Origin of the sequence: Nostoc sp., assembly GCF_036917375.1 — a bacterium.
In the GTDB taxonomy this organism is placed as follows: domain Bacteria; phylum Cyanobacteriota; class Cyanobacteriia; order Cyanobacteriales; family Nostocaceae; genus Nostoc.
Genome location: NZ_JBALDN010000026.1, coordinates 1 through 115,343 on the forward strand (window position 1 = coordinate 1; position 115,343 = coordinate 115,343).

The 115,343-nt window shown below is 41.0% G+C and carries 69 protein-coding genes, 1 tRNA gene and 6 pseudogenes; 37 read left to right on the plus strand and 39 right to left on the minus strand.

Translation table 11 applies throughout. The annotated features are described in order from the left end of the window. Window positions 1–77 precede the first annotated feature (77 nt). From V7K45_RS06485 to V7K45_RS06500, 4 genes are all read right to left on the minus strand, one after another. The gene (locus V7K45_RS06485) at window positions 78–623 is read right to left on the minus strand and encodes a hypothetical protein (protein ID WP_335001533.1); all 546 of its coding nucleotides are present in this window, start codon (window positions 621–623) and stop codon (window positions 78–80) included. Window positions 624–743: 120 nt separating this feature from the next. Then, window positions 744–2,009: a diaminopimelate decarboxylase family protein gene (locus V7K45_RS06490; RefSeq protein ID WP_335001535.1), complete on the minus strand. Its 1,266-nt coding sequence runs from the start codon at window positions 2,007–2,009 to the stop codon at window positions 744–746. A 23-nt stretch (window positions 2,010–2,032) separates the two neighbouring features. Further along, window positions 2,033–3,799, minus strand: coding sequence for an asparagine synthetase B family protein (locus V7K45_RS06495; RefSeq protein WP_335001540.1), 1,767 nt, complete (start codon window positions 3,797–3,799; stop codon window positions 2,033–2,035). A 5-nt stretch (window positions 3,800–3,804) separates the two neighbouring features. Continuing rightward, window positions 3,805–4,428: a DUF3859 domain-containing protein gene (locus tag V7K45_RS06500; RefSeq protein WP_335001542.1), complete on the minus strand. Its 624-nt coding sequence runs from the start codon at window positions 4,426–4,428 to the stop codon at window positions 3,805–3,807. Between the two features lie 200 nt (window positions 4,429–4,628). On the opposite strand from V7K45_RS06500, the gene V7K45_RS06505 reads away from it, so the two are divergent. Then, window positions 4,629–5,660: a VOC family protein gene (locus tag V7K45_RS06505; protein WP_335001728.1), complete on the plus strand. Its 1,032-nt coding sequence runs from the start codon at window positions 4,629–4,631 to the stop codon at window positions 5,658–5,660. Window positions 5,661–6,140: 480 nt separating this feature from the next. Here V7K45_RS06505 and V7K45_RS06510 read toward each other — a convergent pair whose 3' ends face one another. Further along, entirely contained in the window at window positions 6,141–6,395 is a 255-nt protein-coding gene (locus tag V7K45_RS06510; protein WP_335001544.1) for a DUF7219 family protein, read from the minus strand. Window positions 6,396–6,693: 298 nt separating this feature from the next. Next, window positions 6,694–8,508: a ShlB/FhaC/HecB family hemolysin secretion/activation protein gene (locus V7K45_RS06515; RefSeq protein WP_335001546.1), complete on the minus strand. Its 1,815-nt coding sequence runs from the start codon at window positions 8,506–8,508 to the stop codon at window positions 6,694–6,696. Between the two features lie 207 nt (window positions 8,509–8,715). Here V7K45_RS06515 and V7K45_RS06520 point away from each other — a divergent pair, with 207 nt between their 5' ends. From V7K45_RS06520 to V7K45_RS06530, 3 genes are all read left to right on the plus strand, one after another. Beyond that, window positions 8,716–13,845: a CHAT domain-containing protein gene (locus V7K45_RS06520; protein WP_335001548.1), complete on the plus strand. Its 5,130-nt coding sequence runs from the start codon at window positions 8,716–8,718 to the stop codon at window positions 13,843–13,845. Window positions 13,846–14,156: 311 nt separating this feature from the next. Then, window positions 14,157–14,777 carry a hypothetical protein gene (locus V7K45_RS06525; protein ID WP_335001550.1) on the plus strand — a complete coding sequence of 207 codons (621 nt, stop codon included), beginning with the start codon at window positions 14,157–14,159 and terminating at the stop codon, window positions 14,775–14,777. Window positions 14,778–15,001: 224 nt separating this feature from the next. Then, window positions 15,002–15,075 (plus strand) — tRNA-Val (locus tag V7K45_RS06530). 818 nt (window positions 15,076–15,893) lie between these two features. On the opposite strand, the gene cas12k is transcribed toward V7K45_RS06530, so the two are convergent. Continuing rightward, on the minus strand, window positions 15,894–17,813 hold the full coding sequence (cas12k, locus tag V7K45_RS06535; RefSeq protein ID WP_335001552.1) for a type V CRISPR-associated protein Cas12k: 1,920 nt from the start codon (window positions 17,811–17,813) through the stop codon (window positions 15,894–15,896). Window positions 17,814–17,898: 85 nt separating this feature from the next. On the opposite strand from cas12k, the gene V7K45_RS06540 reads away from it, so the two are divergent. Further along, window positions 17,899–18,351 carry a MerR family transcriptional regulator gene (locus tag V7K45_RS06540; protein ID WP_335001554.1) on the plus strand — a complete coding sequence of 151 codons (453 nt, stop codon included), beginning with the start codon at window positions 17,899–17,901 and terminating at the stop codon, window positions 18,349–18,351. A gap of 203 nt (window positions 18,352–18,554) precedes the next feature. Here V7K45_RS06540 and V7K45_RS06545 read toward each other — a convergent pair whose 3' ends face one another. From V7K45_RS06545 to V7K45_RS06555, 3 genes are all read right to left on the minus strand, one after another. Next, window positions 18,555–19,379 (minus strand): pentapeptide repeat-containing protein, encoded by an 825-nt coding sequence (locus V7K45_RS06545; RefSeq protein WP_335001556.1) that lies wholly within the window; start codon window positions 19,377–19,379, stop codon window positions 18,555–18,557. Window positions 19,380–19,567: 188 nt separating this feature from the next. Then, complete coding sequence (locus V7K45_RS06550; protein WP_335001558.1) at window positions 19,568–19,903, minus strand: helix-turn-helix domain-containing protein; 336 nt, start codon at window positions 19,901–19,903, stop codon at window positions 19,568–19,570. Then, window positions 19,900–20,451: a hypothetical protein gene (locus V7K45_RS06555; RefSeq protein WP_335001560.1), complete on the minus strand. Its 552-nt coding sequence runs from the start codon at window positions 20,449–20,451 to the stop codon at window positions 19,900–19,902. The genes V7K45_RS06550 and V7K45_RS06555 overlap by 4 nt, the downstream gene beginning before the upstream one ends. Window positions 20,452–20,660: 209 nt before the next feature. Here V7K45_RS06555 and V7K45_RS06560 point away from each other — a divergent pair, with 209 nt between their 5' ends. Then, window positions 20,661–20,882, plus strand: coding sequence for a plasmid partition protein ParG (locus tag V7K45_RS06560; RefSeq protein ID WP_335001562.1), 222 nt, complete (start codon window positions 20,661–20,663; stop codon window positions 20,880–20,882). Window positions 20,883–20,897: 15 nt separating this feature from the next. Here the strand turns inward: V7K45_RS06560 and V7K45_RS06565 are convergent. Then, window positions 20,898–21,005: pseudogene (locus tag V7K45_RS06565) on the minus strand (IS5/IS1182 family transposase); the annotation flags it as partial. Window positions 21,006–21,422: 417 nt separating this feature from the next. Here V7K45_RS06565 and V7K45_RS06570 point away from each other — a divergent pair. Beyond that, complete coding sequence (locus tag V7K45_RS06570) at window positions 21,423–21,824, plus strand: nuclease A inhibitor family protein (protein ID WP_335001564.1); 402 nt, start codon at window positions 21,423–21,425, stop codon at window positions 21,822–21,824. 66 nt (window positions 21,825–21,890) lie between these two features. On the opposite strand, the gene V7K45_RS06575 is transcribed toward V7K45_RS06570, so the two are convergent. The 3 genes from V7K45_RS06575 to V7K45_RS06585 form a co-directional block, all read right to left on the minus strand. Further along, window positions 21,891–22,736 carry a DNA/RNA non-specific endonuclease gene (locus V7K45_RS06575; RefSeq protein ID WP_335001566.1) on the minus strand — a complete coding sequence of 282 codons (846 nt, stop codon included), beginning with the start codon at window positions 22,734–22,736 and terminating at the stop codon, window positions 21,891–21,893. A gap of 722 nt (window positions 22,737–23,458) precedes the next feature. Then, window positions 23,459–24,292 carry a hypothetical protein gene (locus V7K45_RS06580; RefSeq protein WP_335001568.1) on the minus strand — a complete coding sequence of 278 codons (834 nt, stop codon included), beginning with the start codon at window positions 24,290–24,292 and terminating at the stop codon, window positions 23,459–23,461. After that, a complete protein-coding gene (locus V7K45_RS06585) occupies window positions 24,289–24,702 on the minus strand; it encodes a hypothetical protein (RefSeq protein ID WP_335001570.1) in 414 nt (137 codons plus the stop codon). Before V7K45_RS06585 ends, V7K45_RS06580 begins: the two co-directional genes overlap by 4 nt. Before the next feature lie 207 nt (window positions 24,703–24,909). Between V7K45_RS06585 and V7K45_RS06590 the strand changes: the two are divergent. From V7K45_RS06590 to hemL, 16 genes and pseudogenes are all read left to right on the plus strand, one after another. After that, window positions 24,910–25,386, plus strand: a pseudogene (locus V7K45_RS06590) (hypothetical protein); the annotation flags it as partial. Window positions 25,387–26,390: 1,004 nt separating this feature from the next. Further along, a complete protein-coding gene (gene hemF / locus V7K45_RS06595) occupies window positions 26,391–27,395 on the plus strand; it encodes an oxygen-dependent coproporphyrinogen oxidase (RefSeq protein ID WP_335001572.1) in 1,005 nt (334 codons plus the stop codon). Window positions 27,396–28,172: 777 nt separating this feature from the next. After that, window positions 28,173–28,826 carry an L-2-amino-thiazoline-4-carboxylic acid hydrolase gene (locus V7K45_RS06600; RefSeq protein WP_335001574.1) on the plus strand — a complete coding sequence of 218 codons (654 nt, stop codon included), beginning with the start codon at window positions 28,173–28,175 and terminating at the stop codon, window positions 28,824–28,826. Window positions 28,827–28,831: 5 nt separating this feature from the next. Further along, window positions 28,832–30,265 (plus strand): FAD-binding protein, encoded by a 1,434-nt coding sequence (locus V7K45_RS06605; protein WP_335001576.1) that lies wholly within the window; start codon window positions 28,832–28,834, stop codon window positions 30,263–30,265. Between the two features lie 83 nt (window positions 30,266–30,348). Continuing rightward, window positions 30,349–31,632 (plus strand): annotated as a pseudogene (locus V7K45_RS06610) (glutamyl-tRNA reductase); the annotation flags it as partial. 211 nt (window positions 31,633–31,843) lie between these two features. After that, on the plus strand, window positions 31,844–32,983 hold the full coding sequence (locus V7K45_RS06615) for an aromatic ring-hydroxylating dioxygenase subunit alpha (protein ID WP_335001578.1): 1,140 nt from the start codon (window positions 31,844–31,846) through the stop codon (window positions 32,981–32,983). A 135-nt stretch (window positions 32,984–33,118) separates the two neighbouring features. Then, window positions 33,119–34,171, plus strand: coding sequence for a uroporphyrinogen decarboxylase (gene hemE / locus V7K45_RS06620; RefSeq protein WP_335001580.1), 1,053 nt, complete (start codon window positions 33,119–33,121; stop codon window positions 34,169–34,171). A gap of 5 nt (window positions 34,172–34,176) precedes the next feature. After that, window positions 34,177–35,163 carry a hydroxymethylbilane synthase gene (gene hemC / locus V7K45_RS06625; RefSeq protein ID WP_335001582.1) on the plus strand — a complete coding sequence of 329 codons (987 nt, stop codon included), beginning with the start codon at window positions 34,177–34,179 and terminating at the stop codon, window positions 35,161–35,163. Window positions 35,164–35,378: 215 nt separating this feature from the next. Further along, window positions 35,379–36,371, plus strand: a complete 993-nt coding sequence (hemB, locus tag V7K45_RS06630; protein ID WP_335001584.1) for a porphobilinogen synthase — start codon at window positions 35,379–35,381, stop codon at window positions 36,369–36,371. A gap of 48 nt (window positions 36,372–36,419) precedes the next feature. Further along, complete coding sequence (locus tag V7K45_RS06635) at window positions 36,420–37,331, plus strand: alpha/beta fold hydrolase (protein WP_335001586.1); 912 nt, start codon at window positions 36,420–36,422, stop codon at window positions 37,329–37,331. A gap of 83 nt (window positions 37,332–37,414) precedes the next feature. Then, entirely contained in the window at window positions 37,415–38,452 is a 1,038-nt protein-coding gene (gene hemF, locus V7K45_RS06640) for an oxygen-dependent coproporphyrinogen oxidase (RefSeq protein ID WP_335001588.1), read from the plus strand. A 70-nt stretch (window positions 38,453–38,522) separates the two neighbouring features. After that, window positions 38,523–39,716: an ABC exporter membrane fusion protein gene (locus V7K45_RS06645; protein WP_335001590.1), complete on the plus strand. Its 1,194-nt coding sequence runs from the start codon at window positions 38,523–38,525 to the stop codon at window positions 39,714–39,716. A gap of 133 nt (window positions 39,717–39,849) precedes the next feature. Next, on the plus strand, window positions 39,850–41,037 hold the full coding sequence (gene devC / locus V7K45_RS06650) for an ABC transporter permease DevC (protein ID WP_335001592.1): 1,188 nt from the start codon (window positions 39,850–39,852) through the stop codon (window positions 41,035–41,037). Between the two features lie 110 nt (window positions 41,038–41,147). Next, window positions 41,148–41,903 (plus strand): DevA family ABC transporter ATP-binding protein, encoded by a 756-nt coding sequence (locus V7K45_RS06655; protein WP_335001594.1) that lies wholly within the window; start codon window positions 41,148–41,150, stop codon window positions 41,901–41,903. 68 nt (window positions 41,904–41,971) lie between these two features. Further along, the gene (locus V7K45_RS06660; protein ID WP_335001596.1) at window positions 41,972–42,544 is read left to right on the plus strand and encodes an SOUL family heme-binding protein; all 573 of its coding nucleotides are present in this window, start codon (window positions 41,972–41,974) and stop codon (window positions 42,542–42,544) included. Window positions 42,545–42,613: 69 nt separating this feature from the next. Next, window positions 42,614–43,912, plus strand: a complete 1,299-nt coding sequence (hemL, locus tag V7K45_RS06665; RefSeq protein ID WP_442941965.1) for a glutamate-1-semialdehyde 2,1-aminomutase — start codon at window positions 42,614–42,616, stop codon at window positions 43,910–43,912. Window positions 43,913–44,039: 127 nt separating this feature from the next. Here the strand turns inward: hemL and V7K45_RS06670 are convergent, their stop codons facing one another. From V7K45_RS06670 to V7K45_RS06770, 22 genes and pseudogenes are all read right to left on the minus strand, one after another. Next, window positions 44,040–47,570 carry an NB-ARC domain-containing protein gene (locus V7K45_RS06670; protein ID WP_335001598.1) on the minus strand — a complete coding sequence of 1,177 codons (3,531 nt, stop codon included), beginning with the start codon at window positions 47,568–47,570 and terminating at the stop codon, window positions 44,040–44,042. Between the two features lie 613 nt (window positions 47,571–48,183). Beyond that, a pseudogene (locus tag V7K45_RS32905) lies at window positions 48,184–48,781 on the minus strand (TniQ family protein). Beyond that, the gene (locus V7K45_RS06680) at window positions 48,781–49,485 is read right to left on the minus strand and encodes a TniB family NTP-binding protein (RefSeq protein ID WP_335001602.1); all 705 of its coding nucleotides are present in this window, start codon (window positions 49,483–49,485) and stop codon (window positions 48,781–48,783) included. Before V7K45_RS06680 ends, V7K45_RS32905 begins: the two are co-directional and overlap by 1 nt. Beyond that, window positions 49,437–49,616, minus strand: coding sequence for a hypothetical protein (locus V7K45_RS06685; RefSeq protein WP_335001604.1), 180 nt, complete (start codon window positions 49,614–49,616; stop codon window positions 49,437–49,439). Before V7K45_RS06685 ends, V7K45_RS06680 begins: the two co-directional genes overlap by 49 nt. Window positions 49,617–49,619: 3 nt before the next feature. Continuing rightward, window positions 49,620–50,750 carry a transposase gene (locus tag V7K45_RS06690; protein ID WP_335001606.1) on the minus strand — a complete coding sequence of 377 codons (1,131 nt, stop codon included), beginning with the start codon at window positions 50,748–50,750 and terminating at the stop codon, window positions 49,620–49,622. Between the two features lie 927 nt (window positions 50,751–51,677). Continuing rightward, complete coding sequence (locus V7K45_RS32910; protein WP_442941966.1) at window positions 51,678–53,930, minus strand: WD40 repeat domain-containing protein; 2,253 nt, start codon at window positions 53,928–53,930, stop codon at window positions 51,678–51,680. Between the two features lie 843 nt (window positions 53,931–54,773). Continuing rightward, window positions 54,774–55,493, minus strand: a pseudogene (locus V7K45_RS32915) (AAA-like domain-containing protein); the annotation flags it as partial. Window positions 55,494–56,084: 591 nt separating this feature from the next. Then, window positions 56,085–57,500 carry an AAA-like domain-containing protein gene (locus V7K45_RS06700; protein ID WP_335001610.1) on the minus strand — a complete coding sequence of 472 codons (1,416 nt, stop codon included), beginning with the start codon at window positions 57,498–57,500 and terminating at the stop codon, window positions 56,085–56,087. 586 nt (window positions 57,501–58,086) lie between these two features. Further along, window positions 58,087–59,244 carry an AAA-like domain-containing protein gene (locus tag V7K45_RS06705; RefSeq protein WP_335001612.1) on the minus strand — a complete coding sequence of 386 codons (1,158 nt, stop codon included), beginning with the start codon at window positions 59,242–59,244 and terminating at the stop codon, window positions 58,087–58,089. A gap of 643 nt (window positions 59,245–59,887) precedes the next feature. Next, on the minus strand, window positions 59,888–60,613 hold the full coding sequence (locus V7K45_RS06710; RefSeq protein WP_335001614.1) for an alanine--tRNA ligase-related protein: 726 nt from the start codon (window positions 60,611–60,613) through the stop codon (window positions 59,888–59,890). A gap of 289 nt (window positions 60,614–60,902) precedes the next feature. Then, the gene (locus tag V7K45_RS06715; RefSeq protein WP_335001616.1) at window positions 60,903–61,700 is read right to left on the minus strand and encodes a 2OG-Fe(II)-dependent halogenase WelO5 family protein; all 798 of its coding nucleotides are present in this window, start codon (window positions 61,698–61,700) and stop codon (window positions 60,903–60,905) included. 191 nt (window positions 61,701–61,891) lie between these two features. Next, window positions 61,892–63,907 (minus strand): ABC transporter ATP-binding protein/permease, encoded by a 2,016-nt coding sequence (locus V7K45_RS06720; RefSeq protein ID WP_335001618.1) that lies wholly within the window; start codon window positions 63,905–63,907, stop codon window positions 61,892–61,894. 102 nt (window positions 63,908–64,009) lie between these two features. Next, the gene (gene proC / locus V7K45_RS06725) at window positions 64,010–64,831 is read right to left on the minus strand and encodes a pyrroline-5-carboxylate reductase (protein ID WP_335001620.1); all 822 of its coding nucleotides are present in this window, start codon (window positions 64,829–64,831) and stop codon (window positions 64,010–64,012) included. Between the two features lie 30 nt (window positions 64,832–64,861). Then, window positions 64,862–65,968: a zinc-binding dehydrogenase gene (locus V7K45_RS06730; RefSeq protein WP_335001622.1), complete on the minus strand. Its 1,107-nt coding sequence runs from the start codon at window positions 65,966–65,968 to the stop codon at window positions 64,862–64,864. Window positions 65,969–66,046: 78 nt separating this feature from the next. Next, entirely contained in the window at window positions 66,047–66,841 is a 795-nt protein-coding gene (locus V7K45_RS06735; RefSeq protein WP_335001624.1) for a 2OG-Fe(II)-dependent halogenase WelO5 family protein, read from the minus strand. A gap of 50 nt (window positions 66,842–66,891) precedes the next feature. Further along, on the minus strand, window positions 66,892–74,577 hold the full coding sequence (locus V7K45_RS06740) for an amino acid adenylation domain-containing protein (protein WP_335001626.1): 7,686 nt from the start codon (window positions 74,575–74,577) through the stop codon (window positions 66,892–66,894). 64 nt (window positions 74,578–74,641) lie between these two features. After that, window positions 74,642–78,901, minus strand: coding sequence for a beta-ketoacyl synthase N-terminal-like domain-containing protein (locus V7K45_RS06745; protein WP_335001628.1), 4,260 nt, complete (start codon window positions 78,899–78,901; stop codon window positions 74,642–74,644). Continuing rightward, window positions 78,898–88,647 (minus strand): amino acid adenylation domain-containing protein, encoded by a 9,750-nt coding sequence (locus V7K45_RS06750; RefSeq protein WP_442941967.1) that lies wholly within the window; start codon window positions 88,645–88,647, stop codon window positions 78,898–78,900. The genes V7K45_RS06745 and V7K45_RS06750 overlap by 4 nt, the downstream gene beginning before the upstream one ends. A 195-nt stretch (window positions 88,648–88,842) precedes the next feature. Continuing rightward, window positions 88,843–89,094, minus strand: coding sequence for an acyl carrier protein (locus V7K45_RS06755; protein WP_335001632.1), 252 nt, complete (start codon window positions 89,092–89,094; stop codon window positions 88,843–88,845). Next, window positions 89,091–90,632: a class I adenylate-forming enzyme family protein gene (locus V7K45_RS06760; protein WP_335001634.1), complete on the minus strand. Its 1,542-nt coding sequence runs from the start codon at window positions 90,630–90,632 to the stop codon at window positions 89,091–89,093. The genes V7K45_RS06755 and V7K45_RS06760 overlap by 4 nt, the downstream gene beginning before the upstream one ends. Before the next feature lie 59 nt (window positions 90,633–90,691). Further along, entirely contained in the window at window positions 90,692–91,231 is a 540-nt protein-coding gene (locus V7K45_RS06765) for a chorismate--pyruvate lyase family protein (protein ID WP_335001636.1), read from the minus strand. 71 nt (window positions 91,232–91,302) lie between these two features. Continuing rightward, window positions 91,303–92,352, minus strand: coding sequence for a methyltransferase (locus V7K45_RS06770; protein ID WP_335001639.1), 1,050 nt, complete (start codon window positions 92,350–92,352; stop codon window positions 91,303–91,305). Between the two features lie 698 nt (window positions 92,353–93,050). On the opposite strand from V7K45_RS06770, the gene V7K45_RS06775 reads away from it, so the two are divergent. The 8 genes from V7K45_RS06775 to V7K45_RS06810 all read left to right on the plus strand — a co-directional run bounded on the left by V7K45_RS06775 (window position 93,051) and on the right by V7K45_RS06810 (window position 102,956). Continuing rightward, the gene (locus V7K45_RS06775; protein WP_335001641.1) at window positions 93,051–93,191 is read left to right on the plus strand and encodes a microviridin/marinostatin family tricyclic proteinase inhibitor; all 141 of its coding nucleotides are present in this window, start codon (window positions 93,051–93,053) and stop codon (window positions 93,189–93,191) included. A 292-nt stretch (window positions 93,192–93,483) separates the two neighbouring features. After that, window positions 93,484–94,473, plus strand: a complete 990-nt coding sequence (locus V7K45_RS06780; RefSeq protein WP_335001643.1) for an MvdC family ATP-grasp ribosomal peptide maturase — start codon at window positions 93,484–93,486, stop codon at window positions 94,471–94,473. 78 nt (window positions 94,474–94,551) lie between these two features. After that, window positions 94,552–95,529 (plus strand): MvdD family ATP-grasp ribosomal peptide maturase, encoded by a 978-nt coding sequence (locus V7K45_RS06785; protein ID WP_335001645.1) that lies wholly within the window; start codon window positions 94,552–94,554, stop codon window positions 95,527–95,529. Between the two features lie 127 nt (window positions 95,530–95,656). Then, on the plus strand, window positions 95,657–97,939 hold the full coding sequence (locus tag V7K45_RS06790) for a patatin-like phospholipase family protein (RefSeq protein WP_335001647.1): 2,283 nt from the start codon (window positions 95,657–95,659) through the stop codon (window positions 97,937–97,939). 128 nt (window positions 97,940–98,067) lie between these two features. After that, entirely contained in the window at window positions 98,068–98,472 is a 405-nt protein-coding gene (locus V7K45_RS06795; protein WP_335001649.1) for a hypothetical protein, read from the plus strand. A gap of 271 nt (window positions 98,473–98,743) precedes the next feature. Beyond that, window positions 98,744–100,789: an ABC transporter ATP-binding protein/permease gene (locus V7K45_RS06800; protein WP_335001651.1), complete on the plus strand. Its 2,046-nt coding sequence runs from the start codon at window positions 98,744–98,746 to the stop codon at window positions 100,787–100,789. A gap of 28 nt (window positions 100,790–100,817) precedes the next feature. Continuing rightward, window positions 100,818–102,503 (plus strand): GUN4 domain-containing protein, encoded by a 1,686-nt coding sequence (locus V7K45_RS06805; RefSeq protein WP_335001653.1) that lies wholly within the window; start codon window positions 100,818–100,820, stop codon window positions 102,501–102,503. A gap of 42 nt (window positions 102,504–102,545) precedes the next feature. Next, window positions 102,546–102,956: a hypothetical protein gene (locus V7K45_RS06810; protein WP_335001655.1), complete on the plus strand. Its 411-nt coding sequence runs from the start codon at window positions 102,546–102,548 to the stop codon at window positions 102,954–102,956. Between the two features lie 234 nt (window positions 102,957–103,190). On the opposite strand, the gene V7K45_RS06815 is transcribed toward V7K45_RS06810, so the two are convergent. Next, on the minus strand, window positions 103,191–105,662 hold the full coding sequence (locus tag V7K45_RS06815) for a hypothetical protein (RefSeq protein WP_335001657.1): 2,472 nt from the start codon (window positions 105,660–105,662) through the stop codon (window positions 103,191–103,193). A gap of 552 nt (window positions 105,663–106,214) precedes the next feature. Between V7K45_RS06815 and V7K45_RS06820 the strand changes: the two are divergent. From V7K45_RS06820 to V7K45_RS06845, 6 genes and pseudogenes are all read left to right on the plus strand, one after another. Further along, window positions 106,215–106,418 (plus strand): annotated as a pseudogene (locus V7K45_RS06820) (DUF1348 family protein); the annotation flags it as partial. Between the two features lie 199 nt (window positions 106,419–106,617). After that, entirely contained in the window at window positions 106,618–107,400 is a 783-nt protein-coding gene (locus tag V7K45_RS06825) for a glucose 1-dehydrogenase (protein WP_335001659.1), read from the plus strand. Continuing rightward, window positions 107,360–107,722 carry a hypothetical protein gene (locus tag V7K45_RS06830; RefSeq protein ID WP_335001661.1) on the plus strand — a complete coding sequence of 121 codons (363 nt, stop codon included), beginning with the start codon at window positions 107,360–107,362 and terminating at the stop codon, window positions 107,720–107,722. Before V7K45_RS06825 ends, V7K45_RS06830 begins: the two co-directional genes overlap by 41 nt. Window positions 107,723–107,739: 17 nt before the next feature. Then, window positions 107,740–110,412 carry an MGH1-like glycoside hydrolase domain-containing protein gene (locus tag V7K45_RS06835; protein WP_335001663.1) on the plus strand — a complete coding sequence of 891 codons (2,673 nt, stop codon included), beginning with the start codon at window positions 107,740–107,742 and terminating at the stop codon, window positions 110,410–110,412. Then, entirely contained in the window at window positions 110,399–111,229 is an 831-nt protein-coding gene (locus V7K45_RS06840) for an MIP/aquaporin family protein (RefSeq protein WP_335001665.1), read from the plus strand. Before V7K45_RS06835 ends, V7K45_RS06840 begins: the two co-directional genes overlap by 14 nt. Continuing rightward, entirely contained in the window at window positions 111,226–112,791 is a 1,566-nt protein-coding gene (locus tag V7K45_RS06845) for a GMC family oxidoreductase (protein WP_335001667.1), read from the plus strand. Before V7K45_RS06840 ends, V7K45_RS06845 begins: the two co-directional genes overlap by 4 nt. 1,208 nt (window positions 112,792–113,999) lie before the next feature. Here V7K45_RS06845 and V7K45_RS06850 read toward each other — a convergent pair. Together V7K45_RS06850 and V7K45_RS06855 are read right to left on the minus strand one after the other, a co-directional pair. Further along, window positions 114,000–114,407: a hypothetical protein gene (locus tag V7K45_RS06850; RefSeq protein ID WP_335001669.1), complete on the minus strand. Its 408-nt coding sequence runs from the start codon at window positions 114,405–114,407 to the stop codon at window positions 114,000–114,002. Between the two features lie 110 nt (window positions 114,408–114,517). Next, window positions 114,518–114,682: a hypothetical protein gene (locus tag V7K45_RS06855; RefSeq protein ID WP_335001671.1), complete on the minus strand. Its 165-nt coding sequence runs from the start codon at window positions 114,680–114,682 to the stop codon at window positions 114,518–114,520. Window positions 114,683–115,343: the final 661 nt, after the last annotated feature.

Sequence of the window (115,343 nt, forward strand, 5' to 3'; positions counted from 1 at the left end):
TCTGCTTAATATTAAAGATTTCCATGTTTAAAGCTTGTATTTTATCAACTCAGTGCTGCTGGGTCATTTTTTCCTACTTAGTCTAAACTCCAGATTTTGAGAATGGAACCATTTATCTGCTGCCAACGATCTAGCCAATCTTTAACCTGAGATTCAGAAATTAAAAAGTCTTGTATTAATAATTCAATTCGCCCTATCTGTCGAGTTCCTAAATATATGGGCAGCATTCCTATAACAACAAAAATGACAAATAATCTGAATGAGTTTGAGACGAGACTTAGTAAAATTCCTACGACAAGGAGAATTCCTCCTATAATTTGTAAATTCCTCGCATTCTGTTTGCGACTTACAAGATTGAGTTTAGTTGATTTGCTACTTTCATAGAAGAAAATAATAAATGCCAAATTTACTATTAATGGAATAAAAATAGTTAATGATGTAACAAAGTTAATAGCCAAAAAAGGAGAAAGCCAGCCAAGTTGTGAAATTGACTTGGGATTTTTTCTTAGACGATTATCTAGAAAATAAAGCAGTTGCTTGGGTGTAAAGAATAAAGTGTTGTTTGCAGAAATGTCAGCGATCGCCTTTGCAAAAAAAGGATCGGTAATCTGAACATTACTCATACTAGTCGGTTCAAATGCAAAGAGATGATTGCATTTTATACACCGACCTTGATTAGCTGTCCGGTCTTTTAGTCTATTATCAGTTCCGCAGTTAATACACTTCATAATGGTTATTTGATGTTAGTTATCTAACACCTGATTTGTTAATAAAACACTGTAATCTTCCCGTTGGCGAATCAAGCGATGTATACCATTTTCTAGCAAGACTTCCGCAGGTTTGGGGCGGTGTAAAAAGTGAGACGACATGGCATAACCATAAGCACCGACATCTAGAATGGCAACGATATCGCCAATTTCTAACGCTGGGAGTTGACAATTTTTACCTAGATAATCTCGTGAATATGTAGTGTTACCACAAATATCAGTTGTGAATAGCGAGTGGGGAGTAGAGACGCGATTAATCGTGTCTCTACAAGAGTGGGGAATTGAAGATTTGTCTGTTTGCTTCCAAGTGATAATTTCGCGGTAGCCGCCGTGTACTGAGGGTACTGAAAGATTAGCAACGGTGGTATCAACTCCGACAATCTGTTTTTTTCCTTGCCATTTCACCGAAACAACTTGAGCAAGCATTGTTGCACATCCAGCGATCGCACTTCGTCCCGGTTCAATTACCAAATCAATTTTCCGTCCTAAACGAGTAATTCTCTCGGTTAACTCAGCCCCAAATATTTCCCAGTCAAAGGCTGTTTTTTTGTGGTGATAAGGATAGCCAAAACCACCACCAAAATCTAAATATTCCCAATCAGGTAACTTTTGTGCAATAGCGATTACCGTATCAATTACTTGGGTAAAAGCTGCTGTGGCGTTAGTTCCCGTCCCTCGATAGAAGTGTAAACCACTCAGCTTTAATCCCACCTCACCAGTTAAAGCGATCGCATCACCAAATTCCTCTGGACGTACACCAATGCGGCTATCTCCGGTAATTTCCGGCAAATTGAGACGTAAACCTAGCCGAATAGATTTTTCTTTGTGTTTGGGCAAAACTTCGCAGCACAACTGTAATTGAGCGAGGCTATCAAAATTGAGAGTTGTAACTCCCCAATTCAAGACTTGTATCATCTCAGCCTGATTCAAATTACTGCCGCTATAAACAATCTCACGAGGATCGAAACCAGCTTGCAATCCCAGATAAATATCTCCTGGCGTATTGGCGTGAAGTCCCCATCCAAAGGAGCGAAAAATTTTTAATAGCGCAATGTTGCCATTCGTAACACTGGCAAAGCGAAATTGCGTGCGCGGATAACTGACTGCTTTGGTAATCCGCTCAATAGTTTCGCGCAAGCGATCGCCATTATAAACATAAAGCGGAGAACCGTAGTTATTCAGTAACTCCTGAGCAAGTTCCCTGGAGAATGGGGGAGATGAGGAAATTAATTGCTCACTCATAACTCCTAACTCCTCACTTTTATCTAACCTTGCCATCGCTTGAAATTTCTCCATAGCCAACGATGTAACCAAAAGGGATGATCCCAAGACTGTTTAGTTATTTCTTCATTTAAAACGTGCGATCGCCAAAGTTGCCACATAATTAGTAACCAGAGTGTTTCACCAATCCGACGGCCTTGAATAGCTGCTCCTAGTTTGCCTTCAACGATTTGTGCTGCGATGTGAGGATAAAAGTGATTGTCAGCACGAAGTCTTTCTGGATTGAGCCAAATGCCGAGTTGATGCCAAAAATCATTTAAACACCAAGAAGTTAAAGGAACCCCCATACCCCGCTTTTGTCGCCAGACAATTTCGGGCGGAAGCCAGTTTTCTACAGCTCGTTTGAGGATATATTTTTCACAAGCACCCTGCAAACAGAGTTCTCCAGATAAACGGAATGTCCACTCAGCTAAAGGTAAATCACAAAAAGGCGATCGCACCCACAACCTATGAGCAAACGCCAATGCAGCCGCACGGGGATGAATATTCTGCGCTCCTTTGAGCATCAAACTAGCACGGCGGAGACGATGCAGTAAAGATGGACACTCGTTGCGATCTAAAGCTGCCAATAGCCAATCTTCAGGATGCAAATTTTCGATCTGTGCATAAATCTCCGGCTGATAAACTTGAGATTCGTATCCCCCAAGACGGTGAAAGGTGCGGAGATATTGTTGGATAAAAGTTTCTTGTCCGGCGGGATTTTCTGCTTGATAAACACCTGCGGCAATTAAGGGTTTGTTTGTCCAACCAGCAAATAATTGATCTCCACCTTCGCCGTTAAAAATTACCTGAGTTTCCTGACTCGCTCTTTGAGACAGGAGATACAACGGCACACACACGCCATCTCCAAACGGCAAATCTAATGCTTGCACAGTCGGAATTAGCGCATTCTTGATGGAACTAGGGGTTACTGCAACTTTAACAAGTGGAATTTTGAGAAATTGGGCGACTTGTTCAGAATATGGATATTCTGGAATCCCTGCGTTACCAAAATCTAAAGTGTAGGCGCGGACTTTCACCCCTGCTTGTACTAGCAGCGCCGCCACCACTGAAGAATCGAGTCCACCAGAGAGAAATACCCCAACAGGCTCATCCTTTAAATCTGCAATTTGTCGCTCAATGGAGTTTTTAAGGAGAGTTTGCAATTCGGTAATTGCTGTAGCTTCATCTGTTAACTGCTCTGGCGCTTCCCGCCATGAGTGGATTTTTTTAGATTCAGGCGATCGCAGCTTACCTGATTGGCGATCGCTCTGCCAAACTAATTCAGTTCCCGCCGTCACTGCAAACACTCCATTAATAGAAGTTAATGGTGTGGGAACGTAAGAAAAACAGCTATAGCCATATAACCCAGGAATGCTAACTTCTGACTGTTGCAAAATCGGTAAAATTAATTGCAGTTGGGATGCAAACCAAATTATTTGTCGTTGCTGAGTCCAATACAAAGGAACTCTTCCGAAAGGTTCTCTTCCCAAAACTAGGCAGTTGTTTTCTTGGATTACCCAAGCATCGGGTGAACTAAATAATCCTGATGCGGAGATGGCAGCAATTTGATTTTGTTGCGGTGGGGAATTGCCATCGATTCCTATGTAAACAACATTCCAGATGGGAAGAGAATAATTTTCCTGTGCAGAAAACTTCAAAATCTCTCCCCTTCTAAATGAGAGGTTTTCCAAAACACTAGTTAACAGCGCTTCCAACTCCTGTTGAGCGCCGTAACCCCAATAGCCAAGAAAGTGATGCGGGATACCCATCTAAACTATTTAACTTCAAAGGTTGCATCGCTAATCTGCCGACCTTCCAGGAACATCTGCACCTGCCAATTGCCAACAGTTGCAGCCGGATTAATAGTGTAGCGACACTGGGTATCCCAGACAGACGTATTAATCTCGCGGGTTTGATAGTTGTTTTGCTTGACAATTTGACCGCTTGGGTCAATCCAATTACAAGAGAGAGCCAGCTTTTTACCCAAAGGTGCATCCTTTAGAGTGACACGATACAACACTTCTGGATTGGTTTGGCGAGAAATTGTCTTTAAGTTGCCGCCATTATCTTGTGTCAAAGTGATGCGGTCTTGTTGAGTAGAAACACGGGAAAGTGTAGAACTTTGCTGCTGCATAAAAAATATTGTAGATGCAATGACAATTACTACAATTGCCACCACTCCAGAGGTAATCCATCGATTCCGGCGCTGTTGTACTTCCAATGCTTGACGGCGATTTAACTGAATCAGCGCTTCATCTAGTAACTCTGGAGGTAAATTCAACTCCTGTAAAATTTCTCTAACCTGCTGTTGGTCTAGTTCCGCTTCCCGACGCAATTGCAGACCTTCTACTTCTGTAACTATTTGTGATAATTGCTCTTGAGTCAGTCGCTGCGTCATAGCTTAACTCCTGTTGAAAAATTTGATTGCGATCGCTAAATCTCACTTTTGTAGGTACATCATAAGCTACAAAATAAAGTTGTTGCTTTTCGGATTTTTTAAGAGATACTTTTGTAAACACAGACGCGATGAATCGCTTCTCTACTTCTCACTCTTGTACAGACGCGATTCATCGCGTCTCTCCCAACTCAGCACTGATTATGACTCACGAACAACAAACCGCAATTGAAGGTATCTATGAAGTCTGTATCGGCATTCCAGAGCCAATTTCTGCAATTCACTATTGGGAGCAATTTGGCTATCGCATTGGTGAAGTGGGTGAATTAACCGCAGATGTAGCCTATCAATTATATGGGGTGAATTCGTCTTTACGCTCAATTCGCCTCTACCACCAAAATGCAGATCATGGTTTGATTAGGCTGATGGTTTGGCAAAATCCCACTAATGAAGGTTTGGGAATAGCGTCAATGAAAATTAAGGGAAATCGCTGGGCAACAAGTTTAACTGCGGATGTATTGAGTATTTTAAATCATATAGAGGATGCAAAGACCGCAGGTTTTCCTATTAGATACTCTAGCCCTTATTGGGAAGTCATTTACAACAAAGATAGAAAAAGCCGTCCTTTTCTTGAGCCAGCAGTTGGCGTGCGAGAAATGCTGCTATTACAACCGTTAGCTCGACAGGTTTTGTTTCAACGATTTGGCTATACGCTACCGCATTACGGACAAGTTAACCAGAATGCGCCTCTCAAGACTAGTCAGTTTACTCACATGGGAATCATCGTTCAAGATGATAGCAAAAAAAACCTGAAGTTTTATGAAGAAGTTTTGGGTTTGCTGCGCGTGCGTGATGATGTCGAAACTAGTTATGAATCTTCGCCCGCAGGTAAAGATATTTTTGATCTTAATCCTAATGAAAAGTTTATTGTCACTACCTTTGACGATCCTCGTTCTTCTAAGTCTGACCTGATGGCTACACGCAGTGGTAGACTTTATGTCGTTCGATTCCCAGAATCTATTAATTTAGAATCGCGCTTTGAGGCAGCCCAACCAGGTAGCTTTGGTATCTCTTTATATACCTATCGGGTTAAAGGAATACAGGAATATTGCGATCGCATCAAGGCAAGTACTGCAAAAAAAGTTACAGATATCATTATTAATGAATTTGGCGAGACGAGTTTCTCTTTTATTGCACCAGATGGTTATTTCTGGACTTTGCTAGAAGGTAATTAACTAGATATCTGACGAAAAAGGGCGATTTATCGCATCTTTAGCGATCTAGAATTTTCATCAAAAAACCTTAAGCGAACCGTATTGGCTTTGCGTCTATGCTGGTTCGTTTCTTATATAATTTGGCGCATCTTTATACAGAATTGGTATCAATACTGCTCGGTTAAGCATTTTAAATTAGAATTGGGTTTGGGGAAAAGGTTAAAGGGTAAAGGTTAAAAGTTTTTTCTTTCCCCTTTCCCCTTCCCCTTTTCCCCTTAACCGAGAAGTATTGGAATTGGTATTACCTGTAACTAATAAAATTAACATAAAATAACATAAATGGTATCACTTGTAACAACTAGAATTAACATTACGAAAAAGATACTTCTTGCAAAAGCCAAAAAACCGCCCTAAAATCAATTTCTGGGCGGCTCAAGTATTTTTGCAATAGTATTTTTGCACTAGATTAAAAAAAATTACCAATACCTCCTTCTTATTAGTTTAAATTTCTTGATTTCCACCAATAGACAATTGTTTTTTGCTATGTTTCAACTCTTTCCAAAGAGACTTAATCTGCTGATAAGCCTCTTCCTGAGATAATTTTCCCCCTGTCTCTAGGCAAGTGATGTAACTAATTTTTTGAGAGAATTCTTGGAGGTTGGCATTAAACACCAAATTCTCTGGCTGAAATTTACCATAATACCGACTACGAGGGTAAAGAAAGCTGTTTTTGTCTTGCGAGTTAGGTTGTGTCATAAGTTTTCTCTCTCTAATTCTTTCTTAAATTTATAAACTACAATTTATCTCTGTGTGTATATACACAGGATAAAATTCAAATTCCTGAAGAAAGAAGTTAATTTTTTAGTTCAATATTAGGATAAAGCAGAAGAACGGGTAATTAACTGTGGAAAATACTGAAATCAGCATTTCCTCTACCAAAAGGAGTAAGTGAAATAGCATTTTATAGCATTTTGCTGATTAAACTCGACTTCCTCAAATACGGCTCAAATAATATCATGCCCGCAGTATTAGTTATGATTACCATAGTCTTTAGCTAGGGTTGATAGCGAAGGCTAAAATAAAAGCCATCATCCTGAGCGTTATTACCGCGATCGCTCAGATCGATAAATGGAAATCCATAATCAAGCCGCAAAAAGAGATTATCAATTCCCATTGCTTGATTCCATATTAATCCTAAGCCTGCGCCTACTAAAAAAGTTTGATTGGGTAGCGGATTCGGGTTATCAGACTGATTCCAGACGGCTCCCATATCCACAAATGGCGCAAGTTGAATTGTCGATAATCCAGATTCATTGCGCTGTACCGTAAAGCGATCTTCGATCGCTACCCGAAATCCATTATCCCCAGAACGGATATTTTGGCGATATCCCCTTAGCGATTGTCCGCCGCCAATCACGAATTGCTGCGAAGGTAAAAGGCTATCTGGTGTAAGCTGCAAGTCTGCTTGGATGAGCAATAAATGATCGTTGCTGAGTTGCTGCACGCGCTGTACTTGACCTAGCCAACTGAAAAAGCGACCATCGGGTATGGGGTCATTGTTGATAGTTGCATCTAATATATCAACGCCAAAATTAAATTGCGATCGCAAAAACCAAGCTCCTTTTGGTTCGCGCCTGGTATAATCTTGACCAAATTTAATTACACTGGTGCGGCTAACGCCATTGGCATCAGGCCCAATCCCGAAGGGAGTTGCGAGGTTATCAAACAGGAAGGTTTGACCATCTTGATAGGTAAATCCTAAAGATAAGGCAAATTCTTCTCTAGGCGATCGCACCAATGGTTGACGATAATTGATTTCATAAAGATCCTGGTTGGCCCGAATGTCAAAGGCATCAAAGGGTGGCTCAGTAATTTCGTTGCGATTAAATGCTGCTCGAATCTGCACTTTGCCGTTCATGGCGTTCACGGGAACCTGATAACTAAAATCAAAGGCATCGGAACCACCAGAGAGTGTATGGTAATATGAGCCGGCTAACTCATCTCCCATACCGGTTAAATTGCGCGATCGCAATTCAACACCCAATCTTTCCGCTCCAATACTGGGAGGCGAATAATTATCTACACCCAAGCTACCAGTTAAAGTTTTTGCCTCTTCAACTCTGACAACGAGAATACTTTGACCAACCTTACCCGTTGGACGCAAACTCGCTTCTACATTGGTAAATAGGGGATCGAGTCGCAATAATTTCAACTGTTCTTCGAGCTTACCAGTATTGAGAGGAATACCAGCACCTAGTTGGATGCGACTGCGAATATAAGATGGGTTTAATCGCCGCGTCCCTTGGATATCAATCTCTGTCAAACGCCCTTCCAACACCCGAATCACCACAACACCATCTGCGCTACTAGATTGTTGAGTATCTGGAATTGCTCTGGAATTTATATAGCCTTTATTTAGGTAAAGCTGGGTAACGGCATCTGCGGCTTGTCTGATTTCTTCTAAAGTTAAGTCCCGTTCTTCAAACGGTTTCACTACTGGATTAAAATCATTTTCCTTAAAAACTGTGCTACCTACAACCTGAATTTTGCGAACCCGAATGCGTTGTGGTATCTTTGGTTGCGAGTTGGTTGCTGGAGTAGATTCTGTTTCCTGTACTATTTGTAACTCTGACTGACTGCTATTTTGAATTGAGTCAGGTGTAAAAATATTAGCTCTAGCTCTCAGTCCATTTGCAGTTACAATCCAGACCGCAGGCAAAATTAACAAGCTGCACCGAAAGCTGAAACTGTGCTTACTGCATTTAGTAATTGCCAAACTCCGCCAAGTGTCTAACTGATGAGATAAATAGACAATTCTTTGCTGAGTCGTTGCTCTAGGCTGAACACCAGTTTCTGTTTCTTTTCTCATTTCTCTTCAGTGGAGTGCCTTATATAACGACTGGGCTGATTTTGATTTTGGAGTATGTTATGGCTGTATGAGTATTTCAATATCATATTTTTGATATTCAAATTTCAAAAGATTTGTAACTAAAACTATAATTAACAGCAATTTCTTCTAAGTGATAGCCCTTAGCATTATATTGTGGTAACAGGTAGAAAACTTGGGAAAACTTCGATGTCACCACTGATTTCCATTGTCATCGTCAATTACAATCGGGAGTCTTACCTTAAAGAAGCGATCGCTAGCGTCTTAGCGCAGACATGGCAAAACTTTGAGTTATTGATTTGGGATAATGGTTCTACAGATGGATCGGTGGCGATCGCTCGCGCTTATGCTCAAAAAGATGGGCGAGTGCAGGTGGTGGAGGCAGACAATCAAGGAGTTGCTGCGGCTTGTAAGGCAGCGATCGGTCAAACTAGCGGCACTTACGTCGGTATATTAGACAATGATGATATCCTTGCCCCCACAGCTCTTGCTCAAACCGCTACAGTCCTCAACCGCCACCCAGAAACGGGATTTGTTTACACCGACTACTTAAATATCGATCCAAACGGCAAAGTTATCGGTTATGGCGATCGCTGTGACATTCCTTACTCTCAATCAGGTCTGTTGGTAGATTTCATGACTTTCCACTTCCGCTTAATGCGGCGATCGGTTTACGACCGAGTGGGAGGTGTTAACGAATCGTTCTCTTGCTGTGCCTATGATTATGACCTATGTCTGCGACTTTCAGAAGTAGCCCAAGTGCGCCGAGTCAAAGAGCCACTCTATTTCTACCGAAATCATTCTCAAAGCATCTCTGTTACTAGACAAAAAGAACAAATACTCTGGTCTAAGAAAGCGATCGCTCAAGCACTTTGGCGGCGCGGATTAGCAGACAAGTTACAAATCGATGTAGAATTACCCACAAGTCGCTTCATATTACGGCGCAAAAAACCTCTATTACACAACATCGCCGCTTCAGTCTTAGTTATTACCTCGTTGGTAAGCCCCAAATTAGCCCAAGCACAACAAATAGTTCCTGCTAAGGATGGGACAAACACAATTGTGACTCCCAACGGCAATCGACTTGATATCACTGGCGGCACAACTTCTAAAGATGGTGCAAACCTCTTTCACAGCTTTCAACAGTTTGGGATTTCACCAGAACAAATCGCCAACTTTCAAGCTAGTCCGGCGCTGCAAAATATCCTTGGTCGAATTACAGGCGGGAATGCCTCGGTTATCAATGGCTTACTTCAGGTGACAGGTGGCAATGCTAACCTTTTCTTGATGAATCCAGCCGGATTTATTTTTGGGGCAAACGCCAGTTTAAATGTGCCTGGTGCTTTCACAGTGACAACAGCTAATGGCATTGGTTTTGGTAGCAGTTGGTTTAACGCTATCGGTGTTAATGACTACATAAATTTAGTTGGAAACCCCAACGGATTTGCCTTTAGTATGAACCAGCCAGGAGCGATCGCAAATGCTGGAAATTTGGCAGTAGGTGCTGGGCAAAGTTTGAATTTATTAGGCGGTACTGTAGTCAACACCGGGCAACTTTCAGCACCCGGAGGGCAGATTGCCGTTACATCAGTACCAGGACAAAATTGGGTGCGTCTCAGTCAGCCAGGAAATTTGCTGAGTCTAGAAATTCAGCCCCTCGCCTCTAGTAGCAACCAACCCAATAATTGGACAATTCCCATTGCATCTTTACCAGAACTGCTCACAGTTGGTAACACAGGGTTAACTGCCAATCCTGATGGAACTGTAAAATTAACAAACTCCAATGTCACAATTCCAATAACTCCAGGTACAACAATTGTTTCTGGAACAGTGAATGCAGCGAGTCAAACAGGCGGTATGGTAACTGCTTTGGGTAAAAAAGTCGCGGTGATTGATGCCAATATTAACGCCTCTGGAAATAATGGCGGCGGTACTGTGCTAATTGGTGGCGATTATCAAGGTAAAGGGACTTTACCCAACGCAGATCGGACTTATGTGGACTCAAACTCCGTCATTAATGCTGATAGTAATTTGAATGGAAACGGCGGACGGGTAATTGTTTGGGGTAACGACACAACTCAGTATTTTGGTAACATCTCGGCTCGTGGAGGAGCAAATGCTGGAAATGGTGGTTTTGTAGAAGTATCAGGCAAAAATTTCTTAAATTTTAACGGTTTAGTAGATACTTCAGCCGTCAATGGTAACTTTGGTACTTTATTGATAGACCCCAGCACATTGACAATTATCGATGGTACAGCAGGGACAGGTGATTTTGATGGTACAGCAGGCAATATTGCCTTTGGCGATGCAGATATTGGGGCTAACACTGTTTCATGGGGTGCGATCGCAGCTTCCGGTGCAAATATCAACTTACAAGCCACAGGCAACATTACCATCAATGACATCACCGGAGCTACACCTGGAGTCACTACTGCTGGTGTCGCTACATTAAATTTGGGTGCTGGCGGTAGCTTCAGCCTCTCCTCACAAACTGGTTCTGTAAACTTTGTCAATCCCACTAACACAATCGAGACAACTGGGGGAGCGATTAACATTTCTGGAGCTAGTTTATCACTGGGCAATCTCAATACAACTACTGATTTTTCTGGCAATAGTGGCAATGTCAACTTGTCTGCGACTAGCGATATCGTTGCGGGCAATATTATCGCCAGTGGCCAAGGCTACTTGGCAGGTAATATTACAGTCACAAGCAGCAGTGGTGGAATTACTCTAAATAATCTCGATACCAGCAACACTGAAGGGTTTAATACTATTAATACTGCTGGAACAATCAGTTTGAGTGCCGCAGGCAATATCCTCACAGGTAGGATTGATGCTTTTTCAAATGATGCTGATGGCTCAGGTAACGCTGGCGATGTAGTCGCAACAACCACAGGCGGCAGTATTACCACAGGGGCGATTAACTCGTCTGTAGTCAAGAACTTAGGTGGCGATTTTATCGGCACAGCTGGCGCGATTAATTTAACTAGCAGAGATAATATCACCGTTAATGACGGCATAAACGCCTCAGCGATCGCGCTTGAAGTCGATGGTACGGGAAATCTTACAGCTGGGAACGTTACTTTACAGACTACCAATACATCTGGTAGCAATATTCGTTTTACCAACATCAACACCCAAGCGATCGCAGACGATTTTGTTGATGGAAATACTGTTCAAGGTGGCAATGTGCAAGTGCTAACCAACGGATTGATTCAAGGAACAGGAACAGGTAATGCGATCGCAACTGGTGGATTTTTTACTAGTGCAGATGGTACTAACGTTCAACCTTTAACAGGAGGTACTGTTAGCATTCGCCATGATGGCGGCCCAAACAATGTAGATTTTATTGTCGGTGATGCAAGTGTCAATGGTACAGCAGGGTCAATTAATACAGGTGACAATTCAATAATCGCTAATAGCTTTCCAGTCTTGCCAAATGGCGGAGATGCTAGCGGTACACCAACCAACATCACCATTACATCTGTCAATACCCCGCCGACATTAACAGCAAACTCATCGCTACCCGATACCCAGACTAATCAACCTGTTACCTTAACATTCTCTAGTTTGGTTCCGCTGGTCAGCGATGTTAATAATGACATCACCTCCATCAAGGTCGATGTCGTGAATACGGGAAACATCACTGTCAATGGCGTTCCCGTCATCCCTGGTGTTACAACCTTATCTAGCGGCGATACTTTGGTGTATACACCTCCGGCAGATACCAATGGGTCACTAAATGCTTTTGTAATTAGTGCAAATGACGGCGTTTCCTCTTCTGCACCTGTACAGATAGGAATCAACGTTAGTCAAACTCCTACTCCGAATCCTGAGACTCCAAATCCTGAGACTCCAAATCCTGAAACTCCAAATCCTGAGACACCGAATCCTGAAACTCCAAATCCTGAAACTCCAAATCCTGAGACACCGAATCCTAAACCTCCAAATCCTGACCCCTGCACATTCCAATGCAATCTACCAAGTAAACCGAATAACCCTGTCCTCAATAATCCTAAGATTGATAACCCCATTCTTAATACCGACCCCACTCCCGAAGACAATTTCACAGATGATTTTGCCGACCATTTAGGCATACCTAGCCCTAAAATCAAAACACTAGATGATGCCAAAGAAATTGCTCGCAAAATTGAAGAGGCTACTGGTGTAAAACCTGCGTTTATCTACATCAGTTTTGTCCCTGTGGAAATTCTACCAGAGGGAAATTTAGGTAAAGCTCAAAAATTTACGAAACAGTTAAATACCGTAGCAGAAAAAGATACCGACCAACTAGAAATAGTAGTAGTAACCGGAAAAGGCAATCCTATCCGCAAGCGCATCCCAGAAACAACTAAAGCCAAAGTTCTCCAAGTAGCTCAAGAATTTCGTGACCAAATCGTTAGTCCACAAAATCGCCGTCGCACCGGTTATTTGCGTTCATCTCAACAACTTTATCGCTGGATTATTGCACCACTAGAAGCAGATTTACAGGCGAGAGAAATCAACAATCTGGTCTTTTTACCAGACATTGGGTTACGCTCAACCCCAATGGCAGCACTTCACGATGGTAAGGGATTTCTAGTAGAAAAATACAGTATTGGCTTAATGCCTAGTCTTAGTCTGACTAATACCCTCTATAAAGACATCAAAAAATCTCAAATTTTAGCGCTGGGAGTTTCTCAAAGTACTCAGGGACAAGAGCCTTTGCCAGCAGTCCCCCTGGAGTTATCAACACTAGTATCTAAACTCTGGCAGGGCAAATTATTATTAGATAAGCAAGCCACCTTAGAAAATCTCAAAACGATCCGCCGCCAACAACCTTTTGGAATTATTCACATGGCAACCCATGCCGATTTTGCTACGGGTGCTTTGAGTAATTCCTATATTCAACTGTGGGAAGACAAGTTACGCTTGAACCAATTAAGACAGTTGCGTTTGAATGAACCTGAAGTTGAAATGCTCGTGCTGAGTGCTTGTAGAACAGCTTTAGGGGATGAAGAATCCGAACTGGGATTTGCGGGTTTAGCAGTGTTGGCAGGTGTGAAAACTAGTGTTGCTAGTCTTTGGTCGGTTAATGATGCTGGCACAGCAGCGTTGATGACAAAATTTTATGAGAACTTAAAGACAGCTCCAATTAAGGCAGAAGCTCTAAGACTTGCTCAAGTAGCTATGGTCAAAGGGCAAATCTATGTCAAGGATGGACAAGTGCAAGGTCTAGGAGGAGTTGGGAATTTGCCTTTACCTGCTGACAGTGCTGATGAATCACTTATGCATCCTTATTATTGGGCTGGATTTACAATGGTTGGGAATCCTTGGTGAAGATAGGGAATATGAAGTCTTGAAGAAGGCAGGAGGCAGGAGGCAGGGGGAAAGAGGGTTTCCTGGTTTTTGCACAGATGTGGGAATTATAACTAATTAGGCGGACATGATATTAAACCGCTGTTTCCTTTGGTCGCGGCAGGAAACAGTGTTGCGACAACGCTCAACAACCGAGCAGTTTTCCTCCTGCCTCCTTAATAAATCGAGCGACGTACTTCTAGTGGATACTACGGTTGAAAGATGTGTCTTCTTGCAGATGAACGCTACAATCTATCAGAAAATCAAGAAGTAGTTAAATCCAGAGTGGCTTCATGACGGCTAATTTAACACCTAAAGCGGCATTTGACTTTATTAACGTGCTATCCCAGGCTGCGGCTAAGTATAGAGAACCGAAAAGTATACGCCCTAGTGCTGAAATATTAGTAAAGGCATTGCTCCAAGCAGAAAAAACTGCCAAACAACAAAAGTTGACTTATCCGTTTGAGTTTCTGCTCGGTAAATGGCAACTTTGCTTTGTTACTGGCACTAAGAAAAACAGAGGTAGCGGCGGAATTGTATTAGGTAACGGTTTCTATGTACCTAAGTTTATGGCAATCCATGTTTCCTTTAATGCCACTTTGGAACAGGATTCAGACAGAGGCGAAATTGCTAATCAGGTTGAGCTTAACCCAGTTTCATTGAAACTCACAGGGCCAGTGCAATATTTTGGGAAGAAAAATTTATTGGCCTTTGACTTTAACCAGATGATTATCAGTTTGTTTGGTCGTGTTATTTACAACAGAGAAATCCGTGCTGGTAAAGTGCAAACAGAAGATTTCTACAAACAACCTATAGCTAAACTACCCTTCTTTGGCTTCTTTTTAGTCACAGAAGATTTCATTGCAGCTCGCGGTCGTGGGGGAGGATTAGCATTTTGGATTCGAGAAACTTAAAGATGCTTGCAGGAAATCAGGAAGTCTTGCTGAAGGCAAAAGGAAAAAGGATTTGACTTATTTGTTTGATTTGTAGCAAGTGGTGCAACGTTTTTTACAAATCAAACAAATACTTCAGATCGTCTGAGCTTGATTACTTAGGGGGTGATAGAGTTCGCCTGATTTGGTCTTTTATCTTGCCTTATCAGAGAAGTATATGCTACTATTGATAACTGTGTGGTTAAGGACGTATAGCTCAGTTGGTTAGAGCGCTACGTTGACATCGTAGAGGTCACTGGTTCGAATCCAGTTACGTCCATTATTGTTGTACAGTGACTAATTATTTGTCGTCGGTGACAGATTAGTGTCGTTGGGACTAATTATCTGTCGTCGGGACAAATTGATGTCGTTTAACTGCCAGTGACAAATTAATGTCATTTATTTACAGATACTATAGCGATAATGTCAACGTAGCGCTCTCTTTCAACCCTCCCTAATAAAAATTATGATAACCCACCCAGTAGCTGGAGGGTTATTGCGACAAGCGATCGCCGGGATGCGCCAAGTAGAACTTGAAGGTAGCTTTCAACCCACCCAGTAGCTGGAGGGTTATTGCGACTCTGGATATACAGAAGAAAAATGCTGGGATGAAGCCTTTCAACCCACCCAGTAGCTGGAGGGTTATTGCGACCCACCAAGTTTCAAAATATTGTGGAGCAATGTTTCTAGATGTCCTGAGCGCGAATGTCTGCCAATTTACTATCTGAGCCTCAGTCTCAAAAATTATTTCTTGATGAAAAAACGATGAAATCCAGGCTGGATAAGGAATTTGGCAATCGCGCAGATATCTGAAAAATATTGCCCCAATTTCACCTCTTCAGATGAAAAATTGGGGAGGGTTCCCCCTTGATTGGGGGTGATTGAGTAGCCACTACAGCAGTACATCCGCGCCCTTATTGCTGGGAGCGCACCTATCCTGTCCGAAGACAGCAGCATCAGGGTGAGCAGCTACTAGGGTCAGAAAGCAAGACTGTATTTCTACAGTCAAACTAACCCTCATTTAACACAATTCAGAGGCTGCAAGCAGCATGAACTGCGGCGCTATTTATTATTTTATTGTTAAGGTTCAGATATGTGTCAACTTCGCCTAGCTAGACGGAGATTGTAAGCAGAAAGTGCTAATTTCTTTGCTTGTTCATTGGGACTGCCTCGAATAGGTTGTTTTCCCTCTTCAATCATGATTCCTGCCTGAGCAGCTTTACTTTGAATGCTTTGAATTAACCTGCCATAACTCCAGGAATGAACATTAATCCGATACTGTTTGGCATATTTTTGCTGCATTTCTACGTAGCCTGGACATTTTGCTTCGGCTATGGCTTGAATTTCACTTTGGAGAATCTCTCGCATATCCCCTAACTTAGGCAAAACGATGCTGCCAGCTTTATGGGTTTGTGCGATCGCTACAATTTCTTTAGCTAATAATCTGTCTACATACTGCCCTAATTCAGATGCCCCAAATTGATTGGGAGAGAAACTTTTTTGTGCTTTGTGGCGATCGTGGGATAACGATCGCTGTTGTCGTCTCTGGCGATTCAGGAGTTCGTAATTGTCACCAAGTAGCTGACGAACACTCCGGTATGCCAGAACTTTATTAGTGATCGCATCTATTACAGCCACCGTGGCAGGTTTTTCTAGTCTCAGGCTGACTCCAACCAAAATGTGTGATTGACCTTGGTATAGTGGTTGAGTAGGACGCTCAAAGCTATTATTGATTCGAGTAAGTGTTGATTCTTTACGTTTAATAAAAGCTTTCTGTGTATCCTTTAGGTCACTTTTTTCCTTCATCTTGGTGATGAATTTACTAATTTCATCTGCTTTCTCTTGACGAACCTGTTCTGTTCCTTCAGCAGTCCATAGGCGATTGTCAACACAACAATAGAGGGTCAATCGGTTAAGGTTCCAAGGTTCGCCCTTACCCTCTCCTTCATGCCAAACTAGATGACCATTTCTGAGAGTGAATAAGCTACTGGAATGCAGGTTTTTGCTTTGGCGTTTAGTTTGTTGATCTTCTAGGAAACGTTGAAACCAGTGAAGTTGGCGATTGTCGCAGTATACCTCAAAGCTAAGATCGCTCAATCCATTGAAGTGAACACACAACCTACCTTTTTGATTCTTTGACCAAACCATATCCTCATTCGTTTCAAAAACAAAGGGGAATGGAAGAGAACTTGGTCGAGTTAATAGAATATCCTGCCAGCGCTTGGCTTCGGCGTTATCTTCAGGAAAGGTGGTTGTAGCAGTGAAGAGTGTCTCTAACCATTTACCATTGGTCAAATCTCGACCTTTAGGCATCCGACTTGTTAACTTTTCGGTAAGCCTTTGAATTTGGATTTCAACTTGACGACGACGTTTGGCAAATTTTTCTGGATTTTCCTGAATATCCAAAAATTTGCAGCCATTTTTCAGCAGATAGCTTATAGCGCTGCGGCTAAGGATGTCTTCTGTCTCTTGATAAGCATCAAATAATGTATTGAACAAACTACGTTTAGGACTAAAAGAAGAGGGTTTTTTAGCTTTGTTGCTCTTTTTCCCATTAAATAGAGAGTTATCATAGCCAGATGCTGGCGTAGCTATTGCAAGAATTTCCGCTGCTTTGGTACGAATAGCCTGCAAACTGGAACCGCTAGTTTCCACAAGTTCAGCATCGCTGTTGAGCATTTCTAGCCAGCGTATCTTTCCGTCTAACTGCTGCTGTAGCCGTTTCTGTATAGCCAGCCAAGACTTATAGATGTAGTCCACAATATGAATTGCTGACATATATAAACGGCTGGGTTGTCCTGCAAAGCGAAGGTCTGTTTTGAGAGCTTGGCATAGTTGACTAACAATAGTGGTAGGAAGCTTGCCTTTTTGCCGCCATGTCTCGAAGTTAGGGTCTTGACCAACCAGTTGAAGTAGTTCGTTAATTAAGGGGGTGTTAAAATTTGCCATCAACTTCCAAAGCTTCTGGCGGCTTGATTCTGATGCAATTAGGCGAGTTTGAATAGTAATTTGGCTCATGAAAAAATAGTAAAGGATAAATTCAGTATGTGTTGTTAAGAAACGTTATTTTATTCTGATAAATGCTATAATATGGAGCAAATTTATGGAAGAAAAGTTTTACACAAGTACGCAAGCGTCTGAAATCACTAACTGCTCTCGTCGGCAGTTACAGCATTGGCGAGATAGAGGAGTTGTTTTGCCAACCGTGAACACGACGGGAAAAGGACGTAATGTTTACTATTCGGTAAATGACCTGTTGGAATTAGCTGTGATGGAGTATTTACTCTCAATAGGTTTAAATTTTGAAATTTGCCAAGAAGCTTTAAATATCCTGCGAGAAAAAGAGCCGTGGTTGTTTGAGGAGTTTGTTCCTCAAGAAAAGATGAAACGCCTGATGCTCTTATCTGCCCGTTCTCAAGAGCAGCCGTTGAAACTAGTAGATTTTGACAAACAAGCAGCACTTGAGGCAATATGTCAAGGACAAGCTGTTATTCCTTTTTGGAGCGATGTATTGCATCAACGATTAAAGAAAAATCTTAAAAGTTTAAGTAGTTAGTTTTTTATTGAATTTACAGGTGCGACAGGCGTTCGCCTTCTTGATTTTGAGTGCTGTACTAAGTGGGTATGCAAAAAAATATAGATTGTCATTGCTACTTAAAAGTTTAGAACCAGCTTAATAAACTAGTTGCTGAAGCTGATATCAACTATCAACAAAAGTTCAAATTCTTTCCACTATCGTTATCAGCCGTTTTCTCACAGTTAGTGCATTTTTTCGATTAATTGGAGAAATTCCCTAACCACTTCATGGGGCTTATCCTCACAGTTTTTAGCATCAAAGCGCTGAATTACTCTGATACCATGATGCTGAAAAAAGCGTTCTCGTCCTTGTTCATCTACTCGTGTCAATGGAGTATGGTAGGGGCCATCAACTTCCATAAGACCCCATTTACCGTGATGGCAAACTAAAAAGTCAGGTTCTAGATTACGTCTACCTGTTGGCGTATTGAGCCGAGTTAGGCAAAGGGGTAAGAAGAGAACACCAGCCTCATCAAGCGCCTTTGCAATTTCTATTTCGTTCTTAGAGCGAAACCTTAGCCCTTCCCAATGATAAATTCGCCAAGTTGGGTTAAACCGAATACCTTGGTTATTAACAACTTTTCCAGGTATTTTTGCTCCATCCAACATTGCGCCAGACAAATTAGCCCCATTAAGTTTTGCACCAGAAAAGTCTGCCTCTCTCAAATCAGCGCCTGCTAAGTTGGCGTTAGTCAAATTTGCATTCACAAAATCTGCTTCTCTCAAATCAGCGCCCTGAAAAAATGCTCCTCTCAAGTCTGCGGCTCTCAAACACGCCTCTGTGAGTAACGCCCCTTTAAAAGATGTCTCCGTCATTTTACATTGAAATAAAACAGCTTTCTGTAAATTCGCACCATCTAGACAGGCTTTGCTCATATTTCCGCCATACCAGTCTACTCCGCTTAGGTCTTTTCCTTGAAGCTGTGCTCCAGGTAAGCATACTCTCCAAAATTCTCTTTCATCTATGTCTAGAAGTTTTGCTACAAGTTCACTAGGATTAGAAAGCATAAAAAACTTTAATCTTTAATTTCTCTGTTGTAAAAGCCTGTAAATCTGTTGTTTTAAGAGAATTCACAGTAAATCCCTCTTTAACTAGGATTAAACAATAGCCATCCTAATTAAGAATGGCTATTAAAGAAATGTCAGAATTATATTGACATTTAGATTAAAATATGGATTTGCTTTCCTCACTTGACCTAGCTTTGGGAGTTAGTTGTATGAGAGTCCTTCTCAGTTTGACTTGAGGAACAAAGCTTGTTGAAGAGATTAGGAGGAATCTGTTCAAAATGCTCAAGCAAAAAATCCATTAAAGCGAGATTACGTAAGTCTAGTGTTAGCGGAGGCCGATAGTTGCGACCTCTTCTAAACCAGCGTTGCACCGTAGGAAGCGATCGCGAACAAATCAAGGCAAGTATTTCGTAGTTTACCTGCCACTTGGAGTAAAACTGCCGAGGAGTCATTCCTAGTTGACAGTTAGCGTAGAGTTGGATTAGTTGTTGCTCTCGCTCCGTTAAAGGACGAGCATTTTTCATAAACCTTTTTCTGATGTTAAAGGCTCTAAGTCTTCTTCCCAAGCAGTGTCTGCACCTGTCCAGGCTGCGCTGGGGCTATCTTTAGCTAACCAAATCAGGTAGCGCCACATCCAACAGCAGCGATGAGGTGCAAAGCTGTAAAATCTCCCGATCGCAATCCCCCAATCTGTGCGATCATTAGACGAAACCCACCGTAGTTTGTCGCCGTACAAAAAGCTAGGTGTTTCGACGTTTGGGAAATGGCTTGGTAAATCAATCGACTGTGGCGGGATTTCTACATTAATTTGGCTCAACAGTGAATCTGATTTGCCTTGCTGAATGGCACTTAAATAACTGGCAATTAGATTATCTTCTAGGCTATGAGTTAGCCTTTGGATGAGTATGGCTACTAGGTTTTCTAGCTCTTGTTTCTCCACCAAGTATGCTGCATCAAAATCTGGATCGGAAAAATTGCTTAACCGTGATAGTAGCTCTGTAATGCCAAAGTCATCCAAAGCCTGTTGATAAGTATCCAAGCGATCGCGTTGAGCGCTCACAGGTTTTACCATAGATAAAATCTCCTTGAATGGGGAAACCATAAGCCAGCGTCAGCCGTGGAAAGTTGGGCGCTGGCTTTTGGTGTTTTTTTTGGTTAGTCAAGTTCAGCAGTGAAGTCTAAATGTTGCAAATAGACTATGGAAATTAGGATAAACCAACTGGGTCAGTTGCCGCAACTGGGCTAGCTGCCGTATTTGATCTGAACAAAGCAAATGCCACAATGAGGCTAATTCGTGTTGATAGGGCAGTTGTGTCAGAAGAAGACAAGACAGTAAATTTCCGAGTTTTTCTGCCGGAGGCTGAGAGAACCAGATTCAAGGTTGCCTGTGCCAAGCATCGAACTACGATGAGTCAGAAGGCACTTGAGTTAATTCGAGCATGGCTAGACGCTGAGGAAAACGAAAATTCCTCAGCTAGTAAGGGTAAGGGAGATCAGAGCTGATTCGTAAATAAAAGCTTAAGATGCCATTCGCTTTACCATCAGACGAATCAATGAGCCATAAATCATTGCTTCACTTAACTTTGTGTACAACTCATAATCTTTACTCAAACGCCGAAATCGATTGAGCCTATAACCTGAGTCAACCCAGATTCAGTTCTCTTTAGATTTTATTTACGAATTAGCTCTCAATGATGGGGTTTCGTTCCTTTAAACTCAGTTGAATGGTTTTTACTTGAAACAAATGTATCGTTAGAGAAGTAAAGAAAGTACTTATATAATACCCCTTGGGGTTGGGATGATTCCAACGATGGTGCAGTATATAAAGGTGAAATGGCTTTAGACCCTGATCGCTTAACTGATGTTTATTTTGATAGGCTTGGGACTTTTGATACTGCATACATCCGCAACTAATTTATTCAAAGATTGAAAGACAGAAGATATAATTTTGAAAATCTTCCTCAAGGTTGGCCTACCTAAATTAATCTTAATTCTCTGATTGGCAAACTCAAAAATCAATGCTCATAACCATAAATAAATTTTATGACTAACGAGATTACGGAAAAATTTAAACAAGCCTCCGATGGTTTGTTAATGATAAGTGAATCAGAGTATCCTTTTGAAGCTTTTTTGTGGTCTAATCAAGCGCAAGAACCTTTGACAAATCAAAAACTTCTCCAGTTAACAGGACATCCTCAAGAAACATCAGTTGAAGAAGTAGAACTAGATTATTTTTTTCGGAACTGTGCCCAAGAAAAAGAATGGCACGATGAAATACAACAACAAAATGTGCCAAAGTTTAAATCACTTGTCAAAACACTAAGAGATCATCTCACTAATATCAAGGTTTATCGCATAGGTACGATAAGTATTCATGTCTATATTCTTGGTAAAACTCCAGATAAAGATTTAGGCGGAATTTCGACAAAAGTTGTAGAAACCTAACTAATCAAACATCAGCCTGTCTATAATTTACAGACAGGCTTTAAGTTTTAAGTGAAGTAAGTATCCTTACAAATTGTCAACTCTAGACTCAATCACACTTTGAACAGACGAAGAAACATTAGAGAGCAAATTGTAACCAGTGTTTGTTTCAATGGAATCAACACTAACTCTGTAGTTTGTCCAGTTATTATTTCTAATTCCCTGCGAATTAGGCATATTCACTGCAATTACTCTTGTGTTAGTAGTGACGCTGCTAGCATCAGAATTTGATGAATTTAATACTACAATAACCTTCCATGTTCTGGTCGGAACTGTAACGTTACCATTAGCAATTGTGTTTTTTGTTCCATTCGAGCCAGTTCCACCAGTGCCATAGGAACCCGAAATAATATAGAGTTCTTTACCCTGGTTTACTAAGTCTCTAGAATAGTTTTCTAGTGCAGCCCAAGGCCCCTGATTATTATCAGGTGACTGAGGAATTATATTCGTCATTAAAAAAGTAGCAGAGTTATTGGTAACTGTATTTGTCCTATCTGCTGAAGCAGTCATGTGTCCCCTGTCAAAACCGCTACCAGTATAATCGGAAGAAGTGACTCGGTAGCAGCTTGAAGGTAATGTAGTATCTGCACGAAAATCATCTTGGCGAGGTGCGCTTCCTAGCCATGATGTGTTTAGCTGCCAACTTACCCAATTTGGTGTCCCTCTATAGCAATTGTAAGAAACTGCGTATTGAGATTTGCTCAACAAAAAATTACTGTAACTACTGCCAGCATTACTAGGATTGCCCATTCTTAAATGAACGCTTGAGGTTTCGGCTATTAGTGGCTTTTGTAGATAATTAAGCAGAGTGAAAGATATTACTGTTGGTACAGCAATAGGTAGAATAGCCCTGAAAAAATGAGACTTCTTCATTTGTTACTATTTATTTGTTTAAATAAACTACAATTGTTTATGTTAAAGTTACAGAAATTAAATAAAACTTACCAATCGCAATATAGCTATGGTTGTATAAAGAAAGGTTAAAAAGCTGTAAATATTGCGTTAACATCTAGTAATTATTTAAGTGATTATCTGAAATTAGATAATCACCTAAATAAGATGAAAAACTTATATATTATTTGCTTTAATAATTGAGTGATGGCGCGGAGTGCCCGCGCCCAAGCGATCGCTATTTTCGCTCTATTGAGGACTAGAGAGTATTTTGACTGATTGACAAAATACGCTTTATATTAACTCCTCACAAAAGCTTAGAAAGAGGAAGGAATATTAAAAAATAGTCCTTGGCCGAATTGATCTTTCAAAAAGTCTTCCAGTTCAATTTCGTCGTCATTTGGAACTTGAAACCAAGTCTTGAAGTTGTGCTTCAAGTAGTATTTAAAAGATTTCCAACTGAAAAGTTGCTGTCCAATGCTTGTAATTGCGACGTTCATTGTATTTTCCTCAGGTTGTTTCAAGTATGTGATTAAGAATTGGTTAAACAAATTGGCGTTCCACAACAAGTGGATGAATTGTAGCAAGCTGTTCTTAGGCAGTTCTCGTACAGGGGAAGCAGACAGAGAAATTTTACAATTTGCTAAATCATTCCGCTTTCTCTGTAACGCCAACAAATTAATCATTGTTCAGCGATATTTGCACTAGCAAATGTATTGAGGAAGAGAATTATTCTGATTACAGGGATCTAACCTCAACTGATTCAATACCTGCTGTAATTCCACTTCTGATATATACTTCTCCTTAAGCGAACTGAAGTACAACAGTGCAGTTTCATAGCAGGCGACAGTTATGTTAGTGCGCTCTTCTGAAGTTAGTGCTGCCACTATTTCAACTGTCTCATCCACGTGCTTTACGTCACTACCTAAACAACTGTGCATTCGCAGGCAGCGAGTAGCATAAGTATTAGGTGGTAGTATCGCTTCTACCTGTTGGATATGCTCTGCTTTGATATTCATTGCTAGACGTTCCATCGTATAGCAATACCCAACGCAACCAATTGGATCTGCTGCTTGTACACTCTGAGTGAAGAAATTCAGCAAAGCCATAGCAGTCGGAGGGAGGAGTGCTTTGACTACAGCTTCCGCCTCATATCCCATCGATTGAATATCAAGCAAGGCGAGGCGATCGTGACCTTGTTCTTCACGAGCTTTCTGTGCTGCCCATTGTGCTAAACTCCAGCGTCCCAATCCAGCAAAGCGCCCAGCTGCTTCTTCCATTAATAGCGCAGTATAGTGAGTTAAATGGTAGGAAGCGGCAAGTTGCCAGATCCAGTGGGAGGGAGTTAAGGCAGGTGGCTTGCAGTTTGGTAATGTATCTTTGGCAGCAGATACTATAGCTCTATCTAGAAGCTTGCGAGTCTCAGATATAGTATCCCTGTTAAATATCAGTTGGATAAAGGGATTACTACTCTTTAGACTTAATTGGTTACTTTTGTTGGGTTTGTCGATGTTAGTTGAACGGAATAATAGATTCATGGCAAGTTTCTTTCATGGGTTGTTTCTACCCATTCACGAATAAGGTTGTAGAGGATAAAGCGTTGCATAACCTCTCTTTGAGCACAAAGAACTTTAAATTGTATCTTCAGGGAAGAGGGAATATATGCCTTGATATGCGTGATACTGTCTCGGTCTTCATCTAAGGTGTTAGTCATGAAAGAAGAAGTTGGGCCATCAGCCTTTACCCATTCGCTGATTAATACTTCCAAGACTTCACTCATCTTTAATCCATATTGTGCACAGAGCGCTTTAAACCGAAACTTAAGCGCTTTCGGCATACTACCTTTAATCACCGTATATGCCTCTTGCTCCTCCTTATGCATCCAGGTTAAAAAACGAAAGTTCAAAAGTCCTTTGTGATCTAGGGTAAGTTTTCTAAAAATTTTCACCAGTAAAGACTAGTGAAGTTAAGAAAAAAGTTATTTAGTAGTGACAACACTGCACGCATTTTCAGAAAATTCCAGAAAATAAAATATACAATTTTAATAATGATAATCATTGTATAAAAATAGGAGAGATTGCCGTTGGTAGCCTCTCTCTCGCCTTTTTGTAGTAAATTTAATGATGATTTGATTTTTGGGTGAATAGAGGTGTCAATACAATTAACGGATTCACTGAAAAAGTTGTTGAAGGAAACCGCACAGCAATTAAAAGGTGCGGACAAACGTAAATTTATAGCACAAACAGTTGTGGCATTAGGACACGGTGGACAGTCTCTAGCGGAGCGAGAGTTAGGATGGAATCGTGTAACTATTAGTAAAGGAATTAAAGAACTAACTACTAGTATCACTTGCGTGGATAATTATCGAAGTAGAGGACGTTATAAAGCAGAAGCAAAACTACCAAATCTTTTAGAAGATATCAAAATCATTGTCGATTTACAAAGCCCAATAGACCAAAATTGTAAAAGCCAAAGACTGTATACACGTCCTTCTGCGGCTGAAGTCAGACAGCAACTAATTGATAAATTTGGTTATAATGATGAAGAATTACCAACTTCGGAAACAATTCGTGTCAAGTTAAATAATTTAGGGTATTGCCTCAAGCCGATTGCCAAGATTAAACCTCAAAAAAATACCCGAAGCTGAATTTTAGAGAATCATTGGAATAAAAATATTTTTGATAGGGTTTAGACAGCATTATATTTTGCTAAAACTATGACTGGGAATGATAAGCATCCAGTTGTTAAGTTAGTCAGTCAAACTTACTTTATGGATACATTTAACTAAAAAAGCCATGTCCTACTGCACTTTCAATAAATATGGGGAGTAGGGAAAGAAAGTGTTTATTTCATTCGTAGTAGGTGGTGTGTCGTCTGTGCGGCTGCTCCTAAGTTGCTCTTGAGTGCAAATATTTATAAGTAGGTAAACATAATTAATTACACAATGTCATTGCGAATGCAGCGATCGCGGAGCGTCTCGTAGAGAAGCGAAATGAAGCAATCGCAAGGGCCGGGATTGCTTCGCTCACAATGACTGTAATTAATTTTGCGTAGTTACTTATTACAGATTTTTAGCTTATTAAAATGATTATCATTTCAAGCAATTGTATATTTTATTTTCTGGAAATCTCGAATATTGAAAAAGCTAAAAAAATAGTACAAACACTAATAATTTACAACAATAGTCTGTCTTCTATCTAAGGACTGAGATATTGATTATGTTTAAGTTAAATATTAGCTAATAATAACTTATTTTTTAGTTAAGTCAAAATAATGTCAAATACTGATTTGAAGTGTGACTGGTTATAGCTATTGAAGTTATCCTCTTTTTCTTCTCTAAACTAGGCGGTTACATTTTTAATATTTTCTTTATAATTTTCCTAAAATTCTATATCTTCACTAGTAAAAACCTGACTAAAGTAAAAAGATAGATAGCGAAAGGACTTAGGTAACGCGAAAACCAAAAGTAATTAACGCGAAATGCTAGCTCTTTCCTTTCCAGACTTTTGCTACAAAGCAAACATACTTAATCAATAAAACCTCAAGATGAAAGATTGAGAAGCAACTTCCAATTTTTCTAGATTCCAAAATTCCTTTTTTGCAAATAACTATTTAGTCACTACGAGGTCAGTTGTCATGGTTCAAATTCTTGAAAACCCAGCAGTCAAGCAACCACCAATTAGTAATAGAGTTGAAAGTTTTTTGCTAGATATGTTCGATAATGTTTGCCAAGCTATTGAGGAAATAGATGGAAGCAAACTTGACGAACAACGCTGGACAAGAGATGAAAGAGGCCAATGGGTACAAGGTGAAAACAGTAACGGTGCTATATATATCGACAAGTCGCTGCGGAACGGGAATGTATTTGAAAAAGTAGGTATCAACTACGTATCGATGCAGGGTGAGTTACCTCCTGGTGTGACTTTCCGAGGATCGGATGTTGTGATGGCTGACCCAACAACTATAACGCCAGATCAAAAAGGTACTTCTTTCTTCGCTACGAGTACCAGTGTTGTCATTAATGGATCTAATCCCATGATACCGACAGCACACGTTAACTATCGCTACTTTCAATTAGGTGATGGCACTGAACCTGGTTCTTGGTGGTTTGGCGGTGGAGGTGACTTAACACCAATTTACTTATTTGAAGAAGACGCAGTTCATTTTCATCAAGTACATAAAGCAGCTTGCGATCGCCACGATCTAGAACTCTATCCCCGCTTGAAAAAGTGGTGTGATGAATACTTTTATCTTCCTCATCGCAGTGAGTGTAGAGGTGTAGGTGGAATTTTCTTTGACAATTTACAACATTCCGATGTCGAAACTCTACTTTCCTTCGTAAAAACTTGTTCTGAAGCTTTCATCCCTGCTTATTTTCCGATTGTCAAACAACGTAAGGATATGGAGTTTACGGAACAGGATAAATATTGGCAGCGCATCAGACGCGGACGTTATGCCGAATTTATTCTACTGCATGACAGAGGTGTTCGATTCGGATTGGAAAGCGGCATTGTGAGTACACAAAGTGTTCTTAATTGTATGCCTGGAGAAGCTTTTTGGAACTATAATGACCAACCCACTGCTGATAGCCAAGAAGCAAAGCTTCTAGAGGTACTGAGAAATCCCCAGGAATGGGTGTAAAGACGGTCAAGAGCAAATTTGAAAACAGCAGCCGATAAAAAATGTTGGCTATTCAAATCCTAACCCTGTTTTGTTACTCTTGGAAAACAATAATCGCAGCAAGATTCCGAAACTTTTATCGAGTCAAGCTTTGAGTGTTTATTTTCTAACAGGAACTAAAATTTGTAACCAAAACCTGGAGCTTAAAGCTCTGAAAGGCTTTCAGTGATTGGGTTCTCCCAAAGTGATAAAAAGAGGGCTAATACCGTTTCACCTGAAGATTGATACAGATGACAGCCTGTTCTTCAGCAGGGCAGGCTCTTGAGCTAGTATCAAGAATTGAGTGAAATGGTATGATAAGCGCCTAATTTTTACTCTTTACATTTCTTTAGAGATAGCCTCTAAATAGGAAGTAACAAGGTATTTATGGAAAAATTGCCGACAAGTATTTTGCTAAAAATTAACAAATTATTTCGCTGGTCTAACTTAACTGAATTCACCAACTTCAAAACTGAAATTAGCAAGTTTTTCCAAGTTCAATGGTTGAGTCATTTCTCCATCAAGCAGGTACAAGAAGTTGATATTGTATTCCTGTGTATGTTTGCTAGCAGATATCTAACGTTGACGATCATTTTACTATACTTATGGAGTTCAATTCATACTAGTCCTGAATCACCAAGGACATGCTATCCCTGAAGTCAATCGTAGGATTATAGGAGCAAAAAAGTTTATGGCGATCGCTATCTAAAATTTAGCAGTAATCAGCCATTGATTAGCTCGTTTTTTTAGATCATTTAAATGAGTAACAAACACGGAGAACTGGCAATGGATAACGTTATAGGTATTGGCGACATTACCATGAACGATGTGATGCAAATGGATTCCTCTAAAGCAGTGAGTATGTTTAGGAATCGATTTGCAGCCTACAAAAAACTGTCAGATGAAATTGGAGAAGATGCAGCTTTTGAACAAATGATGTTAGCCTACCCTGGTCATCAAAAAGCGTTCATGGGTGCTTTTATTGACAATACCACCATAGCCAAAGGCTTTACCGATGCAATTCCGATCTTTCGGATCATGGGCTTCCAAATGCAAGTCGTAGATATTTCCCAAGAAGGAAAAGATGCTGCACTAGAAATTCAACGAGTTTGTCCAGTTCTTTCAATTGCCAAAGAATATGGACTTGAAAGCCCTTGCCGAGTTATTTGCGAGATGGAACAAGAAGCAACCAGGAGAGCATTTCCTGGAATGAAAGCCGCAATTATTAGCAAGCAGGCAGATGGTGACTGCGTTTGTATGTTCAAGTATGAAAGACCTGCTAAAGGGGTAGAAGTAAAGCCACAAAAAGCACCGAGCTTGTTCTCTCATATTCTCGATTTGATTCGCTTAACTCCTAAAATCTTGCAGATTGGGATGAACCTTTTAAAAACATCTCTTTCTAAAGGATCGTAACTTTTATGAATGGCATTGTTCAAGACCTCAAGCATTTGATTGCAGGTGAAGTCAGCAAAGCTTCAGAAATTTTGACAGAAGTTTCCGAAGATTTTGGTGGTATATTCCAAAAGTCTCCTCAAGTTGTTGTCACTCCTCAAAACGCTAACGATATTGCCCAAACTGTCAAATATGCCGCTCAAAAAGGATTAGTAGTTTCTTCACGCGCTGCGGGACATTCGTTAGGCGGTCAGTCTTTAAACCAAGATGGAATCGTTTTAAATATGAGGAATCTCGATAAAATTCGAGATATCCAAAAAGATCAACTCTGGTTTAAAGCTGATGCGGGGACTTCTTGGAATCAAGTAATTGATGCTTGTATTCCTGATGGTTTAGTTCCTCCCGTATTAACCAATTATTTTGGTGTTTCTGTAGGAGGAACTCATTCTGCGGGTGGTATAGGTGCAGCCTCTTTTCGTTACGGAAATCAAGCTGATAATTGTCTTGGTGTAGAAGTTGTAACCGCAGAAGGCGAGATTCTCTGGTGTTCGCCTGAAGAAAACAGCGAACTTTTTAATCACGTACTTTGCGGTTACGGTCAGTTTGGAATTATTACCCAAGTTCAGCACAAACTCAAAGTTTATCCTTCCCAAACCCGCACGTATTTGTTGTTCTATGACAACCTAGATGCTCTTTTGAATGACAAACGGGTTTTAGTAACCGAACAAAGGGTCGATCATCTCGTATCTTTCCCAGTTCCCTGTTTGCAAGGAGTATCCAGAGCTACAGGAATAATGCAACCTTTGATTCAATGGTTTTACACCTTGCGGATTACTGTTGAAGCAAATTCTCTTGACGCTATTGATGACAAAGAAATCCTTGCTGGCTTAAATTTTTACCGTCATATCCATACTGAAGACTTGGGATTTGCACAATTCATCGAACCGATGATTCAAGTAGATAGTAAGGATATCGCTCACCCTTGGATGGATGTTTTTCTTCCGGCGTCATCTGCTAAAAATTACATCGAAACGGCTCTCAAACAGTTGCCTTCTTTTCTCGATATCAGTAAAGCACAAATGGGCTGCTTTTGCTTGGTAAACCGGAATAACACGATGCCGATGTTTCGTTTACCGCAAGAGGAAGAACTGATTATTGGGTTTGGAATTTATCCCAGCATTCCGAAATCGCAAGTTCAACCCATCTTAGCTGAATTGAAAAAGCTCAGTAACCTGAGTTTAGAGATGGGCGGAAAAAGATATCTAACTTGCTGGATAGATTTTACTATTCAACAGTGGCAAAGCCAATTTGGCGATTACTGGCCAAAAGTTAATGAAATGAAAAGTAAGTACGATCCCAAAGGAATATTTAACTCTGGCTTTTTTGAGTACGAACAGATCGCACCACAGAAAAACCAGATCGTTGAGAATGTTGCTACTAAGTCTGCGATCGCAGTATAAGTCACTTCTCAATCATCTTGTTTAGAACCATCCATATTACTTGACCGAGGCTCTAGAAGAAGACAAACTTCAAAAGAGGAAACATGAATATCGCACTTGTAGGTCTTAGTCACAAAACAGCTCCGGTTGAAATTCGGGAAAAACTGAGTATTCCAGAAGAACGAATTGAAAACGCGATCGCCCAGCTGTGTAAATACTCTCACATTGAAGAAGCTGCCATTCTTAGCACTTGCAATCGTTTAGAAATTTACGTAGTTGTAAACCAGATAGATCGGGCAGCTCAAGAGGTGACAGAGTTTCTTTGCGAGTACAGTAAACTGGCTTTTGCAGACTTGCAGCAATACTTGTTTACTCTGCTACAGCAAGATGCTGTTAAGCATTTGATGCAAGTTGCTTCCGGTTTGGATAGCTTGGTGTTGGGAGAAGGACAAATTCTAGCTCAAGTCAAACACGCCTACCAACTGGTTCAGCAATACAATCAGGGCGAACGCATCCTCAATCAGTTGTTCAAGCAAGCCGTTACCACTGCAAAGCGGGTGAGAACGCAAACATCAATCGGTACGGGTGCGGTTTCGGTTAGCTCTGCGGCAGTAGAATTAGCCCAAATCAAAGTAGAGAAGTTATCGGCTTGCCGAGTGACAATTGTCGGCGCTGGCAACATGGCTCGGCGACTGGTGCAACATCTAATCTCTAAAGGCGCAACTCAAATTTCAATTGTCAATCGTTCCGTCGAACGAGCAGAGGAATTGGCGAATCAATTTAGTGATGCTGGAGTGCAATATTATTCCCTCGCTGAATTGATGTCCTTAGTGGCAGCTTCCGACTTAGTTTTTACCAGCACTGCTTCAGTTGAACCCTTACTCGATAAAGCCAAACTCAAAGCTGCATTGCAACCCGAACAGCCTTTGATGCTGGTCGATATTTCAGTGCCTCGTAACGTTGATGCGGATGTTAATGAGTTACCTCACGTGCGGGTGTTTAATGTTGATGATTTAAAAACCGTCGTTGCCCAGAATCAAGAAAGTCGTCGGCAAATGGCAATAGAAGCGCAAGCATTAATCCAAGAGGATGTAGAGGCATTTCAAACTTGGTTGCGATCGCGAGAAACCGTTTCTATTATTAGCTGTTTACGGGACAAACTCGAAAAAATTCGCGAACAAGAGTTAGAAAAAGCTTTGTCCCGTATGGGGTCTGATTTTGCTAAAAAACATCAAGAAGCCGTCGAAGCCTTAACTCAAAGGATTATCAACAAAATTCTCCACGAACCGATGGTGCAACTGCGGACGCAGCGAGATGTAGAAGCTCAACGTCTTGTTCTCCAAGTTCTGCAAGAGTTGTTTAATCTAGAGACAGGAGAGGTGCAATCTAGTTTTGTTGCCGAAACATCCTCCCTATCAATAAGTACTGTAGAGATAGCAGCAAAAAACATCAATCTTGCTCAAGTGAACCGGGAACATTTCAAAGTTGCTCAAATAAGACTTGAAAGTATTGAAGTCCATGCAAAAGTTGAAGAAGTTATTGCTCAAAGCGTAACTTAAGAAAATCCATGATTCTTAATAGCAATAACAGGAAGGAAGTATGTTAAAAAACTTCTGGTACGCTTGTGAGTTCAGCGCCGTCGTTACTACAAAGCCCAAACAAGTGCGGATATTAAATCAGAAATTAGTCTTTTACCGTAACGCTAAAGGACAACTGATAGCTCTCCAAGATCGCTGTCCCCATCGTGGTGCTGCCTTATCTCTCGGTTGGGTAAAAGATGATTGTATCCATTGCCCCTATCATGCCTGGAAGTTTCAAGCAGATGGGAAATGTATTAATATTCCTGCTAATCAACCCGGAATTCCTATTCCTAAGAATGCTCGTGTAGATAGCTATCCAATACAGGAAAAATACGGTTTTATCTGGCTATTTTATGGAGACTTACCAGAAGAAGAACGTCCGCCAATCCCACCCTTGCCAGAATTTGAAGACCCAAGTCTACAGAAAATTTTCTTTGAATACGAACTGAATGCTCACTACACCCGCACGCTAGAGAATGATATGGATATGTCTCATGTATCTATTATTCATTCCAAGTCCTTCGGCAATGGGTTTGCATTAGAGCAAAAAATGGAAGATTACGAGCTGAATGTAGGGGACTGGGAGGGTCACGCTAAAGTTAATGTCAGAGATTACACCAAAGCAAAAGACCTTTTCGCCTTTGTGTTTCGCCCATTGAAAGCCAATGTGAAGGTGACTCTAGGCTTTTATATGCCCAATATCACTCGGTTAGTGGTTGACTTCGGTCGTGGCAAGCTGGTTAATTTTACTGTCCACGTTCCTGTTGACGATCGCACCACTATTACCAAGCGAATTCAGTTTCGCAGTTTTCTAACTTTCCCTTGGGCTGATGGCATCTTTCAGCGAGCAGCTTACAAAGTTGTAATGGAAGATAAGGGAGTGGTTGAGTCCGAATATCCTACGGCAGTCCCCGATAAGTTGTCAGACGAAGTTCACGTTCCTTGCGATAACTTATCTCTTGCTTATCGCAAACTTCGGCAAAAATGTTTGGCTATGGGATGGGGTATGAAACCTGAGCGGCAGCAATCAGACAACTCGAACGGAAATTTAATGAAACCCGATCGGAGCCAATCAGATAACTCGAACGGAAATTTAATGCCACCTTCTCCTGAGAAAACAGAATGGTTTGTTTCAGCCATAGTGGGCGATCGCTCATGAACAGCTTCTATCTTATTGAAGAACTAAATTTAGAGTTCGCATAACTAGGGCGGGCAAGATGCCCACCCCACAAGATTGGATTGTTGCAAATCCCAAATTCTTGAAATGACAATTATTAAATCCAGGGAGAAATGTATGGGGAATTATACGTTACTGCAAGCGGCGCGAGGTGAGGTACTCGATCGCCCTCCGGTATGGGTGATGCGCCAAGCAGGCCGCTACATGAAAGTTTATCGAGATTTGCGTCAGAAGTATCCTTCGTTCCGCGATCGCTCCGAAAACCCCGATTTAGCCGTGGAAATCTCGCTGCAACCTTTCCATGCCTTCCAACCCGACGGGGTGATTATGTTCTCAGATATCCTCACGCCGTTGCCTGGTATGGGTATCTCCTTTGACATTATCGAAAGTAAAGGGCCAATATTCGAGCAGCCAATCCGCACATCAGCCCAAATTGAGGCGCTGACTGCCCTCGAACCCGAAGCTTCTTTACCCTTTGTGCAGCAAATTCTGAGGACGCTACGCCAAGAAGTTAACGGTCAAGCTACCGTCTTGGGCTTTGTTGGCGCTCCTTGGACGCTAGCTGCCTATGCAATTGAAGGTAAAAGCTCGAAAGACTACGCCATTATCAAAAGGATGGCTTTCTGCCAACCTGCGATGCTGCATCAATTTTTAGGTAAACTGGCAGATGCGATCGCGGTTTACGCCCGCTACCAAATTGATGCCGGTGCCCAAATCGTGCAACTGTTTGACTCTTGGGCGGGACAACTCAGCCCTGAAGATTTCCAAACGTTTTCTCTACCTTACCTGCAACGAGTCGTGCAACAGGTGAAAGCAACGCACCCGGACACGCCCCTAATTTTGTATATCAACAACAGTGCTGGCATCCTAGAGTTAATGGCGCAATCGGGTGTCGATATCGTCAGCGTAGACTGGACTGTAGATATGGCAGTAGCGCGGCAGCGACTCGGCGCAAATATTGGAGTGCAAGGAAATATCGATCCCTGCGTGTTGTTCGGTACTAAAGAGCTAATCCGCGCTCGCATTCTAGACACGATCCGTAAAGCGGGGAACCAAAAGCACATCCTCAATCTCGGTCACGGGATTTTACCGAACACTCCAGAAGAGAATGTTGCTTTCTTTTTCGAGACAGTCAAGCAGCTCAACTACGCGTCAAACAATCTCAACTAAAAGCTATGACTTCAGTGCAACCCGCTTCATCTAATATTTCTAGTCCCATTCGCACCATCCGCATCGGTTCTCGTAAAAGCCAACTCGCACTCGTGCAAACTTACTGGGTTCGAGAACAACTCCAAAAGCATTTTCCCGATATTTCCTTTGAAGTCCACACCATGTCCACCCAAGGCGACAACATCTTAGATGTGGCCTTAGCCAAGATTGGCGATAAGGGATTATTCACCAAAGAACTTGAATTGGGAATGCTCAATCAGGAGATTGACTTTGCGGTTCACTCTCTCAAGGATCTGCCGACTTGCTTGCCAGAGGGGTTAGCCTTAGCAGCCGTAACAGAACGGGAAAACCCAGCAGATGCTTTAGTTGTGCATCAAAAGCACAAAGATAAGCAAATCGATACGCTGCCAGAAGGCACAGTGATCGGCACTTCTTCCCTGCGCCGCCTTGCACAATTGCGTTATCACTTCCCCCACTTTACTTTTAAGGATGTGCGCGGTAACTTAAATACGCGCTTGGCAAAGCTGGATGATGGAGAGTACGATGTGCTGATTTTGGCAGCAGCAGGGTTGCAGCGATTGGGGATGAGCAATCGCATTCATCAAATTCTGCCCACCGAACTTTCTCTTTATGCCGTCGGACAGGGAGCGTTAGGGATTGAATGCCGCACTGACGATTTGCAAGTGCTGTCATTACTCAAAGCAATCGAACACGTCCCTACCCGCGATCGCGTTTTAGCCGAACGTGCCTTCTTGCGAGAACTAGAAGGTGGTTGCCAAGTACCAATCGGTGTTGATACCCAACTAGACGAAAATACGCTGACATTAACAGGGTTAGTCGCCAGCGTCGATGGCAAACGTCTAGTCAAAGATTCTGTTACCGGCACTGCTAGCGAGGCAGAAAATTTAGGTATTCAATTAGCCCATAAATTGCGGCAACAGGGAGCTACAGAGATTTTGGCTGAAATTTTCCAGACAGTCCAGCGTAGTTAGGTAGACACAAGTTGAATTACCCCCCTTAATCCCCCCTTAGAAAGGGGGGAAACAGCAAATCTAGTTCCCTCCCCTTTCCAAGGGGAGGGTTAGGGTGGGGTAAAACTGACACTAAAACTCAGTTAGTAAACTATTTCAGACTTGTGTGTACACCGTAGCCTTTACCCATTTCTGCAAGAAGTCTATTGGCTAAGTAAAGCCTTTCATCAAATACTATGTTTCCAATTCATCGCCCGCGTCGGCTAAGAAGCCATCCCCAACTGCGGCGGATGGTGCGCGAAAACGTCCTGACAACCAGCGATTTAATCTACCCTCTTTTTGCCGTACCAGGTGAGGCGATCGCTAACGAAGTCAAATCTATGCCCGGAGTTTACCAGCTTTCTGTAGACAAAATCGTGGAAGAAGCGAAGGAAGTCTACGACCTCGGCATTCCAGCTATTATTTTATTTGGCATTCCTGAAGATAAGGATTCAGATGCAACGGGCGCTTGGCACGATTGCGGGATCGTGCAGAAAGCTGCTACTGCCGTTAAAGAAGCCGTACCCGACTTAATCGTTATCGTCGATACTTGCTTGTGTGAATACACTAGTCACGGTCACTGCGGCTATTTAGAAGTAGGAGATTTAACCGGGCGAGTTCTCAACGACCCAACCCTGGAATTGCTGAAAAAAACGGCAGTTTCACAAGTTAAAGCGGGTGCAGATATCATCGCACCTTCGGGAATGATGGATGGTTTCGTGCAAGCCATTCGTTTGGGTTTAGATGAAGCAGGCTACCAAGATACGCCGATATTATCTTACGCCGCCAAGTATGCCTCGGCTTACTACGGGCCTTTCCGCGATGCCGCCGACTCAACACCGCAATTTGGCGATCGCCGAACCTACCAAATGGACTCCGGTAACGGTCGTGAAGCCTTAAGAGAAATCGAACTCGACATTACCGAAGGTGCAGATATGTTAATGGTCAAGCCAGCCTTGGCCTACATGGATATTATCTGGCGCGTTAAGGAAGCAAGCAACTTACCCGTTGCTGCTTACAACGTTTCTGGCGAATACTCGATGGTTAAAGCTGCTGCCCTCAACGGTTGGATTGACGAAGAACGGGTGGTAATAGAAACATTGACTGGCTTTAAACGGGCTGGTGCTGACTTGATTTTGACTTATCACGCCAAAGATGCTGCTCGTTGGTTAGCGAAACTTGGCAATTAAACTTTCTAGTTTTGATTTCATGTTGTCGATGTAGAGGAAGAATTTATCATGTTCATTCCACTCGGTTTTGTTCAACGCTCCGTTTTAACCAGCTTGGGAAAAATTGCTTATTACACTAACCAAGGTGAACTTTGGGCAACCGATGGAATGGGCGATACGCCATCGGATACGTTACGCGACCGCGAAACTTTAATATTCTTCCACGGGATTGGAGGTGGAGCATCTGCCTACGGGTGGTCGAAGGTCTATCCAGCATTTGCAGGGGAGTTTAGAGTGTTAGCACCCGACTTAATTGGCTGGGGGCGATCGGATCATCCCGAACAAAATTATCTTCCGAAGGACTACATCCTGATGCTAATTGAGTTCATCGAGAAGACGTGCCAAGGCCCTGTAACAATAATTGCTTCTTCCCTAACTGGAGCATTTGCAATCCGAGCAGCAATCGAACGTCCCGACCTGTTTAAGTCACTTATTCTCACGCTTCCCTCAGGTATCAAAGACTTCAGACAATACTACAGCAATAGCTTTTTTGCTCAAATTGCTAGTATTCCTATTCTCGATCGCGTTCTTTACGCAGGCCAAGTCAGCAACTTTGGCATTCGTGACTTTTTTGAGCGAGTGTTTGCTCAACCCAATCGTCTTTCTCCCGAAATTGTAGAAGCTTTTGTGCAATCGGCGCAGCAGCCAAATGCCGAGTATGCTGCTCTATCATTTTTACAAGGTAGCTCATCCTTCGATCTATCAGAATACATTCCAAAATTGACAACACCTACCATCTTTATTTGGGGAAGCCAAGCGAAGTTTACAGGGCCGGAAGTAGGGCGTCGCCTTGCAAATCTAAATCCACAAGCAATCCAAGCATTTATAGAACTAGAAGATGTAGGGTTGAATCCAGAACTGGAAGTGCCGGAAGTAATTATCGGATTAATTCGGAAGTATTTGCCTGTGTTGAGGCAGTAAGTTTTTGAGAAACTTCACTGTTTTTAAAGCCTTTCTTGGTTCAAATGTTCGTTATTAGGAAATAGGAAAAATAGGTTGATTTTATGAAGACTACTTTAACTCCTCAAACAACTCAATCCAAATCTCTACCCCCAGTTGATGCCAAGACTAGAGTCAGTCAATTGATGCGACAGTTGCAAGACGAAATCTGTCAGGGTTTGCAACAGCTAGATGGCGGAGGCACGTTTCAAGAAGATACATGGGAACGACCTGAAGGAGGCGGCGGCAGATCCCGCGTCATCCGCGATGGTGCAGTATTCGAGCAAGGTGGAGTTAATTTCTCTGAAGTCTGGGGTTCTCATCTGCCGCCTTCAATCTTGGCACAACGTCCTGAAGCGGAGGGACATCAGTTTTATGCCACCGGAACTTCAATGGTATTGCATCCGCGCAATCCTTACGTGCCAACGGTTCATCTCAACTACCGCTACTTTGAAGCTGGCCCGGTTTGGTGGTTTGGCGGTGGCATCGATCTAACGCCTTACTATCCGTTTGCTGAAGATGCAGCCCATTTTCATTACACATTAAAGCAGGCTTGTGACGCACACGATCCCGAATATTATCCAGTCTTTAAACCTTGGTGCGACGAGTATTTTTATCTCAAACATCGTCAAGAAATGCGGGGCATTGGCGGGATCTTTTTTGACTATCAGGACGGTCAAGGTCAGCTTTATCGAGGCCCCGATCCCAAAGGTGTAGCAGCAATCACCAGCGATCGCGTTGACATCCCAGCATCCCGCAATTGGGAAGAATTATTTGCATTCGTGCAGGATTGTGGTAGAGCTTTTATACCTGCTTACACGCCAATTGTCAAGCGGCGGCAGTCAATGGAGTATGGCGATCGCGAACGTAATTTTCAATTATATCGGCGTGGACGTTACGTTGAATTCAACTTAGTCTATGACCGGGGCACAATTTTCGGACTGCAAACTAACGGACGCACGGAGTCAATTTTGATGTCTTTACCTCCATTAGTGCGTTGGGAGTACGGCTATCAACCCGAACCAAATACCCCAGAAGCCGAGTTATACCAAGTATTCTTAAAGCCTCAAGATTGGGCAAGCCTGACATCGCTTCTGGTTTAACTTTTGCCGTCAAACCGTTGCTTGGCTGCTTTGCGTTACTAAAGTCCTCACTGAAATTTGAAGGATTGACATGAATTTACAATTGCTCTCGAAACCTTCAAAGCAATGGACGCTAGCTGTCGTTGTTGCTGGTACTGCCCTTACAGGAATTATCGCTTTCTACGGTATTTCTCAATCAAAATCAACCAGCAAACCCGTTGAAGTTGTGCAAACCAGACCAAAGATTGAGGAAGTTACTGCTTTAGGACGGATAGAACCAGCAACGGAAGTCATCAAAGTATCCGTACCTGCTACGTTAAGCAACGATCGCGTAGCCAAATTACTCGTACAGCGTGGCGGTAGTGTTAAAGCAGGTCAAACGATCGCCATTATGGATTCGCGCGATCGTTTGCAAAATGCTCTACTGGAAGCACAAGCACAAGTCAAAGTATCCCAGGCAGAGTTAGCCAAGGTGCAAGCCGGCGCTAAATCTGGAGAGATTGCCGCCCAAAAAGCTGAAATCGATCGCCTGGAAGAAGAGTTAAAGGGCGAAATAGCTACAAGAGATGCCACTATCTCTCGCTGGCAAGCCGAAGTCAAAACTGCCAATAGTGAGTATAGTCGGTATTCCTCGCTTTACCAAAATGGAGCGATTTCTGCTGTAGAAGTAGACCGAAAACAACTTGCTCAGGAAACAGCGCAAGCACAGCTTACCGAAGCGAGAGCTAACCAAAATAAGAGTGTAGATACTCTACGCCAGCAGATCCAGCAAGCTAAGGCAACCCTAAATAAGATTGCTGAGGTACGTCCGGTAGACGTGCAAGCAGCTGATGCCGAGGTCAACAAAGCGATCGCCGCAGTCAAAAAGGCTGAAGCCGATCTCGCTGAAGTTTATATTCGCGCGCCCATAGCAGGTCGCATTCTCGATATTAAGGCCAAACCCGGAGAAGTTGTTGGTGAGAAAGGCATTGCCGAACTCGGACAAACTAGCTCGATGCAAGCGATCGCAGAGATATATCAAACTGATATTGGTAAAATTCGTGAAGGTCAACAGGTAACGATTTCGAGTGAGTCGTTCTCCCCAGAGTTGCGCGGAACTGTTCGGCTCATTGGACTACAAGTGATCCAACAAGAAGTAACTAGCGGCGAACCTGGAGAAAACCTCGATCGCAAAGTCATTGAAGTAAGAATTGCACTCGATCCCCAAGCTAGCAAACGAGTTGCGAACTTAACTAACTTGCAAGTACAGGTTGCCATTCAGCCGAATAACAATATCAACCAATAAGAGGGAACTAGCAAAATTAATACTAACTCTCAAAAATAATGCAACAAATAGACAATCTTGTAGAGACGCGATGAATCGCGTCTTCACTTCACCCAAGATATGTTCCTTAAATTTTGAATTGGAGCGAAGCAATTTGACTATCAAAACATTTATATTCGGTAAATTATTCCGCAAAACCCCACTTGCTTGGCGGCAAATGAGCCGTCAAAAGACTCGTTTATTCGTTGCTATAGCAGGAATTGCCTTTGCTGATTTTCTAATGTTTTTTCAACTGGGAGTTAGAGATGCACTCTTCGATTCGCAAGTTACTCCCTATACCACGCTTAAAGGAGATTTATTTTTAGTCAATAAACTGTCCGATAACTTGCAATCTATTAAAAGTTTTTCCAGAAATAAGCTCTATAAAATAGCAGGTGTTAACGGTGTAAAATCCCTGGCGACGCTATATGTGGGTCAAGCATCGTGGCGAAATCCTGAAAATCTAGCTAGTCGTAAAATTTTTGTCTACGGAATCGATCCGAATCAGCCAGCATTTGACTTACCAGAGCTTGATGGACAACTAAATAAACTGAAATTATTAAATCGAGCGCTGTTTGACAGAGCTGGATTGGTTCCTCAGCTTGGGGACGTTCCTAGTTTACTGAAAAAACAGAATCCGCTTTCTGTTCAAGCTAACGATTATCAAATTCAAATAGTTGGATTATTTAAGCTCGGTTCTTCTTTTTCTGCTGACGGCAATCTGATCGTCAGCGATTCTACCTTTTTAAGGCTCTTTCCCCAACGCCAAGCAAACGAAATCGATCTGGGTATTGTTGACGTAGAACCAAATGCCTCGATCGAGCAGATCCAGGCTGATTTGCGAGCCAAGCTACCGGATGATTTACTGGTACTAAATCTTGCTGAATTCACTGCCCGTGAAAGTGCATATTGGTCTACAGGCTCCTCCATTGGCCCAACTTTTAACCTCGGTGTTGCAATTGGTTTTTTAGTCGGAGCAGTTATCGTTTATCAAATTCTCTATACTGATGTCTCCGATCATTTGCCAGAATATGCAACGTTAAAAGCGATGGGTTACAGCGATATATATCTGATTGGAGTTATCGCTCAAGAAGCTTTTATTCTAGCGGTTTTGGGTTTTCTTCCAGGTTTTTTGCTCTCAAGTGGATTTTACATCTTTTTTCAGTCTGTGACGTTTTTACCGACTGCGATGAAACTAGCTCGTGCGGTAACTGTGCTAGTTTTGACTTTTGTCATGTGTATTGGAGCCGGAGCGATCGCTATACAAAAGCTACGAGCAGCAGATCCGGCTGATATTTTCTAAGTTTTGAGCAATCGAGTCATGAGTTTTGAGTTGAAGTTTAGAAAAATATCGCATTTCAAAACTCATAGTTTTCTAGAACCAAGCCCAAACTTACGGTTGAACTCTCATGTATGTTGCAAGAAATTAGTCTCGATCAAAGTTCAAAACTCAAAGTTCAAAACACTTCTCAACAACCCGTTATTTCAGTTTGCCATCTCGATTACTACTTCGGTCGGGGAGAACTTTGCAAGCAAGTCTTGTTTGATATTAATCTCGACATTTATTCTGGAGAGATCGTGATTATGACTGGGCCATCCGGTTCTGGTAAAACTACCTTACTAACACTAATAGGTGGATTAAGATCCGCTCAAGAAGGCAACCTTAAAGTTTTGGGACAGGAAATGTCTGGGGCTAGTAAGCGGCAACTGATGCAAGTGCGGCGGCAGATTGGTTATATTTTTCAAGCACACAATTTGTTAACTTTCTTAACTGCAAAGCAGAATGTCCGAATGTCTTTGGAACTACACGATGAGTACCTAAAGCAAGATATCGATTGGCTAGCAACGGATACTCTTAAAAGTGTTGGTTTAGGCGATCGCATCGATTATTATCCAGACAGCCTTTCTGGAGGGCAAAAGCAGCGAGTCGCGATCGCTCGTGCCCTAGTCAGTCGTCCTAAAATTGTTCTTGCCGACGAACCTACTGCTGCTCTCGATAAAAAGTCAGGTCGCGATGTTGTAGATATCATGCAGCGTCTAGCTAAAGAGCAGGGTTGCACTATTTTACTCGTCACTCACGATAATCGAATTCTCGATATTGCCGATCGCATCATCCACATGGAAGATGGACGATTAGTACAAGAAGTGGCAAAGCAAGAAACTATCTAATTGTGCTAGTGATATCGTGATTTTTGATTCTCTTAATGGCATTAATTTTAGTTATTTGTGAAAGTCTTATGAGTCAAACCGAAGAACCAAAATATTCCGTATTGCAATCCTATAATGATATTGAAATCCGGCAATACGAACCAAAAATTGTTGCTGAAACAGTCATTCAAGCTGAAAGAGATCGAGCAAATAAGGCTGCATTTTCGATTCTTGCCGCTTACATATTTGGTGAAAACACGTCTGTAACCAAAATTGCGATGACTGCGCCTGTCACGCAATCCCAGCCAAGGGAAAAAATCGCCATGACTGCTCCTGTCATTCAACAAGAAGCGGGAGAAAATATCGCCACAAGCGCTTGGGTGGTACAGTTCGTGATGCCTTCACAATATACGCTGGCAACGCTGCCAAAACCAAAAGACTCTCGCATTACTATCAAAGAAGTTCCCAGCAACAAAGTAGCGGCAATCCGTTTCTCCGGTCTAGCTGGGGATGAACAATTGCAGGAAAACGAAGCCAAATTATCTGCTTTTCTGGCTCGGCAAGGTATCGAGACAAAAGGTAAAGCGATTTATGCTTTTTATGACTCTCCGTTCATCTTGCCTGCATTTAGACACAATGAAGTCATGCTCGAATTGAAATAATATCTCTTTTAATAACTAGATTCTCGCTCTTGGCGATCGCATCAAGTAAAATATCTCAGGAGAAAAATTATGATTGCAACGACTCGCTTAAAAACCACCCAATCGGAGGAAATCTTTGCTGCTGCCCAAAAATTAATGCCAGGAGGAGTTAGTTCCCCCGTGCGGGCTTTCAAATCTGTTGGCGGACAGCCAATCGTATTCGATCGCGTTCTTGGCGCTTACATTTGGGATGTGGATGGCAATCAATATATCGATTATGTCGGCAGTTGGGGGCCAGCTATCTGCGGTCACACTCATCCTGAAGTCATTGCTGCTCTGCACGATGCTTTGCATAAAGGAACTAGCTTCGGTGCGCCCTGCTATCTAGAAAATGTACTGGCACAGATGGTAATCGATGCCGTTCCCAGTATCGAGATGGTACGTTTTGTCAACTCCGGCACGGAAGCTTGTATGGCTGTTCTTCGTCTGATGCGAGCTTTTACGGGGCGGGAGAAAGCAATCAAGTTTGAAGGCTGCTACCACGGACACGCCGATATGTTTCTCGTTAAGGCTGGCTCTGGTATTGCCACTCTCGGCTTGCCCGATTCTCCTGGTGTGCCCAAATCCGTGACTAGCAACACGCTGACCGCTCCTTTCAACGATTTAGAAGCAGTAAAAGTATTGTTCGAGCAAAATCCCGGTGAAATTGCTGGTGTAATTCTTGAACCTGTTGTTGGCAATGCAGGTTTTATTCCACCTGCTGCGGGTTTCCTTGAAGGTTTGCGAAAACTCACACAAGAGCATGGAGCGCTGCTGGTATTTGATGAAGTGATGACAGGATTTCGGATCGCTTACGGTGGAGTGCAGCAGAAGTTTGGTGTCATTCCTGACTTGACTACCTTAGGTAAGGTGATCGGCGGCGGTCTGCCAGTCGGCGCTTATGGCGGTCGCCAAGAAATTATGTCGATGGTTGCTCCAGCCGGAAGCGTGTATCAAGCCGGAACGCTTTCGGGCAATCCACTGGCAATGACGGCAGGGATTAAGACGTTAGAGTTGTTGCAACAACCTGGAACTTACGAGTATCTCGATCGCATTACCAAGCGACTCACAGAGGGAATGCTGGAGATTGCTCAAGAAACAGGTCATGCTGCCTGCGGTGGTCAGATTAGCGGAATGTTTGGTTTCTTCTTTAACGAAGGCCCGGTTCGCAATTATGAGGATGCTAAGAAGTCTGACTTAAGTAAATTTGCTCGCTTCCATCGCGGTATGTTAGAACATGGAGTTTATTTAGCTCCATCTCAATTTGAAGCCGGATTTACTTCTTTAGCTCATACCGAAGCAGATATCGATCGCACCCTCGAAGCAGCTCGAACAGTCTTGTCTCAGTGAACTTCTTGCAAAAGTCGGGGTAAAGGGGAAGGGGTAAAGGGGAAAAAAACTCAAAATCTTTTCCCTTTAACCTTTACCCTTTCCCCGCCAAGTGAACTTGGCGAACTACTAGGCTAATGGTTTGAGCTTAGATAACTGCTCCTAAAGAGGTCAGCGTGGTAGTTGCCGCCTCAGTTAAACCTTTAACTCCGACAATATTCATTTGCTCATAGGGCTTACTCGCTCTCATGGTTTTTAAGCATTTGCCTGCTCCGATATCCCAAAGTCTAATCGTTTCATCGTCACCGCCACTAACCAAGGTTTGGTTATCTGGACTAAAGGCAAGTGACCAAACCAAGCCTGTATGTCCGTGCAAAACTTTCAAACACTTACCCGTGCAAACGTCCCACAACTTAATTGTCAGATCGTGACTCGTGCTAGCCAGTATCTTGCCATCAGGGCTAAAGGCAATCGATTGCAACCAGTTTGTGTCTGCTTGCAAAACATTGAGGCACTCACCCGTGTGCGGATTCCACAGCCTGATTGTTCGATCTGGACTAGCACTTGCCAGGGTATTACCATCAGGGGCGATCGCAATTGCCCAAATCCAACTCGTGTGTCCTGCCAACGTTCTGAGGCAGTTACCCGTGTGAATATCCCATAACTTGATCGTTTGATCCCAGGAGCCACTCGCCAATATCTCTCCTTGAGAGATGAAGGCGACTGACCAAACCGCAGCGTTATGTCCCTGTAAGGTTCTTAAGGTTCGACCTGAACGAACGTCCCATAGTTTTATAGTACAATCTTCACTGCCACTGGCGATCGTCTGGCTGTCGGGACTAAAGGCAATCGATAAAACTGCTGCGCGATGTCCCTGTAAGGTTCTTAAGGTTTGACCTGAACCAACATCCCATAGCTTTACTGTTTTATCTACACTACTGCTGACTAGGATATTTCCTTCATGATTAAAGATAACTGAATGAACCGAGTTGGAATGTCCTTTTAACACTTTCAGGCATTCACCAGTTGCGGTATCCCATAACCTCACAGTGCGATCGCGGCTGCTACTAGCAAAAATTTGACCAATGCTTGGTAAGCTAGCACTAACAGGACTAAAGGTAACAGAGAGTATTTGATTGGTATATCCTTGTAGAGTCTTGAGGCATTCACCTGTATCGACACTCCATAGCTTTACGGTTTGATCGTGTCCACCGCTAGCCAAAAGCTTGCCTTGGGGACTGAAGGCAACTGCAAAAACCCAACTGAAATGTCCTTGAAGCGTTTTGAAACATTCACCCGTATCGACACCCCATAACTTCACGCTATGATCGTGCCCACCGCTAGCCAAAAGATTGCCTTGCGGGCTGAAGTCCACTGAAAAAACTCGATTTGAATGCCCCAAAAGTGTTTTGAGACATTCACCCGTTTGAGTTTTCCATAGCCTGATAGTGTGATCCTCGCTGCCACTTGCTAGTATCTGACCATCTGGACTGAGAGTTATTGACCGTATTCCACTATTATGATGTTTTTCAAACGTTTGCATACACTGTCCAGTGTTGATATCCCACAATTTAACAGTGCGATCGTCACTACCACTCCACAATTGAGTATCTCCCTTAAAAATAACAGAGAGTACCCAACTAAGATGTCCCTGGAGTGTTTTGAAGCATTCTCCAGTGCTGCTATTCCATAGCTTCACAGTGCAGTCATCGCTGCCACTTGCTAATGTGCAATTATCTTGGCTAAATGCAACCGACCAAACCTCATTTGTATGCCCTTCTAAGGTGCGAAGGCACTGACCAGTACTAACATCCCATAGCTTTATTGTGTAATCTGTGCTACCGCTAGCGAGAATCTTGCCATCAGGGCTGAATGTCAGTGATGTTATCCAACTCTTGTGTCGCGTGCAGATCAAGACTGGTTGCACATCGCTAACTTGGTACAAATGAATTTCTCCATTACTGTCACCTACCGCCAGAAGTTCTCCATCAGGACTAAAGGCTACTGCATGAATAGCACCAAAGGTTTCAGTAAACGTACACCTCGCTAAATTGGCGTAAGCAAAATTCGTATTTTGCAAATTTACATCTCGTAGGTCAGCCTGCCAAATGGTTAGACCAGAGAAATCATAGCCCGTTAGATTAGTTCCTAGCTGATTGAGTAAGTTAAGAATATTACCTGCTACATATCCCGGCTCTAAGGGGGATTTCTCTTGCTGCTTGAGTAAGATTTGAGTCAGTTCATATTCCAAGTTTTTTTTGCCTTCAAAGACTGGAATTAACCTGTTAATCACGGCATAGAGAATGAGACGAATTTGAGTCTCTCTTACATAGTCTTTGGCAGTAGCTTTGATCAGAGCATGGCTTTTAAAAAGCGAAAACTCCTGGTTAGCAATCTCCTCACAAACTTGCTCAACCAAGCGACTTGTCACATACTCCATCACGACTGGCTGTAGGGTGAAGTAGGCTGTATCTCGTTCGATGAGCGATCGCCGTCCCAAAGATTCCAGTGTTTCAATTAAATTGAGTTGTGGAAAAGGCGATACTAAATCTTCTCGTAACTTGGAGAGGGTTACTGGCTCCCGATTAATCGCTAGCCAGTACATTACATCTTTTCCCTCATCAGATAAACGCTCAAATTGCTGCTCTAATAAATCACGAAGATCGCCAAATACGGTGGTTTCCTCTTTTAAAAACTCAGAAATATAACCATCAAATAAATCTTGAATCGTAGTTGCCACAATTTTTAAGGCTAAGGCATTGCCTCCATAGCGTTTGACCAGTGCGTTAAATTGAGTTTCTAAACCCTTGAGCCTTTTACTCTTAAGAATTTCTTCTCCCTCTCCTTCTTTAAGTCCACCCAATCTCAAAGTTCGCACTGGCAAGGCTTCTCCTTCTAGAGAGGCGACCTCTTTAGGTTTTTCTCGCGTTGTGAGTAGCAAGCAACTCTGGTGGTCTGATTTACCTACTCGTTTGAGGAGTTCGCCATACTGCTCATATCCAAGGTTATATTGTCCTGCTCGACTTCCACCACGTAACACAGCATCTACATTATCGAACACGACCAAGCAGCGCATTTCTTTAAAGTAGTTAAGCAGCTGAGAAATTTTTTCACTAATGCTTTCCGGCAATTCTGCCTCAGTTTCTTGCTCGTCAGCCAGAAACTGAATGATGCTACCCAAGAATGTATCAATGGGTGGAGCGTCATACAGCGATCGCCAAACAATACAATCAAATTTATCCTGCATTAGTTCTGCCAATTTAATCGACAGACTAGTTTTCCCGACTCCACCCATTCCGAGAATGGTCACTAATCGACAGCTATCCTTCAGCAACCACTCATCCAGAGTACTGAGTTCTTGTGTACGTCCGTAAAATGCTAAGACAGAAACAGCTTCCCCCCAATCTTGACGGCTATTGGGATCTGAAGCCGAATAGTAGCCTTCGGATAGGCAGCTGTCAAAACCAAGAAAGAGAGCCTCAAGTGTTCGCTTGTCAACTCCCTTCCTACGGTTCAAAACTTTTCTAATTGTTAGAGGGTCTAAGTTAGTGCGGTAGCTTAACTCTTCAAGAGTGAATCTCTTGCCAAAATTATCTCGAAACTCAAACTTGTGCCTTGCTTCATCAAACTTCTGTAAACCAACAGAAGTGAGTATAACTCCACGCTTGCGTCTTGGCATACCCAAATTCCTCTACAGACAAAGATAGATTTAGCACAGAACTTAAGTACTTTTTCACCCAAGATATATTTATAACTTAGGCTTCTCCCTCTGGGGGGAAAAGAGCAGCAACTGCAATCGGTTTCAAACAACTGATAATCACTCTCAAGAAGAACCGCCTAAACCTTAATTATTGACGCATTTATCAATAAATATTACAGCTTTAGCACTAGTTTCTTAATTTGACTAAATTCGTGCGTCTGATAAAACATCTCCACACAATCTCCAAATTCCCAATGATCGCCAACTACATTCAACATCTTCCTTAATTCCGAAAGTTTAACTGTTAAATTACTCCAATCCTAATCAACGTGTAGTTTTAGTCAACTAATTTTTGGTATTTTTACTTTTTATCAATTAATGCTTTTGATACTGCGATCGCACTGAGGAAAGAAGTAGGAACGAATATTATTAAAATTCAAGCTTTCTTTCGGTAATTAGGTATTTCTGCAAGTCTCATAAAGCACCTTTGATAAGCTCCTGTCTCCAGATATAGACCACTTCATTATTAAAAGGGTTAAGTCTTTATTTTTACATCCTCAATTATTTAGGCTGAATCGACAAGACTAAAGACTCAAATCCTCTTTTGACACTCAGCCATCTCAGCAAAGGGTGTTCTACACCTGTGACAAAATCCATATTCCCATAAAGCAGGGATTTTAAATCTAGTCTCACACTTGGGACATTTAGACAGTAAACGGAGATTGTGCTGATCGCATCCCCCCGTTTCCTTAAATTGCCATTCAATTAGGTGACAAGGCGCTTCAGCATAGCAAGCCCCACATAACCGAATTGGCTCATGCTGCATTCCCACTCCAAGAGGTGGAAGCATTAGACATCTCCAGAAATTAAATATGCGTTACCCAGAACCCTTGTTTTGACGTAGCAGTGCTACGTCAAAACAATTCTTTTTCGGAGATGTCTATTTGGGCTAGCCTGTCTGCACCTACTTCGACTACAGATGCGATCGCTTCCAATTCTTGCTGACTAGGGCGAGGGTTAAAATGAAATCTTTCCCACCGTGCCACTACAGCACCAATTGCTGCTAACTTACCCAGCCCAGCAGGAGATAAATGGTTAGCACGTCTAAACCGACCGAGAAAATGACTCAGGCTTTGCCCTGGATAGGGTTCTATAATAAAAAGCCAAGGCTTAACATCTGGTGCTGTCATTATTTATACTCTTTAGCCACTTCTTGTAGAACAGCCTTATCAATCTTCTTAAATCCCTTAGATAAAGAACGAATTGCCGCCTCTCTAAGAATCTCATCCAGCCGACCGATGTAACCTTCAGTTGCCGATGTGAGAATCCGCAGCATATCCTTGGTAGTTAAATTAGACGACACAGGCAACTTCAAAACCCTATCTTCCCAGGCTTGCACAGTATCTTGGAAATCTTTACCCGCTAACTTACCGAAACGATGACAAGCGCGAAAGCGATTATAAACTTGTTCATCACGCTTGATCACTGCCTCCAAGCGGTCAGTTCCCACTAACACTACAGCAATTTGTAACTTGTCATAAATATCTCGCACCTCAGCAAACGTCTCAGGCTTGAGGCGGTCAGCTTCATCAATAATCAGCATTTCTACGCCACATCCCTTGAGTACCTCCATTGCCCTTCCACGAAAATCAGAAACAGTTCCCTTTGTCGCCCGAAACTTTAGATACTCAATCATCTCCTTGAATAAATCCTTAGAGCCGCATTTTTGCGGAGGCTGAATATAAACTACAGGTACAATCGGAGGTCTTCCAACTTCTTGCTGTGGCTTTTGCCTGTACCTATAGGCATCACAGGCAGCCGTCTTGCCAGTCCGTGATTCCCCAACTACTCGACAAGCTTGCCTTGCTTTGCTTTGCGCTTTCCATCCAACCAATCATGGAGAGTTTTTACCTGCTGTAACTGCACAATGCTTTTACCCTTGAGACGAGCAATTTCAGCTTGCAACCACTCATCATCTGGTTTTACCCCACCCAACTGCTTGGCGATCGCTTGAGCTTCTGTCATTTTTTACAACCCATATTCTTCACGAAGTTGTTCATAGTCCCACACCTCAATGTCTTCGTATTGAGAGTGAACCGTTTCTATAGATTCCACTTCATCTGGTTCAATTATTTCGGAAGGCAAGGATTCTGTTTTACTTTCATCAACCGCAGCAGATCGCAAAACAGCCTGTTCCAATTTTTGACGCTCTTTACGACTTTTCTTGCTAGCCACAAGAGCATCGCGGTCAACAACTTCTTGCAATAATGATTGGTTACTGATAGTTTTCCCTGCGGTACGAAGTCTCCGACTTGCTGCAAGAGCCTCATCTAATGCCAGTTGCTCTGTCTCCAAACCTTGAGCGTGAGCGCGAGTCAGAAATACTTCCTGATTGTTTTCTTGGCGATAAACCAAAATTGTTGTAATGTCTCTGGGGTCAAACCTTAAGTTGACAGTTTCCCCTGCATAACCTGCCAGATATTCTCCTCGATACATCAAGTTCTGAAACTGCAAGCAACCACCTCTTTGTACAGTGCGCCGTGACTGCTTCATTAAACAGATATCCAAATCTCGTTCTGGTATCGGTACTGGCACTGTTGGCAAACCTGCTTCCCAACGCTCAAAGCGAGTTTGATCACCCATCCGCGCATCAATACTTTGGTTGTAATGATCTACGATGTAGCGAACAAGTAACTGTTCTAGTTCTCGCAAAGTAAGCCTTGCGTCTTTTTCTGAATCTTCTGGGCGTTCCTGAACATTAGATCCGGTGTATCCAGGAAGCGTTGAAAATAGTTGGTCATTTAATGTTTTGAAGGGACGTTCCACTATTCCACCTTCAGAAGGGCGATCGCGTAAATGACAGACAAACCCTAATTGCGCCCCAATCTGACTCAAGTGGTTAGAGCGAAAGTCTTTACCGCCATCAGTATAAAAGTGTTCTGGTTTTCCATAGGTTCCCCACTCACAATGCAGTTTGTACTCGAAACCGTACTGTTTGGGTAGAATTGCATGGCGTAACGCTAATGCTACTACCCCAGAACTGGGCGCATCAAAACCCAAATTGATACCCATAATGCAACGAGAGTAAGTATCAATTACTGTTGTTAACCAGGGACGACTTAGCAATTCACCATGTTGATCTACCAGCAACACATCCACGCGGGTATGGTCACATTGCCAAACATGGTATACAGTGACTAATTGTTTGTCATCGGTGACAGATTATTTGTCACTGTTAACATATTAATATCAATTTTAACAAAATCTTGTCACTGTTAACAAATTAGTGACTACTATACAGTCTGGATACCCTATATCAAAGATTAGAACCAGAGTTATTTGAATCTGGAAAAGGTACGCGGTGGATGCTCTAGCAAGGCAACTTTAAGGTTTACAAGCCGATGCAATGGCATAACAAGTCGATGCAATGGCATAACAAGCCGATGCAATGGCATAACAAGCCGATGCAATGGCATAACAAGTCGATGCAATGGCATAACAAGCCGATGCAATGGCATAACAAGCCGATGCAATGACATAACAAGCCGATGCAATGACATAACAAGTCGATGCAATGACATAACAAGCCGATGCAATGGCATAATATCGTGTCCGGTTAAAGACTTATCATTAAGATGGCAGGGGAGCAGTTTTTGCTGGGGGCAAGGGGAAGAGGGTTTCCTGGTTTTTGCACAGATGCGGGAATATAACTAATAGGCGGACATGATATAATAGGCTGATGCATTAACAATAAAACTGATTTACCAGGCAAAAGTAAGTTTTATTAGAGCGATCGCAACAATTTTCTAGACCGTCAATGGAAAAGTCCCAGATTTCGTTGCAACTAGCTCTCAAGATGATATTGCTCCACAATTTATATCAGTTTCTTAATTGCGAATGGGCGGAAAAGCGAACTTGTACTGAGCGACTTGCCTTGAGCGAAGTCGAAAGGAGCCGAAGTATTGCGAATTGGTATTAGATTTCAATCTTTCGCAGATTGGAAATTCACGCTTATTGCCAAAATCGTTGATATTGCCTCATCCAAACCGCTTAAACCACAAGTGCTTCGGCTTTTCCTACTGCTATTCAGTTCTGAGAGCGATCGCAGAGTGAGCTTGAGCCTTTCTCAACTGCTGTGTTAGTTTTCAGATAATCCTGCACCAACTTACAACCATAATTAAGTGCATCTAGGTGGAGAATTCGCTGCAAATTCCAAAAAATTAGCGTGTTGTCATCACCCCCTGAAGCGAGAAAACTCCCGTCAGGGCTGATTGCAATTTGCCTAATCGCTGCGGTATGTCCTCTAAGGGTCGTTATTTCCGTACCATCAAGCTTCCAAAGTTTGACAGTACCATCTACGCTACCAGAAGCAAGCATTTTCCCATCAGGACTAAACGCAACTCCCCAAATCGCCGCACTATGACCAATGAATGTCTTCAGCAATTTGCCGTCAAGAGTCCACAGCTTAACGGTATTGTCGCCACTTCCAGTCGCTAGCATTTTACCGTCTGGGCTAAAGGCAACTCTCCATACTGTTGCTGAGTGTCCTACAAAAGTTCTCAACAATTTACCATCAAGCGTCCATAGTTTAGCAGTATTATCACCACTGGCTGAACCAATGAAGCGACTATCTGGACTAAATACGACTTGCCAAACTTCCGCCTGATGTCCTTTAAGGATCTGTGGCGCAGGGCGATCTCTAAGCCATACATGAATGATTTTGTCAACATTTGCCATTGCGATCGCTTGTCCGTTGGGACTTAATACTCCTGCTAAGAGTTTACCGAAAGGAACTTTGTAAGTGGCAACACTAGTAGTCTGCCAACCCAAAAATGCTGGGTGAGGACTGGGGAAAGGGGCAAGGGGAAAGGGTAAGGGATTTAAAACTTTTCCCCCTTCCCCCTTACCCTTTACCCCGCCAAGTGAACTTGGCGAACCACTAGTCCCGTCTCGCTTCTTAAGTTTTACCGTATCATCGTAAGCGGCAAGAGCAATTAACTTACCATCTTTACTAAATGAAACATCGAAGACTACGGTCTTAGATTCAGTAAAAGTTTTGAGTAATTTGCCTTGGCGACTCCAAAGTTTAGCGGTGTTTTCATGGCTAGCTGTAGCGATTGTTGAACTGTCGGGGGTAATAGCTATTGACCAAATCCCCGACTGATGGGCAATGATGGACTTTTGGAATGGGTTTTCACTTTGCCAAAGTCTGACAACGTTTTCTGCCCCCGCCGAAGCAAGAAAGCTGCTATCTGGACTAAACGCGACTCCCCAAACGGAGGCACTATGCCCTCTAAGCGTTCTCAGTTCTGTCCCATCAATGTTCCACAGTTTAACAGTTTTGTCGAGACTAGCAGAAGCAATTGTTTGACCATCAGGACTCCATGCTACTCCCCAAATGCCGGCACTGTGACCAATGAGAGTTTTATACTGGCGGTAGCTTCCATTACTGCTGTCTCGCTGCCAAAGTTTAACAGTTTTGTCTTCACTCGCTGAAGCAATTGTCTGACCGTCAGGGCTGAAAGCGACTCCGACAACCCAACTAGCATGACCAATGAGAGTTTGTAAAGATTTGGCGTTTTGCCAACCTGTACCGTCTCGCTGCCAAAGTTTTACTGTTTTGTCTACACTTGCGGCAGCAACGATATTACCATCAGGACTAAAAGCTACTCTCCAAAACCCCATTTTGTAACCTTGAAACGTCCTTAGCAACTTACCGTCTCGCTGCCAAATTTTCACCGTTCTGTCGAAACTACTAGAGGCAAGGAACTTACCATCAGGACTAAATGCAACTCCCCAGAGCGAACCTGTGTGACCTTTGAGAGTTACTAGCAGCTTGCCATCTAGCTGCCAAAGTTTAATAGTACCATCTTCACCCGCCGAGGCGAGTGTTTGACCATCAGGGCTAAAATCGACTGCCCTAACTGCTCCTGTATGACCTTTGAGAGTTGCAACTAGTGTGCCATCACGTCGCCAAAGCTTGATTGTTTGATCTACACTTGCTGAGGCAATTAGAGAACTGTCAGGACTGACATCTACAGCTAGAACAGCTGCGGTATGCCCCGAAAAACGGTTGTACTCATCTGTTCCATAAACTGCTTGTTGCAGTGCATTTTCTACTTGAGGTGCAAGATTTGTATTTGATTCACCTAATTTTTGCAGTCTTTTTTTTGCTTTGATTGCTTCTACAAGTGCATCCAATCTGCGATTTGAGGCAAAAAGCCCCTCGGAAGAAGATACAAGCGCTTGAGTTTCACTGTTTTTGGCAATAGTTTCGCTGTTGCGAGTCTGCTGATACAAAATAAAAGTTGCTATTCCCAAAGTACTAGAAAAGAGCAACCCAATACTTACTACAACTAGTAGATATCTCTGTAATAAAGCCGTTTTTTTCTCTTGTGCTAGTCGTGCTTCTACTTCTTTAGCCCGTGCTGCCTCCAATGCCATTTGCACTTCTTTGCGATCGCATTCCGCACTTGCGGCTAAAAATTGGTAATCTAAATCGCTCAGACTTTTGCCTTGTGACCAATTTTGAGTATCTTTTAAAGCTTGTCCTCGCAACAGACGCGATTCATCTTTGTAACCCGATGCTACCCAAGCGTTGAATGTTTGCGAGTAAGGGCGGAGATTATCTAATTGTCTTAACACCCATTGGGCATTAAAAACATTTCGATAGATAGGATTTTTAATTTTGAGATAGCCATTGTGTCTCTCTACTAAACCGGATAACAACAGTTGTGTCTGTTCTCGACTATCATCACTCGGAACAGAACGAAGAGGCGTAGAGGCAAACTCTTCTCCCCTGCTCCTCTGCTCCCCTGCTCCCCGGTCACTGAGCGTAGCCGTTCGCGAAGCGTCTCGTAGAGAAGTGCTGCTCCCCTGCTCCCTTCCTCCCCGTTCAAGAGCCTCTTCTGCTTGCAATACTTGTTGATAAATACCCAACAATCGCCCTGCCTGTTGTTCGTCGAATAAGAGGCGATCGCGAATAGTACGCAAATGTTCGGGTTCGTCTTGTGACTGCCAATTTTGAATAATCTGCTTAAGCACTAATTGCTCTACCCACAATGCTTCTGTACCTGGAGGTAGGGTAATCATTCCTGTGGCAGTTTCAGCAGAAGCAACATCGGTAATTAAATCACAGAGTTTTTGTGTGAGAAACGGCTGTCCCCCTGTCCAGCAAATAATCTCTTGCAATATTGCTTGTGGTTGACTGACTACTTCTTCTAATCCTGAAAGCAAAGGCGTGGCTTCATGCAGTCCAAAGCCCTGTAACTCAATTGCTTTACCAAGGTTAAAGGGCGTGCGGCGTTTATCTGCAATCAAGTCAGAGGGACTTGCTACACCAAATAGTGCAAATCCCAAAAGTTCAAACTTTGAGTTATGTGGTCGTAAATTATAGCACTGACGAATCCAAGCAAAAAAGTCGTTGATTGGGAAATTTAAACTCAGTAAGCTGTCAATCTCATCAATAAAGATGAAAATGCGTTTGGCTTTGCCGTCTAGGAAAGAATCGCTTTTGAGATTTGGTAATAAGATATCTTCAACAAATAAGTGTAGTTTTTGCACCGAGGAAATACCTGCTTGCATTTCCCACCAGCGCTGAAAGTCAATTTGTGACGCTAATTTTAAGCTATATAATAAGCTGATAATAATGCCCTTGTACCATTGGTCTGGTGTAGTATCTTCAATACCCAAGCGAGTCATATCTAAGTAAACACAGCTATGCCCTTCTTCCTTAAGCCGATAGCTTGTGCGTTGTAGTAAGGATGACTTGCCCATCTGACGAGAGTTGAAGACATAACAAAAATGACCTGCTTTCAAGCAGGCATAGAGTTGTTCATCTGCTTGACGGGTAACGTATGTGGGATCGTCACTGCGGAGACTACCCCCTACCTGATATCTCATATCTAAGTGTGATTATCAAATAAAAACATTAACATAATGACCATTAATTTCTAGATAAATTATTGAAAATAAATATTGTAAATCTTACAGCATACTTGATGTATGATTTGCGTTTCCAGATAACCAAACGCAGCCCCAAAAGTGTTACTGAAGTTGATTGCTTGGAATCTAAGTCTTTGATTGGCAACAGGGGATACCAATGTTGAAAAAATTAAATTCTGGTTTTATATAAAAAAATTAGTATGTCGGGACAGAAAAATCTGTGTCTGAGTTAATTAAGTGACACACCAAAAGAAAAAGATATACTTTCAGACGCTAAAGAGGTTATTTGAAAAGTGGTTGGCTGTAATTTTAATCACCCCCCTTAATCCCCCCGATGTATTGGGTGGAAACCGAAAAATCCAGTTCACTCCCCAATAAATACGGGGAGGGTTAGGGTGGGGTAAAAATATTTGATACATCAATCATGACTTTTCAAACATCCTCTAAAGAATTTAAAATTACGTCTAATTAAGATTCGTTCAGGTAAGACTTGGCATAAATCAGTCTAAATTTGGCTCACGTTTGTCTATTATCGCTACTGTTGCTATATCAAACAATTGTGGATAGCTGTTTTGCAAAATAGGAGTGGTAGAGTCCGTAACGCGGTAAGACGCGATCGCCCTCAAAGCGAATTAATCCCAAACCTTCAAGCTTATAAGTGTCAATAGGATTAAGAGAAATATCTTGCTTTGCTGCCAGAATTTCAGCAAAAGTCTTTGCCAGTCTAGGATTTTCTTGCAGTTTGATCCAGTGTCGCCATAAATGATCGCGGTAGATGCCACCATTGGCGATCGCTTCCTTTATTATTTCTTGCACGGTCATTTCTTGAGACTTAAGATAGTACAAACTAATCTGAATTAGTGCTGGATGTCCTCCTATTAGTGGCATTAGTTGAACAAAATCTTTTGCTTTAAATGAGTCTAAACCATACCGCCTAACTAAATCTTCTACTTGTGGTTGAGTAAAATCGTTCAGACGAATAGGTAGACCAATATTAAAAGGAGAGAGGTTAATATCCATAGAGATGTACTCTTCGGTTGAGTAAACCATTACTAACCTCAGCTTTTGCCAGTTGGAATTGTGTCGTGCTTCCTCACACCATGACCGCAACAATGCAAAAAACTCTTGACAAATCTGAGGATATTCAAAAAAACGGTCAATTTCATTCAACACTAAAACCACTGGGCTTTGACATTGATCGAGCAAATAGTTTTCTAAATAGAAGCCGCTACTCAAGTTGTACCCAATTTCTTCATTCCACTTTTCCTTGAGGTTGGGGTCAATACCTAACCCTGTTGCAATTTTCCAGCAAAGATGACGCAACAGTTTATTTAAATCAGTTAGACACTTACTATCGAATTGGTAGCAATTCAGATTCACAGTCTGATACCCAAGTTTTTGTGCAAAGGCACAAAGCCGCAACACAAGAGAACTTTTACCCATCTGTTTGGGAGACCTAATCCGAATCACGCAGCCACTAGTAGTTACTTCTCGATAAACCTTTCTCTCTAGTGAAGGACGTTCAATATAAAAGTGAGAATCTAAAGGTACGGGCCCATCTGGGTATGACCAAAGATTTTCGATCTGTTCAGTTTGTGTGTGATGTTTTTCGACAAATGAGGTTAATTCGGAGCTTTGAGATAAATCTTCTTTTATATTTGCAATAGACAATAACTCAGATGTTTCAGTCTCATTTGCTTTATTGACTATAGTGTAGTCTTCGTTATGTAATTCTAGATTAAAAGCGCTAAAGCAGAGTTTTATAGTTTTTTGATCTACACTTTCACTTAAAGACCATAATTTACTCAAAGTTCTACTAGAAACATGAATGCGCGAGCTTATTTCTTCTAAACTCAAGTGTTTGCCTTTATTTTCTACTATCTCCACAGAAAGAATTGCTGATTGTAACCGTTTAATTCCTGTGGATGTTAGTACAACTCCTCGTGCGCGTTTTGTTTTATACATTGCTCTCCCAGGTATTTATTATAAATGAGTGTTACAAGCAATAATTTTTTATCTAAATACTGAAACTATAACGCTAACCAGTGATTTTTTATACAATGATATTGTATTTTTTTTAACATTCATTGGAACTCTGATAAACTAAGTCACATTGTACCAGCTTGATAATAAACACTGACATCGATTATCTATTTATCCTACTTTTCCTACTTTTCCTACTTTTTCACTCGCTGTTTTGATGGTTATCTTGCAAATACTGTCTAGAGAAATCAAGTCCTTGTCTTTACTTGAATTTGTACAAATGTGATTAAATAATGTAATATTTTTAACTTGTATAATTTATGACTTTTTGGTTGGTACGTTGCAAAATATTATCGATTCAGTAGAACTCTAAATACTGAGTATTAATAGTTGTGGAATTACTTTTAATCAAGACTTGGTTGAAAATGAAAACTTGGCAGAAATGATGCACAAGCAAAGCCCAAATAAATACGGTTGCAAAATGTATAATTTATTTTGTTTTGTACTTGTATATCACATAAGCAATGCAGAACTTATCTAACAAATGTATTCTGATTACTAGCTGCTACTAAGAAAAGGGAAGATTTTCTAACTGTCTTGATACCCATTGAGGAGTGAAAACACTGCGGTAAATCGGATTTTTTACTCTCAGATAGCCGTTATAATTTCCCACTAGACCAGATAGCAACAGTTCTGTCTGTTCTTCACTATTATCGGCTGGTATCAAGTTATCTATCGGGTTCCTATTCTTTAGTTCCTCTACTTGTAACACCTGTTGATAAATTTTTAATAACTTTCCTGCTTTGCGTTCGTCAAAAAGTAAGCGATCTCTTATGGTACGGAGATGTTCAGGTTCATCTTGGAATTCCCAATGTTGAATAATGCGCGATCGCACCAATTGTTCTACCCAATATCCTTCAGCACCGTTCGGGATGGTAATTGTTTCCTTATAACTTTCTAAAACAACTTGCACAACTAACTGACAAAGCTTTTGGGTGAGAAACGGTTGTCCTCCTGTCCAATGAATAATATACGCCAATATTGCCTGTGGCTGGCTAACTACTTCTTCTAAACCTTCAGCTAAGGGCATAGCTTCATCTAATTGAAAGTCATATAATTTAATTGCTTGACCAATGTTAAAGAGAGTTCGATGTCGATCGACAATTAAGTTAGATGGACTGGCTACACCAAACAAAGCAAAACCCAAGCGTTGAAAACTTGGGTTGTGTGCTTGCTGCTCATAACAGTAACGAATCCAGATAAAAAAATTGTTGACCGGGAAATTCAAACTTAGCAGGCTATTAATATTGTCAATAAAGATGAAAATGCGATTATTTGGAATTTCTCTCAACAACACCTGTTCAACAAATTGATACATTCGTTGTACAGGATCGAGTTCTGATTGTTGCTCCCACCAACTTTCAAAATTAATCCGTTCTGTCAGATTTAACTTGTGAAACAAGCTGAAAATAATGCCTTTATACCATTGTATAGGCGTAATTTGATTAGTACCTAATAGGAATGAATTCAAATAAACACATATATAATTTTCTTTTTCTAAGCGATGAATAGCCCGGTGTAGTAGAGATGATTTACCTGTTTGGTGGGAGTTGAAGACATAACAAAAGTCTCCGGTTTTTAATCCAGTATAAAGTTGTTCGTCTGCTTGACGGACAATATATGTAGAGTCATCATACTTCAGGCTACCACCAACCTGATATTTCATAGTCAAGTCAATTCCCATAAATAGGGATACTTGTATTTTTATAACCAATACTATATTTAAACACAAGAATATTCTGATACAATTTCACTATTATGCTCATTATTTTTACTTTTAATTAAGTTTTAATTCTCTTATCTTTACTTAGATTATCTGATGGCGATCGCCCGTATTTCATCACTATTAGAAAGTAGCTGATTTCTAATTTTTATGCTATATGCCGAGCTTTCTTAACCATTGCACTTACTTTTAATTGCGTTTAAATTAAACTCTAAAGAAAGCAAAAAATTTGCAATTGCCCAAAAAGAAATAGTCCCAAAGCTAATCAATATATCACTTGCAAGCTTATCTTCTCTTACCTAAAAATAAAAATCAAGGAAAGTTAAGACATTTAAGTAAATTCTTGAGACAGTTAAGACAGTTAATAAAAAAGTAAGTTATATTCTGAACTAAAAAATGAAAAAAATTCTGAACCTTATATTTTCCACCTATAAATAAACATAGATGTAAAAACCATGAATTTACAGTTTAACACCGGAACTAGTCTAAGTTTCGATAGCAAACATGGGTTGATAAATTAAAATAATGACGCAATTATTATAAATAAAGCAAATGCCATTGTTAAGTTGTAATAAAAAGCCTGAATTTACTCAAATTTATAACTGACCTTGAGATTTCCTTTCTGACGTTTTGCTTTAGTAACTACTACACTTTTTAATTCATTAAGTGATTTCAAATGAGTCCCCCCACATGGAGTTGGATGAAGATTGCCAATTGTCACTACTCTCAAAGGTTTTCCTGGAGGTAAATTGTTGGAGATATTAGACCAACGTACTGCTAATTCTTCAGGTGTAATTAGTGAAGCTTCTACACTGCTAACTTCATTTAAAGCTTCACTAATTTTTGTATTAACTTCAGCAATAAATGTTTCCGTATTTTCAAACGAAGGGCTTCCTTGAAACTCTACATAGGAACCATCTGGAAAATGATACCCTTTAACTGCGATTAAATTTTTATCAAGGGATTCGACTATCGTGTACATAAGATGTCCAGCTGTATGAGCCTTAGCATTTTGCATACGATGGGCTTCATCAACATATAAAGTTACTTCTTCGCCTTTTTCTAAAGATACAGATGAAAAATCTCCATAATGACGAACATCTCCATCTACAAAGCTTACGAAAGTGATTGGAAGCTGAACTCCTTTTGCTTCAATAGTGCCTATATCTGAGGGCTGACCACCACCCTGCGGATAAAACACAGTGCTACCGAGTACACAATAATAACCCCGTTCATCATCGGCAACATACTCAACATGAGCCTTATCAGTAAATTTATAGGTGTCTTCAAGATAAGTAAGTACTGTGGACATAGACAAATCTCTCTACTTGGCTTTAATAACAATTATTGAAAAAAGACAATTCTAGCAATTGTCTTAAGCTATTACAAGTTATCATAGTATGTCATGTCAATTTCGTCTGCGGTTAAAGTATATTTTATTTTGACTATATTGATTACTATTAGAAGTTGTCTTTAGATCAAAGTAGCGATTACTAATTGTATCTCTTAAGTAAGTCGGTGAAAAAATTCAATGTATATGAATAAATATAAATTAGCTGGAAATATTAGCACCGACTTACCTATAGGTTCTGAGAAAGCCTTTACGACCAAAAGACTAAATCACCTCCTGGCATTTTTCCAATAAAAGAACTAATTGTTATACGTTCTCCAATACCTGGTAAGACTTCATGAAAATTACGGCTGTTAAAGATGACTAAATCTCCTGCGAGTGGAATATTATGTTTTACTTCTGAGTTGGCTATTAAGGAATAATCGTAGCCATAGGAACCAGGAGTTTTATATTTTTCATCTTCGGGCTGCCACTGTCGGTTGTAGACTTTGCAGACACCTCCTTGGCTAGGCGCTTTTACATAGAGATTCCATACTAACTGTGAGGTAATATTTCCTATTCCCCAATTTGGAGCATCTAATTGAGCAAAGTCTATGTGTAGTAAGGCAACATTAATATGACGTATCAATCCGGCAAAATAATACTCACAGGCTTCCTTTTCGTAAGCAATCTGTACTTGATTTGATACATTCTGACGCAGAATTGTTGTCAAACGTTTTAGCGGGTCGAAAGAAAAGGAAGCCACCTGATTATAAGTTTTTTTGGCTTTTTTAACTGCATCAAAGTATCTCAATTTATCCCTATTTCTATGTTCAAATTGGGTAATTCCAATTCTTCCTATTGGAGGTTCCACATTTTTATAAAAATCAAAACCAACTTTTTCAATTGCCAGAGCTAATTTGTTACATTCTTCAGACGAAGCAAATTGAGAAATGCGAATTGATGGAATATCATTTCTCAGCAATGCTTGGAAATTTTCCTGGTTCATTTCACAGTCATTTAAGGTTTGCCACTTAGTTGCTCTTAGCATGGGAAATTTCTCACTCATAATTTTTTATAAATTAAATTGTTAAAATACTTATTCATTTCATATTTAAGCTAGTAAAAAAGTTTGGCGATCGCGATCGTCCACAAGAGTAGGGGAACTTGCCTTTTCCACCACGCGCACAATAAAAAAATTGAGGATTTTAAATGTTTGCCAAAAGTTGCTTCATCTTAGCTCCTAACGGATGGTAGCCGCTAAACTCTCACCCATTTCAAAACTTTGGGATCTTTATCATAACGATAAGTTAAGCCGTCCCTAGTAGTAATAGATTCCCCTTTGCTTGCCTTACTTCTAATAGTGGAAACGGAATAGGAAGTTAATTCATTAATTTCCTTATGAGAAAGCCTTTTGCTTGTACTGATTTCTGACTCATTTTGGGATTTCTCTTGAGATGAATTATCTATTGTGATTTCAGTATTTTCGGAAGTATTACTGACAATTTCCTTTGCTTTTTGCAACCGATAATCCTGCACAGGTACAAGTTGCCAACTAGAATCTTGTGACAGTTCTAAAACCCATTGATGATAATTAAATAGACTTTCTCTATGTCCAACACTAATAAACGTTGTTTTGGTATCTTGTAACTGTTGATATAAACTTCCTTCATTTGTTAAATCTAAGGCACTTGTTGCTTCATCTAAGATAGTAAAGTTAGGATGAGTAACTAATAGTCGTGCAAAAGCAAGGCGTTGTTGTTCTCCTAGAGATAATATATTTTCCCAAGGAACTTCAGTATCAAAACCTTCAACTCGACTTAGCAAGTTTTGCAAGTTTACTTGTTGCAAAACGTCTTTGAGTTCTGCGTCGGTCATTTGACGATTCGTATTAGGATAAAGTAATTGTTCGCGCAAAGTCCCTAAAATGATATAAGGCCGTTGGGGTAAGAATAATACTTCTTTTAGGGGAGGTCGTACCAAACGGCCAGTTCCCGCATTCCACAAACCAGCGATCGCTCTCAACAGAGAACTTTTACCTCGACCACTCGGCCCGATGATTAATAAACCTTCTCCAGGCTGAACGTTCAATGACAAGTCTTCAACGATTACCTGCTCATAGTTGGGTGTTTGTAAAGTGACATTCTCAAAAGCGAATTGATTTTCCTCTATTGTTTTAATAGTACTGACATTCTCGGGTTGTTTGGTAACTGCTTCTAAGGCATCTGAAAACTCAGATAAACGCTCAACATAACTAGAAAATCTTCCAGAAACGCCAAATTCACGGATTAATTCTTCTAAAGCACCAGCAAACATATAGCAAGATGCAATAGCTTGTCCAACTTGTCCGAAATCAATTTCACCTTTAATATATAAAGGCGCGAGTACTATGAGTGTGATAAATTCGATAGCAGCCCGATATCCTCTGTTAAAAATTTCCTTACTTCTCTCCCAATCAATCCTCTGTTTAATATCGTTTATTAAATTAATAAATCGGCGTTGAATTATATTTAGTTCCTGTTTTTCCCCTTGAAAAAAAGCTATAGACTCAGCGTGATTACGAATATGAGTTAGGGCATAAGCATAATCGGCTTTAGATTCAAGTTCTGCCTGATTAATCTTAATCAATCCTTGATTTAAATAAGCAGCAATTAAGTTGCCTATAATCGTATAGATAAGCAGAGCCACAGCTATCTGTTGGGAAATTGTCCAGACAACTACTAAAAAAGTTATCATTTCCAGTATTTTTTCTAGCAAAGTAGCTGAAAAGCTGAGGGCACTACTAGTAATTGGTTCAATTTCTTGAGATAAACGTTGATCTGGGTTATCAATATCGGCTTGAAAATTAATTTTATAATAAGCACGCTTGTTCAAATATTTATTTAAAATCTGATTATTCAGCCATTGATACCAATCAAGAGCAAGTTTTCTTCTAACAAATTTAGTAAATCCTACTAAAAGCGTTATCAAAAGAAGTCCAACAGCATAAATTGATATATTATAAGTAAATTTAGAATAATCTTTTTCTTGAATAATCACATCGATCAAATAGCGATAAATAAAACTATTAAAAGTAGTTACAGCTACAAGTGCGATGATTAGCAATATTAGGAGAATAAGCATTCCCCAGGCGCGAATAACGTCTGAAAATGCTCTTTCTCCTGGTTTTGTTGGATACCAATAAGGCCCAGCGATCGCTTTTACATCTTCCCAGAATTGGATAAAACTTGAAAATGCATTTGTTGAGGGTTGAGCTTGAACAACTTGGGTTGGCATATTTGAGACATAAATTAAAATCTTTTATCAAAATTAATACTTTTTAGTGTTGACTAATTAGTAATAATCACCGAATTAAGAATCCTACTCAACACTAATTTTTCAACTGATTTTCCCTATTTGTTGAGTGCGGCTTAAGGCAGCAAGCACTGCATTAGAAATGACAGTTCGCATTCCACCTTTTTCTAACTCGTAAAGACCAGTAGCAGTCACTCCCCCAGGACTAGTTACCTTGTTTCGTAAGACTGCTGGATGTTCATCAGTCTGAAACATAAGTTCTACACTGCCAGCAATAGTATGCAATGTTAGTTCTTGGGCTTGTGCGCGAGTTAAACCCATCTGAACCCCAGCATCAATCATTGCTTCGATGTACAGAAATATAAACCCAGTCCCGGCGCTACTCAACGCCGTTGCCATATCAAGGTAATGTTCATTTTGAGTAGCAAATTCCTTGCCTAATGCTTGTAAAATGACTTGGGTATGCGATCGCTGTATCTCTGTCACACTTGATGATGCGCTCCACACCGTAGTTCCATGACCAACTTGTACTGCAATATTCGGCATTGTACGCACAACAACAGGATGATTCAACCCTTGGCACAGAGATGAAATACTCACTCCACCCACAATACTAATTACTAAAACATCAGGTGAAATTTTATCCTTCAACATAGCCATTACAGAGGCTAAAACCTGCGGCTTTACTGCCAATATCACAATAGATGCACCTTCTACAGCTTCGATATTCGAGCTTGTAGTACGTACTCCATATTCCTTCTCTAAATGAAGGCATCGCGCAGAAACTGGATCGCTGACTATAACTAGATCGGGTTTTTGAACAACCTTTGTTGATAACAATCTACTAATTATCATTTCGCCCATCGTGCCACCACCGAGAAAGGCAATTTTTATTTCTCCGAGCATATATTCTCCTTATTTAATATGTTGTTGGCATCAAGATAGATTGGGCTGAATCACTGCTTTTAATACAGATCCTTGCTCTACATCCGCCAGCGCTTGATTAATTTCTTGTAGTGTGTATGAGCGACTAATTATGCTTGACCAAGCAATATTTTTATTGGAATCACTATGACGTTTTAGTAATTCAATCATTCTGTAAAAATGACTGAAATCAATTCCCCAAGTCCCGCGAATATCAATATGTTTTAGATTAATCTCCAGGTGGGGATTGATCAGAATCTCACCCGTGTTTGTGTAATGCCCGACAATAACATAGCGACCTCCATTTCTCGTCATATTCAAACCTTCTTTGACAGCAATGGGAATGCCTGTGGCTTCAATAGTGACATCAGCACCGTGTCCGTGCGTCAATTCCAAAACTCTTTCAATATGTTGTTGTGGATCGTTAGCCTCAATTACAAGGGTTTCATCTACACCGAAAGATTTGGCAACGATTAATCGGCTCTCATATTTATCAATGACAATTACTTTACCCGCACCTGATAGTAAAGCTAGAATTGCTGCACTCAAACCCACAGGCCCGCAACCCTGCACCACGACAACATCACCAATTTGAATCTGCGCTCGATCGATAGCGTGTAGTGCAGTTGGTAAAGCACATCCTCCAGCAATGAATTGCTTTGGTGAGACTTCTTCGGGTAAAGTTAGAACTTTAACTCCTGGTTTGAGGTAAATCAATTCAGACCAACCACCCAACAACCCATCTTTCGCTGAGTAGGTGACACCATAAACTTTGCGTTGTGGACAGCGAGTGGATGCCTTGGCTACTAGACAATACCAGCAGTTGTAACAGGTTTCGTGTACATCCAAAAAAGTAGCGATCGCTCCAGGCTGAATTAATTTACCATTGACATCACTAACCTGGCCACCTGTTTCTACTACACGACCGACTGAGAAGTGTCCAGGAATAATTGGATAGGGTACTCCCTCTAAATGCCCACGTAGTAAATGTACATCAGTTCCACAAACTTCACTATATATGGTTTCAATAATGATTCCACCCTTTTCTAAAATAGGGTCTGGTAATTGTTGCACTTCAACTGGTTGATTAGGTGCAGTCATCACAGCTGCTTTGGGCATGAATCATTACCTCACTGTATTTTCCAAATTGCCGTTGATGTAGAGACGTTGCATACAACGTCTCCACAGGGTTTTGGTTCAAGACCAGAAAATAATTTCACCGTTAGGAAGTAAGCCAATCATGGAAGTGAAAGCCACACGTTGTCCATGCATCGGCTCAACATAGTGAAAGTTGCTTGTATTGAAAAGCAATACATCTCCGACATAAGGTTGAAAGGAGATCGTATCCACATCAGCAATTACTGTATCACTATATCCGTAAGAATCGAGTTTATATTGCTCATCGCTTGGTTGCCAACGGCGATCGTAAATGCACGTTTTACCATGATTGTTGTCAGACAATTTCAAATACAAAGTCCAGGAAAGTTGAGTGGTAATTGTGCAAATTTCCCATTCAGATTGCTCTAATGGAGCAAAATCAATATGAAGTTGCGTACCATGCTCTATTTTTCTGATCAATCCAGCATAATAACTACCGTAAAATGGTTCCGAAGCAATTCGCACTTTCGCGCCACACTCTCGGAACTTCTCCATTATGCGCTCCAATGGATTGAAGGAAGCTGCTGTAATAGAGTCTCTTAATTTAGTAGCTCTTTCTACTTCTTTAAAATAAGCTGCTTTACTAATGCTGTTGTATTCAAATACTGTGATGCCAACTTTTTCAATTTTAGGACTCACATCTTGATAAGCATTAAAGTTGAGCAATTCAGTTTGAGCATATAACATTTCACACTCTTCGGGTGTAGCAAAATCTTTCAGCCGAATCAGAGGAATTCGTTGTTCAAGCAACATTTTTAAAGATTCTGCGGTTAAGGGAAACTCTTGTTTTTTATCCCATCCTGTCGATTTAATCTGGTTATAAGCAGCAGTCATAATACAGTTCCTTACATTTAAATTTCAAGTTTTAACTTTGGTCAACAATCTCAATTCATATTTAGCAATGCCATGTTTGCTTGTGCTTGCTCAATACAAACTTTCAACCGTTCGGCTAAGAACTGGACGTGGGGTTCAGCCATCATCGTGATATGGTTGCCTGGAACAAAATGGATATCTACTGGTTCGCCAGAATACTCACTCCACCCCCAAGTCGAATCTTGGGAAATCTCAGAAAACTTGCTAGCCAAGCGTTCTGGAGGAGTTTCTCTGGCACGTAAAAGCGTAATTCGACCAGGATAAATCTGTTCTGGTACATAATTAATTAGAGATAGAGAGTTTGCTTTTAAAGCTTGCACCATGTTTTTCATCTGCGTAATTTCAGCGTTAGGAGGCAGCATATTCACCATTTTTAAATGCTGTAAAACGTGTTTTAGTTGCTCCTCCACAGGCAAAGATTGAAGGGTATCGTAAGAAATATCTATGTTCGTTGATAGAGAAACTTCTACTGCTTTGATCAACTCAATCAACCACCTAGCATGATCCCAATCAAGACGTTCAATACGTGCTTGTTTGTCTTTAGAGGTTGGTGCTGACATATCAATCATGACAACTAGAGCAACGATATGTCCTTGATGGAGCAACTGAGTCGCCATTTCAAAAGCTACTATACTTCCTAAAGAATGCCCTCCCAAAAAGTATGGCCCTCGCGGCTGAACAGCTTGCATTGCTTCAATATAATGACTAGCCATATCTTTAATTCGAGTGGCTGGCTCTAATCCATCTAGATTGTTTACTTGAAAACTATATAAAGGTTGGTCTGCTCCTAAATAACGTCCTAAGTGATACAAGTAGAAAGGTTCGCCACCAGCGCCGGGAATGCAGAAGAAAGGTAACTTTGAACCGTTTGGCTGAATTGGAACCAGACAAGACGAATTTGAGTAATCCGAGTCTATTTGGACAACTGTTGCTAACTGTTCAATAGTTGGGTTTTGGAAGAGGCTTGTTAAACTCACATCTTTAGCAAGCTGCTGCTTGATTTGAGCCATTAAGTAGGGAGCCAAAAGCGAATGACCACCAAGGTCAAAAAAGTTATCTTGTACTCCCACCTTGTCAACTTTTAGAACCTTTGACCAAATTTGCACCAATTGCATTTCTAATTGGTTACGCGGTTCGACAAATGTATCTAAGTTATTAATGTTAGAAGGTGTAGGTAAAGCGCGGCGGTCTATCTTGCCGTTGGGTGTCAGGGGCAAGCTATCTAGGAATACAAAACTAGAAGGCACTATGTACTGTGGTAGCTTGGTAGAAAGGAAGCGACGGATTTCACTAATGGTAGGTGTTGATTCCTGATTTGGGATGATGTAAGCCACTAAGCGTTGCTCACCAGAATCATCTTCATGGGAAGTTACTACAGTTTGATGCACAGATGGATGTTGTGCTAATACTGTCTCAATTTCCCCAAGCTCAATGCGTATGCCGCGAATCTTGACTTGACGATCGAGGCGACCGAGAATTTCTAGAGAGCCATCTGGAAGATAGCGGCCGCGATCGCCTGTATAGTACAGTAAATCCTGGTCGTCATTGCGAAAATGGTTTTTGACAAACCGAGAACGCTTCTCTTCTGGAGCGTTAATGTAGCCCAAACTGCGAAATGGTGTTCGCAAAACAATTTCGCCTGGTTCCCCAATGCCGCACAGTTGCCGATTTGTATTCAAAACTAGTGCTTGAGTTTCAGGAAGTGTCCGTCCTACTGGCTGTACCCCTACTGTCGGTTCACTGGGTACTTGGTAATAACATTTCGCCAAAGTTGTCTCTGTCGGCCCATAGAGATTAACGATTTCACCTGCTTGGGGGAAAGCATCTCGCCATTGTAATATGAGTGTCTCCTTAAGAGGTTCTCCGGCTAAAAATAACCAGCGTAAGTTACGCAGAGATTCTGAGGGGACATTAGCTAACCATGATTGCGCTAAGGAAGGAACTGTGTGAAGAACGGAAATCTGTTCGCGTTCCAAGTAACGCAAAATTTTCGTCGGTTCTAATTTATCTCCTTGTGCTGGTAGACACAAGGTTGCACCACTGGTCAAAGGTAAGAAGATATCTCTAAGAACGACATCAAAGGAAAGTCCTGTTAATTGGGCAATGCGGTCTTGTTGACTAATTCCAAAGGTTTGTCTTTGCCAGTTGAGAAAATGCGCCATTCCTTTGTGACACCCCAATACACCTTTAGGAACGCCAGTCGTACCAGAAGTAAAGAAAATATAGGCTGCATCATCAGCAGATATTTTTGGCAGGGGTGTTGTATGACTGCTTTCTAAAGAATTTATAGCTTCTGCTGTGTCTGGATTTACATAGATGATAGTTAAAGACTGCCATATCTCTTGGTCTTTTGGGGGTTGACTATCGATGTACAATATGTGTTTAGCTTTCGCTTCTTGAAGCATTAGCTGTTGGCGTTGGCGTAGCCCACCGGAGGTATCGCGAGGAAGTTGCGGATCGATGGTCAGTAGTACTGCTCCACTCAAGAGAACAGCGATCGCACTGGCAATAAATCCAAAACTTGATGTCCCATATACGGCTACGACATCTCCCCGTTCGATTCCGTGACTTAGTATCACCCTTGCTAAAGCTTGAGAGCTTTTGCCTAATTCCCCATAGTTCCAAGTGCGAGATCCTTGACGCACTGCTGAAAGTTCTGGATTGCTATTTACCCAAGAGGTAAACGTTGTTGTGACTAATTCGTATTCTGGTTCTGGTATAGCTGTTGTGGGATCTGGCAGTAACAGTTGGGCTTGTGGTGTTACAAGAGAATAAGCAGCGATTGCACTATCAGCATCGACAACAATTTGATTCAGCAAATGATGGAATTGTTGTACCATTTCCACCATTCTTTCTGAAGTAAATAGGTCAGCATTATATAGTAGTTGCAGAGTTATTCCTTGTTCGTGTTCTCCAACATACAAGCTTAAGTCAAACTTGGAAGCTGCTTCTGACATCAATATAGGTTCTACAGACAATCCAAAAAGTTCTAGTTGGGTGTCTGCCAAATTCTGTAAATTAAACCATACCTGAAAAATTGGATTATGGCTGAGATTTCGTTCTGGCTGCAATGCTTCCACCAGCATTTCAAAAGGTAAATCTTGATGAGCATACGCGGACAACGCTACTTCTCGCACCCGTGATAGTAGCTGCTTAAAACTGGGATTACCATCTAAGCGGGTACGCAACACAAGGGTATTGATAAAAAAGCCAATTAGCCCTTCAATTTCTGCACGGTTGCGGTTGGCGATCGGCGTACCTATGCAAATATCATCCTGCCCACTATAACGCCATAGCAATATTTGAAATGCTGTTAACAGCGTCATAAACAAGGTTACACTTTCTTTTTGACTCAATTGTTTGAGCGCAATACTTAGTTCTTTTGAAAGTGCGATCGCTTGATATGCGCCGTGGTAAGTTTGCACAGCCCCTCTAGGTCGGTCAGTGGGTAGCGACAATAAAGTTGGTGCATCGGCTAGTTGTTGTTGCCAATAACTCAGTTGGCTTTGCAGTACATCTCCTTGCAACCATTGCCTTTGCCAAATTGCAAAATCTGCGTACTGAATAGGCAGTGGTGCTAACGGTGACGGCTGATCTTGAGAATAAGCATTGTACAGAGATGCTAATTCTTGCATAAACACACCCATTGACCAGCCATCAGAGACAATGTGATGTATATACACTAACAAGGCGTGTTCTGTCTCGGACAGCACAACTAACGTTGCTCTGACTAATGGTTCATTTGCCAGGTTAAAACCTTGAATCGCTTGTTTTTGCACTAATTGCTGTGTAGCAATTTCTTTTTCGCTTACTTCGGCTTCGCTCAGTACAAGTGTGGATAAATGCTTAAAGTCAACAATTGAGACTGTCCAAGGTGCAAATCCTAAAGGGTCGGAAGTTCTTACTATTCCCTGCCCCCTGCTCCCTGCCCCCTGCTCCCTGCTCCCTGCTCCCTGCTCCCTAATGATTTGTGTTGGTTGTCCATCAACGTTAATAAAGTTGGTGCGTAACACCTCGTGGCGATGAATAATTTCTTGTAAGCTTTGTTCTAAGGCTGCAACATTAAGAGTTCCGAATAGACGCAAAGTTAGCGGTATATTATATAAGCCACCCAGAGGCTGTAACTGATCTAAAAACCACAAACGCTGTTGAGCATAAGACAGTGGTAATTGTGCATTCTCTGCCCTTGGTAAGATGGGTGGTGTAGAAAGTTCTAAGTCTTGTACTGAGCGGAGTCGAAGTACCTGTTCCTGCAATTGCCCAATCGATTGCGCTAGTTCTGCAATTGTTGCTCTTGCAAATAACTCACGCAATGGTAGTTCTACTTTGAAAATGTTGCGGATACGTGAAACCAGTTGCGTTGCTAGTAACGAGTGTCCCCCAACTTCAAAGAAGTTATCATATATGCCCACTCGCTCTAGTTTCAGCACTTGTGTCCAAATTTGTGCCAGCATTTCCTGAATGGGTGTGCGTGGGGCAACATATTTGTCTTTTTGTTCGTTTTGTAAATCCGGTGCTGGTAGGGCGCGGCGGTCTACTTTATCGTTGGGAGTTAGTGGCAACGACTCCAGTACCACAAAAGCATTTGGCACCATATACTCTGGGAGTTTTGCTTTCAGGGAGTGGCGCAGTTGGTCGATTGTGGGTGTACTTCGACTCCGCTCAGTACAAGTCACCTGTGGATACGGCACCACATAGGCGACGAGGCGCTTTTCTCCTGGGGTATCTTCACGGGCGATAACACAACAGGACTGCACATCACCATGTTCGCTCAGTGCTGTTTCAATTTCTCCCAATTCAATGCGGAAACCACGAATTTTTACTTGATTGTCGATGCGTCCTAAGTATTCAATGTCACCATCCGGTAAATAACGTGCCAAATCCCCAGTTTTATAGAGGCGCTCGGAATTAGAGGATTGGTCTTCTGCTTCCCCCTTGCTCCCCTGCTCCCGTACTCCTCTGCCTCTTTGAAAGGGATTACCGATGAATTTTTCCTGAGTTAGTTCGGGACGGTTGAGGTAGCCTCTTGCCAATCCCACACCACCGATGTGTAATTCTCCTGGTACACCGATGGGGACTGGTTGTAGATATTGGTCGAGGATGTATATCTGAGTATTATAAATGGGTCGGCCAATTGTGAGCTTTTGCTGATGGATACCCAGTAATTTGTATGTTACTTCTACAGTCGCTTCAGTAGGGCCATAGGCGTTTATTAGCTGTGGATACTCGCCTATATGCTGCTCCCACATTCTGAATCGTTGCTCAAGTGGATGCTCGCCACCAATAACTACTAGTCGGATGCAATCGGGTAACAGCAAATTGGCATTGACTAATTCAAAAGTTAGCTGATGCCAGTATGCTATTGGCAAATTTAACACTGTTATACCCCAATCGCGGCATTTTTCGATGAACGTCTGCACCGAACTCAGCATTTTTTTGGTTCGTAGCACTACCGTCGCACCACAACATAGGGAAGGATAAATTTCTACTGCTGCTGCATCGAAACAAATAGAACAAAACTGTAGTACGCGTTGGCTTTGCCCAACCCAGGCATCGCTTAACCCATACTCAACAATTGCCGCCTGTGTAAGATTGACTAGGGACTGATGTTGAATCATTACTCCCTTGGGTTTGCCTGTAGAACCAGAAGTGTAAATTACATAAACTAAATTTTCGCTGCTGGTGCTATTAACCAAATCAAAATCACTCAATTGAGAAATAGATTCCCACTCAGTATCCAAACATACAAGCTGCGCTTGATGCTTAGGTAGCCTTTCAATTAGATGCTGTTGAGTTAAGAGTACCGAAAGTTGAGTATCTTCGAGCATGAAGCTCAACCGGTCTTGGGGATACTCAGGATCGAGTGGTACATAAGCACCACCCGCCTTAAGAATGCCAAGTAATCCCACCACCATCTCCAGTGAGCGTTCAACACACAACCCTACTAGTACATCTGCTGCCACACCCAAAGACTTGAGGTAATGCGCCAACTGGTTAGCACGACTATTCAACTGCTGGTAAGTCAGTTGTTGATCTTCAAACACAACTGCCACAGCGTTGGGAGTACGTTTAACCTGCTCCTCAAACAATTGATGAATACATTTATCCTGGGAATAGTTGGACTGGGTATCGTTCCATTCAACCAATAACTGCTGCTGCTCAACTTCTGTTAGCAGAGGCAATTGTGAAATCCGCTCTTGAGGATTAGCAACAATTCCTTCAAGCAATGTTTGAAAATGCCCACTCATCCGCTCAATAGTGGCTGCATCAAACAAGTCAGCGTTGTACTCCCACAAACCCACCAGTCCAGTTGCCGTGTTCTGCAATGATAAAGTTAAATCAAACTTGGCAACTGCACTTTGGATTGGCAAAGAACTGATAGTTAAGCCAGCAAGCTCTATCTCAGACATAGGCGCATTCTGGAGGACGAACATCACCTGAAACAGTGGTGTATAGCTGAGGTCTCGTTGTGGCTGCAATGCTTTTACCAACTCCTCAAAGGGCAAGTCTGGATGAGCGTAAGCTTGCAGTGTCATTTGCCGGACTCGACCGACCAATTGCTGAAAACTGGGATTACCTGACAAATCGGTACGTAATACTAAAGTGTTGACAAAAAAGCCAATTAACCCTTCAAGTTCGGTGCGATCGCGGTTAGCAATGGGCGTACCCACTACAATGTCATCGGAGCCTGTATAGCGATAAAGCAAGGTAACATAAGCTGCAAACAGCGTCATGAATAGGGTGGCTCCCTCTTGCCTACTGAAATTAGCGATCGCTTGACTCAGTTCATTTGATAATTCTATATATTGGACTGCACCCCGGTAATTTTGAATGGCTGGTCTAGGTCTGTCCGTGGGTAATTCTAGTAAGGTAGGAGCGTTTTTGAGTAATTGCTTCCAGTAATCAAGCTGCCTTTGGAGTACCTCTTTTTGCAACCATTGCCGTTGCCAAATAGCAAAATCGGCATACTGAATTGGTAGCTCAGGTAGCTCTGGGGATAAGTTATTGCAGAGGGCTGAGTAAATGGTTGCTAACTCGCGCATCAATACGCCTGTTGACCAACCATCCACTAAAATGTGGTGTACTGTTAGTACCAAAGCGTATTCTAGCTCTTTGAGTTTCACCACACAAGCTCGGATTAAAGGAGAACTAGCAAGGTCAAACGGTTGAGCAGCTTCTGTTGTAGCTAATTGTTGGCAAGCGATTTCTCTTTCACTTTCAGGTAGTTCTGTTAGGTCTAGTACTGGCACACTTAAGGTTAAGCTATCAGCAATTACCTGGACTGGCTGTTCGTTGATAGTGTGGAAGTTGGTACGTAAAGCTTCGTGGCGCTCAATAATTTTGTTAAGGCTTTGCTCAAGCGCCACGACGTTCAGATGACCGTGAAGTTTAAAAGCTGTTTGTTCGTTGTAGAAAGGGCTATCTGGTTCCAACTGGTTTAATAACCAGAGTCGTTCTTGGGCAAAAGACAGGGGTAAATTCTGAGGACGCTCGGTTTTGATCAAGGGGGAATCTGTATCGGGAGCCGCATTTTTCTTATGCAGCAACAAGATAAGTTCTGCTTTATTTTTAGCTAATAAGTCACGAGTTTCTAGCGTCAATACCCCCTTTGGAGCATTAGCACGCAACTGCTCACCCTCAACCCACAACTTCACACCCTGTTTACTAAGATCAATTACCAATTGTTCGATATTCACAGAAACATTACTCCACGTCAGCTAACTCGTAATTCGTAATTCGTAATTTAAAATTAGTTTTTATTCAAATTGCTATTTCTTCTCTATCAATTGCACCTAAGTTGGTATCTGGCTCTAATTGGTTTTCTAGTTTTGCTGCTATTTCAACTATTGTAGGAGATTCAAACAAACTTGCTACAGATAATTTAATAGAAAAAGTGTTTCTTAATCTTGACAGAACTTGAACAGCTATTAAAGAATCTCCTCCTAATTCAAAAAAGTTATCATGGATTCCTACCTGTTTAATTCCTAATAATTCTTGCCAGATATCGGCAATTTTTTGCTCAATATCATTACGAGGAGCTATATATGAATTTGGCAAATTAGGTCTGGAGTGGAGTGCAGATAAGTTTTCTGACTGAAAAACATCCTGTTTTCGTTGTAATGAAATCTCTGATTTCTCTTCAGTATCTTTTTGCCCAGATTTGGTACTAAATGCGGCTGATGCAGAAGCTTGAGCCATAATAATCTGATGTTCAAGCGCTTCAGTTTCAGGAAAAGCCGCAACTTGAACAAAGTCTTGAGCGCGTAGTGCTTCAAACCACTGGTCTAAAATGATAAAAGGCTGACCTGGATTGCGTCTTTTATCGTCTAAAGGTTTCAACAGCAGACCCCAACTAATATCAAAATCTATTTTCGGCTGCGTTATTTCCCACACTAGGAGGAAGCCGCCAGGAGCTAATAAAGAGCGTACATGGTGGAGTGTTTGATCTATGTTGCGAGTTGCGTGCAACACATTAGAGGCTATGATTACATCAAAGCTATACTTCTCAAATCCTTGCTCAGTTGGAGACTTGTCTATATCTAGTAATTGATATTCAACAAATGGATAGTCTTTAAACTTCTGTTGCGCTTGAGTCAGGAAGCCGCTACCAATATCAGTAAAAGTATAGTTAGTTTGTTTGGGCTGCAACACAGGTAATAATGCTTGCGTAGAAACACCTGTACCTCCACCGATTTCTAAAACTCTCAGGTGAATTGATGAGGGCAATGATTTGACTACCTGTTCTAAGCTTGAGCGCAAGATAGAGTTGTAGTAAGTAATTAAAGGAGATTCTGAATATGAACCGTTGTTTTCTGTTTGATAAACTAGTTCGTTGAAAATCTCTAATGGTTCTTGTTCACCAACAACAACAGCAGCTAAATTTTTACCACAGCGTTGCACTAAATCTAAATCTATTAAAGATGAAGCAGCGAACCTAACTTTGACTTGCTCTAAATGTTCATTAATATAATCTTGTGAACATGGCACTAGCCCAGTAAATAATCCCTCCTGTTGCTGTAATTGTCCTTGCTTGACTAATATTTGCAACCATCTAGACAACAATTGCTGATAGCGGGGAGAAATATTGTATTGCGCCAACAAATTCTCTAAAGAATACTTATCTTGGGGATTACTAAAAGCCCCTACTTGCTTGAATGCAGAGTTGATGTAGGCTGTACATAAACGATCCAACCATTGTCTATTCTCTTGATAGGTTAACTCGTTAAGTTCTACATTTCTAGTATTTGCTTGTTTTTGACCTGCTTGTGTAAGCGATGTCCACAATTGTGATGTTGGGGGTATTTGCAACTGTCCCCAAGCTGCTTTTTGTGGGGGGTCAATCCAATAACGTTGGCGTTCAAAGGGATAAGTCGGTAAGGGAAGACGGTAATATTCATCCTGACTATAGAATCCAAACCAATCTACTTTGACTCCAGCCAACCAGAGTTGACCAAATGTGTTGAATAAAACACGAGTATCGGATTGCTTTTCTTGAGGATGACGTACCGAACTCAAAACAGTTTGTGCAGCTGCTTTGTCTGGATGCCTTTTGACTAATGTAGTTAGTGTGTGTCCTGACCCCACTTCTAGTAATACTTGTTCAGGTGTTGCTAATAATTTCTCGACACCTTGGGCAAACTGTACTGTGGAACGCAGATGTTGAGCGTAGTAGTCAGGATTTGTGGCTTGGGTGACTGTAATCCAAGTGCCAGTTAGGTTGGAGATGTATGGAAGTTTTGGAGGATTTAAAGTAACTTTTTTAACTCGCTCTCCAAATGCCTCTAAGATTGGTTCCATCATTTGCGAATGGAAGGCATGGGATGTATGCAAAGGTTTACATTCAATTCCTTGAGCAGCAAGCTGATTTTGTAGTGTATCTACTGCTGCTATGGAACCGGAAACTACACACTGGGATGGTTGATTAATTGCTGCAACAGAAATTTCCTCATTTAAAAGGGATTTTATCTTGTCTGCGGGTAAGGGAATTGAAAGCATTGCTCCAGTGGGCAGTTGCTGCATCATTTGTCCGCGTGCTGCTACCAGAGATAAGGCATCTTCTAGGGAAAAAACTTCTGCTAGAGTTGCTGCTACATATTCGCCAATACTGTGACCGATCGCAGCTTGTGGCTCCACTCCATAAGACTGCCATAATTTAGCTAGGGCGTATTCAATTACAAAAATAGCAGGTTGGGCAATTTCTGTTTGTTGAAGTTGTTTTGATACTTCATCAATATTTGATTCGCTGGGATAAATAATATGACGTAAATCTAGCCCTAGTAAAGGTTTAAGAAATTCTGAGCAATAATCAACTTGTTCTCTAAATACTGTTTCAGTTTCGTAAATTTCCCGCGTCATGTTGACGTACTGAGAACCTTGACCAGGAAACATAAAGACAACAGACCGTTCTGTAATCTCTGTATAATTGGTAAAAACTTGTTGGGCTGCTAAATTACTAAGACCTTTAACAGCATCTTCTAAGTCTTGACAAATTAACATCCGTCGGTAATTAAAACTTCGGCGACCACTATTGAGCGTATAAACTACATCGCCTAAATTCAGTTCTGGATGCTCTTTTAAATACGTGATTAAATTAGCTGTTGCTTGCTCAAGAGCATTCTCCGTTTTAGCCGATAGACACAACAAATGATAATTTCTCCCCTGCTCCCCTGCTCCCCTGCTCCCCTGTCCAAAAACAGGTGCTTCTTCTAAAATGACATGAGCATTAGTACCCCCCATACCAAAGGAACTAACCCCAGCACGACGAGGAATGTTATCTGTTTTCCATTCAGTCAGAGTTGTATTGACATAAAAAGGACTGTTAGCAAAATCAATTTTGGGATTAGGTGTCTCGAAATGCAAACTCGGAGGCAGCATTTTATGTTGCAGTGCTAAAACAGTCTTAATCAAACCTGCGACACCTGCTGCTGTATCCAAATGTCCTAAGTTGGTTTTTAACGAACCAATAGCACAGAAACCTTTTTTATCGGTAGTTTGATTAAAAGCTTGAGTTAAAGCTGCAATTTCAATTGGATCTCCTAAAGGTGTAGCAGTACCATGAGCTTCGATGTAGGAAATTGTTTCGGCATCTACACCAGCTATAGCTTGAGCTTCGCCAATCACTGCTGCTTGACCGCTAACACTAGGAGCAGTGAAGCCCACTTTCATTGCACCATCGTTATTGATGGCCGAGCCTTTAATGATTGCATGAATGTAGTCGTGGTCTGCGATCGCATCCTTTAATCTTTTCAATACTACAATACCAGCACCGCTTCCTGCGATCGTTCCTTCTGCCTTAGCATCAAAAGCACGGCAGTGTCCATCAGGAGACAAAATCATTCCCTCTTGATGCAAATAACCTATTTTCTGAGGAATACACAGAGTCACACCACCTGCTAAAGCTATGTCACATTCACCATTTAAAAGACTTTGACAGGCTACATGAACAGCAACCAAAGAAGTAGAACAGGCTGTTTGCACATTTACTGCGGGGCCAGTCAAATCGAGTTTATATGCAACTCTTGTCGGTAAAAAATCTTTATCGTTGGATATTCCAAGTTGTACAGGGTCAAACGTTGGTAGTGATTGATGATGAGAAAAGATATTGTTGAGAAAATACCTATTCATCCCCACACCACCATAAACCCCAATTAAACCATTGTAGGTTTGTGGGTCATAACCAGCTTTTTCGACAGCTTCCCAAGCTAATTCTAGAAATAGGCGTTGTTGTGGATCTATTAACTCAGCTTCTTTGGCACTATAAGCAAAGAAATTTGCATCAAATAATTCAATATCTTTTAAAACACCGCTTGCTTTTACATAACTCGGATTATTTAGTAAATCAACAGAAACACCAGAGTTGATTAATTCTTCATCTGTCAACCAAGAGATGGACTCTACACCATCTCGGAGATTTTGCCAAAATGATTCAATATCTTTTGCGCCAGAAAATCTACCAGCAACAGCAATTATGGCTATTTCAGAATTATTAAATTCGTGATTATCATGCAATAAACTTGTCATTTTACACCTTTTTTCTGAGAGCGATATTGTTGTCTGGATTGTAATTGTTGTTTTCTTAAAGCTTTAATTTCACTCTGGGCTTGAGTGCGATAATTGTTTTCTTTAATTGTTTCTTCTTTTTGAGATTTAGTACCTAAGTATTGGCTGAGGCTATGTATAGTTGGGTAGTTAAACATATCAACTATTGATACTTCTAAGCCCAATTTTTCTTGCAATTGCTGATTAACTTTAACTAGAAGTAATGAATGACCTCCTAGCTCAAAGAAATTATTGTAAATTCCTACCTTTTCTATAGCTAATGTTTTTTGCCAAATGTCAGCAATAATTCTTTCTATCTCTGTATTTGGCATTACATAATCTAATGATTCTTGATGTAAATCTGGGTTGGGCAGAGCGCGACGGTCTACTTTACCGTTAGGTGTTAAGGGTAAGGACTCTAGTATCACAAAAGCGGCTGGAACCATATATCCAGGCAATTGATTAGCCAGAAATTGACGCAGTTCTTCGGTTGTAAGCGTTATATCTTTTTGTGGTACTACGTAGGCAACTAAACTCTTATTACTTGATGTTTTTTCATGAGCAATGACACAACAGTTCTGCACATTGTTATGTTCTCCCAGTAGACTTTCTATTTCTGTCAATTCAATGCGGAAGCCACGTATTTTAACTTGGTTGTCAATGCGTCCCAGGTATTCAATATTGCCATCGGGTAAATAACGCGCTAAATCTCCAGTTTTGTAGAGGCGACCCGTACCAAATGGGTTATGAATGAATTTCTCTTGAGTTAGTTCTGTCCGGTTGAGATAGCCTCTTGCTAAACCTACACCCCCGATGTGCAACTCTCCTGGAACGCCTACGGGTACTGGTTGTAAATTTGCATCTAAGATGTAAACTTGCGTGTTAGCGATCGCCTTACCAATAGATATTTTCTCGTCGTCATTGCATTTTGCGATCGTGGCACAGACAGTAGCTTCCGTTGGCCCGTAAGCGTTGAAGAAGTTTCTACCAATAGACCATTGCTTGATTAATTCAGCAGGACAAGCTTCTCCAGCTACAATTATTGTTTGCAGCGCCGGAAGCTCTTCCACGGGTATAACTGCTAACGCCGATGGTGGTAGTGTGATATGGGTAATAGAATAATCACGTAATCGCTCAATTAACGGTTTCCCTGGCAATAGAGAGTCTTTTGTTCCCATGTACAGCGTTCCGCCTGACATCAGTGCCATTACGACTTCCCAAATAGAAGCATCAAAACTGAAGGAGGCAAACTGGAGAATCCGACTATCCGAAGTCAAGCTAAAAGTTTGAATCTGAGCTTGAGCTAAGTTGCATAGTCCCTTATGCTCAACCATCACACCTTTCGGTCTACCTGTAGATCCTGAAGTATAAATTACATTAGCTAGATGAAAAGCTTTGACTTCAGTAGTTGGGTTATCTTGATTGTTTTGGGCAATTTGTGACCAGGCTTCATCTAAAAAAACTTGTTTTGCTTGATGCTCAGGAAATCTGTCAATAAGTCGCTGAGTTAACAGTAACGAAACTTGAGCATCTTCAAGCATGAAGCTCAAGCGATCTTGGGGATACTCTGGGTCAAGTGGTAGGTATGCTCCACCTGCTTTGAGAATGCCCAGTAGTGCCACTACCATTTCTAGTGAGCGTTCTACACAAATACCCACCAGCACATCTGGTTTTACACCCAATGAGCGCAAGTAATGCGCCAACTGGTTAGCACGACTATTCAACTGCTGGTAGGTGAGTTGTTGATTGTCAAACACCACAGCCAAAGCATCCGGGGTACGCTGAACCTGCTGCTCAAACAACTGATGGATACATTTATCTTCAGAGTACTCTACCCATGTATTATTCCAATCAACCAATAACTGCTGCTGCTCAACTGCTGTCAGCAGGGCTAATTGGGAAATTCGCTCGCTGGGATTGGCAACAATTCCTGACAGCAACGTTACAAAATGACCATTCATTCGTTCAATTGTGCTGGCATCAAACAAGTCAGTATTGTACTCCCACACACCCACCAATCCTTGGGTAGTGTTTTCCATCGATAAAGCCAAATCAACTTTTGTAGCTGTACCTTCTACTGGCAATGAACTAACAGTTAACCCAGCAAGCTCTAGTTTCTGTACGGGTGCATTCTGAAGGTTGAACACCACCTGAAACAGTGGCGTATGTCCTAGATCCCTTTCTGGCTGCAATGCTTCCACCAACATTTCAAAAGGCAAATTTTGATGAGCATACGCGGACAACGCTACTTCTCGAACACGACCAAGTAATTCGCTAAAACTGGGATTGCCTACCAAGTTAGTACGCATGACTAAAGTGTTGACAAAAAAGCCTATTAACCGTTCTATCTCAGAGCGATCGCGGTTAGCAATTGGTGTACCCACCAAAATATCTGATTGTCCTGTGTAGCGGTAAAGCAGAGTATCGAATGCTGCCAACAGAGTCATAAACAGGGTACAACCTTCCTCCTGGCTCAGTTTTGTCAATCTATCAGTTAACTCAGCTGAAAGTGAAAACTTCTGATATGCGCCAGCGAAAGTTTGCACAGGTGGTCTTGGTCGGTCTGTAGGTAGTGATAACAGGGCTGGTGCATCTTTTAGTTGCTGTTGCCAGTATGAGAGTTGGCTTTGTAATACATCTCCTTGCAACCACCGTCTTTGCCAAATTGCAAAATCTGCATACTGAATTGGTAGTGGTGTTAAAGGCGACGGCTGACCTTGAGAATAAGCATTGTAAAGTGCCATTAATTCTTGGACAAACACACCCATTGACCAGCCATCAAAGACAATGTGATGTATAAACACTAATAATGCCTGTTCTGTTTCGGACAATACTACTAATGTTGTCCTGATTAATGATTCATCTGCCAGATTAAAGGGTTGGTGCGCTAGTTGCTGCGCTAATTGCTGCAAAGCAATTTCTTTTTCGGTTATGGATAAATGCTGCAAATCAACAATTGATACTGATACTGTCCCCCGTTCGCTAATAACTTGAACTGGTTCTCCATCAACTGTAATGAAGTTAGTGCGTAACGCTTCGTGGCGAAAAATAATTTCTTGTAAGCTTTGTTGTAGCGCAGTTCGATTGAGAGTGCCATCTAGACGCAAAGCTACAAGTAAGTTATAGAAGGGACTATTGGGATTTAACTTGTCTAAAAACCACAAACGCTGTTGAGCATAAGACAGTGGTAACTCTGCATCCCTTGTTCTCGGTAAGATGGCTGATGTTGTTAGATCCTGTTGCTGCAACTGTTGAATATGTTGGGATAATTCAGCAACCGTTGGTGCAGCAAATAAGCTCCGCAAAGGTAATTCTACATTCAAGCTGCTACGCACGCGGGAAACTAATTGCGTTGCTAGTAGAGAATGTCCGCCAAGTTCAAAGAAATTATCATGAATACCAACTCGCTCAACTTTCAGCACTTGCGCCCAAATTACCGACACAATTTCCTCAATAGGGTTACGTGGAGCAACATACCGAGCTGATAATTGGTTGTGTAAATCAGGTACAGGTAACGCGCGACGGTCTAGTTTCCTGTTAGCAGAAAGCGGTAGAGCATCCAAGATGACTATTGCACTTGGAACCATATACTCTGGTAACTTTTCCTTGAGGAAGTTACGTACTTCGCTAATAGAGATTGTACTTCGACTTACCTCGGCTTCGCTCGGCACGAGTCGCTCAGTACAAGTCTGCTCTGGTTGCGGCACAATATAAGCGACTAAGCGTTTATCGCCCGGTGTATCCTCACGAACAACTGCACAAGATGCTTGTATATCACTCAGTTGACCCAGTACCGCTTCAACCTCGCCCAACTCAATGCGGAAACCCCGAATTTTAGCTTGGTTATCAATACGTCCTAACGATTCAAGCTTACCGTCAGGTAAATAACGCGCTAAATCTCCGGTTTTATACAGACGCTCAGAATCAGAGAATTGGTTTTCTTTTTCTCCCCTGCTCCCCTGCTCCCCTGCTCCTCTGCTTCGACCGAAGGGATTAGGAATAAATTTCTCTTGTGTTAACTGAGGTCTGTTAAAGTAGCCTTGGGCTAAAAGCGCACCGGAAATGTACACTTCTCCTGACACACCCACAGGTACAGGCTGTAGATATTTATCGAGGATGTAAATTTGCGTATTAGAAATGGGTTGCCCAATCGAAGGAAGTAGCGGCCAAGTGTCTATTGCATCAGGCAGGGTATAACTGGTTGCTAGATGGCTTTCTGACGGCCCATACTGATTATGCAAAGTAATATCAGTTAGTTTTCTCAACCAGCCAGAAATCGCTGGAGTAATTTGCAACTGTTCTCCAGAAGTAATAATTTCCCGCAAACCAGTATTAACTATGCCATTCCCCAACGCGACTTCTGCTAGTTGCTGTAAGCCCACAACAGGGAGAAACATTCTCTGAATTTGCTTCTCTTGCAGAAAACCTAACAATGCTAGAGCATCACGGCGTAATTCCTCTGTGATTAAGAACAATGTGCCGCCAGAATACCAAGTAGTGAAGATTTCCTGGAAGGAGACATCAAAGCTAACCGAAGCAAATTGCAGGGTTTTTGCTCCACGAGAAATTTTGAGATTGTCCCGATGCCACAAGATATGATTGCAAAGGGCAAGCTGACTCATGGCTATACCCTTTGGTTGACCTGTAGAACCAGAAGTGTAAATTATATAAACTAAGTTATTAGGTTGTACACCAAGAATTATGTTGTCTGTGCTGCACTTTGAAATATCTTCAGCATCAGTATCTAAGCAAACAAGTTTTGCCTGATTTGGGGGGAGTCTGTCAATAAGTCGCTGTTGAGTCAGTAAAACTTTAACTTGAGTATCGTCTAAAATGAAGCTCAAGCGATCGCTAGGATACTCTGGGTCAAGTGGTACATAAGCCCCACCAGCTTTGAGAATCCCCAGTAGTCCGATGACCATTTCTAAAGAACGCTCGACACACAACCCCACTAGAACATCGGCTCCTACGCCCCAAGAGCGCAAGTAGTGTGCCAATTGGTTAGCGCGGTAGTTTAATTGCTTGTAAGTAAGTTGTTGATTTTGAAACTCTACCGCCACTGCATCTGGTGTCAACTCCACCTGTTCTTCAAATAATTGATGGATGCACTTATGTAGTAGATAATCTACTTCTGTATCGTTCCACTCCACTAATAACTGCTGTTGCTCAACTTCTGTTAGCAGTGGCAATTGAGAAATTCGCTCTTTCGGGTTAGCAATAATCCCTTCAAGCAATGTGACAAAATGACCTGTCATTCGCTCGATGGTACTAGCATCAAACAAGTCAGTGTTATATTCCCACCACCCCACTAGTCCAGTACTTGTACTGAGCGTAGCCGAGGTAGGGGTGTTTTCCATCGATAAAGTTAAATCAAACCTAGAAGTTGTGCCTTTGATTAGCAATTGATTTACAGTCAGCCCAGTCAGTTCTAATTCAGATGTCGGCGCATTCTGGAGGACAAACATTACCTGAAACAGTGGTGTATGACTGAGGTCTCGCTCTGGCTGCAATGCCTCTACCAACATTTCAAAGGGTAAGTCTTGATGAGTGTATGCCTCCATTGCCATTTCGCGGACACGAAGGAGTAATTCGCTAAAACTGGGGTTGTCTGCCAAGTCAGTACGCATAACTAAGGTGTTGACAAAAAAGCCAATTAACCCTTCGATTTCGCTGCGATCGCGGTTAGCAATTGGCGAACCCACCAAAATGTCTTCTGTACCTGTATAGCGGTAGAGTAAGGTATCAAAGGCTGCCAATAGCGTCATGAAGAGGGTACAACCTTGCTCTTGGCTGAGTTTTGTCAGCTTATTAGTTAGTTCAAAAGAAAGTGCAAACTCTTGATGTGTCCCGTGGTAAGTTTGTTCAGCTGGTCTAGGTCGGTCTGTGGGGAGCGACAATAAAGCTGGTGCGTCTTTTAGTTGTTGTTGCCAGTAACTCAATTGGCTTTGTAGTACTTCCCCTTGCAACCACTGTCTCTGCCAAATTGCGAAATCTGCATACTGAATCGGCAGTAGCGCTAACGGTGACGGCTGACCTTGAGCATAAGCGTTGTACAGCGCTACTAGTTCTTGGATAAACACACCCATTGACCAGCCATCACTAACAACATGGTGCATACACACTAACAAGACGTGTTCTGTCTCCGACAGCAATACTAATGTCGCCCTAATTAATCTTCCTTTTGCCAGATCGAAAGGTTGAGTAATTTGTTGTTGCGCTAATTGTTGGCTAGTAATTTCTTGTTCAAGTGTGGATAAATACTTCAAGTCAACAACTGAAACTGTCCAATTGGTTTCTGTTTGAATAATTTGAGAAGGTTTTCCATCAACTGTAATAAAATTGGTGCGTAACGCTTCGTGGCGATGAATAATCTCTTGTAAGCTTTGTTGTAGGGCTGCTTGATTCAAATTTCCCACTAGACGCAAAGCCATAGGAATGTTGTAAAAGGCGCTGTTTGGCTCGAACTGATCTAAAAACCACAAACGCTGTTGTGCATAAGACAGTGGTAATTCTGCATCCCTTGTCCTTGGTAAAATGGGCAAGGAAGTTAGTTCTATCTTTTGTTGCTGTAACTGCCCAATTAATTGTGCTAATTCTGCAATTGTTGCTCTTTCAAATAACTCACGTAATGCTAGCTCTACTTTAAAACTGGTACGGATACGTGAAAGCAGTTGCGTTGCTAGTAACGAGTGTCCCCCAACTTCAAAGAAGTTATCATGTATCCCCACTCGCTCTAGTTTCAGCACTTGTGCCCAAAGAAGTGCCAGCATTTCCTCAATGGGTGTGCGTGGGGCAACATATTTTTCTAGCAGTGTGCTGTCTAACTCTGGTGTTGGCAGGGCGCGACGGTCTACTTTACCGTTAGAGGTCAGGGGTAAGGATTCCAGCAGCACAAAAGCACTTGGAACCATGTACTCTGGTAGCTTTGCTTTGAGAAACTGACGCAGTTCTAGAACTGTTGGGGATTGTTCCACCTGCGGCACTACATAAGCCACTAAACGTTTGTCGCCCGGTTGATCCTCTCGTACTATGACTACACTTTCCCAGATGGCTGGGTGTTGCACTATTAATGCTTCAATTTCGCCCAACTCAATGCGGAAACCACGAATCTTGACTTGGTTATCGATGCGTCCCAAATACTCTAACTCGCCATTGGCTAAATACCGCGCTAAATCGCCTGTTTTGTATAATTTTGACTTGTTAAATGGGTTGGAAATAAAGCGTTCTGCTGTTAGTTCAGGACGATTGAGATAGCCGCGTGTCACCCCTTCGCCGCCAACGTACATTTCACCAGGAACGCCAATCGGCACTGGTTGAAAATATTTATCCAGCACATATACCTGTAAGTCAGGTATCGGACGACCAATTACACTGGCTGTATGATTCAAATCGGCTTTGCTCAATGGGCGATAAGTGACGTGTACAGTGGTTTCCGTAATCCCGTACATATTCACTAATTGGGGCATCTGGTCGCCATGTCGCTCAAACCAAGGTTGTAAACTCTTGATTTCTAAAGCTTCGCCACCAAAAATTACTAGGCGTAAGTTCAAGTCGTCAATAGTTGCTGTTGACTGTTCTACTTGAATCAACTGGCGGAAGGCGGAAGGTGTTTGATTGAGAATTGTGACTTTTTCTTGACACAATAATTGATAGAAAGATTCGGGCGATCGCGTTACTAAATATGGCACTATTACCAGCCGTCCACCATACAGCAAAGCACCCCAAATTTCCCACACGGAAAAGTCGAAAGCATAAGAGTGGAACATTGTCCACACATCTTGAGCATTGAAGTGATACCAAGCGTCTGTGGCTGCAAACAGACGCACTACATTTGAGTGATTAACTAAAACGCCTTTGGGCTTACCTGTGGAACCAGAAGTATAGATGACATAAGCTAAATTATCGGTTGCTGCGGTATTTTCCGGGTTTAACTCGCACTCTTGAGCAATTTTTTCCCAGTCGCTATCTAAGCAGACAAGATACGCTTGATGTTGAGGAATAGACTCTACTAATTGCTGTTGTGTTAAAAGTACTTTAACTTGAGCATCTTCGAGCATAAAGCGCAAACGCTCAGTCGGATACTCAGGGTCAAGTGGCACATAAGCACCACCTGCCTTAAGAATACCTAGTATTCCCACAATCGCTTCTAGCGATCTTTCCACACACAACCCAACCAGGGTATCTGCTTTTACACCCAAGGAGCGCAAGTAATGTGCTAACTGGTTAGCACGGCAGTTCAACTGGTAATAAGTGAGTTGTTGATTCTCAAAGACAACTGCTACAGCATCGGGGGTACTCAAACACTGTTCTTCAAACAACTGATGGATACACTTATCAGAAGGATAATTCGCCTGAGTATTCCACTCTCCAAATAACTGCTGTTGCTCTCTTTGGGTTAGTAGTGGTAATTGTGAAATCCTCTCCTCTGGATTAGCGACAATCCCTGACAGTAATGTTACAAAATGCCCTACCATCCGGGTAATTGTAGCTTGCTCAAATAGGTCAGAGTTGTACTCTAAACTTCCACTCAGCCCTTGCTCACTCTCTGTCATCAACAAGGTTAAATCAAACTTAGCTGTTGGGTTCTCTATTTGTAGCGGAGTTGAAGATAAACCAGGCAATTCTAATTTTCCAGGCGGCGTATTCAGCAAAACGAACATTACCTGAAACAATGGCGAGTAGCTGAGGTTTCTTTCTGGCTGCAAGGCTTCTACTACTTGCTCAAACGGCGCATCTTGGTGAGAGTATGCTTCCATTGCTACTTGGCGCACTCTTTGTAGTAACTCCCAAAAGCTGGGATTTCCAGAAACGTCAGTACGCAATACCAAAGTATTGGCAAAAAAGCCGATGAGAGATTCTAGTTCACTGCGGTTGCGGTTGGCGATCGGAGAACCGACGAGGATATCTTGTTGATTGCTGTAGCGCGATAGTAAGATGACAAAGCCAGTCAGCAAAGTCATAAATAAGGTTGCCCCTGACTTTTCGCTAAGGCTTTTGAGTTTTTGAGTCAGGCGATCGCCAAGCTGAAAGTGTTTGATGCTACCACGGCTTGTCTGTATTAATGGGCGCACTCGGTCGGTAGGAAGTTCCAGTAAGGGAGGCGATCCTGCTAATTGTTGCTTCCAGTACTCCAGTTGAGTGTCCATAACTTGGCCTTGCAACCACTGTCTCTGCCAAACAGCAAAATCTGCATACTGAATCGGCAGTTCAGGCAATGGAGAAGGCTTACCAGTACAAAAGGCTGTGTACAAGGCTGTCAGTTCGCGCCACAAAACCCCATCAGACCAACCATCAAAGACGATGTGGTGGACACTTAGGAGTAGCACATATTCATTCTCACGTGGCTGCAATAGGGAAGACCGCAACAGCGATCCTTGCTCTAGATTAAAGGGTTGTTCAACTTCGTTTTTGACCAGTTGCAAAACTTGAGTTTCTCTTTCTATTTCAGGAAGTTCCCGAAGATTCACTATAGGTAACGTCAAGTTGAGGCTGGGAGCAATCACCTGAACAGGCTTGTTTCCCGAAGCTACAAACGTAGTTCGCAATGCTTCGTGGCGTTGGATAATTTCATTGAGACTATACTCTAATGCAGAAATATTGAGCAAACCCTGAAGACGAAAAGCTAAGGAAACATTATAGGTGGAGCTATCTGGCTGCAACTGATGGATGAACCATAATCTTTCTTGAGAAAAAGACAAAGGCGGGTGTTCATTCCGAGATACAGGCACCAAATCTGGAGCTTGATTCTGTAAGTCGAGAATGCTTGCGATCGCCTGCCAAATATCTTCTCCAGTTTTTACTGGCTTGTTTGGTTCTAATGGATTTATTTCAGCAGAATAGCTCATTGTAATCTTTTTACTTCAGGTTTTTATGAATACACTAGAGTATTTAGTTTTGCGAAAAAAGCCCATTTTCAAAAATTATCAGCCTTGCTTTTTATCTATTAGTTTCACTATAGTTGCTACACTTTGAAAATTCTCTGCATTAATATCATTAGCTGCAAACTTAATTCCAAAATTATTCTGTAATTTAAGTATAAGTGACATAGCATTGACAGAATCTAGACCCATAGTAAAAAGATTGCTAGACTCTGATAAATCTTCACTAGTAATATTTGGTAAAACCTTTAAAACTACATTTGTAGTTTCTTGCTTAATTAAATCAATATTTTTCATATTTTTATATTTTCTGATAAATTATCAATTAAATTTTTTCTTAATACTTTACCTAATGGACTTTTGGGAATTGCGTCACGAAATTCGATAATTTTTGGTATTTTAAAATCAGCTAACTTGCCCCAACAGTAAGATAGAATATCTTTTTCGTCACAAATCTCTCGGTTTTGAGGTACAATAACTGCTTTAATAATTTCTCCTGCATACAAGCCTTTGATGCCAACAACAACGGCTTCTTTAACTTGACTATGCGTTATCAGGATGTTTTCGATTTCTAATGGATCGACTTTGTGACCTCCGGTATCAATGAAGATTTGCTTTCTACCAGTAATATAAATATGTCCGACTTCATCCTTCTTGCCTAAATCACCAGTAAAAAACCAACCATTTTTAAATGTCTGTTGATTTATTTCGGGTTTATTACAATATCCTTTAGTTACTGCTTTACTTTTGATGACTATTTCTCCAATACTTCCAGTTGGAAGTTCTTTTTCTGTATCATCAATAATTTTAATTTCGATATTTTTTAAAGGTAAACCGACAGAATCATAGGTGTCATTTATATCTCGATCTAAATTAATCGCTATAGAACCAGCTTCTGTACTACCATAAAGTTGTCTTACAGGAATGCCAAATCTCTGAAGAAATTTATCAAAAATTTCTTTTGATAAAAAGTTACCTGCCGAAAAGCATAGTTTCAGCTTAGAAAAATCAACTTGAGTATCATCTGGTGTTTCTGCTAGAGTGTTAAAAATATAAGGAACAGCAGGTAAAATAGTAATTTTTTCTTTTTCTATAAGTTCTAATACCCTTGAGCGTCTAAAAGCAAATGGCACTTCAATGGATTTTCCTTCATGCAAAACTTGTTCTAAAATTACCAGAGTTGCGCCATTATATATAGCAGTTAACAAGCAATTTTCTAATCCATGTGCGTGATACAGTGGCACTATACATAAAATATTATCTGTCGCGGATATATTAGCTGTCTCACTCAAGTTTGTAATTTCGTGAGATAGATTATCTTGGCTTCTACAAACTCTTTTAGGTTTACCTGTAGAACCAGAAGAATATAGATAAAGCACATCACCTTTAAAAATAGAAGTGCTTTCTGTAACTATTGAGTTATCTACTTCTTTAGGAAGCGAATAAGTACGATCAATAACTATTAATTCTATTTCTTTGTCTATTTTTGAAATAATTTTGCGAATATTTTCTGATTCATGAGTATTGGTAATAATTGCTTTAGTATTACTGTCGATAATGTAGTAGCTGACTTCTTCTTCTTTGAGAAGAGGATTGATTGGCAAAACTATAGCATTTAGTTTGGCAGTCGCGTAAAAAGCGATCGCAAATTCTGGGCTGTTAGGCAAAATTAACGCTATGCAGTCACCTTGGGAAATACCGATTGTATTTAAATGGTTACTTAAATGTGTAATATTAGCATAAAATTCTTGATAGCTAATTCTTAAGCGATCGTAGGCGATCGCAGTTTTATCAGGATGTTTATTGACAATTTCTAACAGTCTTTTTTCTAACATTATTCCCTCAATCTTTAAAAGTCTATATACTTAAGCAAACCTCTAAATATAATAAAATATCAAACCTCTTCAATAAAATAGTTTTTAGGAAACTTTTCTGTAATCATTATTACTGGTCTTTTATTAGAAAAAACTCGATACGTCCGAGAAAGCATTTTGTCTTTTCTCGCTATATTAAAATAATCAGATAAGTCCTCAGATGGTTCTATTGCTGAATCGATTATTTCTTTAAATATCTCAAGTTTATGTTCTAACCAGAGCCTACCCATTGGTTCCTGAGATTCCATTAGTTTGGAATTCAACCTGTTATCTAGTCTTTCAGGTACAATGATGGATTCAGCGTAAATAAAATTATTTAGACTAATTTTACCTTGTAATAATATTTTTCTCTCAATTACCTGGGTGCCAATATCTAAATCTAGGGCTGGAATAGATTTAGTAATTATAACTACTTTTTCTGATAATTTGACTAACTGAATTTTTTCTAACAAATAAGCTTCTAATATTTGTGTCAATGTGCCGTCAGTTGTTAGTAAAATTCTTTGAAATGGACTTAAGTTAAGTAGTTCCAGATGTTTAGATGTTAATGTTTCCTGCATTTCTACCTGAAGTTATATATAGTTTTTGCGAGTTTTGTGTAAACCAGAATCCATTAATAGCTATAAATGACTTACAGGCGAATAGCCTCAATTACGCTGACTGGAGACGCTATTGGATGAATTTTTGTGATTGCAAAGCCTGCTGTTTCTAATAAAGCTTCATACTCAGCTTCAGTCCGTTCACGGCCTCCATAATTCAAAAGCATCTGCAAGTCGAGGAGTTTACCATAGAATGGTTCGTTGCCTGGAGGTATAACCATTTCGACTAGCAGCAGCTTACCGTCAGGCTGCATCGCTTGATAGCAATTTTTCAGAATGGCGATCGCTCTTTCATCATCCCAATCGTGAATAATATACCGAAGCAAGTAAGCGTCTCCACTTGGGGGTACTGACTCAAAGAAGTTCCCGCCAATTAGTTGACAACGATGTAGCAATCCCAAGTCTGCAATCAGAGGCTTGGCATCTGCAACTACATGGGGTAAATCAAATAAAATCCCCTGCATTCTCGAATTCGCCTTGAGAATTGAGGCAATCAAAGTACCGCGTCCACCTGCAACCTCAACTAAATTGTGGATGGATGAAAAGTTATAACCTGCTGCGATCGCCGCATCTTGTTTATCAGAAAAACTACTAATGGCTTTATTGTATATTTTAGTGGCAGAGGCATCAGTAGCTAAGTAATCAAATATCTCCATCCCGAAGATATTTTTGAATACAGGTTTTCCGGTTTTGACACTTTCAAGTAGATGTCCCCAAGGTTGCCATTCCCAAGCTTGACCAGACTTGATAGCATAAGCACGCAGGGAGTTAGGGCGATCGCTTTGCAGACATTGGGCAAGCGGTGTTAATTCAAAGTAGCCTAAACTACCTTCAGCAAAGATACCAACACTGGCAAGGGCGCGTAATAGTCGGTAGAGCGATCGCACATCTACACCAGCTATTGTTGCTAATTCAGCATAACTTTTAGAACCATCCTTGAGTAAATCAGCAATACCCAGTTGAGCCACTACATAAATAGCTTGCGTAATCCAAGAGCCTACGATCATTCGCTGTAATTCTTGCGTAGGCTGCATCTGATTTGTATCTGTATCTATAGGATGTTGTACTTGAGTTTGAAACATAGACACTTAATGAAAAAATTCATTTTTGAGAAAGTTGATTTAGTTCTTGTCCCAAGGCTGCGATCGCAGCATAAATAATTCCTGATATGACTGATGACTTTACTCTTTTTTGATAAAGACTAATTTATCGTTGAAACAAACTTGCTTCCTTTAAATTACTATGCTGAGAATTTCAATTCAATAATACTCTCAGCTTCTTCAAGAAAATGCAATAGCATTTAGGACAATTAATTGGACAGTTAAGAAAGTTAAGAAAGTTAAGAAATGAATTACCAAAAAACAATGTTATTTGCAAAATAAAATATATCGCCTCGATTCGCCTTGGGATAACCTGCTCTATGCCGCAGCATTTGAGCATTAATAGGGAAAGGCAAACTAGCTAATTCACCAGCCGGCTCAACAATGGCGACGAGCGTATCATGTGCCAACGGGTCAAGTTGAGAAGACTGGAAAATATAGGGATTAGTAGGATAATCTAATCAAATAAAATTGCTACAAGTTGATATTGATTACTTAATCTTGATAAAAAATTAATAAATTTATCTTATGTGCTTGCTTAACTTTCCTAAATTTCTTAACTTTCCTAAATTCTGAAAATAATTACTTCTTAACTGTCTTAACCGCTCTTGAAAATATGTTTAATTACTGATATATCTGTAGTTGAAAAAATAATTTCCTTTAACTTTAAGGAAAACTCTATGCCTAAAAACACAGTCAAAACAGTGGATGTTGGAGCGTTACCATTTTTTGCGCGTTTCTTGTCAGAGCAAGCTACTGAAAAAGAAGGAACAGAGGTTCCTTGGACTTACAAGTTTCCTTCAGATTTGGAAGATAAATAATTTATTTAGTCTTCTACATCTGAAAGTACCTTTCTAATCGGGAAGATACCTTGTAATTGGCTTCATCATAATTTAGGGGAGTAGCAGTTATCAAATAACTAAAAACTACTCTAAAAGACGCGATGGTGCAGAGCGACCACTTTAGCGATCGCTTTCATATTATCTTTTCCAAACATGGAGGTGATTGCTTTTTCTAGTCCCCTAAATTTTTCAAAGATTTTTGGGTAGCGAAAGCAATTTGTTTGCTATTACTTGATAGCTACCTCTTAAAATTATCGAAAAAGTATATTTTATGCACCTGTCTGGTGATGTTGTTTTATTAATCACCCACAGTGGTGATTTCTTCACAATAGATAGAGTGGCAGAAGCCTTATCAAAAAAAGGGGTGCAACCATTTCGTCTAGATACTGATAAGTTTCCTCTAGAAGTGCAATTAACAGCACATTTTGATAAGTCTAAAAGCTACCACACTATAGAATATAACAACCAATCTATCAGCACAGAGCAAGTGCAAGCTGTATGGATGCGCCGTATTTGGGAACCACAACTGAGTCAAGAATTAGCGCCAAAGTTCCGAGAAGCCTGCATTAGAGAATCACTTGCAACTTTAGATGGTTTTTGGGACAGCCTCAAAGGAGCTACGTGGGTAGATAATTTAGAGCGGATAGATTATGCAAGTAACAAGCTGCGCCAACTGCGGATTGCGTCTGAAGTAGGTTTTGTTATTCCCCAGACTCTTATCACCAACAAAGCCCAAGCAGCACGAGAGTTTTTCGAGCAAGTCAATGGCAAAATGGTGAGCAAGCTCTTAACTGCTCTTTCCCGCAGTATGGAAGCTAACTCCTCGTTTTTTCTGTACACCAGCATCGTCAAGTCAGAAGACTTACAAGATGCCGAGTCACTGCGCTATTGCCCAATGGTTTTTCAAGAGCAAATTCCCAAACAACAGGAATTACGGGTGGTGTATGTGAATGGTAATGTATTTGTAGGGGCGTTAAATGCAGATATGTATGCAGCAGCCATTGATTGGCGTAAACCTGGTGTTGAGGTTGGCGCATGGCAACACCACCAGCTTCCCGATCGAGTAGTTAGCCGTCTCAAAGCCTTTATGGAGAAATTTGGGCTGTTGTTTGGAGCGTTAGATTTCATCGTCACACCGTCAGGCGAATACGTTTTTTTGGAAATCAACCCTGTGGGGGAGTGGGGAATGCTAGAAAAGGATTTAGACTTGCCTATTGCAAGTGCGATCGCAGACGCCCTACTTCAAAGAAAGAATGAATAATTAAAAATTTAATATTTGATATTAGCCTGCGGCAAGCCACCCAAAAGGTGTCTACATACTTCATAGTTCATACTCTTTATGACCGTATTAATAGTTACGTTTAGTCAAGACAACGAAAGCATTCCTCTAGTCATCAATGAAATTGAGGTTAGAGGAGAAAAAGCATTTCGGTTTGACACAGACAGATATCCTACCGAGGTGAAGTTAGATATTTACTCTGGCGATCCTGAACGAGTAATTATTACTGATGGCGAACAAAAGCTAGATTTGAGTGAAGTCTCCTCAGTTTGGTATCGGCGGATGCGCTACGGACAAAAAATTCCCGACTCAATGGACAAGCAATATAGAGATGCGTCAATTAATGAATGTCGCGCCACAGTCAGGGGTATGATTGCCACCCTTCAGGGATTTCACTTTGATAAAATATCCAATGTGGATCGAGCTAATAATAAGCAACTACAATTGCAAGTTGCACGAGAAGTTGGTCTGGTAACTCCACGCACTCTGACTTCAAACAATCCAGAAGCAGTCAAGCAATTTGCTCAAGAGTGTAGCCCAGGTATAGTTACCAAGATGCTTTCTTCCTTTGCTATTTATGACGATCGGGGGCGAGAAAACGTTGTGTTTACCACTCCAGTTACAAATGACGATCTGGAGAATATGGAAGGACTGCGTTTTTGTCCGATGACCTTTCAAGAAAATGTGCCCAAGGCGCTGGAATTGCGGACAACGATTGTCGGACACCGCGTATTTACTGCCGCAGTAGATTCCCAAAGCTTAGAAGGATCTACTTATGACTGGCGCAAAGAGGGGAGAGCCTTAGTTAAAAATTGGCAACCTTACGACTTGCCAGAAGATATTGAGAAAAAACTGCTCAAACTAATGGCTTATTTTGGTTTAAACTATGGAGCAATTGATATTATTGTCACCCCCGATGGTCGCCATGTATTCCTCGAAGTGAACCCAGTCGGGGAATTTTTTTGGATGGAAATATATTCACCACACTACCCTATTTCACAGGCGATCGCAGAAGTATTACTGACTAACAAAAATTAGGGGATTGAGCCTTGTGTATTTTTATTGTCTTCTATTTTTAAAGGTGTTAGTGAGATTCCACTATTAAATTTATTAATATTAAATTCCTTATTTAAACGAATTATTTACATTTGGAGATTAAATCCTTGTGATCAACCTAGTAAATACACAAACAGTTTTAACATTTAATGGGGTAAATGATTATATAGATTTTGGCAGAAACGACATTGGCGGCGTTTTCGCTCAAGGGAGTTCAGCTTTTACGGTTTCAGGATGGGTAAATCCATACGAACTAACGAATAAAGCCACTAGTTACGGAACGCGCAATGTATTTTTTGCCCGTTCTTCAGAGAGATTTAGCGATAACTTTGAATTCGGTATCAGTGAAACAGGAAGCCTAGATGTCTACATTGATGAAAGTGTCAGCAAGGGTATCAAAACCTTTGGGCAAGGAGAATTAACTATAGGACAATGGCACTTTTTTGCTATTGTTTTTAATAGTGGTCAAGTAACCGTATATCTTGACGATCGCGAATATAACGATTCTCTTAGAGGTTCATCTTTAAACAAAGCCACAAGTTCTATAACTCTGGGAGCAACCTTACACAAACAGGTCTATTTCAAAGGACAATTAGCAAACATTAGCGTTTGGAATTATCCCTGTACTCAAGCAGAAATCCAGACTCATCGTTGTGGGCAAATAGCCGGAGATGAATCAGGATTAGTGGCTTACTGGAAATTAGACGATGGGCAAGGTACAAGTGTCAAAAACCAAACTGGAAAGTCCTATCAAGGAAATTTTCGTGGTAATCCTATTTGGACTTTAGCAGAAATTCCATTCGCAACACAATCATCAAATCCAGTTCCATTTGCAGCAGAATCATCCAATCAAGAAGATATTCAACTTGAAGAGATCCAAACTGAGACAGCAGTTATTCCTGAAGAAAATATCTCACCACTAACTACAAGTTTATTAGCAGCAACGGTATCGTTAGTAAGCGACGACGAAGACCAATCAAAGGAAATTCAACAGACAGAAATAAACAGCGAAGAATCCGAGATTATTCCAACTGCGATCGCTCTCGAACCACATGACGAAGAAACCAAAACAGACCAAACTGAAGCTTCCGTTAATATCCAACAAGCACAAATATTAACTCAAAAGGAATCGCCGTTAGTAAGCGACGACGAAAACCAACCAAAGGAAATTCAACAGACAGAAATAAACAGCGAAGAATCCGAGATTATTCCAACTGCGATCGCTCTTCAGTCGCATGACGAGGAAACCAAAACAGACCAAACTGAAGATCCCGTCAATATCCAACAAGCACAAGTATTAACTCAGGAGGAATCGCCAGAAACCATGAATACAAAAGCCCGTCCCAAATATAAAATACTTTCCATTGATGGAGGCGGTATTCGGGGCATTATTCCGGCATTAATCCTATCAGAAATTGAAAGGCGGACACAAAAGCCTATATTCAGCTTGTTTGATTTAATTACTGGCACTTCCAGCGGTGGAATTTTAGCACTTGGACTAACTAAACCCCGATTAAGTTCCAATGTACCTGAGAACTTGCCAGTAGCTGAATACACTGCTGAGGATCTCCTACAGTTCTTTCTTGAGTATGGGGTAGAAATATTTTATGAGCCTTTGTTTGAAAGACTACTTGGCCCATTAGAGGATATATTTCTCCAGCCAAAATATCCTTCCGAAAGCAAAGAAGAAATTTTCCGGCAATATTTTGGTAACGCCCTTATCGAAAATAATCTCAAAGAAGTTTTTGTAACGAGTTACGATATCGAGCAGCGAATTCCGATATTTTTTACAAATCAACTAGAAAAGCAGCAAATAGAATCTAAGAATTTTCAGAAGTTATGTGGCGGTTTTTCGCTCCTAGATGCGGCATTGGCAACTAGTGCCACTCCGACTTATTTTGCTCCTCATCGGCTTGTAAACCCCCACAATAGCGGCATCGCCTATACTTTAATCGATGGTGGAGTATTTGCTAATAATCCTGCCCATTTAGCTATTTTAGAAGCACAAATTAGTAGTAAACGAAAAGCCCAAAAAGTCCTGAATACAGAAGATATTTTAGTAGTTTCTTTAGGCACAGGTTCGCTGACGAGTGTCTACCCTTATAAAGAAGTCAAAAATTGGGGACTCTTACAATGGGGAAGACCGCTTTTAAATATTATGTTTGACGGTAGTAGTGAAGTGGTAGCTGGAGAATTAGAACAGTTATTTGAACCTACTGAAAAAGAAGCTCAAAGTTTTTATTATCGCTTTCAAACATTGTTAGATAGTGAGCTAGAAGAAATAGATAATACCAAACTCCAAAATACTCGTCAGTTACAAGCTATAGCCCATCGACTAATATCTAATAAAAGTAAACAAATCGATGAACTGTGTAGTCTTTTGTTGAGCTAAATCAGATTTCTTATATCTTGCACCAACTAAATGGTGCAAGATGTAAGACTTTTAATTTCTTCACAAAAGAAATTAGTAATGACTCTCTTAGTCATGTTTTCACTTTATAAGGATTGTAGGTAAGTACAATGGATGAACTCGTCAAAAAAATTTCTGGTTTAGGCCTTCCTGGCATACTTTTCGTAATCGCAACGGGTGCAGCAGGGGGTAATGTCGCTGCCGTTGTCGCTATGCTTTCAACGCTGGGCGGGCCTTTCGGCCTCTTAGGAGGTTTAGGCTTGCTTGGGCTGGTAGCCGTTCTAGGGGAATATATAGCGGGATTTGGAATTGAAAACATTCTCAAGCTCGTCTATACAGAACGTAGCAAAACTGAATCTGTCAGATTTCTTCTCAAAGAAATTCAAGAATTGCCCATTTCAGATGAGTTAAAACTCAAACTGAAACATCATATCAGCCCAGTAGTCGTTACTGAGCCTGACCAAGGCCCTTTTCCGAGAACAGTCGAAATTGTTGATGACGAACCATTGACCTAGTGCATTCGATTTGATCCCCCCTAGCAGACTACGCTAGTTGTTAGGCTGCCTTAACCCTTACAGCGTAGCTGGCTCCCCTTAAAAAGAGAGGAAATTTAATTAAAGTCCTCCTTAAAAAGGGGAATTTAGGGGGAACTACAAATCTCGAATACAACACCATAAAAGTTTTCAGACATTCTCTAAAAGGAAAAATGGCTTTTGAGTCTAACTTAATTCTCAAAGGCCATTTCCAAATTCCTAATGTAATTAGTAACGGCTACATTTTTAGAATATGCAAACTCCATCTGTGCGCGAGCAAAATACAACAAATCCTTTTTCAGCCTTGATTCAATTTTGGCAGGATGTGAAAGTAGTTGCCGGGCCTTATTGGTATCCAACAAAAACAGAAGGAAGAGCATTTTCAGATGTGATTCGCTCATGGGTAATGCTCATTCTATTAGTATTATTAATAGTCGTAATTGTCGGTGCAAATGCTGCAAATAGTTACTGGAATCGCTATGTAATTGATATTGTTATTGAACAAAGAGACCTTGAAAAATATAATAGTACTTTATGGATGTCCAGTCTCATTATCGTAGGAATGGTCTTGTTAGTGACTCTTTTGAGATATGTCAGAAAAAAAATAATTCTTGACTGGTACAAATGGCTAAATTTTCATGTTTTGGAAAAATATTTAAGCAATCAAGCTTATTATAAAATAAATTTTAAATCTGATATAGATAATCCAGATCAACGCTTATCCCAAGAAATAGAACCGATTACTAGTATTGGCTTGAGATTTTCATCTTCTTTACTAGAAAAATCTTTAGAAATGGTCAGTGCTTTAATAATTATCTGGATAGTTTCTTCACAAATCGCAATTTATTTAGTTATTTATACAATTATAGGTAATCTAATAGCTATTTACTTGAATCAAGGAATAAATAAAGTTAGCCAAGAAGAACTTGCATTTAAAGCAGATTTTGCCTATTGCTTAACTCATGTTCGCAATCACGCTGAATCAATTGCTTTTTTTCAAGGAGAAGATGAAGAATTAAATATAATTCAGCGACGATTTAATAATGTTTTAAAAACTGCTGAACGCAGGCTGAATTTAGAGAGGGGACAAGACGCTTTTGGCAGAGCATATCAGTCTGCCATTAGCGTATTCTCGATGTTCATTCTTACACCTTTATTTCTTCAAGATCAAATTGATTATGGACAAATTAACCAAGCTAGTTTTGCTTGCTTTATGTTTTCTAATGCTTTAGGAGAACTAATATCTGAGTTTGGGAATTCTGGGCGATTTTCTAGTTATGTAAAGCGTTTAGCAGAGTTTTCAGATGCGCTACAGGCTGCTAGTAAACAACCAGAGAATGTCAGTACTATTCAAATTCTAGAAGAAGAACGTTTAGCTTTTGAGAATGTCACTTTACAAACACCAAATTATGAACAGGTGATTGTTGAAAATTTATCATTTGCTGTTGAGCCTGGAGAAGGTTTATTGATTGTTGGCCCTAGTGGTAGGGGTAAAAGTTCTTTGTTGAGAGCGATCGCTGGTTTGTGGAATGCTGGAACTGGTCGTCTAGTGCGTCCTCCTCTAAAAGAAGTATTATTCTTACCCCAGCGCCCTTATATCATTTTAGGAACTTTGCGCGAACAATTGCTTTATCCTCATACAGACAGGAAAATGAGCGATCGCGAACTTGAACACATTTTGCAACAAGTTAACCTGCAACACTTACTTACCCGCGTAAATGGCTTTGATACAGAAGTTCCTTGGGAAAATATATTGTCGTTAGGAGAACAACAACGCCTCGCTTTTGCACGGCTATTAATTACACATCCTAGTTTCACTATCTTAGATGAAGCAACGAGTGCTTTAGATTTAAATAACGAAGGTAATTTATATCAACAGTTACAATCAACGAAAACAACTTTTATCAGCGTTGGTCATAGAGAAAGCTTATTTAATTATCATCAATGGGTGTTAGAACTTTCACAAGAATCTAATTGGCAACTTGTTTCTATGCCAGATTATCAATTGCAAAAAGGGATTGTTATTAAACCAGTTGAAAAGGAGCAAATTACGATAGATATTTATCCGAAAGATGAACTCAAAATGAAACCAGAATCAGCAGCGATGTCTAACGACAAGCTGCAAAGCGTCTACGCCACAATTATAGGACTTTCTCATAAAGAGCTTCAGGTATTAACAGACTATTCTCTTACTACGATCAGAAGCAAGGCTAGTCAACAAAAGTCCATTACTACTAAGGATGGTGTAACCTACTGCTATAACAAAAACCCGGAGGTATTGAAATGGGTAAGAGCTTAGTAACTATTTGTATATTTCAAAATAAGTGATGCTAACTAAAAAGCAAAAACAATTAGTTACTTATAAATCTATTACGATTTATGAAAAATCTTACAAATTTCCCACCTTAAGAAATCCCAAACTAAAAAAAGTTCAACGAAAAATTAGAAAATGCCAAAGCTTAGTTAAAGAAGGTACTAAATATCATTCTTATTTTTGGGGAATAATTAAATGGAAAAAAGAAATTAGTCAAAGAGAAACTTTAGCAGAGGTTAAATCATTAATTTCCGATTATACTCAACTTCTAGATTTTTTAGAAAATTATAAAAATAGTTATCAAACTTTTTTATTAAAATTTATAGATGACTGGAAAAATCTATTTAACCAAAAATATTATGAAATTAGAAAAGTAAATGAAGAAAGAAGTAAGTTAGAAATAAAGAACAATAAAAATTCTCAAATCATTGACAAGTTAAAATGGGAAGAAGAAGAAAATTTAAAATCTACTTTGTTGTTAAGTAATACTAACTTTTTAATTTTAGAAAAAGTAAAACTACTCAGTGAAGGAATCAAAAATTTAGCGGAAGATACCAAAAATCAAAAGCAAGCTATTCAGACAATACTCAAAGATATAGAGGTGTATCAAGAAATTTATGAATATCAAGTCAAAGCTACAAAAATTCGTCAAGAAATTGCAAAAATAGCTGAAACAGCAATTAATCTAGAAAAGTCTCTACAAGATTACTTTAGTCCGTTTCAATCTTTAATAGATAATGTAGTAAAAGTAGATGCAGATTTTTACACAATTGTAGGAGAAATTCAAAATTTAGCAAGTAGTACTCTAAATTCTCAAGTTAATTTATTGACAATACAAGATTCTAGTAAAATATCTCATGACATTCTCAATTTATTAGTGGCAAGTTATGATAAAAAAGATAGACTGCAAGATGCTTTTTTTCAGTCACAATTATTAGATTTACAGGTTCATAACTTCGAGCTAAGTAAAGGTGAGATAACTTTAAATCAAGCGATTTATCTAATATCTAATTATATGTCTACTCAACTGGTTGCTCAAAAGAAAGTGCTAGGGATAGAAGAAGCAGATATTGTTTTTCCTTCTCCTCAACTTTTTATCGAGAAAATAGAATTTGCGGAACAACCTAATAATATTGATCTTGAGCTTACCACAGAATTTAAAATTAATTGTCATATTGATTACAGTAAATTGCAAAACCTTCTTACGCAGTACAAGTGGCAAGAAGCTGATATTGAAACAGCTAAATTAATGCTACAAGTCATGGGTAAGAATGATTGGAATGAAGTTTATAAACAAGATATTCTTAACTTTTCATGCCAAGCTTTTCATAAAATCGATCGACTTTGGCAACAATACAGTCATGGTTACTTTGGCTTTAGTATTCAGCAAAGTATTTGGAACGAAATAGGCGGTCAAATAGATTATGAAACAGAAAAAAGACTTGGCGATCGCTTGGGTTGGCGAAAAGAGGGAAACTGGTTAAATTACGACCAACTAACTTTTAAATTATCCCCAACGACACCGATGGGACATCTACCAGTTAAATGGTTACATTATGACCAAAATATATTAGACATACCTTCACATTCATCTACAACCCCCCTGTCAATGGCAGCTTGGCGAGTTGGATCTTGGCTAGTATGGCAGATGCACTTATTTTTTACTCGTGTCAAAATATGTCATGAAACTTTACCATGAGTGAATTGCACGTTATTTAATTAATAATAGGGGAGAAAACCAATGAATAATATGAATCTATCTGATACAGAAATAGAAATTTTACTTTTTGGAAAATGGCGTTTTAATACAAATTGGGAAAAAATTTCTATTGAATTTAAGGATAATATGACTTATGAACAAACTAGAATTCAAACGTTTCTTTTATCTAAACCCAGCGAATTTATCACAGGTAATAAATTTACTGGTGTATGGCACGTAAATGATAGAAGATTATGTTTAATTGTTAAAACTGTTCCTAAATCATTTTTCAATTTGCGATTACTGATATTATCTAAAGTAGATTTGGCAGATATGATAGCTAGCATCTACTCTATATTTATAACAGAGAATTATGAAGTTATTGAAATTAATAGATCGGAGTTTCTAATAAGCAATGATAATCAGAGAATTACTGGTAAAAAAATAAATTAATACTTTTCCATTTTTGGAATATAACTTAAAAACCTAGATAACATATTAAGTCTGTGTAAATTTTGACGTTCTCGTATTTTGTTAGTAGACTTTTTGAACTTAATTTACAATATTAATAATATTAATTTTATGCATAGAGAGCTTAAAAAATCTTAGAGCTTGCAAAATTGATTGTGCTAACCTAGTTTAGTGCCATTAAGACTAACTAGAACTTGAATTTAACTCGTTTTTACCTTACTTATGTATTCCTTTTGGACGGTTGAGCTTTCTGATAATGTGCATACCTAAAATTTTTAAAGTACTACTATTGTGGTGGATACTAAGTGATGTTAACTCTTGACCCAACACATAAAAGCTACCCATAATACTAACCCAATTGTACAGTCCGTTTTTTGGTCTGTTAAGCGTTATTGTTGCATTCTTTCGATTATTTGCTCCTTTAAGTATTAAAATACCACCAAAATTAAAACTACCGGATGCAATTAATTGGCTGCTAGTAATGCTAGCCGTGATATTGGCAAAGGTGTAGCCTAAAAACTTGAGGCTTCCTGCAATACTGGCAGAATTATTAATATTACCATTAGCTCCTTTGCTCAGAGTAACTGTAGCGCCATTGAAAGCTAAAATCCCAAAATTGAAATTACTTGTAGCTTGAAATCCGTTCTCGTTCAGACTGATACCTAACGCCGTGAATTGTTTGCCTAAGAGAGTAACATCACCTAAACCAAAAACCTTTTTATTAGTTAAATCAAGTTTTAAACTAGGAACATTGAGCTTTATAACATTGCCTAAATTAAGAGATACATTATTAATTGAAACGTTTTGAGTGTTAAATGATAAAGTGCCGCTACCCAAAGATTGATTAAAAGCAACAATATTTGCTGTTCCGGTTGCGCTTTGATTCTTCAAATTAACTGTGAGGTTCGGAATAGTCAAAGTTAAGAAACCTGCTAAATTCAGCCGAATATCCCTCAGATTAACACTATTTTGAGTAACATCAAACATAATGCCTGCTAGGGTATTCCCAAAAACTGAAATTGTTCCTAAACCACTACCGATACCAGATTTTATATCGAGACTCAGGGCATCAACATCAATACTCAACAGATTGCCTAAACTCAAGTCAAAGTTTTTAAAGGTAGTATTGGTAGGGGTAATTTTAAATTCAACATTTGCAATTTCGTTGTCAATAATTTCTAGATAACCATCTCCCTGAAGATACTGCTCACTAGGCGTTACCTTTAAAGATAAATCTAAGCTATCGTCATCCGTTCCCTTGATTTTCAGAAATCCTAAATCAATTTCCAGAACTTTTAATAAACCAGAGATATTATTAAAACTTTTATCTCCTTGAAGGATTAAAATTGCCTCATGCCCCCAAGCATTAATTTTGCCATTAATTTCTAAACCTTCTGATATTGCTTGAGCCGCAATTATTGTTGGAAAAGGAACATACTTAATTAAAGGATTAATTTTTCCGTCTCCATCCCCATCAATTGATTCGATATTTAAGTTCACTAAGCTTTCTAAAAGCCTTAGTGCTTTGTTAACTAAATCAGTTGCATAACCTACTTGTTTACTAAGAAAGGAAGTGACTGGCCCTCGCCATAAATCTATTAAGCTAACCGCTTGCTTGGGATTTAAAATTAAAGCTAATCTTTCAGGATCGTTAGTGTCCATGAGAAAAGCTACCTCAAGGTCTGTTTTTTTCCATTTCAAATCACCAATGAAGCCAAAGTTATCGAAGTAAGGAGGTAAATACGTTCCACCTCCTTGAAACCTGATATTGCGAAGTTCAGTTCCTACCAATCCATAGGGATTAAACCAAGATTTTTCACCTTGCTGACAAAAGTATGCTGTTAAAGATTCGGGTTCGAGGGAGAGACTACCAGAGAGAAATAGCTTAGGTTCTTTTTCTTGGGTGGGATCGTAGCCTTGAAGAATTAAATTTCCAGTTAATCCAAAGTTTGGCTCTAAATCAGCACCAATATTTAATTCTATGAGCAAGTTATTAAAAGTAGCCTTAAATTGTTGCTGGGAAAATAGCTGAATATCGCCAGCAATATTACCTGTTAAGCTAACTTGTCCTGCCGGATTAAAGTTAATTATCGCTTCTAAGCACCCAATTCCTAAACTTCTATGAATAAAACTGCTGAAATTTGTCTGGAGATTATTGAAATCAATATTTCCAATAAAGTTGAATCCTCTGCTTAAGTTAATGGAACCTAATTTTGAATGTATAAAACCATGTTCAGTATCGGTGATGATTAGCTCTGGGTTGTTTAATTTTAAATCATTGAGAATAGGAAGTTTACTATCTAGTTTGCTAAAAACAAAATCTTCATTTAATTTATATTTTAATGTGGTTTGCTTGCCAAAAAATAATTCAATATCTTGGTCATTCAGTAATCCTTTAAAGCTGAGTTCAACTTCTTGAGAAGTTTTATTAATTTTGTATTTCGGTGCAGATATTCTAATTTCAGGGTTTTCAAATACTTCAAAAATAATTCTATCGAGCGCCGCATTTATGTATGGGATTTTACTATGAATGCTAAAAATTTTGTCTAAATTTAACTGCAAATTTTTGTCAAAATCTAAATAAGTTTCTGAACTTGAGTAGACTAAATTTACATCCTCTGAAAATCCAAGTTTTAATTTGATGGCATTAGGTAAGGTAATTGTTGTTAAATCGATGCTATTAGCCATAAGTAAGTTGTATAGTTTGGGTTATGCCAGATTATCCTCTCAAGAGTTACTCTATGATTGCTCTACCTAGTATCGCCATCCAAAACAAAATATACAATCATATCCCACTTTGACAACAAACCGATCCAGGACTCGATCCAATTGCCAGAAATTACTAAACCAGAAAAGCTAGCAGCAATGCGTATAGTATGCTAACCCAAAAATGCGCTTGTGAGAGTTGGGGAAAGGGGAAAGGGTAAGGGATTTAAAACCTTTCCCCCTTCACCCTTCCCCTTTACCCCGCCAAGTGGACTTGGCGAACTAATAGGTTGGTTGAAGTACGCCTCCCCATCGGCACGCCGTGAAAATGAATCAATTTTATGTTCAAGATGGAGAGATTGAATTTTAGCTTGGCGATCGCACCCTGGTTGCATGCCTAATGATTGCAAATGTTGCAGGTGAATCCAAAGGGATCGGCTTCGCTGAACGCGCCAGAACAAACAGAAAAGAAAAGTTATTTGAGCTGTATCAAACTGCTTTTGAGGTAATGAGGATGCTTGAAACACACGTAACCCTGAACTAGTAGCACTTGCTTACACATCGGATAGCGTTTGGCGCAACCGTTCAGAGTTTCTATCTGGTCGTGAGGCGATCGTTCAGTTCTTGACACGTAAGTGGCTTAAAGAATTAGACTACCGTCCGCTCAAAGAGCTTTGGGCTTTTCAGGACAACCGAATTGCAGTCCGGTTTGCTTACGCTAGCTTAGTTCTAGGATGAAGGTGATCATGGATACCGAGACAAATCGGATTCTATAGTGTTGTATTATATCCAGTGAAAGACTTATTCATACCACAGTGGGCAGAGAGCCAGGGAGAAAAGAGTTTTAGATTTTTGCATAGATATATCGAACCATCGTTAATTAACTGGACTTGATGTAACAGAGCGCTTTCAATACTAAAGTCATTGGAACAGGTATATGAAACTAAAAGAGAAAATTGCACTGGTTACAGGGAGTAGTCAAGGGATAGGACAGGCGATCGCAATTCGTCTAGCACAGGAAGGAGCAAGTATTGTTATTAACTATCGCTCTCATCCTGAAGGGGCAGAAGAAACCTTGTCGAAGGTAAAAGCTGCTGGTGGTCAGTGCCATATCGTAGACGGGTTCACAATTCAAGGAGATACAGGTAAGGTTGCCGATGTGCAACGCATGATTGCAGACAGTATTTCGCACTTTGGCAAGTTAGATATCTTAGTTAACAATGCAGGGATAGAAAAAAACGCCAATTTTTGGGATGTTACTGAAGCCGATTACGATGCTGTTATGAATGTGAATCTCAAAGGAATATTCTTTGCCACACAAGCATTTGTGCAGCACCTACTAGAAACAAAGCAACCTGGCAAGATTATTAATATTAGTTCTGTACATGAAGAATTACCTTTTCCGCACTTTGCTGCCTACTGTGCTAGTAAAGGTGGCTTGAAAATGCTCACCCGTAATTTGGCTGTGGAACTGGCTCCTTATGGCATTAATATTAATAATGTTGCGCCAGGGGCAATTGAAACTCCCATAAATACTAAACTTTTAAACGATCCACAAAAGTTAGGGGCGCTCCTGAAAAACATTCCCTTGGGAAGATTGGGACAACCAGGAGATGTTGCATCTATAGTTGCATTTCTCGCATCTTCTGAGTCAGATTATGTAACAGGTACAACATTTTTTGTTGACGGTGGATTGCTCTGGAATTATCAAGAGCAATAGAGAGGCAGGGGGCAGGAGGCAGGAGGCAGAAGGTAGAAGAGTGAAGTTCAAAGGCTCATTAATGGAGTTCAAAGCCTCATTAATGAAGCTCAAAGACTCATTAATGGAGTTCAAAGACTCATTAATGAAGCTCAAAGACTCATTAATGGAGTTCAAAGCCTCATTAATGGAGTTCAAAGACTCATTAATGGAGTTCAAAGCCTCATTAATGAAGCTCAAAGACTCATTAATGGAGTTCAAAGCCTCATTAATGGAGTTCAAAGACTCATTAATGGAGTTCAAAGACTCATTCTCCATGCCCATTTTGAATTTTGAAGTTTGAATTCGGAGCAAAGTGACATGACTCCAGAAGAAGTAAGATTGCAGCAGGATCGAGAACGTGTTGCCTACTGGAAACGCTGGGGGCCTTATCTCAGCGATCGCCAATGGGGAACGGTGCGAGAAGATTACAGCCGAGATGGTTCTGCCTGGGATTATTTTCCTCACGATCATGCCCGATCGCGTGTTTATCGTTGGGGCGAAGATGGCATTGCTGGTATTTCCGATAGTCGGCAACGTTTGTGTTTTGCGATCGCTCTGTGGAATGGTAACGATCCCATTCTCAAAGAACGACTCTTTGGACTAACGGGCACAGAAGGTAATCACGGTGAGGATGTTAAAGAGTATTACTTTTATCTTGACAATACGCCCACCCATTCCTACATGAAATGCTTGTACAAGTATCCCCAAGAAGCATTTCCCTACACCCAACTGGTAGAAGAAAATCGGCGCAGAAGCAAATTTGAGCCGGAGTTTGAGCTACTTGATACGGGGATCTTTGCCGAGAAGCGTTATTTTGATGTTTTTGTCGAGTATGCCAAAGCCGCACCGGAAGATATTTTGATTCAAATTGCGATCGCTAATCGCAGTTCAGAAACCAGCACACTCCATCTACTGCCAACACTTTGGTTTCGGAATATCTGGGCTTGGAATCCCGAAATTGAGAAACCTTTTATGAAAGTGGTTAGCTCAGATTCCAACTTCAGTTTAATTGAAGCCGAGAATTCTCACCTGGGAACTCGTTGGCTTTACTGCCAAGGAGATACAGAACTTCTGTTTACCGACAACGAAACCAATTACGAACGATTATTTGGTTACAACAATGACTCACCTTATGTCAAAGATGGCATTAATGAGTATGTGGTAAATGGGAAAACAGCAGCCGTCAATCCCAAACGTATAGGTACAAAGTTTGCCCCTCACTACAAATTAACTATCAATCCAGGTGAAACTAAAGTTGTGCGCCTGCGGTTGAGCGATGTGCAAACACTCACAGATCCTTTTGGCAAAGATTTTGACACAATTTTCCAGACACGGATTGCCGAAGCTGATGAATTTTATCAGGGCATTTGTCCCTTTCCCGTGTCAGAAGATGAGCGCAATATTCAGCGTCAAGCCTTTGCCGGCTTGCTATGGAGCAAGCAGTATTATAACTATGTCGTCCATGACTGGCTCAAGGGCGATCCCCAACAACCGCCACCTCCACCGGAACGACAGGCTGGACGCAACCATGAGTGGATTTCTCTGTTCAGCGAAGATATTCTCTCGATGCCAGACAAGTGGGAATACCCTTGGTTTGCTGCTTGGGATTTAGCATTTCACTTGATTCCCCTAGCTGTCATCGATCCAAATTTTGCTAAGTTGCAGCTTGACCGCCTTACACGAGAATGGTATATGCAGCCCAATGGTCAATTACCTGCTTACGAATGGGCATTTGGTGATGTTAATCCCCCCGTGCAAGCGTGGGCAGCTTTGCGGGTTTATCAAATCGAGCAGAAGTCTTGCAAAAAAGCCGATCGCGCTTTTCTAGAAAAGGTCTTTCACAAGCTGTTGCTGAATTTTACTTGGTGGGTAAATCGCAAAGATATAGAAGGTAAGAACGTATTTCAGGGCGGGTTTTTGGGACTGGACAACATCGGAGTATTTGACCGCAGCAATGAACTACCTACAGGCGGCCATCTCAATCAAGCAGATGGTACAAGCTGGATGGGAATGTACTGTTTAAATATGCTAGCGATCGCACTGGAACTCGCCAAAGAAGATTCTACCTACGAAGACATTGCCAGCAAGTTCTTCGAGCATTTTCTCTACATTGCTGATGCCATTGACGGCATTGGGAATGCAGATATTGCACTATGGAATGAAGAAGACGGCTTTTACTACGATGCCCTGCATTTACCCGATGGACGGCAATTTCCCGTCAAAGTGCGCTCAATGGTTGGGTTAATTCCCCTTCACGCTGTCACAGTGCTGGAATTAGAAACTTTAGAGCGTTTTCCAGGCTTCAAGCGTCGGATGGAATGGTTCATTCGCAATCGCCCAGATTTAAAAGATAATGTCGCCTGTATGGAAACACCGGGGGTAGGTGCGAGAAGACTGTTAGCGATCGCTTACAAGACAAAGTTACAACGTATTTTGCAACGGATGCTCGACGAGAATGAATTCTTGAGCGATTACGGAATTCGCGCCATCTCCAAGCATCACCTCAAAGATCCTTATGTTTTACATCAAGACGAACATGATTACTGCGTTCGTTACGAACCCGCCGAATCTACCACAGGTTTGTTTGGCGGTAACTCTAACTGGCGTGGCCCGATTTGGTTTCCGGTAAACTACTTAATTATTGAATCACTGTGGAGGTTTTATGATTACTTCGGAGATAGCTTGAAGGTGGAATATCCCACAGGTTCCGGGCAAGAAATGACATTAAAGGAAGTAGCGATCGCCCTTTCTCATCGCCTAGTTGCGATTTTTGAGCAAGATCCTGCTGGTCGTCGTCCGGTATATGGCGGTCTGGAAATATTTCAATCCGATCCCCATTGGCGCAACTATATTTTATTCCACGAATACTTTCATGGAGACAACGGGGCGGGTATTGGAGCCAGTCATCAAACAGGCTGGACAGGGTTAGTCGCCGCGCTAATTCTCCAAAATGCTGAACACCGAGCGCAAGAGCAGCATGGAAACATTTAGAAAGCATTTACCAGAATACTTAATGGAAGCAGCACAGCTAGCATTATTTCTGATTGCTGCGGGAATATTTACCTGTGTGTTTCAGTATCCTGGTTCCCCAATTCATCAAGCAATTCCCAATGGCGATTTGCGTCGGTTTTTAATTGGTGTGGTCATGGGTTTGACAGCAATTACTCTCATTTATTCGCCTTGGGGCAAGCAATCCGGCGCACACATGAATCCTGCTGTCACGCTCACATTCTATCGTCTGGGAAAAGTCAAACGTCAGGATGCTATTTTTTACATTCTGTTTCAATGTTTGGGCGGATTGTTTGGGGTTTATTTGGTGGCATTATTGCTGGGTCAGGTATTCACCAAAGTGCCTGTGAATTATATCGTCACCGTACCAGGAAAATCAGGTTGGGTTGTGGCTGCCTTGGGCGAACTATTCATTGCGTTTGTAATGATGATGACCGTGCTGCTAAGTAGTAACAACCAGAAACTCAATCGCTTTACAGGACTATTTGCCGGATTTCTGGTAATGCTTTACGTTTTTTTTGAAGCTCCTCTATCTGGCTTTGGCATGAACCCTGCCCGCAGTCTGGCTTCTGCATTACCTGCTCACATTTGGACAGCATTTTGGCTATATGTAATTGTGCCACCTGCGGGGATGTTTCTGGCATCTGGAGTATATCAATATCTATTTGGCAAACGCGCCGTTAAGTGTGCCAAATTGCATCACGCCAATCACAAACGCTGTATTTTTCGCTGTGACTACAATCGTCACGGCAAAATCGATTTGAGCGATCGCCTGCCAATTCCAGGAGAACAATCATGACAACGAACACTCATTATGATGCGATTATCATCGGCACTGGGGCGGGTGGTGGCACTTTAGCCTATCATCTTGCACCCAGTGGCAAGAAAATTTTAATTTTGGAACGGGGTAAATTTTTACCGCGAGAAAAAGAAAACTGGAGTGCGCTGGAAGTTTACCAAAAAGAACGGTATCACACTCCAGAGCAGTGGTACGACGTAAATCATAAACCCTTCCGTCCAGCAACGAACTACTGGGTTGGTGGTAATACCAAAGTTTACGGTGCAGCTTTGTTGCGACTACGCGAACGCGATTTTGAGCAGGTGGAACACAAGGACGGCATTTCACCAGAATGGCCATTAAAATACCGCGACTTTGAACCGTACTACACTCAAGCAGAGCAGCTTTATGATGTCCACGGTCAAGGGGGTATCGATCCCACCGAGGCAGCCAGGAGTTTACCTTATCCTCATCCTCCCGTACACCATGAACCCCGAATGCAGGAACTTGTTAACGGTCTGAGGCAAGCTGGTTTGCATCCCTTTAATCTGCCGTTGGGATTGAAACTTAATGAAGTAGATAAAAGCCTGGGGAACTGTATTCGTTGTAATACCTGCGATGGTTTTCCTTGTTTAACTCAAGGTAAAGCCGATGCTGAAATTAACTGTATTCAACACATTCGCCATAGTGAAAATATTACTTTACTGACTGAAGCCAAAGTCACACGCTTACATACAAGTCCGTCTGGTCGAGAAGTCACCCGCGTAGAAGCTGAGATTGACGGCGAAACTCAATTCTTTACAGGTGATGTTGTTGTAGTTGCTTGCGGCGCGATTAACTCAGCAGCATTGTTATTGCGATCGCACAATGACCAACATCCCAACGGATTAGCCAACAGTTCCGATCGCGTGGGGCGCAACCTGATGAAACATGTTTGCATGGCAATGGTGCAACTAAATACAAAACTCAATCCATCTGTTTATCAAAAAACGATCGCCATTAGTGATTTTTATTGGGGCGAATCTGATTTTCCCTACCCAATGGGCTTGGTACAAAATACTGGCAACGTCTTGGCAGATATGCTACCCGCCGAAGTTCCGGCACTGATGGCTCCACTATTAAGACTGCGACCAGGGGCAGAACTGAAAACAGTTGCCGACCATACAGTTGGCTGGTGGTTGCAAACAGAAGACTTACCCGATCCTGAGAATCGCGTGCGGGTAGAAAAAGAGCGCCTTTACTTAAACTATAAACCCAATAATTTAGAAGCAAGCGATCGCCTAGCTAAACGCTGGGTAGGTGTTCTCAAGCAGGTCGATCGGGCAGAACATTGTATTCCGTTTAGTCTCTATCCCCGCAACATGATGCCACTACAATCGGTTGGTCATCAATGTGGTACTTGTCGTTTTGGAGAAGACCCAAAGACTTCTGTACTGGATCTGAATTGCCGTACCCATGATGTGGATAATCTCTATGTTGTCGATGGCAGCTTCTTTCCATCCAGTTCCGCCGTCAATCCCACGCTGACCATTATTGCTAATTCATTGCGAGTTGGCGATCGTTTACTAGAACGCTTGAAATAACAATACCTTCATTACTTATGCAACTGGTAAGTACTTATTTCTCATGGACTTAGATGACCTAATTGATCCCAATACGGTTCGGTTAAAGGGCAAAGGGAAAAGGGGAAAGGTTTTCAATACATCCTTTACCCTTTACCCGCAAACCCATTCCCCAGACCACAAGGAAAGTGAAAAATGCTTATCCGAACCGTATTGTGATTGATCCTACTTAGATAGAGAAGTGCGTGCTATTTTTGGAAACTCATCAAGAGTTTTCTTTTGTTAACTCCTACTCATATTATGTCCGCTTGATTACTTATTAAACCCGAATCACCCCACCCCCGACCCTCCCCGCCTGCGGCTACGGTGTACACACAAGTACTGTCCACATACACTTCAACTCTTTTACCCACATTTTAAACCGTCACACTTATTGACATCCCGCCCAGAACTAAAGTTCAGGGCTATAAGACTCGGAATTCATTCCGAGGCGGATAGAAACGTAGCGCGAGATTTATTTCTTAATAAAGATATGGCTGCGAGAAGACTTGTGTGTACACCGTAGGCCTGCGGGGAGAGGAGACAAAGCACAGCTTTGGCGGGGTGGGGTTCTTTTATTACGGGTAATTTGGCGGACATGATATCAGTTGGTTTTCAAGCTCAAGAATATTGGTGGACTCACGGCTTTATACCAATTCGCAATACTTCGGCTACGCTCAGTACAAGTTCGCTTTTTCGCCCATTCGCAATTAAGAAACTTAGATACAGCAAGACTTTTCTGATTTACATCTGTTGCCTCATTTTAGAGAATTGGTATTAATAAACCCTCGCAATTTATCTCTCTCCTAACCCTGTTTTGTAACTTTCGGAAAACAATAATCTTAGGTAAGCTCTGAGGCTTTATTTCCTAATAGAAACTAAAATTTATAGCCAAAAGCTGAAAACCAAAGCTCCATAACCCTTTATACAAATTCGCAATTAAGAAACTTAGATGTAGCAAGACTTTTCTAATTACATCTGTTGCCTCATTTTGGAGAATAGGTATTAGGATATTGCATTCTCGCAAAGTGACAAAACAGCGATTATTTGTCGCTGCGATCAAATAATTAGTCGCTCTACAGTGAAATGCAAAAAATACAGTACGCCCTCCTTGAACGCTATGTCCTGCAAGATAAAATCAGCGTTAAGTACGAGAAAGATTGTATAAAAAAAGATGCATTACGAAAACACTATTTTTTTATAGGGGATGGTGCTAGTAATCCTGATAAAGCACCCAAAGAACCAGTTCCAAGAGCGGTTAGAAGTTCAGGAATTTGTTTGCTGCCCTTTGCTTGTAGAGCAATTGCACCTATAAGGCAAATTAATACTGTAGAGGTAAGTGTACCAACAATCATACGGTAAATCCAGGGGTCTGTTTGTATATAGTTTTGTGGCAGATTAAAAGTATTATTTACTGCATCAGCGTTTTGTTGTAAACCTTGCTGACCTCTTGAATCATTGAGAGTTGATGGTTGTTTACTTTCCTCAACTAAAGACTGTGTTTCGACTAAAGAGTTTTTTCCATTCTCTGTACTCATAGTTAGTGCATCCTTTTTTAATAAAAATAAGCATTGGAAGTTTTCTATAATGGTAATCACATTACGATTCCTCTTTTTCGGAAAAGTAGAAACAATCACCAAAGTTTTTTGATAGTCAAGTGAGATCGCCCCTCTGTCTCTCGATCGCTGGAGTAGGCTTAATTTTGGGTTTAAACAGGCTCTAGTAGGTTAGTTGTAGATTTATTGGCATCGCTGTCGGGGATTGTGGGGTGTGTAGTAGGAGCGATCGCACCCAATACCCAATGTCTCACCCCAAGATAAGTAATAAGCCATCTGAGTAATGGCAGCAGTCGGTTTAACCAGTAAAAAAGCACTAATTTATACTTCTATATAATTGCAATCACTTAGAAAAGATTGCCCAGATACCCTCACTATCAGCAATGCCGGCAGTTCTGCTGATGTATGGGCTATTGCAATAGACTTCTTGGCATTTGTCGGGAAAAGGGAAAGGGGGAAAGGTAAAGGTTTTGTATTTTCCCTTCCCCTTTAACATGAGTCCTTTTTCCCACGAGAGTGCAAAAAGCACTTTTGCAAGAGACTTCATGAGCTGCGCTCACAAGGAACAATGAAAATGTTTTTTCCTCCTGCCTCCTGCCTGGTTGTTGAGTTTCGACTACGCTCAACTGCCGCGTAGTCGAGACACTGCCTCCTGCCTTATTTTCAAGGCAGACTTCATGAGCAAGCTGATTTAAGTGAACCCGCAAATACACGTATCATATAGATTAAAATTAGGTTATTATATAACCGAAATATTACTGTAATTTTTGAAGGTTTTTATATATGTAAATTGCTGATTTCAGAGGATATACGGTAACGAGAACCAAAGCGATCGCGGTACTTTAATTTCAATAAATCTTATATTATTCAGATTAAAAAACTCAGAAAAGATGACGAACACAGAATGTAGAAGCTCAAGCTGATGATCGATTCGCGCCTAAAACTAGTACGGTAAAACTCTGAAAAATGCCAAACGTA

Excerpts from the sequence above, each read along its gene's own strand:
- V7K45_RS06660 (WP_335001596.1), top strand. The coding sequence starts at position 41,972 with ATGAGTCAAACCGAAGAACCAAAATATTCCGTATTGCAATCCTATAAT.
- V7K45_RS06700 (WP_335001610.1), bottom strand. The coding sequence starts at position 57,500 with ATGTATAAAACAAAACGCGCACGAGGAGTTGTACTAACATCCACAGGA.
- hemF (WP_335001588.1), top strand. The coding sequence starts at position 37,415 with ATGAAGACTACTTTAACTCCTCAAACAACTCAATCCAAATCTCTACCC.
- V7K45_RS06800 (WP_335001651.1), top strand. The coding sequence starts at position 98,744 with ATGCAAACTCCATCTGTGCGCGAGCAAAATACAACAAATCCTTTTTCA.
- V7K45_RS06580 (WP_335001568.1), bottom strand. The coding sequence starts at position 24,292 with ATGAATCTATTATTCCGTTCAACTAACATCGACAAACCCAACAAAAGT.
- V7K45_RS06685 (WP_335001604.1), bottom strand. The coding sequence starts at position 49,616 with ATGACAGAAGCTCAAGCGATCGCCAAGCAGTTGGGTGGGGTAAAACCA.
- V7K45_RS06715 (WP_335001616.1), bottom strand. The coding sequence starts at position 61,700 with ATGAGTGAGAAATTTCCCATGCTAAGAGCAACTAAGTGGCAAACCTTA.
- V7K45_RS06540 (WP_335001554.1), top strand. The coding sequence starts at position 17,899 with ATGGAAGAAAAGTTTTACACAAGTACGCAAGCGTCTGAAATCACTAAC.
- V7K45_RS06765 (WP_335001636.1), bottom strand. The coding sequence starts at position 91,231 with ATGCAGGAAACATTAACATCTAAACATCTGGAACTACTTAACTTAAGT.
- V7K45_RS06635 (WP_335001586.1), top strand. The coding sequence starts at position 36,420 with ATGTTCATTCCACTCGGTTTTGTTCAACGCTCCGTTTTAACCAGCTTG.
- V7K45_RS06670 (WP_335001598.1), bottom strand. The coding sequence starts at position 47,570 with ATGCCAAGACGCAAGCGTGGAGTTATACTCACTTCTGTTGGTTTACAG.
- hemF (WP_335001572.1), top strand. The coding sequence starts at position 26,391 with ATGGTTCAAATTCTTGAAAACCCAGCAGTCAAGCAACCACCAATTAGT.
- V7K45_RS06815 (WP_335001657.1), bottom strand. The coding sequence starts at position 105,662 with ATGGCTAATAGCATCGATTTAACAACAATTACCTTACCTAATGCCATC.
- hemL (WP_442941965.1), top strand. The coding sequence starts at position 42,614 with ATGATTGCAACGACTCGCTTAAAAACCACCCAATCGGAGGAAATCTTT.
- V7K45_RS06840 (WP_335001665.1), top strand. The coding sequence starts at position 110,399 with ATGGAAACATTTAGAAAGCATTTACCAGAATACTTAATGGAAGCAGCA.
- V7K45_RS06785 (WP_335001645.1), top strand. The coding sequence starts at position 94,552 with ATGACCGTATTAATAGTTACGTTTAGTCAAGACAACGAAAGCATTCCT.
- V7K45_RS06545 (WP_335001556.1), bottom strand. The coding sequence starts at position 19,379 with ATGCTTTCTAATCCTAGTGAACTTGTAGCAAAACTTCTAGACATAGAT.
- cas12k (WP_335001552.1), bottom strand. The coding sequence starts at position 17,813 with ATGAGCCAAATTACTATTCAAACTCGCCTAATTGCATCAGAATCAAGC.
- V7K45_RS06520 (WP_335001548.1), top strand. The coding sequence starts at position 8,716 with ATGTCACCACTGATTTCCATTGTCATCGTCAATTACAATCGGGAGTCT.
- V7K45_RS06760 (WP_335001634.1), bottom strand. The coding sequence starts at position 90,632 with ATGTTAGAAAAAAGACTGTTAGAAATTGTCAATAAACATCCTGATAAA.
- V7K45_RS06560 (WP_335001562.1), top strand. The coding sequence starts at position 20,661 with ATGAGGCTAATTCGTGTTGATAGGGCAGTTGTGTCAGAAGAAGACAAG.
- V7K45_RS06780 (WP_335001643.1), top strand. The coding sequence starts at position 93,484 with ATGCACCTGTCTGGTGATGTTGTTTTATTAATCACCCACAGTGGTGAT.
- V7K45_RS06505 (WP_335001728.1), top strand. The coding sequence starts at position 4,629 with ATGACTCACGAACAACAAACCGCAATTGAAGGTATCTATGAAGTCTGT.
- V7K45_RS06550 (WP_335001558.1), bottom strand. The coding sequence starts at position 19,903 with ATGAAAAATGCTCGTCCTTTAACGGAGCGAGAGCAACAACTAATCCAA.
- hemE (WP_335001580.1), top strand. The coding sequence starts at position 33,119 with ATGGGGAATTATACGTTACTGCAAGCGGCGCGAGGTGAGGTACTCGAT.
- V7K45_RS06655 (WP_335001594.1), top strand. The coding sequence starts at position 41,148 with ATGTTGCAAGAAATTAGTCTCGATCAAAGTTCAAAACTCAAAGTTCAA.
- V7K45_RS06735 (WP_335001624.1), bottom strand. The coding sequence starts at position 66,841 with ATGACTGCTGCTTATAACCAGATTAAATCGACAGGATGGGATAAAAAA.
- V7K45_RS06770 (WP_335001639.1), bottom strand. The coding sequence starts at position 92,352 with ATGTTTCAAACTCAAGTACAACATCCTATAGATACAGATACAAATCAG.
- hemC (WP_335001582.1), top strand. The coding sequence starts at position 34,177 with ATGACTTCAGTGCAACCCGCTTCATCTAATATTTCTAGTCCCATTCGC.
- V7K45_RS06515 (WP_335001546.1), bottom strand. The coding sequence starts at position 8,508 with ATGAGAAAAGAAACAGAAACTGGTGTTCAGCCTAGAGCAACGACTCAG.
- V7K45_RS06825 (WP_335001659.1), top strand. The coding sequence starts at position 106,618 with ATGAAACTAAAAGAGAAAATTGCACTGGTTACAGGGAGTAGTCAAGGG.
- V7K45_RS06730 (WP_335001622.1), bottom strand. The coding sequence starts at position 65,968 with ATGCCCAAAGCAGCTGTGATGACTGCACCTAATCAACCAGTTGAAGTG.
- V7K45_RS06720 (WP_335001618.1), bottom strand. The coding sequence starts at position 63,907 with ATGCCAACCCAAGTTGTTCAAGCTCAACCCTCAACAAATGCATTTTCA.
- V7K45_RS06745 (WP_335001628.1), bottom strand. The coding sequence starts at position 78,901 with ATGACAAGTTTATTGCATGATAATCACGAATTTAATAATTCTGAAATA.
- V7K45_RS06525 (WP_335001550.1), top strand. The coding sequence starts at position 14,157 with ATGACGGCTAATTTAACACCTAAAGCGGCATTTGACTTTATTAACGTG.
- V7K45_RS06605 (WP_335001576.1), top strand. The coding sequence starts at position 28,832 with ATGAATGGCATTGTTCAAGACCTCAAGCATTTGATTGCAGGTGAAGTC.
- proC (WP_335001620.1), bottom strand. The coding sequence starts at position 64,831 with ATGCTCGGAGAAATAAAAATTGCCTTTCTCGGTGGTGGCACGATGGGC.
- V7K45_RS06805 (WP_335001653.1), top strand. The coding sequence starts at position 100,818 with ATGCTAACTAAAAAGCAAAAACAATTAGTTACTTATAAATCTATTACG.
- V7K45_RS06755 (WP_335001632.1), bottom strand. The coding sequence starts at position 89,094 with ATGAAAAATATTGATTTAATTAAGCAAGAAACTACAAATGTAGTTTTA.
- hemB (WP_335001584.1), top strand. The coding sequence starts at position 35,379 with ATGTTTCCAATTCATCGCCCGCGTCGGCTAAGAAGCCATCCCCAACTG.
- V7K45_RS06645 (WP_335001590.1), top strand. The coding sequence starts at position 38,523 with ATGAATTTACAATTGCTCTCGAAACCTTCAAAGCAATGGACGCTAGCT.
- V7K45_RS06845 (WP_335001667.1), top strand. The coding sequence starts at position 111,226 with ATGACAACGAACACTCATTATGATGCGATTATCATCGGCACTGGGGCG.
- V7K45_RS06810 (WP_335001655.1), top strand. The coding sequence starts at position 102,546 with ATGAATAATATGAATCTATCTGATACAGAAATAGAAATTTTACTTTTT.
- V7K45_RS06705 (WP_335001612.1), bottom strand. The coding sequence starts at position 59,244 with ATGAAATATCAGGTTGGTGGTAGCCTGAAGTATGATGACTCTACATAT.
- V7K45_RS06570 (WP_335001564.1), top strand. The coding sequence starts at position 21,423 with ATGACTAACGAGATTACGGAAAAATTTAAACAAGCCTCCGATGGTTTG.
- V7K45_RS06775 (WP_335001641.1), top strand. The coding sequence starts at position 93,051 with ATGCCTAAAAACACAGTCAAAACAGTGGATGTTGGAGCGTTACCATTT.
- V7K45_RS06615 (WP_335001578.1), top strand. The coding sequence starts at position 31,844 with ATGTTAAAAAACTTCTGGTACGCTTGTGAGTTCAGCGCCGTCGTTACT.
- V7K45_RS06485 (WP_335001533.1), bottom strand. The coding sequence starts at position 623 with ATGAGTAATGTTCAGATTACCGATCCTTTTTTTGCAAAGGCGATCGCT.
- V7K45_RS06575 (WP_335001566.1), bottom strand. The coding sequence starts at position 22,736 with ATGAAGAAGTCTCATTTTTTCAGGGCTATTCTACCTATTGCTGTACCA.
- V7K45_RS06600 (WP_335001574.1), top strand. The coding sequence starts at position 28,173 with ATGAGTAACAAACACGGAGAACTGGCAATGGATAACGTTATAGGTATT.
- V7K45_RS06490 (WP_335001535.1), bottom strand. The coding sequence starts at position 2,009 with ATGAGTGAGCAATTAATTTCCTCATCTCCCCCATTCTCCAGGGAACTT.
- V7K45_RS06835 (WP_335001663.1), top strand. The coding sequence starts at position 107,740 with ATGACTCCAGAAGAAGTAAGATTGCAGCAGGATCGAGAACGTGTTGCC.
- V7K45_RS06510 (WP_335001544.1), bottom strand. The coding sequence starts at position 6,395 with ATGACACAACCTAACTCGCAAGACAAAAACAGCTTTCTTTACCCTCGT.
- V7K45_RS06710 (WP_335001614.1), bottom strand. The coding sequence starts at position 60,613 with ATGTCCACAGTACTTACTTATCTTGAAGACACCTATAAATTTACTGAT.
- V7K45_RS06555 (WP_335001560.1), bottom strand. The coding sequence starts at position 20,451 with ATGGTAAAACCTGTGAGCGCTCAACGCGATCGCTTGGATACTTATCAA.
- V7K45_RS06495 (WP_335001540.1), bottom strand. The coding sequence starts at position 3,799 with ATGGGTATCCCGCATCACTTTCTTGGCTATTGGGGTTACGGCGCTCAA.
- V7K45_RS06795 (WP_335001649.1), top strand. The coding sequence starts at position 98,068 with ATGGATGAACTCGTCAAAAAAATTTCTGGTTTAGGCCTTCCTGGCATA.
- V7K45_RS06500 (WP_335001542.1), bottom strand. The coding sequence starts at position 4,428 with ATGACGCAGCGACTGACTCAAGAGCAATTATCACAAATAGTTACAGAA.